Source organism: Arthrobacter sp. 01N442, assembly GCF_056399345.1.
Genome location: NZ_JBFTRD010000003.1, coordinates 1 through 111,729, shown reverse-complemented (window position 1 = coordinate 111,729; position 111,729 = coordinate 1). Strand labels below are relative to the sequence as shown.

At 67.7% G+C, this 111,729-nt stretch carries 107 protein-coding genes, 3 tRNA genes and 2 riboswitches (1 of these 112 only partly in view); of the genes, 79 read left to right on the top strand and 31 right to left on the bottom strand.

Translation table 11 applies throughout. From position 1 onward, the window contains the following. Window positions 1-752, top strand: the 3' portion of a protein-coding gene (locus AC1DNC_RS06260) for an isopenicillin N synthase family dioxygenase (protein WP_476861698.1). 262 nt of this gene lie to the left of the window's left edge; 752 of the gene's 1,014 nt are visible here — the last part of the coding sequence; its start codon lies off the left edge, out of view; its stop codon occupies window positions 750-752. 96 nt (window positions 753-848) lie between these two features. Here AC1DNC_RS06260 and AC1DNC_RS06255 read toward each other — a convergent pair whose 3' ends face one another. Further along, window positions 849-1,487 (bottom strand): VOC family protein, encoded by a 639-nt coding sequence (locus tag AC1DNC_RS06255; protein WP_476861697.1) that lies wholly within the window; start codon window positions 1,485-1,487, stop codon window positions 849-851. A 220-nt stretch (window positions 1,488-1,707) separates the two neighbouring features. Beyond that, window positions 1,708-1,823, top strand: a riboswitch (SAM riboswitch). Window positions 1,824-1,885: 62 nt separating this feature from the next. On the opposite strand from AC1DNC_RS06255, the gene AC1DNC_RS06250 reads away from it, so the two are divergent. The 6 genes from AC1DNC_RS06250 (at window position 1,886) to AC1DNC_RS06225 (ending at window position 8,956) form a co-directional block, all read left to right on the top strand. Continuing rightward, on the top strand, window positions 1,886-3,202 hold the full coding sequence (locus AC1DNC_RS06250) for a bifunctional o-acetylhomoserine/o-acetylserine sulfhydrylase (protein ID WP_476861696.1): 1,317 nt from the start codon (window positions 1,886-1,888) through the stop codon (window positions 3,200-3,202). Window positions 3,203-3,261: 59 nt separating this feature from the next. After that, window positions 3,262-3,377, top strand: a riboswitch (SAM riboswitch). Between the two features lie 11 nt (window positions 3,378-3,388). Next, window positions 3,389-4,546, top strand: coding sequence for a homoserine O-acetyltransferase MetX (gene metX, locus AC1DNC_RS06245; RefSeq protein WP_476861695.1), 1,158 nt, complete (start codon window positions 3,389-3,391; stop codon window positions 4,544-4,546). Window positions 4,547-4,717: 171 nt separating this feature from the next. Beyond that, a complete protein-coding gene (locus tag AC1DNC_RS06240) occupies window positions 4,718-6,100 on the top strand; it encodes an MFS transporter (RefSeq protein ID WP_476861694.1) in 1,383 nt (460 codons plus the stop codon). A gap of 236 nt (window positions 6,101-6,336) precedes the next feature. Continuing rightward, complete coding sequence (locus AC1DNC_RS06235) at window positions 6,337-7,332, top strand: NADP-dependent oxidoreductase (RefSeq protein ID WP_476861693.1); 996 nt, start codon at window positions 6,337-6,339, stop codon at window positions 7,330-7,332. 48 nt (window positions 7,333-7,380) lie between these two features. Beyond that, the gene (locus AC1DNC_RS06230) at window positions 7,381-8,241 is read left to right on the top strand and encodes an alpha/beta fold hydrolase (RefSeq protein ID WP_476861692.1); all 861 of its coding nucleotides are present in this window, start codon (window positions 7,381-7,383) and stop codon (window positions 8,239-8,241) included. A gap of 112 nt (window positions 8,242-8,353) precedes the next feature. Next, complete coding sequence (locus AC1DNC_RS06225) at window positions 8,354-8,956, top strand: TetR/AcrR family transcriptional regulator (RefSeq protein ID WP_476861691.1); 603 nt, start codon at window positions 8,354-8,356, stop codon at window positions 8,954-8,956. Between the two features lie 84 nt (window positions 8,957-9,040). Here AC1DNC_RS06225 and AC1DNC_RS06220 read toward each other — a convergent pair whose 3' ends face one another. Continuing rightward, entirely contained in the window at window positions 9,041-9,523 is a 483-nt protein-coding gene (locus AC1DNC_RS06220) for a DUF2306 domain-containing protein (protein ID WP_476861690.1), read from the bottom strand. Between the two features lie 83 nt (window positions 9,524-9,606). On the opposite strand from AC1DNC_RS06220, the gene AC1DNC_RS06215 reads away from it, so the two are divergent. Beyond that, window positions 9,607-10,131: an RNA polymerase sigma factor gene (locus AC1DNC_RS06215; RefSeq protein WP_476861689.1), complete on the top strand. Its 525-nt coding sequence runs from the start codon at window positions 9,607-9,609 to the stop codon at window positions 10,129-10,131. After that, on the top strand, window positions 10,128-11,345 hold the full coding sequence (locus AC1DNC_RS06210) for a LysM peptidoglycan-binding domain-containing protein (protein WP_476861688.1): 1,218 nt from the start codon (window positions 10,128-10,130) through the stop codon (window positions 11,343-11,345). The genes AC1DNC_RS06215 and AC1DNC_RS06210 overlap by 4 nt, the downstream gene beginning before the upstream one ends. 9 nt (window positions 11,346-11,354) lie before the next feature. On the opposite strand, the gene AC1DNC_RS06205 is transcribed toward AC1DNC_RS06210, so the two are convergent. Further along, window positions 11,355-12,260 carry a LysR family transcriptional regulator gene (locus AC1DNC_RS06205; RefSeq protein ID WP_476861687.1) on the bottom strand — a complete coding sequence of 302 codons (906 nt, stop codon included), beginning with the start codon at window positions 12,258-12,260 and terminating at the stop codon, window positions 11,355-11,357. A 161-nt stretch (window positions 12,261-12,421) separates the two neighbouring features. Here AC1DNC_RS06205 and mmsB point away from each other — a divergent pair, with 161 nt between their 5' ends. Further along, a complete protein-coding gene (gene mmsB, locus AC1DNC_RS06200) occupies window positions 12,422-13,324 on the top strand; it encodes a 3-hydroxyisobutyrate dehydrogenase (RefSeq protein WP_476861686.1) in 903 nt (300 codons plus the stop codon). Window positions 13,325-13,354: 30 nt separating this feature from the next. Next, on the top strand, window positions 13,355-14,839 hold the full coding sequence (locus AC1DNC_RS06195) for a CoA-acylating methylmalonate-semialdehyde dehydrogenase (protein ID WP_476861685.1): 1,485 nt from the start codon (window positions 13,355-13,357) through the stop codon (window positions 14,837-14,839). Between the two features lie 5 nt (window positions 14,840-14,844). On the opposite strand, the gene AC1DNC_RS06190 is transcribed toward AC1DNC_RS06195, so the two are convergent. Together AC1DNC_RS06190 and AC1DNC_RS06185 are read right to left on the bottom strand one after the other, a co-directional pair. Then, entirely contained in the window at window positions 14,845-15,396 is a 552-nt protein-coding gene (locus tag AC1DNC_RS06190) for a hypothetical protein (RefSeq protein WP_476861684.1), read from the bottom strand. Between the two features lie 96 nt (window positions 15,397-15,492). Beyond that, window positions 15,493-16,368 (bottom strand): SGNH/GDSL hydrolase family protein, encoded by an 876-nt coding sequence (locus AC1DNC_RS06185; protein ID WP_476861683.1) that lies wholly within the window; start codon window positions 16,366-16,368, stop codon window positions 15,493-15,495. 70 nt (window positions 16,369-16,438) lie between these two features. Here AC1DNC_RS06185 and AC1DNC_RS06180 point away from each other — a divergent pair, with 70 nt between their 5' ends. Then, complete coding sequence (locus AC1DNC_RS06180; RefSeq protein ID WP_476861682.1) at window positions 16,439-17,101, top strand: alpha/beta hydrolase; 663 nt, start codon at window positions 16,439-16,441, stop codon at window positions 17,099-17,101. Window positions 17,102-17,134: 33 nt separating this feature from the next. Here the strand turns inward: AC1DNC_RS06180 and AC1DNC_RS06175 are convergent, their stop codons facing one another. After that, the gene (locus tag AC1DNC_RS06175; protein WP_476861681.1) at window positions 17,135-17,371 is read right to left on the bottom strand and encodes an RNA-binding S4 domain-containing protein; all 237 of its coding nucleotides are present in this window, start codon (window positions 17,369-17,371) and stop codon (window positions 17,135-17,137) included. A gap of 33 nt (window positions 17,372-17,404) precedes the next feature. Between AC1DNC_RS06175 and AC1DNC_RS06170 the strand changes: the two genes are divergently transcribed. From AC1DNC_RS06170 to AC1DNC_RS06160, 3 genes are all read left to right on the top strand, one after another. Further along, entirely contained in the window at window positions 17,405-18,406 is a 1,002-nt protein-coding gene (locus tag AC1DNC_RS06170; protein WP_476861680.1) for a DMT family transporter, read from the top strand. 122 nt (window positions 18,407-18,528) lie between these two features. Then, the gene (locus AC1DNC_RS06165) at window positions 18,529-19,914 is read left to right on the top strand and encodes a glycine--tRNA ligase (RefSeq protein ID WP_476861679.1); all 1,386 of its coding nucleotides are present in this window, start codon (window positions 18,529-18,531) and stop codon (window positions 19,912-19,914) included. 2 nt (window positions 19,915-19,916) lie between these two features. Next, window positions 19,917-20,924: a GNAT family N-acetyltransferase gene (locus AC1DNC_RS06160; RefSeq protein WP_476861678.1), complete on the top strand. Its 1,008-nt coding sequence runs from the start codon at window positions 19,917-19,919 to the stop codon at window positions 20,922-20,924. A gap of 98 nt (window positions 20,925-21,022) precedes the next feature. Here AC1DNC_RS06160 and AC1DNC_RS06155 read toward each other — a convergent pair whose 3' ends face one another. Genes AC1DNC_RS06155 through AC1DNC_RS06145 form a run of 3 tightly spaced genes read right to left on the bottom strand, consistent with a single transcriptional unit; the run spans window position 21,023 to window position 23,491 of the window. Then, window positions 21,023-21,880, bottom strand: coding sequence for a lysophospholipid acyltransferase family protein (locus tag AC1DNC_RS06155; protein WP_476861677.1), 858 nt, complete (start codon window positions 21,878-21,880; stop codon window positions 21,023-21,025). 1 nt (window position 21,881) lies between these two features. Continuing rightward, entirely contained in the window at window positions 21,882-22,739 is an 858-nt protein-coding gene (locus tag AC1DNC_RS06150) for a DUF1295 domain-containing protein (RefSeq protein WP_476861676.1), read from the bottom strand. After that, on the bottom strand, window positions 22,739-23,491 hold the full coding sequence (locus AC1DNC_RS06145; protein ID WP_476861675.1) for an alpha/beta hydrolase: 753 nt from the start codon (window positions 23,489-23,491) through the stop codon (window positions 22,739-22,741). Before AC1DNC_RS06145 ends, AC1DNC_RS06150 begins: the two co-directional genes overlap by 1 nt. A gap of 251 nt (window positions 23,492-23,742) precedes the next feature. Here AC1DNC_RS06145 and AC1DNC_RS06140 point away from each other — a divergent pair, with 251 nt between their 5' ends. From AC1DNC_RS06140 to AC1DNC_RS06110, 7 genes are all read left to right on the top strand, one after another. Next, window positions 23,743-25,116 (top strand): FAD-binding oxidoreductase, encoded by a 1,374-nt coding sequence (locus tag AC1DNC_RS06140; RefSeq protein WP_476861674.1) that lies wholly within the window; start codon window positions 23,743-23,745, stop codon window positions 25,114-25,116. A 61-nt stretch (window positions 25,117-25,177) separates the two neighbouring features. Next, on the top strand, window positions 25,178-26,620 hold the full coding sequence (locus AC1DNC_RS06135) for a YibE/F family protein (protein WP_476861673.1): 1,443 nt from the start codon (window positions 25,178-25,180) through the stop codon (window positions 26,618-26,620). Between the two features lie 90 nt (window positions 26,621-26,710). Continuing rightward, on the top strand, window positions 26,711-27,889 hold the full coding sequence (dusB, locus tag AC1DNC_RS06130) for a tRNA dihydrouridine synthase DusB (RefSeq protein ID WP_476861672.1): 1,179 nt from the start codon (window positions 26,711-26,713) through the stop codon (window positions 27,887-27,889). Next, complete coding sequence (locus tag AC1DNC_RS06125) at window positions 27,882-29,171, top strand: deoxyguanosinetriphosphate triphosphohydrolase (RefSeq protein ID WP_476861671.1); 1,290 nt, start codon at window positions 27,882-27,884, stop codon at window positions 29,169-29,171. The genes dusB and AC1DNC_RS06125 overlap by 8 nt, the downstream gene beginning before the upstream one ends. Window positions 29,172-29,235: 64 nt before the next feature. Further along, on the top strand, window positions 29,236-31,167 hold the full coding sequence (gene dnaG, locus AC1DNC_RS06120) for a DNA primase (RefSeq protein WP_476861670.1): 1,932 nt from the start codon (window positions 29,236-29,238) through the stop codon (window positions 31,165-31,167). Window positions 31,168-31,267: 100 nt separating this feature from the next. After that, window positions 31,268-31,340, top strand: a tRNA-Asn gene (locus tag AC1DNC_RS06115). A gap of 148 nt (window positions 31,341-31,488) precedes the next feature. After that, a tRNA-Asn gene (locus AC1DNC_RS06110) sits at window positions 31,489-31,561 on the top strand. Window positions 31,562-31,645: 84 nt separating this feature from the next. Here the strand turns inward: AC1DNC_RS06110 and AC1DNC_RS06105 are convergent. Beyond that, window positions 31,646-32,053, bottom strand: coding sequence for a hypothetical protein (locus AC1DNC_RS06105; protein WP_476861669.1), 408 nt, complete (start codon window positions 32,051-32,053; stop codon window positions 31,646-31,648). A 134-nt stretch (window positions 32,054-32,187) separates the two neighbouring features. After that, window positions 32,188-33,411: a multidrug effflux MFS transporter gene (locus AC1DNC_RS06100; protein ID WP_476861668.1), complete on the bottom strand. Its 1,224-nt coding sequence runs from the start codon at window positions 33,409-33,411 to the stop codon at window positions 32,188-32,190. Window positions 33,412-33,607: 196 nt separating this feature from the next. Between AC1DNC_RS06100 and AC1DNC_RS06095 the strand changes: the two genes are divergently transcribed. From AC1DNC_RS06095 to AC1DNC_RS06070, 6 genes are all read left to right on the top strand, one after another. After that, window positions 33,608-34,507, top strand: coding sequence for a phage holin family protein (locus tag AC1DNC_RS06095; protein WP_476861667.1), 900 nt, complete (start codon window positions 33,608-33,610; stop codon window positions 34,505-34,507). 55 nt (window positions 34,508-34,562) lie between these two features. Then, entirely contained in the window at window positions 34,563-35,234 is a 672-nt protein-coding gene (locus AC1DNC_RS06090; protein WP_476861666.1) for a CDP-alcohol phosphatidyltransferase family protein, read from the top strand. Further along, on the top strand, window positions 35,234-36,139 hold the full coding sequence (locus AC1DNC_RS06085) for a DMT family transporter (protein WP_476861665.1): 906 nt from the start codon (window positions 35,234-35,236) through the stop codon (window positions 36,137-36,139). Before AC1DNC_RS06090 ends, AC1DNC_RS06085 begins: the two co-directional genes overlap by 1 nt. A gap of 108 nt (window positions 36,140-36,247) precedes the next feature. After that, on the top strand, window positions 36,248-37,447 hold the full coding sequence (locus AC1DNC_RS06080) for a glycosyltransferase (protein WP_476861896.1): 1,200 nt from the start codon (window positions 36,248-36,250) through the stop codon (window positions 37,445-37,447). A 111-nt stretch (window positions 37,448-37,558) separates the two neighbouring features. After that, a tRNA-Ile gene (locus tag AC1DNC_RS06075) sits at window positions 37,559-37,632 on the top strand. A 245-nt stretch (window positions 37,633-37,877) separates the two neighbouring features. Beyond that, window positions 37,878-39,068: an acyl-CoA dehydrogenase family protein gene (locus AC1DNC_RS06070; protein WP_476861664.1), complete on the top strand. Its 1,191-nt coding sequence runs from the start codon at window positions 37,878-37,880 to the stop codon at window positions 39,066-39,068. 57 nt (window positions 39,069-39,125) lie between these two features. On the opposite strand, the gene AC1DNC_RS06065 is transcribed toward AC1DNC_RS06070, so the two are convergent. After that, window positions 39,126-39,641, bottom strand: coding sequence for a M23 family metallopeptidase (locus tag AC1DNC_RS06065; RefSeq protein ID WP_476861663.1), 516 nt, complete (start codon window positions 39,639-39,641; stop codon window positions 39,126-39,128). Between the two features lie 521 nt (window positions 39,642-40,162). Here AC1DNC_RS06065 and rpsB point away from each other — a divergent pair. The 6 genes from rpsB (at window position 40,163) to AC1DNC_RS06035 (ending at window position 45,135) form a co-directional block, all read left to right on the top strand. Then, a complete protein-coding gene (gene rpsB, locus AC1DNC_RS06060) occupies window positions 40,163-41,056 on the top strand; it encodes a 30S ribosomal protein S2 (RefSeq protein ID WP_476861662.1) in 894 nt (297 codons plus the stop codon). Window positions 41,057-41,189: 133 nt separating this feature from the next. Next, window positions 41,190-42,026, top strand: coding sequence for a translation elongation factor Ts (tsf, locus tag AC1DNC_RS06055; RefSeq protein WP_476861661.1), 837 nt, complete (start codon window positions 41,190-41,192; stop codon window positions 42,024-42,026). Between the two features lie 136 nt (window positions 42,027-42,162). Further along, window positions 42,163-42,900, top strand: a complete 738-nt coding sequence (gene pyrH / locus AC1DNC_RS06050; RefSeq protein ID WP_476861660.1) for a UMP kinase — start codon at window positions 42,163-42,165, stop codon at window positions 42,898-42,900. A 76-nt stretch (window positions 42,901-42,976) separates the two neighbouring features. Next, the gene (frr, locus tag AC1DNC_RS06045) at window positions 42,977-43,534 is read left to right on the top strand and encodes a ribosome recycling factor (RefSeq protein WP_307037393.1); all 558 of its coding nucleotides are present in this window, start codon (window positions 42,977-42,979) and stop codon (window positions 43,532-43,534) included. Further along, entirely contained in the window at window positions 43,534-44,454 is a 921-nt protein-coding gene (locus AC1DNC_RS06040; RefSeq protein WP_476861659.1) for a phosphatidate cytidylyltransferase, read from the top strand. Before frr ends, AC1DNC_RS06040 begins: the two co-directional genes overlap by 1 nt. Window positions 44,455-44,556: 102 nt before the next feature. After that, window positions 44,557-45,135, top strand: a complete 579-nt coding sequence (locus tag AC1DNC_RS06035; protein WP_476861658.1) for a DivIVA domain-containing protein — start codon at window positions 44,557-44,559, stop codon at window positions 45,133-45,135. 26 nt (window positions 45,136-45,161) lie between these two features. Here the strand turns inward: AC1DNC_RS06035 and AC1DNC_RS06030 are convergent, their stop codons facing one another. The 4 genes from AC1DNC_RS06030 to AC1DNC_RS06015 form a co-directional block, all read right to left on the bottom strand. After that, complete coding sequence (locus AC1DNC_RS06030) at window positions 45,162-46,628, bottom strand: sodium/solute symporter (protein ID WP_476861657.1); 1,467 nt, start codon at window positions 46,626-46,628, stop codon at window positions 45,162-45,164. 7 nt (window positions 46,629-46,635) lie between these two features. Next, a complete protein-coding gene (locus AC1DNC_RS06025) occupies window positions 46,636-47,034 on the bottom strand; it encodes a hypothetical protein (protein WP_476861656.1) in 399 nt (132 codons plus the stop codon). Next, window positions 47,031-47,750, bottom strand: coding sequence for a LytR/AlgR family response regulator transcription factor (locus tag AC1DNC_RS06020; protein ID WP_476861655.1), 720 nt, complete (start codon window positions 47,748-47,750; stop codon window positions 47,031-47,033). Before AC1DNC_RS06020 ends, AC1DNC_RS06025 begins: the two co-directional genes overlap by 4 nt. A gap of 66 nt (window positions 47,751-47,816) precedes the next feature. Then, the gene (locus AC1DNC_RS06015) at window positions 47,817-49,034 is read right to left on the bottom strand and encodes a sensor histidine kinase (protein ID WP_476861654.1); all 1,218 of its coding nucleotides are present in this window, start codon (window positions 49,032-49,034) and stop codon (window positions 47,817-47,819) included. Between the two features lie 249 nt (window positions 49,035-49,283). Between AC1DNC_RS06015 and AC1DNC_RS06010 the strand changes: the two genes are divergently transcribed. Both AC1DNC_RS06010 and AC1DNC_RS06005 read left to right on the top strand, forming a co-directional pair. After that, complete coding sequence (locus AC1DNC_RS06010) at window positions 49,284-49,664, top strand: DUF485 domain-containing protein (protein WP_476861653.1); 381 nt, start codon at window positions 49,284-49,286, stop codon at window positions 49,662-49,664. Further along, the gene (locus AC1DNC_RS06005; protein WP_476861652.1) at window positions 49,661-51,277 is read left to right on the top strand and encodes a solute symporter family protein; all 1,617 of its coding nucleotides are present in this window, start codon (window positions 49,661-49,663) and stop codon (window positions 51,275-51,277) included. The genes AC1DNC_RS06010 and AC1DNC_RS06005 overlap by 4 nt, the downstream gene beginning before the upstream one ends. Window positions 51,278-51,411: 134 nt before the next feature. Here the strand turns inward: AC1DNC_RS06005 and AC1DNC_RS06000 are convergent, their stop codons facing one another. Beyond that, window positions 51,412-51,885, bottom strand: coding sequence for an Lrp/AsnC family transcriptional regulator (locus AC1DNC_RS06000; RefSeq protein ID WP_476861651.1), 474 nt, complete (start codon window positions 51,883-51,885; stop codon window positions 51,412-51,414). A 196-nt stretch (window positions 51,886-52,081) separates the two neighbouring features. On the opposite strand from AC1DNC_RS06000, the gene pdhA reads away from it, so the two are divergent. The 3 genes from pdhA to AC1DNC_RS05985 are packed head-to-tail and all read left to right on the top strand — an operon-like array spanning window position 52,082 to window position 55,685. Further along, entirely contained in the window at window positions 52,082-53,260 is a 1,179-nt protein-coding gene (gene pdhA, locus AC1DNC_RS05995) for a pyruvate dehydrogenase (acetyl-transferring) E1 component subunit alpha (protein WP_476861650.1), read from the top strand. Next, complete coding sequence (locus AC1DNC_RS05990; protein ID WP_476861649.1) at window positions 53,260-54,270, top strand: alpha-ketoacid dehydrogenase subunit beta; 1,011 nt, start codon at window positions 53,260-53,262, stop codon at window positions 54,268-54,270. The genes pdhA and AC1DNC_RS05990 overlap by 1 nt, the downstream gene beginning before the upstream one ends. Next, complete coding sequence (locus AC1DNC_RS05985; RefSeq protein WP_476861648.1) at window positions 54,267-55,685, top strand: dihydrolipoamide acetyltransferase family protein; 1,419 nt, start codon at window positions 54,267-54,269, stop codon at window positions 55,683-55,685. The genes AC1DNC_RS05990 and AC1DNC_RS05985 overlap by 4 nt, the downstream gene beginning before the upstream one ends. 137 nt (window positions 55,686-55,822) lie before the next feature. Here the strand turns inward: AC1DNC_RS05985 and AC1DNC_RS05980 are convergent, their stop codons facing one another. Then, window positions 55,823-56,500: an SACE_7040 family transcriptional regulator gene (locus AC1DNC_RS05980; protein WP_476861647.1), complete on the bottom strand. Its 678-nt coding sequence runs from the start codon at window positions 56,498-56,500 to the stop codon at window positions 55,823-55,825. Window positions 56,501-56,611: 111 nt separating this feature from the next. Between AC1DNC_RS05980 and AC1DNC_RS05975 the strand changes: the two genes are divergently transcribed. The 7 genes from AC1DNC_RS05975 to AC1DNC_RS05945 are packed head-to-tail and all read left to right on the top strand — an operon-like array spanning window position 56,612 to window position 64,657. Continuing rightward, window positions 56,612-58,219, top strand: a complete 1,608-nt coding sequence (locus AC1DNC_RS05975; RefSeq protein WP_476861646.1) for a carboxyl transferase domain-containing protein — start codon at window positions 56,612-56,614, stop codon at window positions 58,217-58,219. An 8-nt stretch (window positions 58,220-58,227) separates the two neighbouring features. Further along, entirely contained in the window at window positions 58,228-60,432 is a 2,205-nt protein-coding gene (locus AC1DNC_RS05970; RefSeq protein ID WP_476861645.1) for an acetyl/propionyl/methylcrotonyl-CoA carboxylase subunit alpha, read from the top strand. A 56-nt stretch (window positions 60,433-60,488) separates the two neighbouring features. Then, window positions 60,489-61,652 carry an acyl-CoA dehydrogenase family protein gene (locus AC1DNC_RS05965; protein WP_476861644.1) on the top strand — a complete coding sequence of 388 codons (1,164 nt, stop codon included), beginning with the start codon at window positions 60,489-60,491 and terminating at the stop codon, window positions 61,650-61,652. A 20-nt stretch (window positions 61,653-61,672) separates the two neighbouring features. Beyond that, window positions 61,673-62,452 carry a CoA transferase subunit A gene (locus tag AC1DNC_RS05960; RefSeq protein ID WP_476861643.1) on the top strand — a complete coding sequence of 260 codons (780 nt, stop codon included), beginning with the start codon at window positions 61,673-61,675 and terminating at the stop codon, window positions 62,450-62,452. 2 nt (window positions 62,453-62,454) lie between these two features. Further along, window positions 62,455-63,216: a CoA transferase subunit B gene (locus AC1DNC_RS05955; RefSeq protein WP_476861642.1), complete on the top strand. Its 762-nt coding sequence runs from the start codon at window positions 62,455-62,457 to the stop codon at window positions 63,214-63,216. Continuing rightward, window positions 63,213-63,827 (top strand): MaoC family dehydratase, encoded by a 615-nt coding sequence (locus AC1DNC_RS05950; protein WP_476861641.1) that lies wholly within the window; start codon window positions 63,213-63,215, stop codon window positions 63,825-63,827. The genes AC1DNC_RS05955 and AC1DNC_RS05950 overlap by 4 nt, the downstream gene beginning before the upstream one ends. Further along, window positions 63,824-64,657 (top strand): HpcH/HpaI aldolase/citrate lyase family protein, encoded by an 834-nt coding sequence (locus AC1DNC_RS05945; RefSeq protein WP_476861640.1) that lies wholly within the window; start codon window positions 63,824-63,826, stop codon window positions 64,655-64,657. Before AC1DNC_RS05950 ends, AC1DNC_RS05945 begins: the two co-directional genes overlap by 4 nt. A 429-nt stretch (window positions 64,658-65,086) precedes the next feature. On the opposite strand, the gene AC1DNC_RS05940 is transcribed toward AC1DNC_RS05945, so the two are convergent. After that, window positions 65,087-65,839: a response regulator transcription factor gene (locus tag AC1DNC_RS05940; RefSeq protein WP_476861639.1), complete on the bottom strand. Its 753-nt coding sequence runs from the start codon at window positions 65,837-65,839 to the stop codon at window positions 65,087-65,089. Next, the gene (locus AC1DNC_RS05935; protein WP_476861638.1) at window positions 65,836-67,494 is read right to left on the bottom strand and encodes an ATP-binding protein; all 1,659 of its coding nucleotides are present in this window, start codon (window positions 67,492-67,494) and stop codon (window positions 65,836-65,838) included. Before AC1DNC_RS05935 ends, AC1DNC_RS05940 begins: the two co-directional genes overlap by 4 nt. Window positions 67,495-67,666: 172 nt before the next feature. Here AC1DNC_RS05935 and AC1DNC_RS05930 point away from each other — a divergent pair, with 172 nt between their 5' ends. The 13 genes from AC1DNC_RS05930 (at window position 67,667) to AC1DNC_RS05870 (ending at window position 81,783) form a co-directional block, all read left to right on the top strand. Next, the gene (locus tag AC1DNC_RS05930; protein WP_476861637.1) at window positions 67,667-68,671 is read left to right on the top strand and encodes a Bug family tripartite tricarboxylate transporter substrate binding protein; all 1,005 of its coding nucleotides are present in this window, start codon (window positions 67,667-67,669) and stop codon (window positions 68,669-68,671) included. A 2-nt stretch (window positions 68,672-68,673) separates the two neighbouring features. Further along, window positions 68,674-69,195, top strand: a complete 522-nt coding sequence (locus AC1DNC_RS05925; RefSeq protein WP_476861636.1) for a tripartite tricarboxylate transporter TctB family protein — start codon at window positions 68,674-68,676, stop codon at window positions 69,193-69,195. Continuing rightward, entirely contained in the window at window positions 69,188-70,720 is a 1,533-nt protein-coding gene (locus AC1DNC_RS05920; RefSeq protein WP_476861635.1) for a tripartite tricarboxylate transporter permease, read from the top strand. The genes AC1DNC_RS05925 and AC1DNC_RS05920 overlap by 8 nt, the downstream gene beginning before the upstream one ends. A 117-nt stretch (window positions 70,721-70,837) precedes the next feature. Then, a complete protein-coding gene (dxr, locus tag AC1DNC_RS05915) occupies window positions 70,838-72,022 on the top strand; it encodes a 1-deoxy-D-xylulose-5-phosphate reductoisomerase (RefSeq protein WP_476861634.1) in 1,185 nt (394 codons plus the stop codon). Window positions 72,023-72,061: 39 nt separating this feature from the next. Beyond that, entirely contained in the window at window positions 72,062-73,393 is a 1,332-nt protein-coding gene (locus AC1DNC_RS05910; RefSeq protein ID WP_476861633.1) for a M50 family metallopeptidase, read from the top strand. Window positions 73,394-73,519: 126 nt separating this feature from the next. Continuing rightward, window positions 73,520-74,245, top strand: coding sequence for a MarR family transcriptional regulator (locus AC1DNC_RS05905; protein ID WP_476861632.1), 726 nt, complete (start codon window positions 73,520-73,522; stop codon window positions 74,243-74,245). Next, window positions 74,242-74,787 (top strand): hypothetical protein, encoded by a 546-nt coding sequence (locus tag AC1DNC_RS05900; RefSeq protein ID WP_476861631.1) that lies wholly within the window; start codon window positions 74,242-74,244, stop codon window positions 74,785-74,787. The genes AC1DNC_RS05905 and AC1DNC_RS05900 overlap by 4 nt, the downstream gene beginning before the upstream one ends. A 138-nt stretch (window positions 74,788-74,925) precedes the next feature. Next, the gene (locus tag AC1DNC_RS05895) at window positions 74,926-75,219 is read left to right on the top strand and encodes a YciI family protein (RefSeq protein ID WP_476861630.1); all 294 of its coding nucleotides are present in this window, start codon (window positions 74,926-74,928) and stop codon (window positions 75,217-75,219) included. A 62-nt stretch (window positions 75,220-75,281) separates the two neighbouring features. Further along, complete coding sequence (gene ispG, locus AC1DNC_RS05890; protein ID WP_476861629.1) at window positions 75,282-76,448, top strand: flavodoxin-dependent (E)-4-hydroxy-3-methylbut-2-enyl-diphosphate synthase; 1,167 nt, start codon at window positions 75,282-75,284, stop codon at window positions 76,446-76,448. Then, window positions 76,411-77,310, top strand: a complete 900-nt coding sequence (locus AC1DNC_RS05885) for a GNAT family N-acetyltransferase (protein WP_476861895.1) — start codon at window positions 76,411-76,413, stop codon at window positions 77,308-77,310. Before ispG ends, AC1DNC_RS05885 begins: the two co-directional genes overlap by 38 nt. Window positions 77,311-77,672: 362 nt before the next feature. After that, window positions 77,673-79,484 carry a proline--tRNA ligase gene (locus tag AC1DNC_RS05880; protein WP_476861628.1) on the top strand — a complete coding sequence of 604 codons (1,812 nt, stop codon included), beginning with the start codon at window positions 77,673-77,675 and terminating at the stop codon, window positions 79,482-79,484. A gap of 21 nt (window positions 79,485-79,505) precedes the next feature. After that, complete coding sequence (locus tag AC1DNC_RS05875; protein WP_476861627.1) at window positions 79,506-80,300, top strand: sulfite exporter TauE/SafE family protein; 795 nt, start codon at window positions 79,506-79,508, stop codon at window positions 80,298-80,300. A gap of 70 nt (window positions 80,301-80,370) precedes the next feature. Next, window positions 80,371-81,783, top strand: a complete 1,413-nt coding sequence (locus AC1DNC_RS05870; RefSeq protein ID WP_476861626.1) for a pyridoxal phosphate-dependent decarboxylase family protein — start codon at window positions 80,371-80,373, stop codon at window positions 81,781-81,783. Here the strand turns inward: AC1DNC_RS05870 and AC1DNC_RS05865 are convergent. The 3 genes from AC1DNC_RS05865 to AC1DNC_RS05855 form a co-directional block, all read right to left on the bottom strand. Continuing rightward, window positions 81,780-82,892, bottom strand: coding sequence for an aminoglycoside phosphotransferase family protein (locus AC1DNC_RS05865; RefSeq protein ID WP_476861625.1), 1,113 nt, complete (start codon window positions 82,890-82,892; stop codon window positions 81,780-81,782). The genes AC1DNC_RS05870 and AC1DNC_RS05865 overlap by 4 nt on opposite strands. 23 nt (window positions 82,893-82,915) lie before the next feature. Beyond that, window positions 82,916-83,647 (bottom strand): VIT1/CCC1 transporter family protein, encoded by a 732-nt coding sequence (locus AC1DNC_RS05860; protein ID WP_476861624.1) that lies wholly within the window; start codon window positions 83,645-83,647, stop codon window positions 82,916-82,918. Between the two features lie 84 nt (window positions 83,648-83,731). Further along, window positions 83,732-84,859, bottom strand: coding sequence for a DUF4439 domain-containing protein (locus AC1DNC_RS05855; RefSeq protein WP_476861623.1), 1,128 nt, complete (start codon window positions 84,857-84,859; stop codon window positions 83,732-83,734). Between the two features lie 115 nt (window positions 84,860-84,974). Between AC1DNC_RS05855 and AC1DNC_RS05850 the strand changes: the two genes are divergently transcribed. From AC1DNC_RS05850 to AC1DNC_RS05820, 7 genes are all read left to right on the top strand, one after another. After that, on the top strand, window positions 84,975-85,589 hold the full coding sequence (locus AC1DNC_RS05850) for a ribosome maturation factor RimP (protein ID WP_476861622.1): 615 nt from the start codon (window positions 84,975-84,977) through the stop codon (window positions 85,587-85,589). Continuing rightward, window positions 85,589-86,569 (top strand): transcription termination factor NusA, encoded by a 981-nt coding sequence (gene nusA / locus AC1DNC_RS05845; RefSeq protein WP_476861621.1) that lies wholly within the window; start codon window positions 85,589-85,591, stop codon window positions 86,567-86,569. Before AC1DNC_RS05850 ends, nusA begins: the two co-directional genes overlap by 1 nt. A 59-nt stretch (window positions 86,570-86,628) precedes the next feature. Beyond that, on the top strand, window positions 86,629-87,117 hold the full coding sequence (locus AC1DNC_RS05840) for a YlxR family protein (RefSeq protein ID WP_476861620.1): 489 nt from the start codon (window positions 86,629-86,631) through the stop codon (window positions 87,115-87,117). Window positions 87,118-87,269: 152 nt separating this feature from the next. Then, window positions 87,270-90,143: a translation initiation factor IF-2 gene (infB, locus tag AC1DNC_RS05835; protein WP_476861619.1), complete on the top strand. Its 2,874-nt coding sequence runs from the start codon at window positions 87,270-87,272 to the stop codon at window positions 90,141-90,143. Window positions 90,144-90,451: 308 nt separating this feature from the next. Beyond that, window positions 90,452-90,961 carry a 30S ribosome-binding factor RbfA gene (rbfA, locus tag AC1DNC_RS05830; protein ID WP_476861618.1) on the top strand — a complete coding sequence of 170 codons (510 nt, stop codon included), beginning with the start codon at window positions 90,452-90,454 and terminating at the stop codon, window positions 90,959-90,961. A gap of 165 nt (window positions 90,962-91,126) precedes the next feature. Continuing rightward, the gene (gene trxA, locus AC1DNC_RS05825) at window positions 91,127-91,576 is read left to right on the top strand and encodes a thioredoxin (protein WP_476861617.1); all 450 of its coding nucleotides are present in this window, start codon (window positions 91,127-91,129) and stop codon (window positions 91,574-91,576) included. Further along, window positions 91,573-91,917 carry a CU044_2847 family protein gene (locus AC1DNC_RS05820; protein ID WP_476861616.1) on the top strand — a complete coding sequence of 115 codons (345 nt, stop codon included), beginning with the start codon at window positions 91,573-91,575 and terminating at the stop codon, window positions 91,915-91,917. The genes trxA and AC1DNC_RS05820 overlap by 4 nt, the downstream gene beginning before the upstream one ends. 66 nt (window positions 91,918-91,983) lie before the next feature. Here AC1DNC_RS05820 and AC1DNC_RS05815 read toward each other — a convergent pair whose 3' ends face one another. Together AC1DNC_RS05815 and AC1DNC_RS05810 are read right to left on the bottom strand one after the other, a co-directional pair. Then, window positions 91,984-92,178, bottom strand: coding sequence for a hypothetical protein (locus AC1DNC_RS05815; protein WP_476861615.1), 195 nt, complete (start codon window positions 92,176-92,178; stop codon window positions 91,984-91,986). Window positions 92,179-92,273: 95 nt separating this feature from the next. Next, window positions 92,274-93,437 (bottom strand): pyridoxal phosphate-dependent aminotransferase, encoded by a 1,164-nt coding sequence (locus AC1DNC_RS05810; RefSeq protein ID WP_476861614.1) that lies wholly within the window; start codon window positions 93,435-93,437, stop codon window positions 92,274-92,276. Between the two features lie 81 nt (window positions 93,438-93,518). Between AC1DNC_RS05810 and truB the strand changes: the two genes are divergently transcribed. From truB to AC1DNC_RS05790, 4 genes are all read left to right on the top strand, one after another. Continuing rightward, window positions 93,519-94,484: a tRNA pseudouridine(55) synthase TruB gene (gene truB / locus AC1DNC_RS05805; RefSeq protein WP_476861613.1), complete on the top strand. Its 966-nt coding sequence runs from the start codon at window positions 93,519-93,521 to the stop codon at window positions 94,482-94,484. Between the two features lie 2 nt (window positions 94,485-94,486). Continuing rightward, the gene (locus AC1DNC_RS05800; RefSeq protein ID WP_476861612.1) at window positions 94,487-94,840 is read left to right on the top strand and encodes a hypothetical protein; all 354 of its coding nucleotides are present in this window, start codon (window positions 94,487-94,489) and stop codon (window positions 94,838-94,840) included. 22 nt (window positions 94,841-94,862) lie between these two features. Next, window positions 94,863-95,393, top strand: a complete 531-nt coding sequence (locus tag AC1DNC_RS05795) for a hypothetical protein (protein ID WP_476861611.1) — start codon at window positions 94,863-94,865, stop codon at window positions 95,391-95,393. A gap of 255 nt (window positions 95,394-95,648) precedes the next feature. After that, the gene (locus tag AC1DNC_RS05790) at window positions 95,649-96,101 is read left to right on the top strand and encodes a MarR family winged helix-turn-helix transcriptional regulator (protein ID WP_476861610.1); all 453 of its coding nucleotides are present in this window, start codon (window positions 95,649-95,651) and stop codon (window positions 96,099-96,101) included. Window positions 96,102-96,192: 91 nt separating this feature from the next. On the opposite strand, the gene AC1DNC_RS05785 is transcribed toward AC1DNC_RS05790, so the two are convergent. After that, entirely contained in the window at window positions 96,193-96,801 is a 609-nt protein-coding gene (locus tag AC1DNC_RS05785; RefSeq protein ID WP_476861609.1) for an NUDIX domain-containing protein, read from the bottom strand. Window positions 96,802-97,162: 361 nt separating this feature from the next. Here AC1DNC_RS05785 and AC1DNC_RS05780 point away from each other — a divergent pair, with 361 nt between their 5' ends. Together AC1DNC_RS05780 and AC1DNC_RS05775 are read left to right on the top strand one after the other, a co-directional pair. Then, window positions 97,163-98,665, top strand: coding sequence for an HNH endonuclease signature motif containing protein (locus tag AC1DNC_RS05780; protein ID WP_476861608.1), 1,503 nt, complete (start codon window positions 97,163-97,165; stop codon window positions 98,663-98,665). 303 nt (window positions 98,666-98,968) lie between these two features. Beyond that, a complete protein-coding gene (locus AC1DNC_RS05775; protein WP_476861607.1) occupies window positions 98,969-99,724 on the top strand; it encodes a class I SAM-dependent DNA methyltransferase in 756 nt (251 codons plus the stop codon). Here AC1DNC_RS05775 and AC1DNC_RS05770 read toward each other — a convergent pair. Next, a complete protein-coding gene (locus AC1DNC_RS05770; protein ID WP_476861606.1) occupies window positions 99,703-100,077 on the bottom strand; it encodes a hypothetical protein in 375 nt (124 codons plus the stop codon). The two genes, AC1DNC_RS05775 and AC1DNC_RS05770, sit on opposite strands and share 22 nt — an antisense overlap. A 162-nt stretch (window positions 100,078-100,239) precedes the next feature. Then, on the bottom strand, window positions 100,240-100,665 hold the full coding sequence (locus AC1DNC_RS05765) for a GNAT family N-acetyltransferase (protein WP_476861605.1): 426 nt from the start codon (window positions 100,663-100,665) through the stop codon (window positions 100,240-100,242). A 14-nt stretch (window positions 100,666-100,679) separates the two neighbouring features. Between AC1DNC_RS05765 and AC1DNC_RS05760 the strand changes: the two genes are divergently transcribed. Continuing rightward, window positions 100,680-101,261: a P-loop NTPase family protein gene (locus AC1DNC_RS05760; protein ID WP_476861604.1), complete on the top strand. Its 582-nt coding sequence runs from the start codon at window positions 100,680-100,682 to the stop codon at window positions 101,259-101,261. A gap of 136 nt (window positions 101,262-101,397) precedes the next feature. Here AC1DNC_RS05760 and AC1DNC_RS05755 read toward each other — a convergent pair whose 3' ends face one another. Together AC1DNC_RS05755 and AC1DNC_RS05750 are read right to left on the bottom strand one after the other, a co-directional pair. Continuing rightward, window positions 101,398-101,823 (bottom strand): hypothetical protein, encoded by a 426-nt coding sequence (locus tag AC1DNC_RS05755; protein ID WP_476861603.1) that lies wholly within the window; start codon window positions 101,821-101,823, stop codon window positions 101,398-101,400. Between the two features lie 153 nt (window positions 101,824-101,976). After that, window positions 101,977-102,789, bottom strand: a complete 813-nt coding sequence (locus AC1DNC_RS05750; protein WP_476861602.1) for a DUF937 domain-containing protein — start codon at window positions 102,787-102,789, stop codon at window positions 101,977-101,979. A 235-nt stretch (window positions 102,790-103,024) separates the two neighbouring features. On the opposite strand from AC1DNC_RS05750, the gene AC1DNC_RS05745 reads away from it, so the two are divergent. From AC1DNC_RS05745 to AC1DNC_RS05720, 6 genes are all read left to right on the top strand, one after another. After that, window positions 103,025-104,041, top strand: coding sequence for a bifunctional riboflavin kinase/FAD synthetase (locus AC1DNC_RS05745; protein WP_476861601.1), 1,017 nt, complete (start codon window positions 103,025-103,027; stop codon window positions 104,039-104,041). Window positions 104,042-104,070: 29 nt separating this feature from the next. Beyond that, the gene (gene kynA / locus AC1DNC_RS05740; protein WP_476861600.1) at window positions 104,071-104,925 is read left to right on the top strand and encodes a tryptophan 2,3-dioxygenase; all 855 of its coding nucleotides are present in this window, start codon (window positions 104,071-104,073) and stop codon (window positions 104,923-104,925) included. Between the two features lie 92 nt (window positions 104,926-105,017). Further along, the gene (gene kynU / locus AC1DNC_RS05735; protein WP_476861894.1) at window positions 105,018-106,220 is read left to right on the top strand and encodes a kynureninase; all 1,203 of its coding nucleotides are present in this window, start codon (window positions 105,018-105,020) and stop codon (window positions 106,218-106,220) included. A 196-nt stretch (window positions 106,221-106,416) separates the two neighbouring features. Beyond that, window positions 106,417-106,686 (top strand): 30S ribosomal protein S15, encoded by a 270-nt coding sequence (gene rpsO / locus AC1DNC_RS05730; protein WP_138769772.1) that lies wholly within the window; start codon window positions 106,417-106,419, stop codon window positions 106,684-106,686. Between the two features lie 243 nt (window positions 106,687-106,929). Then, complete coding sequence (locus AC1DNC_RS05725; protein ID WP_476861893.1) at window positions 106,930-109,170, top strand: polyribonucleotide nucleotidyltransferase; 2,241 nt, start codon at window positions 106,930-106,932, stop codon at window positions 109,168-109,170. Between the two features lie 121 nt (window positions 109,171-109,291). Further along, a complete protein-coding gene (locus tag AC1DNC_RS05720; protein ID WP_476861599.1) occupies window positions 109,292-110,635 on the top strand; it encodes a M16 family metallopeptidase in 1,344 nt (447 codons plus the stop codon). 438 nt (window positions 110,636-111,073) lie between these two features. Here AC1DNC_RS05720 and AC1DNC_RS05715 read toward each other — a convergent pair whose 3' ends face one another. Beyond that, window positions 111,074-111,559 (bottom strand): DUF1579 domain-containing protein, encoded by a 486-nt coding sequence (locus AC1DNC_RS05715; RefSeq protein WP_476861598.1) that lies wholly within the window; start codon window positions 111,557-111,559, stop codon window positions 111,074-111,076. Window positions 111,560-111,729 lie beyond the last annotated feature (170 nt).

The following is a 111,729-nucleotide window of genomic DNA, read 5'->3' as shown; positions in this document are numbered from 1 at the left end:
AAATAACGGACGGCGGCGTCGACTGGCGCGAACAGATCGACATCGGCGTCGAGCGCAACACCGTGGATCAAGCCCCCGGCGTCGCCGATTACTGGCGGCTGGAGGGTCCCAACCTGTGGCCGGAAGACCTGCCCGAAATGCGGGAGATCGTCACCGAATGGACCGAGCGCCTCAGCGCCATCTCCTTGGAGCTCCTAAGGGCGTTGGCCCTGTCCCTCGGTGCCCCTGAAGATACCTTCGACGCGGCGTTTGCCGCCCGGGCCTTCCCGCTGCTGAAGATCGTGCGGTACCCGGGGGAGTCCGATCCGGAACCCAAGCAGGGCGTGGGGTCCCACCGCGACGGCGGGGTGCTGACGCTCCTCCTCGTGGAACCCGGCAAGGGCGGCCTCCAGGTCGAGTACCAGGGCCAGTGGATCGACGCGCCCCAGGTGCCCGGAACGTTCGTCGTCAACATCGGCGAGATGCTCGAACTGGCGACCAACGGATACCTCAAGGCCACCCTGCACCGGGTGATCTCGCCCCTCCGCGGCACCGACAGGATCTCGCTGCCGTTCTTCTACAACCCGGCGCTGGATGCCACCATGCCGCGCCTCGCGGTCAGCCCGGAGTTCCAGGCCAAGGCCCGCGGCCTTTCGGTGGACCCCACGAACAGCCCGATCCTGGAGACCTACGGCGACAACGCCCTGCGCTACCGGCTCCGGGCGCACCCCAACGTCGTCGAGGTCCACCACCCGGACCTGCTCAAGCACTGACCGGCCTGGCCGGCCCAGAAACGAATTCGGCCGCCAGCGGTGGGTGGCATCATTGGCACCCGCTGCTGGCGGCCGAAGTTTTTCGGGGAAGACGCGTCAGATGGTGACGGCTCCGGAATCGGTTTCGAAGGTGACGGACATGATTCCCGGCGTCCCGTGCGGGGCCAGCCAGTGCACGTCCACATCCTCGAGCGGCTTCTCGACGGGTTCGCCCAGCCACTCGGTCACACGCTCGGCCGAGCCCGCGATCGTGAGGGCAGACATCTTCACGCTGCTCGCGTAGGCGTTGGACGGGTGCAGCTCGGGGTCGCCTTCCCACTTCAGCATGTAGGGGACCTGCGGATCCGCGATCAGGCCCAGGATGCCGATCTGCTTCCAGACCAGTTCGCGGCCGTCCGGGAACTTGCGGTTGCCGTTCACGGCCGAGCGGCCCAGCCGCTCCTCGAAGGGTGCCAGGTCGTCAACCTCGACGCACCAGCCCATCCAGCCGCCGCCGGCTGCCGAACGGGCGCGGACTGCCTGCCCGAACGGTGCCTTGTCCGAGGCGGGGTGGTCCAGGACCTCCACGACCTCGAGGTATTTGTGCCCGGCGAGCGGGATAATCATGTTGCGGGTCCCGAACCGGGGGTGTACTCCGCCCTTGACGGCTTCGACTCCGAGGGCGGTCGCAATACGTTCGGTGGTGGCAGCCAAGCCATCCTGTTCACAGGCGTAAGAGACGTGATCCATGCGCATGCCATCATCTTGGCACTTTGTGATGGAGCTCTCAGCTTAGGGTGCCCTAACCGTGGTGGGATGTCATTGTCCGCGGCGATCGGGCGGATCAGCCGGCCGCGCGGGCGCGCTTTCCGGCGGGCTCTCCTTCAGGGGTGGCGTCCGGGGTGCCGGTGCAACGGTCCTTCATTTTTGTCACAAAGCTATCCGGGCGCCGGGGCTGCTTCCTAGACTGAAGCCAGGTCATGAGTGCCAGCACCAAGCCCCGGCTTGCTGGCCGGCAACCCTCCTTGCGCGGTGGGGTGCCCCGGGTGAAGACCTGGCCCTCCGGCGTCCGCCGGGCGGCAAGCGCGGCGCCTGAGCCGTTCCGGTCCCACGGGGCCCGGTGCGGCCTGTGCCCAGTCCTAGGAGCACACCAAATGTCTAACGCCTGGTCCTTTGAAACCCGCCAGATCCACGCCGGCCAGGAGCCGGACTCCGCCACCGGCGCGAGGTCGCTGCCGATCTACCAGACGACGTCGTTCGTCTTTCCCAGCGCCGAAAGCGCCGCCAACCGCTTCGCGCTCGCCGAACTGGCCCCCATCTACACGCGGATCGGCAATCCCACCCAGGATGCGGTGGAACAGCGGATCGCGAGCCTCGAAGGCGGCCTCGGGGCCCTCCTGCTAAGTTCCGGCCAGGCCGCGGAAACCTTCGCGATCCTCAACATCGCCGAAGCCGGGGACCACGTCGTGGCCAGCCCCAGCCTCTACGGCGGGACCTACAACCTGCTGGCCCACACCTTGAAGAAGTTCGGCATCTCCGTGACGTTCGTGGAAGACCCGGACAACCTGAAACAGTGGCGTGAGGCCGTTCAGCCGAACACCAAGCTGTTCTTTGGCGAGGTGGTATCCAACCCCCGCCAGGACGTGCTGGACATCGAAGGCGTCGCGGACGTGGCCCACCGGGCCGGGGTGCCGCTGATCGTGGACAATACCCTCTCCACCCCCTACCTGATCCGGCCGCTCGAGTGGGGCGCTGACATCGTGGTCCACTCGGCCACCAAGTACCTCGGCGGCCACGGTGCCGCGATCGCCGGCGTGATCGTCGACTCCGGGAACTTCGACTTCGGCAAGGACCCGGAGCGCTTCCCCGGCTTCAATACCCCGGATCCCAGCTACAACGGACTGGTCTACGCCCGGGACCTGGGGTCGGACGGGGCGCTGGGCGCGAACCTGTCCTTTATCCTCAAGGCACGGGTCCAGCTGCTGCGCGACCTCGGCTCGGCCGTCTCCCCGTTCAACGCCTTCCTCATCGCCCAGGGCATCGAGACGCTGAGCCTGCGGGTGGAGCGGCATGTCGCCAATGCCCAGCGCGTGGCCGAATGGCTCGAGGCCAGGGACGACGTCGAGTCCGTCGCCTACGCCGGGTTGCCGTCCAGCCCCTGGTACGAGCGCGGCCGCAAGTACGGCCCGAAAGGCACCGGCGCCGTCGTCTCCTTCAACCTGGCCGGGGGAGCGGAAGCCGGCAAGCGTTTCGTTGACGCCCTTGAGCTGCACTCCCATGTGGCGAACATCGGTGACGTGCGCTCGCTGGTGATCCACCCGGCGTCGACTACCCACAGCCAGCTTTCGCCGGAACAGCAGGCGGTAGCCGGCGTACACCCCGGCCTGGTCCGGCTGTCGGTGGGGCTCGAGCACATCGACGACATCATCGCGGACCTCGACGCAGGCTTCCGGGCGGCCAAGAACGGCTGAGGTCACACAGCCGTCACAATCTTCGCGCTTGCGCCGCCGTGTTTCGTAGAATCGAGCCAGGTCATGAGTGCCAGTGACAGCCCCGGCTTGCTGGCCGGCAACCCTCCTTTTGCGGCGGGGTGCCCCGGGTGAAGACCTGGCCTGCCGGTCAGCTGACGGCGGGCAAGCGCGAAGTTAGGTCCTCACATGACGATTGCTGTCACCCGCATGGGTGTACCCGAAAACAAAACCTCCGGCGCCGAACGCACGACGGCGGCCGTTCCCGACGGGACGCTGCAGTGCCTCCCGGTCGGCTCCCTGTCCCTTGAGTCCGGCGCCGTCCTGCCGGAGGTCACCCTCGCCTACGAGACCTGGGGGACCCTCAACGCCGATGCCTCCAACGCGGTGCTGATCGAGCACGCCCTGACCGGTGACACCCACGTCACCCGCGGTGCCGGCGAGGAGCCGGGCTGGTGGGAACAGCTCGCCGGTCCAGGCGCCCCGGTGGACACCGAGAAGTACTTTGTGGTGTCCATCAACATCCTCGGCGGCTGCTACGGGTCCACCGGGCCTTCGACCCCGGCCCCGGACGGCCGGCCCTGGGGCTCACGCTTCCCGCTGGTCACGCTCCGGGACAGCACCGCGGCCGAAGCCAGGCTTGCCGACGCCTTGGGAATCAGCAGCTGGTATGCCGTGCTGGGCGGCTCGCTCGGGGGAGCCCGAGCGCTGGAGTGGGCAGTCAGCTACCCGGAGCGGGTCCGTCGCTGTGCCGTGATTTCCGTCGGCGCGCGCAGCACCGCCGAGCAGATCGCGTTCGCCCAGGCCCAGACACTGGCGATCCGCCAGGACCCGAACTTCAAGGGCGGCGACTACTACGGCGGCCCGGAGCCGGACGCCGGCCTCGCCCTGGCGCGCCGGATCGCCCACATCACCTACCGCTCCGCCGCGGAACTGGACGGCCGCTTTGGACGGAACGCCCAGGCGGCCGAGGCGCCGCTGGAAGCCGGGTCGCTGGCCGGCCGGGGCCGCTACCAGGTCGAGAGCTATCTGGACCACCAGGGCAACAAGCTGGTGCGACGCTTTGACGCCAACAGCTACATCGCCATCACCGAGGCGCTGATGAGCCACGACGTCAGCCGCGGCCGGGGGAGCCTGGAGCAAGCCGTTTCCCTTGCGACCGCGGAGTTCTTCGTGGCGGCCGTCGATTCGGACCGTTTGTATTTTCCGGCCCAGTCCCATGAACTTGCCCGGGCCCTGCCGGGGGAGGTCCCGGTGCACGTGATCGAGGCGCCGATCGGCCACGACGGCTTCCTGACCGAAATCGGCCAGCTCAGTGATCAGCTCCGGGGTGACTTCTTCGCCTAGCAGCGGCCGCCGGGTGTGCATTTTTGCAGACACCCTCTGCGCTATTAGTCGTTGAGCCTGCCGTGAACGACGTCCATACTCGTGGAGAATGACGCCGTGTGTTCCAACTCACACACGCACAGTCAGCCTAATAATCCACGGGGTGTCGAAGGGGACACCGAAGGAGTTCGCATGAGCACGGAAAACGCCGCCGTAAGGCGCGCAGAGGAGCCGGACGTCAAGACGTCCGGGCTGAAGAAGGTAGTAACGGCCTCCATGGCCGGCACGGTGGTGGAGTGGTACGAGTTCTTCCTCTACGCCTCCGCCGCCACCCTGGTCTTTGGCAAGATGTTCTTCCCCAACTCGGGCACGGAGCTGGACGGCATTCTTGCTGCGTTCCTGACCTACGCAGTGGGCTTCGTGGCCCGCCCCATCGGTGGCATCGTCTTCGGCCACTTCGGTGACAAATTCGGCCGCAAGCAGCTGCTGCAGCTGAGCATCATCCTGGTCGGCGTCTCGACCTTCCTGATGGGCTGCCTCCCGAGCTTCCAGCAGATCGGCTACTGGGCGCCGGCCCTGCTGGTCTTCCTGCGCTTCGCCCAGGGCTTCGCCGTCGGCGGCGAATGGGGCGGCGCCGTGCTCCTCGTTGCCGAGCACAGCCCCAGCAAGTCCCGCGGCTTCTGGGCCAGCTGGCCGCAGTCGGCGGTTCCGCTGGGCAACCTCCTCGCCACTGCCGTGCTGTTCGTCCTTTCCTCCACGCTGTCCTCCGCGGACTTCCTCGGCTGGGGCTGGCGCGTCGCCTTCTGGCTCTCCGCCGTGATCGTCGTCGTCGGCTACTACATCCGCACCAAGGTCCAGGACGCCCCGATCTTCCTGGAGGCACAAAAAGAAGTCGTCACGGAAAACAAGAGCTACGGCGTCGCCGAGGTCTTTCGCCGCTACCCCCGCGGCGTCTTCACCGCCATGGGCCTGCGCTTCGCGGAGAACATCCTCTACTACCTCGTGGTCACCTTCTCCATCACCTACCTCAAGACGGTTGTTCACGCCGACACCGCCAAGATCCTGCTCCTGCTGCTCGTGGCGCACGCCATCCACTTCTCCGTGGTTCCGATGGTGGGCCGGCTCTCCGACCGTCTCGGCCGCCGGCCGGTCTACATGGCCGGCGCCGTCCTGGGTGCGACCTGGGGCTTCTTCGCCTTCCCGATGATGGACACCGGCAACGATTTTGTCATCCTCGCCGCGGTCATCATCGGCCTGCTCTTCCATGCACTGATGTACGCCGGGCAGCCCGCCATCATGGCCGAGATGTTCCCGACCCGGATGCGCTACTCCGGTGTCTCGCTCGGCTACCAGGTGACCTCGATCGTGGCCGGTTCGCTCGCCCCGATCATCGCTGTCGCGCTACTGAGCCAGTACAAGTCCTCCGTCCCGGTGGCCATCTACCTGCTCATCGCCTGCGTTGTCACGATGGTGGCGGTGTACTTCCTGAAGGAAACCCGCGGCATCTCCCTGCACGACGTCGACGCCGCCGACGCCCAGGGCACGGCCGACCTCCTTGCCGCAGGCAAGCGGTAACAGCCAAGCGGTAACCAGCACCGTTAGCTAGCAGGCAACTGCACGCGTCACTAACAACAGCAGCCCCCGTCCCCGCACTGCGGAGACGGGGGCTGCTGCCGTTGGGGTCCGGTGCGTCGCGGGAGGGGCCCCGTGAGCCTCAACGGGCAGCCTTGACAAGATAACTGAGTGCACTCATTATTGAGAGTGCTCGGTAAATAGCTCTGCCGGGCTTCGCGGAAAGCAAGGGATCAGACATGAAAGCGTTCGCCGTCAGCAACTACAGGGGCCCGGTGCAGGAAATCGAGGCACCCGAGCCCGCCGTTGGCTCCCGGGACGTCCTCATCCGGATGCAGGCGGCCGGCGTCAACATGCTGGACGAGAAGATCCGTGCCGGAGAGTTCAAGCAGATCCTGCCGTACACGTTGCCTCTGATCCTCGGCAACGACGTCGCGGGAACGGTGGTCCGGGTCGGTTCGGACGTGCGCCGGTTCGCGCCGGGCGACGTCGTCTACGGGCGGCCGCACACGGACCGCATCGGCACCTTCGCAGAACTCGTCGCCGTGGCCGACGCGGACCTGTCCCTGGCTCCCTCTACGGTCAGCATTGAGGAGGCCGGATCGCTGCCGCTCGTGGCCCTCACCGCCTGGCAGGCGTTAGTCGAGAGGGGCCGCGTCCAGCCGGGCCAGAAGGTCCTCATCCATGCCGGCGCCGGCGGTGTCGGATCCATCGCGATCCAACTCGCCAAACACCTGGGAGCGACCGTGGCGACCACTGCTAGCCGGGGGAACGCCGACTTCGTGCGCGCGCTGGGAGCGGACATCGTCATCGATTACCGGGCGGAGGACTTCGAGGAGCGGCTCAGCGGCTTCGACCTGGTGCTGGATAGCCTGGGTGGGGAGAACCTGGAGAAGTCGCTGAGGGTCCTCACGCCGGGCGGCAAGGCCATCGGCATCTCCGGCCCGCCGGACCCCCGGTTCGCCCGCGACGCCGGGCTGAACCCGGTGCTGCGCCTCGCCGTCGCCGTGCTGAGCCGCAAGGTCCGCGCACAGGCGAAGAGGCTCGGCGTCAGCTACGAATTCCTCTTCATGCGCGCCGACGGCGAACAGCTCGGCCGGATTACCGAGCTGGTGGAGCGCGGCGTGCTCAGCCCAGTCGTGGGGCGCGTCTTCCCCTTCGACCAGACCGTCGAGGCGCTCCGCAGTATGGATCAGGGCGGCATCCGCGGCAAGACCGTCATCGGCAACCCCTGATCCCGGGCTTCGTCCCTGGCAGCGTACCCCAACCATTGGAGAAACATCATGACTATCCCGGAAAACGAACCCGTCGTCACCTCGTACGCCAAGGCGCCCACAAAGACCATCACCGCCGCGGGCACCACCTTCGCCTACCGGGAACTGGGGCCCAAGGGAGGCGTCCCCGTCGTGTTCTTCGTGCACCTCGCAGCCACCCTGGACAACTGGGACCCAGCCATCATCGAGCCGGTCGCGACGAACCGCCACGTCATCGCGTTCGACCAGGCCGGAGTTGGCGCCTCCTCTGGCAAGGTGCCGGGCACCATCGAGGAAGCCGCCGACGACGCGTTCACGTTCATCACTGCCCTCGGATACGAGAAGATCGATATCTTCTCCTTCTCCATGGGCGGCATGATCGCCCAGGATCTTGTGGTCAAACACCCTCAACTTGTCCGCAAGCTCGTTCTGACCGGAACGGGTCCCCGCGGTGGGAAGGATATGGACAAGGTCGTGGGCACCACCTACTACGACATTCTGCGGGCAGCCCTTACCCGGTCGGACCCGAAGGAATTCCTTTTCTTCAACCGCAACACCACCGGCAAGCGCGCCGCAAAAGCGTTCATCGCGCGTCTCCAAGAGCGGACAATCGACCGTGACAAAGCGATCAGCACCCGAGCGTTCGGTGCCCAGCTCAAAGCCATCCAGAAATACGGCCGCTCACGGCCCTCGGATCTGTCGGTCATCACACAGCCGACGCTCATCGCCAACGGCGATAACGACCGTATGGTCCCCTCGGTTCTCTCCGTTGACCTGCACGAGCGGATCGCCGGTTCACAGCTGGTCATCTACCCGGACTCCGGCCATGGGGGGATCTTCCAGTTCCACTCGACGTTCGCACCCACCGTGGTCGAGTTCCTGGGCCGATGACATTTTGCCGGCCGCCGGCCGCTGCCGGGCCGGTCACCGAAGGTCCCGTGCAACCGGCAGTGAATATACTCAGAGCTGAGCGCAGTCAGACTATATTCCCGAAGGACGCATCATGCCCACTGCTTCCCCGCGGCCCGGACGGCGCGAGCGCAACAAGAAGGACAAGCTCGAACGCATCACCGTCGCCGCCCGTGAACTCTTCACCGAGTTCGGCGTCGACGACGTTACAACCCAGCAGATTGCCGACAAAGCGGATATCGGGACCGGAACCCTTTTCCTTTACGCCAAAACCAAAAGCGAGCTGCTCCTGCTCGTGCAGAACTCGGCATACGCCGACGCGCTCGTCCGCGGAACCGCCGCCGCCGATCAGGCCACCGACACGCTCGAGGCTGTGATGGCGATCCTGCGTCCGGTGGTGGAGTGCAACCGAGCCCAGGTCGACAACGGTCGAACGTACCTCCGTGAAATTGTCTTTGGCGACCCCGAAGAACCACACCACCGCGACGCCCTCGGCTACACGATCGAAACCGAGAAGGCGATCGCCGGGGTCCTCCAGCGACGCAACGGACTCGCGCCGGACGCGGCGGCGACCCTGGCCCACGTTGTTTCCGCGATCATGTTCATCGCCCTGGCAATTACTGGCAACGTTGCCAAGAGCATTGAGGATCTCCTCACGGAGATCCGAGCCCAGCTTCGTGTCATTCTTCCTGCCTGACTGAAGGCCTCCCGCCAACGGGCCGTCGCCTCACCACCCAGCGTGCCGGCGCCAGCCGGTGAGCACCTCCTGGCGTTCGGCGTTCTAGCTAATGGGTATCTTCGTCTTGCGGAGTTGTGCGGCCCCAATGACAGTGAGTGCAGCCGTGCCCAGCAGGACCAGGACTAACAACCCCAGAAGCGGGAGCTCATGGATAGCGAGCTGGGGAATGCGGCGCGAGGGCACTGCCAGAACCCCTACAAAGGCCCCGATCAGGCCGAAGTAGCTGCCGGTCATAAAACTGCGGTGGGCCCGGACATTTCTCTTCCAGATTGCCCACAGTCCAGCTGTCAGCGTGCAAAACGTCAGCACCGAGAGTGCGTGGAGCCAATTGAACCCTCCGTCGATAGTTCTGATTCCGAACGAGGTCAGCACCACGACATACATGGCAACAGCCCAGATCCGGCCCACGGCCCGGTGAACGCTGCCGCCTTTGGTCCGGCGAATCAGGTTGACGGCTCCGAAAACCAAGGAGTAGCTGGCGGCGATTGCGTGAATTGAGATCAGAACGGTCCAGGAGGAAGGCATAGCCCGGAGCCTAGCGGACCATGCCTCACAAAGTTTTTCGAAATTCCCGTTACAGTTTGGAGGCTGCCGGACATTAACAGGGCATGAGCTTGCAAACAATGGGGGAACGCGTGGATCTGGAGAGGGAAAGTCGGTTCCTGGCAGCTCACGAATCGACCCACGACCGCATCTACCGCTATTTCCGGCGCAGGACGGACGGCGCCGCCACCGCGGAGGACCTGTCCGCTGAGGTTTTCCGGATCGTGTGGGAGAAGTCTGGTCACGGCGACGACCTCTCGACAGTCGTCCTTTTCGGCGTGGCGAAGAACGTGCTCCGAAACCATGACAGGTCCGTCTCCCGGTCTGCCGGGCTCATCGGCGCTTTGCGGTTGGAACGCCTCCATGAAACCCCCGCGGAGGGATCCGATGTCCGGGATGGCATCGACTCCTTGGCCCCGAAAGAGCGGGAAGTGTTACTGCTGACGTACTGGGACGGACTGACCGCCGTCGAAGTCTCCCAGCTCCTCAACACCTCGGCGACTGCCGTGCGCATGCGACTGCACAGGGCCCGCAAGGAACTAGGGCGGATACTCCAGAAACAGGCAGTGCCGGAAGGAGTAACAGAATGAGACAGGACCAAGCTGCCGCCGAGCTGCTATCAGCCGCCGATCCCGCACTCACGATCACCGAGGACGAGCTGATCCGCAGCCGCCAGCGTTCGCTGTCATTTGTGAACTCCGAGGTCACTCACATCGCCGTGGGCGGATCTGTCGAAGACTTCCACCACGATTTCCGCCGCGCGCCGGCACAACGTCACTGGGGCCGCATCGCCGCCGCCGGACTTGCGGCCGCGGCGGTCGCCGCCTGCGTAATCGTTGCCGCAGGTATCTCGCCGGCGCCGGACAACACGGCGGCGGCTCCGACTATCGCAGGGGCCAGCACGACGGCGTCACCGGCCGGCTCCGGGAAGTCTTCCCTTGCGGGGCCTATTGTGACGGATTCGTTTGGGAACGTGGATTACTACACCACCGTCTCCGGTGAAACGTCTGCAGCAGTGGCTGAAGCCTTCGGCATCCCCGAGGCGAAACTCGCCGAATTCAATGGCCTCGAGCCCGGGGCGCCGCTGGCAGCAGGGACGAAGCTTCGCCTGATCCCGGCTCCGGGTCCGATCATGGGCGCGAAGGGGACAGCCACCGTCGACGGAAACGGCATACCCACGAGCTACACCATCGAACCCGACGACACCTTGGACGGCATCGCCTACCGGTTCGGCATCACGGGGGAGCAACTGGCCGAAGCGAACAAGGTCCCGTACGTGTACGAGAAGGGCAACGTCTACTTTGTCCGTGCCGGGAGGCATATCCAGCTGCAGAAGAATCCCGTCGACAGCCGATCCGGTGGGGGAACCAGCGTCACCAACTCATTCGGGCAGGCCATCTTCTACACCACCGTCGATGGCGATTCCTTCGACAGCCTCGGCTACAAATTCCGCTGCACCACCAACCAGTTGCTGCAGTACAACCGGTCCCTGGCCGCGGACCAGGCCATCCCCGCGGGGACCAGAGTGAGACTCATCCCCGGCGAACTCAAGATCGACGGCGCCCAGGGCACCTTTACCGCCGACGCCGACGGCGTCCCCCAGACCTACACCACCGCGGCCGGGGACACCGAACGCCAGATCTCCTTCCGGTTCGGACTGTCGGAGCAGGCGAATCTGGAGTGGGCGAACCGGCCGCTCACCGGCACCGACCGCGTCTGGTACACCTTCACCGACTTGCCCTCGGGGGAGCTGGCCCCGGGCCAGACGATCAGCCTCAACCTGACCAAGCCCCTCCACAAATGACCGCACCGCTTACCCGCTGAGCACGTCCTGGCGTTCGGCGATCTCGGCCCTGACCGCGGCCAGCACGGCCTGTACCGGCGCCGAGCGCAGCGATTCCGCCCTGGCCACAGCCCAGATCGGCAGCTGCCGCTGGAAGTCGTCCGGCAGCACCGGCACGAATCCTGGTTTGCCGACGACTAGGAAGTTCGGCAGCAGCCCGATCCCGGCAGCGCGGCGGACCGCCTCCAGCTGGGCGAAGATGCTGGTGGCCTGGAAGCTTGAGCGCGGCATTGGCAGCTGGGTGGAGCGGTGACCGAGCTCAGCCACCTGAAGCGCCGACTCGACGTAGGAGACGAAGCCGTGCTGCCGGACGTCGTCGAGCGTCACCGGCAGCCCGTGCTCAAGCTCGTACTGCGGGCTGGCGTAGAGTCGCAGGAAGTAGTTGGACAGGAAAATGGTCTGCGCGTTGCTGACGTCCAGGTTCCCCACTACCACCTCCAGGTCCACTCCGGAACGGTTCTGGCTGACCTTCCGGGTGGCGCTGAGCATTTCCACGTTCAGCAGGTGGTGCTCGCGCTGCAGCCGGACCAGGGCCGGCGCGACGAATTCCGCGCCGAAGCCATCCGGGGTGCTGATCCGGACCATGCCGGAGAGCACGTCCTCGGTCCGGGCAATCCGGCCCGACAGAGCGGCCAACGTGCCCTCGATGGTTTCCGCCGCCGCCACCGCCTGGGAGCCCAGCTCGGTAAGTTCCCAGCCATGCGGGCTGCGCTCGAGCGTCCGGCCTCCCAGTTGCTTGTCCAGGGCGAGGATCCGGCGCGAGATGGTGGTGTGCGTGGTGCCGAGGGTCTCGGCGACGGCGTTGAACCGGCCCAGCCGGGCCACCGTCAGCAGGATCAGCAGATCGTCAGGACTGGGGAGCCGCTTCAGGTCCATCCTTGGTCTTACCCTTCCGAACAAATCTGGCCATCAATGTGCATCGTTGCACATGGCATCTTCACTTTTTCCCCTTGATTGCACTGTAACAGGGTGTGATGGTGGACACGGAACAACCGGCCATCGGGCCGGACACAATGCAAAGCAAAGGAGCTTATGCCATGGCAGTTGTCGCCTGGATCGGACTGGGAAACATGGGCGGGTTCATGTCGGTGAACCTGGCCAAGGCCGGAAACGAGGTCCACGGATTCGACCTCAACCCCGAGGCCGTCGCCGCCGCGGAAGCCGGGGGAGTCAAGCCTGCCGGCAGCATCGCCGAGGCCGTGGAGGGCGCCGACGTCGTCTTCACAATGCTCCCCAAGGGCGAGCACGCCCGCGCCGTCTACCTTGGCGAGGACGGCGTCCTGGCCCACGCCGACACCAGGACCCTGCTGGTGGACTCGTCCACCATCGACATCGCCTCGGCCCAGGCCCTGCACGACGCCGCCGCGGAAGCGGGATTCCGCTTCGTTGACGCCCCGGTCTCCGGCGGCATGAGCGGCGCGAAGGCCGCCACGCTGACGTTCATGATTGGCGGTGAGGCCGACGCCGTCGCAGACGCCACCGAATACATCCGTCCGATGGCCGGAAACATCATCCCCACCGGCGGCGCCACCACCGGGCAGGCCGCCAAGATCTGCAACAACCTGATGCTCTTCATCAACCTCGCCTCCACGGCCGAGGGCGCCGTCCTCGCCGACCGCCTGGGCCTGGACAAGCAGGTCTTCTGGGACATCGCCTCCGTCTCCTCCGGTGACAGCTGGGCGCTGCGCACCTGGTACCCGGTGGCCGGCGTCGTGCCCACCGCGGCCTCAAACAACGACTTCGCGCCGACGTTCACCGCCGAGCTCGCCAACAAGGACATCGGACTGGCCATCAGCGCCGCCAAGGACACCGGCACGCCGCTGGAGATCGGCGAGCACGTCCAGACGCTTTTCCAGCGGCTCATCGACGGCGGCCAGTCCGGCACCGACTGCTCCGCGATCGTCAAGCTGGTCGACGGCTCCTTCGAGTCTGCCAAGTAGCCTCCACACCTTGTAGAAAGAGACCCACCCATGGAACGCATTCCGCACTTCATCAACGGCGCCCTCGTCTCCGACGCCGAGCGCTACGGCCCCGTCTTCAACCCCGCCACCGGTGAGCAGGAGAAGGAGGTGGCCCTCGCCTCCGCCGCCCGCGTCGAGGAAGCCATCGCCGCCGCGCGCGCCGCACTGCCGGGCTGGCGGGCCACCAGCCTGGCCAAGCGCACCAGCATCTTCTTCAAGGTCCGCGAACTGCTCATGCAGCGCCGGCCCGAACTGGCGGCCCTGCTGACCAGCGAACACGGCAAGGTCCTCTCCGACGCCGAGGGCGAAATCACCCGCGGCCTGGAGAACATCGAGTTCGCCACCGGGCTGTCCCACGCGCTCAAGGGCGAACGCTCCGAGCAGGTCTCCGGCGGCGTCGACGTGCACTCCGTCCGCCAGCCGGTGGGCGTCGTCGCCTGCATCACGCCGTTCAACTTCCCGGCCATGGTGCCGCTCTGGATGATCGGCAGCGCCCTGGCCTGCGGCAACACCGTGCTGCTCAAGCCGAGCGAGAAGGACCCGTCCTCGGCCATCTTCATCGCCCAGGTCTTCGCCGAGGCAGGCCTGCCCGCCGGCGTGCTCAACGTGGTACACGGGGACAAGGAAGCCGTCGACGTGCTGCTCGAGCACCCGGACGTGAAGGCCGTCAGCTTCGTGGGCTCGACCCCGATCGCCCAGTCGATCTACAAGCGCGCCGCCGATCACGGCAAGCGCGTCCAGGCCCTGGGCGGGGCCAAGAACCACATGGTGGTGCTGCCGGATGCTGACCTGGACATGGCTGCCGACGCCGCCGTCTCCGCCGCTTACGGCTCCGCAGGGGAGCGCTGCATGGCGGTGAGCGTGCTCGTCGCCGTCGGAAACATCGCGGATGATCTTGTGGACGCCATCAAGACCCGGATGGCCACGCTGAAGATCGGCCCCGGCACGGATCCGGCCTCCCAGATGGGTCCGCTGATCACGGCCGAGCACCGTGACAAGGTGGCTTCTTACGTGGCCGGCGCGGCGGACGAGGGCGCCTCCGTGGTGGTGGACGGCCGGGAGCAGGAGTTCGACTCCAACGGCTTCTTCATCGGCGTCAGCCTGATCGACCACGTCAAGCCGGGCATGAAGGTCTACGACGACGAGATTTTCGGCCCTGTGCTCTCGGTGGTCCGCGTCGAGACGTACGCCGACGCCGTGAAGCTCGTCAACGACAACGAGTTCGGCAACGGCGTGGCCATCTTCACCCGCGACGGCGGCGCCGCCCGGCAGTTCGAGTTCGACGTCGAGGCCGGCATGGTGGGCGTCAACGTCCCGATCCCGGTACCGGTAGGGACGTTCTCCTTCGGCGGCTGGAAGAACTCGCTCTTCGGCGACACCCACATGTACGGCCCGGAGAGCATCCGCTTCTACACCCGCGGCAAGGTGGTCACCACTCGCTGGCCGGATCCGTCCACCTCGGTGATCGACCTCGGTTTCCCGCAGGTCGACTAGCCTGGCTAGCCGTTCATGATCTCCGCGCGCTGGGCCATGTAGTCCTCCATCGCGAGCTCGCCGTTGCTGTACCTCTGGTCCAGCTCGGCGAGCTTGCGGGCGCGGTAGCCCTGCGGGCCAGACGGCGCCGGCGGAACGCCCGGGGAGAACGGCTCTGGGGAGGGTGCCGGAACAGGTGCAGGTGCCGGCGGCTGCCATTGTTGCTGCCATTGTTGCGGCGGCGCAGCCTGCGGCGGGTTGTGCAGGTACTCGGGGCTGTCCTCGTACGGGACGGGGTACTGCTGGTTCATCGGCGGCTGGTTGGCCGGGGGCTGCGGGGCGCCCAGCTGGCCGAACCCGCCGAAGTAGTCCCGCTGGGTGAACCCGTCCCGCGGCTGGTTGCTCTGCTGCCCTGGAAATTGGCCGGGAAATTGGCCGGGAAATTGGCCCGGGTACTGACCGGGGAATCCGCCGGTCATGCCCGGATCCTGGTTCCGTCCGCGGACGGACTTGCGGTACAGGCGCAGTGCCGCCGGAACCACGAAGGACAGAAGGATGATCCAAAAGAAAATGCTCACGGTACCGGGCCTCTCAAAGGGTGTCGTTCCAGCTTAACGCGCAGGGCCCGTCCCGGGTGCCGGGCGGTGCGCCGCTGCCGGGCCGCCCGGTTCCGCTTAGGACCTCAACGCGTCCTCGGATCCGGGCGGTCCCTCGCCCGAGCCGAGAGGGACCCCGGGGCCGAACACCGGCCCGGCCAGCGGCCGCTTAGCCGTAATGCCATCGCCGGAGGAACGGTGCCGGAGCCGGCGTACCACCCACGGAACGAAGTGCTCGCGGGCCCAGATGAGGTCCCCGGTGCGTGCCTCGCGCCAGCTGCGCGGCGGCAGCGGCTTGGGGGAGAGCGGTTCCAGGGTGTGCTGGACGTTGAGCGAGTCCAGCACCATGGCCGCGATGGTGTGGTGGCCCAGCGGGGAGAAGTGCAGCCGGTCCGCGTCCCACATCTGGGGGTCGTTGAGCTGCCGCAACGACCACATGTCAGCGATGACGGCATCGTGCCGGGCTGCCACGGTGCGCAGGTTCTCGTTATAGATCGCCACCTTGCTGCGGATCCGGCCCAGCACCGACGAGCCGGTGTCCGGGCCGTTGAACAGGACCACCGTTGCCCCGCCCAGGCTTAGGATCTGGACCACGGAGTCGAGCCGTTCGGCCAGGGCATCCGGGTCCCCGCCGGGCCGGATCAGGTCGTTGCCGCCTGCGGACAGGGTCACCAGGTCCGGCTTGAGCGACAGGCAATGGGCGAGCTGCTGGTCCACGATCTGCTGCAGCAGCCGGCCCCGCACGGCGAGGTTGGCATAGGCAAAATCCTCGTGGCCGCGGCTCAATTCCTCGGCCACCCGGTCCGCCCAGCCGCGGTGCCCGCCCGGACTCGCCTGCTCCGGATCGCCGATGCCTTCGGTGAAAGAGTCGCCCATGGCCACATAGCGGGTCCACGGGTGGTTGACGGTCCGGTCCGGGAAATTGTCCAGCGATTCAGTTTCGGTCACCTTCATATCCTGCACTCTTTTCCCAAAGCGGCGCCACCGTATCTGGTGACCCTCAGCTAACTGTAAGAATGGAGCCATGACTGAAGCCGCCCGTTTCCCCGCTGCCTTCCCCGCTCCCGTCGTCCTCTGGTCCCGGCCAGAAGAGGACCGTGCCGGCAGGCCCCTGCTGGTGCTGCTGCACGGCTACGGCGCCAACGAGCAGGATCTGTTCAGCCTGGCGGAGATGTTGCCGGCGGAGTTTGTGGTGGCCTCGCTGCGGGCCCCGCTCGTCTCCGGCCCCGGCTTCACCTGGTTCCCGCTTACGGCGTCGATCGAGTATTCGCTCGACGCCGTAAAGCACGCCGCTGCCTACGTAGAGGACTGGATCGACTCGGTCAGGGCGGACCACCCCTCGGTGACCCTGCTCGGCTTCTCGATGGGCATGGCCATGGCCACGACCCTGCTGCGGCAGCGCCCGGACGGCTATGCCGCCGTCGTCGGACTCTCCGGCTTTGCCGTCGACGCCGGCGCGGATCCCAGCTTCCACGACGGCGAACTGGACGGAACCGTGCCGATGTTCTGGGGACGCGACCAGCAGGACCCCGTGATCACGCCGGACAAGATCGAGTTCACCATGGGCTGGGTACGCAAGCACGTGAAGCTCACCAAGGTCCTGTACACCGGCATGTGGCACGGCATCAACCAGCAGGAGATCGGCCACGTCGGCGAGTTCCTCACCCACGAGGTGCTCAACAAGTAACCCCGGCGGGGGGTCGGGCGCAGCTAGGCGCTGCTAGGCTCCACTGAGCGTGGCGATCCGCACCGTCTGGCCGTTCACGGTGACCGTGTCGCCGTGGTGCAGCTGGCGTCCGCGGCGGTCATCGATCTCGCCGTTGACTTTCACCAGACCGTTCTTGATCAGCTCGGCAGCCTCCACCCCGTCCTCGACCAGGTTGGCCAGCTTCAGCAGCTGGCCCAGCCGGATCATCTCGTCGCGGATGGGAATGTCTTCAATCTCCGGGTTGCTCATACAAGCAATAATGCCTGACCAAAGGTGGCACCAATGACCCACGCTCCGCGGCTTCCCCTGCCTGTCGGACTTCTCCTTGCCGTTTTGGCCGGACTTTTCGTCCCCGTCCAGGGCCGGATCAACGGCGCCCTGGGATCCGTCCTGGCTGACGGCCTCGCCGCCGCGGTGGTCAGCTTCAGCGTCGGCCTGGCGCTGATGATCGTCGTCTCCCTCGTCCTTCCGAAAGGGCGCGCCGGGCTGGCTCAAGTCCTGCCAGCGCTGCGTGAACGCCGGTTCCCGCGCTATTACGTGCTCGCCGGGGGCATCGGCGCATTCTTCGTCTTCGCCCAGTCCTTCACGGTCGGGCTGCTCGGCGTCGCCCTGTTCACCGTCGCCGCCGTCACCGGCCAGACCCTCAGCGGATTGCTGGTGGACCGGATGGGGATCGGACCGGCGGGGAAGAAATCCATCACCGGCATCCGGGTGCTCGGCAGCGTGCTGACCGTCGCCGCGGTGGCCTGGGCCGTCTCGCCGCGCTTCGACGGCAGTGCGGCGGCCGGCCCGTCCGGGGCCACTGGGGCCGAGTCCAGCCCGCTGCAGCTGCTGGTTCCAGTGATGCTGCCGGTGCTCGCCGGTTTCCTGATGAGTTTTCAGCAGGCGATGAACGGCACCGCCACCGTGCACTACCGCACGCCCATCACCGCCACCCTGGTGAACTTCATCGCCGGCAGCGTGGTTCTCTGGGCCGCCTGGCTGATCAAACTCGCCGTCGCCGGCCCGGGCCACGCCCTCCCCGCCGAGTGGTGGTACTACCTCGGCGGCCCGATGGGCTGCATCTTCATCGGCGTCGCCGCCTTCCTGGTCCGCGGCCTGGGCGTGCTGGTCACCGGGCTCGGCATGATCGCCGGGCAGCTGCTCGGTTCGCTCGGCCTGGACCTGGCCCTGCCGGTGCCCGGCACCGTCGTCGCGCTGCCCACCGTGCTCGGCACCCTGTTGACGCTGGCCGCCATCGTCCTGGCCAGCCTGCCCTGGTCCCGTGGAGCCCTCAAGAGGTAGCAGCGCGGGTAGGCTAGGAGTTTGCATCACACCGTTCGCAAGACCCCGCCCGGCAACCAGCCGGTGACCCGGGGCTGACAGCACGGACCGCACCCAGCGGCCCTGTAGAAATTGGAGTTCCCATGGCAGCAAAATCCGTACTCGACCAGATCATTTCCCTCGCCAAGCGACGGGGTTTCGTCTTCCAGGCCGGTGAAATCTACGGTGGCTCCCGTTCTGCCTGGGACTACGGTCCCCTCGGTGCCGAGCTGAAGGAAAACATCAAGCGCCAGTGGTGGCAGTCCGTGGTCCGCGGCCGCGAGGACGTCGTCGGCCTGGACTCCTCGGTGATCCTGCCCCGCCAGGTCTGGGAAGCGTCCGGCCACGTCGCGGTCTTCTCCGATCCGCTGGTGGAGTGCCTCTCCTGCCACAAGCGCTACCGCGCCGACCACCTCGAGGAAGAGTACGAGGAGAAGAAGGGCCGTCCCGCCGAGAACGGCCTCAAGGACATCGCCTGCGCCAACTGCGGCACCCGCGGCGAATGGACCGAGCCCCAGGAATTCTCCGGCCTGCTCAAGACCTACCTGGGCCCGGTGGCCAGCGAAGAGGGCCTTCACTACCTTCGTCCCGAAACCGCCCAGGGCATCTTCGTGAACTTCAACAACGTGCTCACCACCTCGCGGAGGAAGCCGCCGTTCGGCATCGGCCAGATCGGCAAGTCCTTCCGCAACGAGATCACGCCGGGCAACTTCATCTTCCGCACCCGTGAGTTCGAGCAGATGGAAATGGAATTCTTCGTCGAACCGGGCACCGACGAGCAGTGGCACCAGTACTGGATGAAGGAACGCATGGCCTGGTACACCGGCCTGGGCATCCGCGAGGAGAACCTCCGCTTCTTCGAGCACCCGCTGGAGAAGCTCAGCCACTACTCCAAGGGCACCACGGACATCGAATACCGCTTCGGTTTCCACGGTTCCGAATGGGGCGAGCTCGAGGGCATCGCCAACCGCACCGACTTCGACCTCTCCACGCACTCGAAGGCTTCCGGCCAGGACCTGAGCTACTTCAACCAGGCCACGAACGAGCGCTACACCCCGTACGTGATCGAGCCCGCGGCCGGCCTCACCCGTTCCTTCATGGCCTTCATGATCGACGCCTACACCGAGGACGAGGCACCGAACGCCAAGGGCGGCGTCGACGTCCGCACCGTGCTCAAGCTCGATCCGCGCCTGGCTCCGGTCAAGGCGGCGGTTCTCCCGCTGAGCCGCAACGAGGACCTGTCCCCGAAGGCCAAGGACCTCGCCGCGCAGTTGCGTAAGAACTGGAACATCGAGTTCGACGACGCCGGCGCGATCGGCCGCCGCTACCGCCGGCAGGACGAGATCGGCACCCCGTTCTGCATCACGGTGGACTTCGACACGCTCGAGGACCAGGCCGTCACCATCCGCGAACGCGACACCATGAGCCAGGAGCGCGTCTCCTTGGACAAGGTGGAGGGCTACCTGGCCGCACGGCTGATCGGCGCCTGAGCATGGCGATTGAATACCGTGAATGGCGCGAGGGCGATGACCTCGCGCTGCTGGAAATGTGGGGCGGTCCGGAGACGGACCAGGCCCGGCAGTTCCGCGGCGCCCTGGCGCCCTCGGGCAACAGCCCGTGGCGCCGCTGCATCGTGGCCGAGGACGTCGTCGACGGTGTCGCCATCCCCGTTGCGGCCGGCGTGGTCCATGAGGCCTCGCTGCACCCGGAACGCCTCTGGGTGTATATCGAGGTAGCCCGCGACCACCGCCGGACCGGCGTCGGCTCGACGCTGCTGGCCATGCTCCGGCACGAGGCCGAGCATTCGCCGTCGGGCGTCTCCCGGCTCCGGACCAAGGTGGAGCCGGGCACGCCCGGCGCGGCCTTCGCCGAGGCGGCCGGCCTGGCCCCGATCCAGCGGTCCCGCCTGGTGGTCGTGGAGCCCGGCTCCCTGAAGCTGCCGGTGTTCGGCGACGGCTCGGAGTCTGCAGCCTCGGAGCAGGTGGAGGACCTGGCCACCGGATCGGTGGAGCTCAGCGACGTTGTTGGCCGTTATTACACGGCCGTGCACCACTGGGACAGCCCCGGCGAACTCGGCATCGCCACCGTGCAGCGGCTTTTCCTGGACGATCTCAGCGGTGCCCACGGCGCGATCGTGCTGCGCGCACCCAAGGCCAGTGCCTTCGGCGCGGGCGTGCCGGCCAGCAGGAAGGGCCGGATCCAGGCGTTCGCGGTCAGTTACGCGCAGGGCGGCCCGGACCTGGGCGGCCCTGAGGAGGGCCACGCCGCGAAGTCCGGCGAACCGTCCGACGTGTTCCTGGGCCATGACCCGGAGCTGTCCGACGACGACGCCCGTGCAGCGGTCCGCGACCTGCTGGCGCTGATCGCGTACCAGTACCCGGTGCTGCTGGAACTGGACGACGCGATGACGGCGCTGCGCGCCGTCGTCGAGCCGCTGCTGGAGAACGGCAAGGCCCGCCAGACCGGCGCCGAGACGCTGATTGTCTCCGACCCCGCCTAGCGTCACAACGCAAAAAACTGACCCGCAGCGGTTGTCGCCTCAAACGACAACTACTGCGGGTCAGTTCGGTTAACGCTGTGGACAGGGGAGCGTTCGGCCTAGCGGCGCCGGCTGCGCGCGCGCCGCGGTCCTTCCGCCTCCTCCAGCCGCTGCCGCTCCGCCTCGGTGGGGGCCCCGCCGCCGAGCGCGGCCGGCATCCACCAGGCCCCTGGCTCGGGCCTGAGCGGGAAGTCGGCGATGCCGGCGTCGATTCCGCGCTGCAGGGCCTGGCGCAGCGCCTCGGTTGCCGCCGGGACGTCCAGGCCCGGTGCCGGGGTGATGGGCTCGCCGACGTGGACGCGCACGGGGGCCCGCCAGGCGCGGAGCGGGGAGAAGCCATGGTGCCGGGTCATGATCCGGTGCGCGCCCCAGACCGAGACGGGGATGATGGGTACGCCGGCCTCGGCGGCCATCCGCACGGCGCCGGTCTTGCACTCACGCACCTCGAAGCTGCGGCTTACCCCGGCCTCGGGCAGGATCGCGATGTATTCGCCCTCGCGGAGCTTCTGCACGGCGGCGTCGTAGGCGTGCGCCCCGGTGTCGTAGCCGACGACGACGTGCCCGGCGGCGCTGACGGCCGGTCCGGCGAACCAGTGGTCCGCCGCGCCCTGGGTGATCAGGAATCGCATCTGGGCTTTGTTGTGCCGCCACAGCAACAACTCGGCGAAGGCGAAATCCAGGTAGCCGAAGTGGGTAATCGCGACGACGGCGCCGGTCCCCGGGACGGCGCGGCGTGAGGAGCCAAGCTGCTGGTTCTCCGGCTGCTGGTTCTCCGGCTGCGCCGGGGGGAGGTTTTCCCGGCCCGTGACGACGACCCGGATCTGGAACAGCCACCGAAGTACCTGCCCGGTCCGGACAATCACCCGGTAGAAGCGGTCGTTGGGCTGGGGTCGCCAGACCCGGCCGCCTGCCGCCATGTCAGCGGCCGCCGGTGTTCTGCGGACGCGGGCCCGACTGCGCGTCCAAGCCCTGCGGGTCCTGGCGCCGCGGCGGCCAAGGCAGGAAGCCGGAGGTCGATTCGACGTATTCCTTGTAGCCGGGCCGGTCGGACATGGCCTTCTCCGTCAGCGGCTTCCCGGTCTTGCCGGCCAGTGTCCAGATCATCAGGGCGGGGGAGAGGATGGTCAACACGCCGGGCCAGGAGTCCGCGGCGACCAGGAACAGACCGGCCCAGACGGCGGCGTCGCCGAAGTAGTTCGGATGCCGGGTGTACCGCCAGAGGCCGGTGTCCAGTACGGTGCCGCGCTTGGCCGGATCGGCTTTGAACCGCGCCAACTGCCAGTCGCCGACCGTCTCGAAGACGAAGCCGACAATCCACACGAGGACGCCCAGCCACGCCAGCCAGCCCAGGGAGCCGGTGCCGAACATGCCGACCTGGATGGTGAGTGAGACAAAGAACATCACCAGGCCCTGCGGCAGGTACACGCGGCGCAGGGCGTAGGTGTTGCGGGAACCCGGGGCGGAAGAGAGCATGTCCACGTAGCGTGGATCTTCATGGCCGCCACGGGCCCGGTGCCCGATGTGGACGGCCAGCCGGATGCCCCAGATGGCAACGAGGGCCAGCAGCAACAGGCGGCGGCCGCCGTAGCCGTGGCCCGCGGACAGGGTCCAGGAGACCGCGGCCGCCACCACGAAGCCCAGGCCCCAGACGGTGTCGATCACCGAGTGGCGGTTCTGGCGCACGGCCACGGCGAACGTCACGGCCAGCAAAGCCACCAGGGCCAGCGCCACCCACGGCAGGCTGGCCAGGAAGTCACCGAACGGGAAGGCCGGCATCAAAGCACCACCGGAAGGCTGGCGGCGGCGGGGAGAACCTGGCGCAGCGCGTCCGTGCCGCGGAGTTCGGCGCCGGCGCTGCTGCCGAAGGCCTCAAGAACGAAGCCGTTGGCGAGCGAGTTCCAGAGCCGGACCCGGCGGAACATGAAGTGGCCGGCGCCCTTGAGCGATACGTAGTCGATCGACTCCGCCACACCCTCGGCGCGCCGGGCGTAGGCCAGCGAATTCTTGGGACTCGTCCAGCGGTCCTCGTTTCCGTGCACAATCAGGACCCGGCGTCCGGCGACTGGTTCCACCGGGGTGGATGCATCAAGCCACGGGGCCAGCGCGACGACCGCTTGCACCTGGGGGTCGTCCGCAACACAGAGCGCGGTGAGGCCGCCCATCGAGTGGCCCAGCAGGTAGACCGGCACGCCGGGATGTTCCAGACTGATCTGGGCGAGGGCCCAGCGGGCGTCCTGCACCGGGGACATGTTGGGCCCGTTCCAACCCCGGTACCGGTTCCGGAGCGTCCAGACGGCCAGCCCGTGCGGGCCGCCCTCGTTTCGGAGCGCCTGGGCGAAGGGCAGCATCCTGGCCGGGCTGAGGTGCCGGGCCCGGACGGCCTCGAAGCTGTCCGCGCGGCCGCCGTGCAGCACCAGGGCGACGCCGCTGGTCTCACCGGCGGCGTCCGCGATGCTCAGTTCGGCCCGGGCCGCCGGGCCCGCTCCGGCCCTCTGGTGCTCCCGGTCGTCTGTCTTGCGTCTGGCCACGTCTGTGTCCTCCACCTCGATTAGCTACCTGCAATTACCAACAATAAGTTGCGCTGCGGCGTTCCCGACCGCGATTCCACCGGCTGGTTGCCCGTGGGAAATTCGGAGCGGTGGCCGGGAAGGATGGGAGCCCTTGACTACCCCCGGGCCAAGGAGTAGGCCTGTGCTCGTAAACCTCCGGACGCCACGCCGGCTGGGAGCACAGATCACCGTCCGGGTCGGAAATCACGACGAAATCGACGGTACAGAAAATGAACGAAACCGACTTCGAAGGCCTGCGCGGCCAGGTCCGCGGGCAAGTCATCACGCCCGGCGACGCGGACTATGACGAGGCGCGGACTGTGCAGAACGGCATGATAGACAAGCGCCCCGCTGCGGTGCTCCGGGTGTCCCAGGTGGCAGACGTGATTGCGGGCGTCAACTTCGCCCGGGACAACGGCCTCGCCGTGGCCGTCCGCGGCGGTGGCCACAGCGGCCCGGGATTCGGCACGGCGGACGACGCGCTGGTGATCGACTTCGCCCGCACCCGCGGTGTCCGGGTCGATCCGGCCGGCAAGACGGCCAGGACGGAGGCGGGCGCCACGTGGGCCGACTTCAACCACGCCACCCATGCCTTCGGACTGGCGACCACCGGCGGCGTCGTCGGATCCACCGGGGTGTCCGGGCTGACCCTCGGCGGGGGCATCGGCTATCTTGACCGCAAATACGGGCTGAGCTGCGACAACCTCCTCTCCGCCGACGTCGTCACCGCGGAAGGCAAGTTCCTGACGGCCAGTGACAGCGAGAATGAGGACCTCTTCTGGGCGCTGCGCGGCGGCGGCGGGAACTTCGGCGTCGTCACCTCGCTGGAGTTCCGCCTGCATCCCGTGGACATGGTCCACGCGGGCATCATCATCTACCCCGCGGAGCACGCCGAAACGGTGGCGAAGTTCTACCGCGAGCACATGGCGTCCGCGCCGGAAGAGTTCGGCGCCTTCCTCGCCTTCCACCAGGGCCCGCCCGTCCCGTTCCTTCCGGAAGAATGGCACGGGAAGCCGGTCTGCATCGTCGTCGGCATGTGGACCGGGGACCCGGCCGAAGGGGCCGCCCGCTGGCAGCCCTTCCTCGGCGCCGCGCCGGTGGCAGGATCCATGGTGGGCCCCATGCCATACCCGGCGTTGAACTCGGCCTTCGACGGGATGTATCCCAAGGGCCTCCTGGCGTACTGGAAAGCGGCCTTCCTGACCGAACTCAACGACGGCGCCATCGACGCCCACCTTGACTACGGCCGCCGGGTTCCCAGCGTGCAGACAGCCGTGCACATCTACCCGATCGACGGCGCCGTGCACCGGGTGGGGGTCACGGACACGGCATTTCCCAACCGCAACGCCAAGTTCTCCCCGGTCATAGCGTGCCACTGGGAGGATCCGGCGGACAGCGAGGCGAACATCGCCTGGGTGCGGGACTACGCGGCGGCGCTGCAGCCCTTCTCCGAGACCGCCGGCTACATCAATTTCATGGACGGCGACGACATGAACCGCGTCGCGGACAACTACGGACCCAACTACGCCCGGCTGAAGGAAGTCAAGGCCAAGTACGATCCGCAGAACCTGTTCCATGTAAACCAGAACATCGTGCCGGCCTAGCTGTATACCTAGCCGGGCGGTGCCGACGCCGTAGAGTTTTCGGCCTGAGGTTGAACTGCTAGTGGGCGCCGGACATTCACACACCCGAGGGCATTTCGACCCGACACCCCGCGCGCTCGCCGCACGGAAGAAGGCCAACTGGATCCTGGCCGCCGTCCTGGTGCCGCTGACGCTGCTGACCATCGTTGCGATGGTGCTGCTGTGGCCCTCGGGCAGCAAGGAGGGACTCAAGCTGTCCAGCCCCTACGCGGCCGCGCCCGGTGTCAGCTTCGACACCGGAAAGATCCAGCGCGTCGTCGTCGCCGGCTGCATGGATGCCGCCGCCCAGCCGGGGGCCCCGGCCGCAGCCGGGCCCGGCGAAGGCTCGCAGTGCACCTTCGCCTACACGGAACCGGACAAGGGCGGCAACCCGGTCAAAGTGGTGATCAACCCCGACGTCGCCAAGTCGCACGGCGTCAAGGCCGGCGACGACATCCGCTACCTGAACCTCTCGAAAGCCCAGGGCGCCGGCGCCCAGGGCACGCCCGCGTACGTGTTCGTCGACTTCGTCCGGACCCTTCCCATCATCCTGCTCGCCGTCCTCTACGCCGTCGTCGTGATCGCGGTGGCGCGCTGGCGCGGCCTGCGTGCCCTCATCGGCCTGGTCGGGGCCTACGCCGTGCTCGTCACCTTCATGCTGCCCGGCCTGGTCGAAGGCAAGCCGCCGCTGTTGCTGGCGCTGGTCGGATCCACGGTGATCATGATCGGCGTGCTGTACTTTGCCCACGGCTTCACCGCCCGGACCTCGACGGCGTTGCTGGGCACGATGTTCGGCCTCGGCATCACGGCAGCCCTCGCGGCTTGGGCCACGGACGCGGCGAACCTGGCCGGCGTTGGCAACCACGACGCCGCCACGCTGGCCAACGTCTCGGACCACATCTCGATCTCGGGGATCATCCTCTGCGGGCTCATCATTTCCGGGCTAGGCGTGCTCAACGATGTCACGATCACCCAGTCCTCCGCGGTGTGGGAACTGTGGGAGCTCGCGCCCGGGACATCGGCGCGGAAACTGTTCGCCTCGGCCATGCGGATCGGCCGGGACCACATCGCCTCCACGGTGTACACCATCGCCTTCGCCTACGCCGGCGCGGCCCTGCCGATCCTGATCATCGTGATGCTCTATGAGCGGCCGCTGGGCGACGCCCTGACCAGCGCCGAACTCTCCGAGGAGGTCATTCGCACCCTCGTCGGTTCCATCGGACTGGTCCTGGCCATCCCGGTGACCACGCTGATCGCGGTGCTCGTCGTCAAAGCCACCGGGCTCAAGGGCGGCAACGCGGTGGAGGGCGGCACCGGCGGCAGGCCCGCCGGTGCCGGCGCTGCTGGCACCCCGTCCCGGCGTGCTTTCGACGGCGGTTCCGAAGGCGGTCCCGACGGCGGTTCCGACGATGGAAAATCGGATGCCGGCGCCGCCGGGTCGGCACTGCCGAGCCGCCGCGGCCGGCGGGCCGCCGTGCGCGGCTGACAACGGCGGAGACCGGCGTCGGGCTGACCGCGATATCCACATAGCCGTGCCGGATCCTGCCGATTTGCCCGGCTTTGAGACAATGGACGGGTGACTGTTGTAGCAACCCCTCCCGCCCCCAAGCTGGAACTGCCGCCCCTGAAGCTGGGCCCCCTCACGGTGGACACCCCCGTGATCCTGGCCCCGATGGCCGGCATCACCAACTCCGCCTTCCGCAGGCTCTGCCGTGAATACGGCGGCGGCCTGTACGTGGCGGAGATGGTCACCTCCCGCGCCCTCGTGGAGCGCACGCCCGAATCCCTGCGCATCATTTCGCACGACGAAGACGAGAAAGTCCGCTCCGTCCAGCTCTACGGCGTGGACCCGGTGACCGTGGGCCAAGCTGTGCGGATGCTGGTCGAGGAGGACCGTGCGGACCACATCGACCTCAACTTCGGCTGCCCCGTGCCCAAAGTAACCCGGCGCGGCGGCGGCTCGGCGCTGCCCTGGAAAACGGACCTCTTCACCTCGATCGTCCAGACCGCGGTCAAGGAAGCGTCCAAAGGCAACATCCCGCTGACCATCAAGATGCGCAAAGGCATCGACGAGGACCACCTCACCTACCTCGACGCCGGCCGCATTGCCCGCGACTCGGGCGTCGCCGCCGTCGCCCTGCACGGGCGCACCGCCGCGCAGTTCTACTCCGGCAAGGCCGACTGGTCCGCCATCGCCCGGCTCCGCGAAGCGCTCCCGGACATCCCCGTCCTCGGCAACGGCGACATCTGGTCCGCCGAAGACGCCGTACGGATGGTCCGCGAAACCGGCGTGGACGGGGTCGTGGTGGGACGCGGCTGCCAGGGCCGGCCGTGGCTGTTCGGCGACCTCATGGCTGCCTTCGAGGGCAGCGACCTTCGGCACACCCCGGCACTGCGCCAGGTGGCCGAAAGCATCTACCGCCACGCCGAACTGATGGTCGAGACGTTCGGGGACGAGGGCAAGGCCCTGCGCGAGATCCGCAAGCACATGGCCTGGTATCTCAAGGGCTACGTGGTGGGCAGCGACCTGCGGCACCGGCTGGCGCTCGTGACCAGCCTGGAAGTGCTCCGCGACACGCTCGATGAGCTGGACCTCGATTCGCCCTATCCGGGGGCCGACGCCGAAGGCCCGCGTGGCCGCGCCGGATCACCCAAGAAGCCTGCCCTGCCCAAGGACTGGCTGCTCAACCGCAGCCTCGATGCCGAGCAGTCCCAGGACATCTCCTTCGCCGAGCTGGACGTATCCGGTGGCTGAAACCAGGACAACGGCGCCGGTCCTCGACGGCTACGTGGACCGGGACTGCGCCCGCTGGGTCGAGGAGCCGCCCAAGAGCACCTACCGGTCCGACTTTGAACGCGACCGCGCCCGTGTGCTGCACTCCTCGGCGCTGCGCCGGCTCGGGGCCAAAACCCAGGTGGTCGCCCCGGACACGGACGACTTTGTCCGCACCCGGCTGACCCACAGCCTCGAGGTGGCACAGGTTGGCCGTGAACTCGGCCGCGCCCTGGGCTGTGACCCCGACGTCGTGGACACCGCCTGCCTCAGCCACGACCTCGGCCACCCGCCGTTCGGCCACAACGGTGAATCGGCGCTCAACGAGGTGGCACACGCGATCGGCGGCTTCGAAGGCAACGCCCAGACCCTGCGCCTGCTGACCCGGCTGGAACCCAAGGTGCTGGCACCGGACGGCCGCCCCGCCGGGCTTAACCTGACCCGCGCCAGCCTCGACGCCGCCGCGAAATACCCGTGGTCGGCAGAGAACGCCCCCGTCATCCACGGCCAGCGGACCAGCAAATTCGGCGCCTACGAGGACGACCTGCCGATCTTCGACTGGATCCGCGAGGGCGCGCCCGAGCGCCGCTCCTGCCTCGAGGCCCAGGTCATGGACCTCGCGGACGACATCTCCTACTCGGTGCACGACGTCGAGGACGCGATCGTTGCCGGGCACTTCCAGCTGCGCTGGATGGACAACCCTGACCACCGTGCCAGGGTGGTGGGGTATGCCAAGCAGTGGTACCTGCCGCACAACGATCCATCCGCCATCGACGCGGCCCTCGCCCGGCTGGAGGCCACCAGTGTCTGGGTCCGCGAGGCCGACGGCAGCCGGAAATCGATGGCGGCCCTCAAAGACATGACCAGCCAGCTGATCGGCCGGTTCTGCCAGAGCGCGCTCGAGACCACCCGCGCCGTCTACGGTCCGGAGAACCTCACCCGCTACAACGCCGAGCTCATCGTCCCGGACGAAACCGTGATGGAGATCGCCGTGATGAAGGGCCTGGCCACCACCTTCGTGATGACCACCGAACACCGCCAGCCCATCTACGAGCGCCAGCGCGAGGTCCTGCACGCGCTCGTGACCGCGCTCAGCGCCAGCGGCGACCGCCACTTGGAGCCGATGTTCGCCGCCGACTGGCGCGCCGCGGAGGACGACGGCGCCCGGCTGCGCGTAGTCATCGACCAGGTGGCGTCGCTGACCGACGGCTCGGCGCTGGCAATGTACGAACGACTCGTCGGAAGCCTGCCGTCGCTGTGGTGACGGTGCGGGTGGCGGGCGCCATAGGCAGCCGTCCGGCGTCGCACCCTGGGACTAGGATGGCATCGTGGCCGGCCTGATCAAACGTGAAGATATCGACGAGGTGCGCCAGCGCACCGACATCAAGGAAGTCGTCGACGGCTATGTGACCCTCAAGGGCGCCGGCCTGGGGTCCTACAAGGGCCTGTGTCCCTTCCATGATGAGCGCTCGCCCTCGTTCACCGTGCGCCCCCAGGTGGGCCGCTACCACTGCTTCGGCTGCGGCGAAGACGGCGACGTCATTTCGTTCGTGCAGAAACTGGACCACACCACCTTCCACGAAGCAGTGGAGAAGCTCGCAGCCCGGATCGGTTACGAACTGCGCTACGAGGACGGCGGTTCGGGCCCGAACCGGGAGGAAATCGGCCGCCGCCAGCGGCTGCTCGACGCGCACAAGATCGCCGACGAATTCTTCCGCGCCCAGCTGCTGACTCCCGGGGCCACCGAAGGCCGGAACTTCCTCTACGGCCGCGGCTTTGACCGTGCCGCCTCGGAACAGTTCGGCGTCGGCTACGCGCCGCAGGGCTGGGACTCGCTGCTCAAACACCTCCGCGGCCGCGGCTACACCGACGCGGAACTCAAACTGACCGGCATGTTTTCGGAAGGTGGCCGGGGGATCTACGACCGTTTCCGCGGCCGGCTGATCTGGCCCATCCGCGACATTGCCGGCGACACCATCGGCTTCGGCGCACGCAAGCTCTACGAGGACGACCAGGGTCCCAAGTACCTCAACACCCCCGAGACCGCGCTCTACAAGAAGTCGCAGGTCCTGTATGGGATCGACCTCGCCAAGCGGAACATCGCCAAGGACCGCCAACTGGTGGTGGTGGAGGGCTACACCGACGTGATGGCCTGCCACCTCGCCGGGATCACGACGGCGGTGGCCACCTGCGGCACCGCGTTCGGCACCGAGCACATCAAGATCGCCCGCCGGCTGCTCTCCGACGACGGCAGCGGGGGAGAGGTCATCTTCACCTTCGACGGCGACGCCGCGGGCCAGAAGGCGGCGTTGCGCGCCTTCGAGGAGGACCAGCGCTTCGTGGCACAGACCTACGTGGCCGTGGAACCCGGCGGATCCGACCCCTGTGAGCTGCGCCAGGCCAAGGGCGACTCGGCCGTCCGGGACCTGATTGGCACCCGCCGGCCGCTGTTCGAATTCGCGATCCGTGCCACCCTGCGGCGGCACAACCTGGACACGGTCGAGGGGCGGATCGCGGCACTGCGCGAATCGGCTCCCGTCGTCGCCCAGATCCGGGATGCCGGCATCCGGCCCGCCTACGCCCGCGAACTCGCCGGCTGGCTGGGAATGCCGGTCGAAGAAGTCAGCCGGGCCGTTGGTGCCGCGGCCAAACGCAACGCCCAGGGGACGTCCGGCGGAGCCGGGCAGGGATACGGGCAAAACCAGGCGCGCCCGGCCGGAACGGCCCCCGGCGCCGCCCCCGGAGTGGCGCCGCTGCCGCCGTCGGCCACGCTGCCGGCCTTCAACCGGCCGGACCCGCGCGATCCCGTGGCCGCAATGGAACGCCAGGCGCTCGAGGTGGTGCTCCAGCATCCTTCGACCCTCGAGGGGGCGACGTGGCAGCGTTTCTCCGAGGCGCGGTTCTCCACGCCTGCCTACCTGGCGATCCACGAAGCGATCCGTGCCTCCGGTCCGGGTTCCATCGGGGACCCTGCGCGGTGGGTCGAGCAGCTGCTGCAGGAGGTCCCGGAGCCGCTCCGGCCGCTCGTGTCCGAGCTCGCCGTCGTGCCGCTGCCCGCAAGCACCGCCGAGGCTGTCCAGCGCTACTGCCGGGACATCCTGGCGCGGCTGTTCGAGCTGCAGATCACCCGGGTCAAAGCCGACAAGATGGGGCAGTTGCAGCGCCTCGACGCCGCGGCGGACCCGGAAGCATTCCAGCGGCTGAACCGGGAACTCATGGAACTGGAGATGCAGCGGCGCTCGCTCCGCGCGGATTCCTGATCCTCCGCGGGTGATTGGGCCGGCGGCTGGCCCTGCTGTGCACTACGGGGCCCAATTTCGCTTCCCGGCACGGTGTTTGCTAGGCTTATATCCGCTTCATTCCTCCTTAGCTCAATTGGCAGAGCATTCGACTGTTAATCGAAGGGTTGCTGGTTCAAGTCCAGCAGGAGGAGCGCACAGTCCCCGTTCCGGGTCACCGGAACGGGGACTTTTTGTATACCCTGATGGGGTATGTGACTGGGACGGAGCGGGCGCCCGCCGCGTCCGCCGCCGTCGATTTCCCTAGCGGTAAAACCTTTGCTAATGTCATACCTGCTTCATTCCTCCTTAGCTCAATTGGCAGAGCATTCGACTGTTAATCGAAGGGTTGCTGGTTCAAGTCCAGCAGGAGGAGCGGACAGGTCCCGCGGCCGGTGAATAATCGGCCGCGGGACCTTTTTTCTTGCCCCGGTAACGCATCCCGGTGACGCGGGAGACTTCAGACGAAGAACATTTCGACCTGCAGGAAGCGCTCCGCCTCGGCCACGGCGGCCTGGAAGGCTTCCTCTGCGGTGGGGGACTGCCGCGGCTCCCGCGGATGCCACTCGTGCGCGGAGGAATGTACCCGGGTGAAGCCTCCGCGCGGCGGCGCGTAGAAGATGCCAAAGCGCTGCACCGGCCATTCCGGCGATGTCTCGAGGGCTACCAGCAGGGCTGAGTCGTAAGCGGGGTTGTACCATTGCGCGATCGGCCGTCGCCGGTCCTCGGTGAACAGCCCGGCCGCGTAAAGGGCAGCGGACTGGGGGCTCGTTTGCGAGCACAGCCGCTCCCACCACAGAGGCAGAATACCGTCGTCGCAGCGCTGCCACGTGGCCGGTAGGGGAGGAGGATCCTGCCAGTCAGGCACACCACAACTTTATCGCCAGCTGCAGGCCGCGAACAGGGCAGCATGGCACCCCCGCACCCTCTGTCGTGCCCCGGCCGCCGGACATGCTCACAGCTGCCACGCAGCACCGGACATGCCCGTCGTGTACGCCCGGGCTAGTGGATCGAGGGCACGGTCCGCGGCCGGACTACGAGCCACAGGGACGCAGCCGCCAGCAGGATGCAGCCAGCCTGGACCGCTCCCATTGGCGTCGCCGAGCCGAGGCCCAGCCAGCCGACCACGGGGGAAATGATGCCGGCCATCAGGAAGGTCGCTGCACCAAGCAGGGAGGCCGCAGTCCCGGCCTGTGCACCGTGCTTGGCCAGGGCCAGCACCTGGACACAGGGGAAGGTGAAGCCCGCGCCCAGGATGTAGAGCCAGAGCGGCACCATCACACCCCACAGGCCGAAGCCCAGCTGATCGAAGAGCACAATCAGCAGGGCCATCAGGAACATCCACGCCGTCGAGCAGGCCAGGATCCACTGCGGCGGGACGCGCTTGATGAGCCGGGAGCTGGTCTGGACCCCGGCGACGATCCCCAGCGAGTTGATGCCGAACAACAGGCCGTACTGCTGCGGTGAGAACCCGTACACACCTTGGAACAGGAACGGGGAGGCCGACAGGTACGTGAACAGGCCGCCGAAGTTCATGCCGCCCAGCATCAGCATGCCGACGAAGATGCGGTCGGCGAAGAGGACCCGGTAGCGCTGGCGCATGGTCAGGCCGCTCGTCCCGCGCAGCTCCTTGGGCAACGTCTCGCGCACCACAAAGAGGGCCGCGATGATCACGCAACTGCCGTAGCTGGCGAGGAAGAAAAAGATGCCGGGCCACGGCATGAGCAGCAGCAGCTGGGATCCGATGACGGGTGCCAGGATGGGGGCCAGGCCGTTGACGAGTGCCATCCTGGAGAACATCCGGACCATCGCGTAGCCGCTGAAAAGGTCCCGCACCATTGCCATCGCCACCACGCCGCCGCCGGCAGCGCCGATCCCCATGAGCACCCGGAACAGGCCCAGCGTGCCGATGTCGGTAGACAGGGCGGCCCCGAGCGAGGCTCCGATGTGAACCCCGGTGGCCAGGATCAGCGGAAGCCGCCGGCCGAACTTGTCGCTCAGCGGCCCCACTACAAGCTGGCCCAGGGCAAAGCCGACGGTCGTGCCGGTCAGGGTCAGCTGCACAGCCGCCTCGGTGACACCAAAACTCGCCTCCAGAGCCGGGAACGCCGGAAGGTAGAGGTCCACCGTGAACGGCCCAAGGGCCGTCAAAGCGCCGAGCATCAGGATGTAGAGGAGCTTGCGACGGCGGCTCAGGGAATCCCCGGGATTGCTGGGTGTATGCACAGAGGACAATCCTAGGGCCAGCACGGGACAGCCCGCCGCACGCCGGCGCCGCCCGCCACGCCCGTCCCCACGAGCGCAGGCGGGACGCCGCCGGGACCCTGAATGGTAGTTTTGACACCTGGGAGTGCGTGAAGCCGCGCAGACCCGGCAATCCAGCGGAAGCGGAATCACAGATGGCACCAGTTAGGCGGAACCGATGAGCGGACGGCACACCGGCAGGACAAACGGGGGGCTGCGCCTTTCGGCGCTGCCCAAAACCCTGAAACTGATCTTCAAGCTGGCACCCCGGCAGCTCAACGACGAAATCGCCTTCGCCAAGGCCGAACTCAAGCGCAAGGGCATCCAGCTCGGCGTCGCGGCCGCCTTCTTCGGCGTCGCCCTCGTCTTTGTCGCCTTCCTCGTGATCGGGCTCATCGTGGCGGCCATTATGGGCCTCGCCACCATCATGCCGGCGTGGCTCGCCGCCCTGTTGGTCTGCGCCGCCTTCCTGGTGATTGCCCTGATCGTTGGCCTGATCGGCTACGGCCGGTTCAAGAAGGCCATGCCGCTGCTCCCCGAGGAGACCATCCGCGGCCTGAAGTACGACCTTGGCATCGCGAAGGAAGGCTCAGCGTTCGACGCCGCCGTCCTGGACCCCAACTCCCCGCAGGCCAAGGCAGCGAAAGCAGCCAAGGAAGAAGCCGCCGCGAAGGCCAAAGCTGAGAAGGAAGCCAAGAAGGCAGCCGAACAGCCCGATCTGGGTCCTGCCCCGACCGAGGGTGAGCTTCGGCGCCGCCTGGACCAGCGCCGGCAGCACCTCACCGGTGTACGCGACGAGCTCGGGCAGGAACTCGACTTCAAGACCCAGGCCCAGGCCCTCCTCGCCGCCACCCAGAACAAGCTGGAAGAAGGCAAGGAACTCGTGGATGACAAGATCGCCGGGTTCCGCAGCCAGGCCAAGGCTTCCAGCGAAAGGGCAGCCGGGTCCGCCGGCGCCAACGAGTCCGGCATGTCCGGAGCCGCCGCCGAGCTCGGCAAACGCTGGAAGCCGCTGGCAGCCCTCGCCGCCTCGACGACGGCCCTCGTGATCCTGCTGCGCCGACTGCTCAAAGGCTAGGCTCCACCCTGGACTCCGACACTAACTCGTTGCCGGCTGTGGAAAGGGGGAACGGATGAAGTTCATCGGCGCTGGCGCACGCGCCGGGCAGCCCCAGATCCATCACGACCTGGTCTTCACCGTTCCCAACCTGCTGACCGTCGTCCGGTTCCTCGGCGTGCCGCTCTTCATCTGGCTGGTCCTGGCCGAGCAGGAGTACGGCACCGCCGCGCTCGTGCTGGCAGTGATGGCCAGCACGGACTGGGTGGACGGCTACATCGCCCGCCGCTTCAACCAGATGTCCAAGCTGGGCCGCGTCATGGATCCCATCGCGGACCGCCTCTCCCTCATTGCCGTGGCCGTCACCCTCGTGATCGCCGGCGTCGTGCAGTGGTGGTACCTGGCCGCGCTGCTGGTGCCGGACCTGGTGTTGCTCGTCCTCTCGCTGTCCTACTTCCACAGCCATCCCGACCTGCCCGTCAGCCGGATCGGCAAGATCCGTACCGGGCTGTTGCTGGTCGGCACGCCGCTGCTGGTGCTCTCCAAGCTGCCCGTCCCCGGCACCGGCGCTTACTTTGTGGCTGCCTGGATCTTCCTGGGGCTGGGCCTCGTGGGGCACTGGATCGCGGCCTACAACTACTTCTGGGCCATCATCCGCAAGGGCCGGGACCTCACACAGGGCAATGCGGCCGGGAACCTCCCCGGACAGCGCAGCGGAAACGACATCGACGACGGCGGCCTCCGCTGATGGTCTGGTTCGCAGTTGTGCTGGCGGTACTTGGCGCCTTCTTCCTTGCCTTCGGCGCCCAACGGCAGGGGAGCGCGGTCAAAGCGGACACCGGAGGGCTGGCGCTCAGCTCCCACGGGTTGCTTCGCCTGATCCGCAACCCGCGCTGGGTCCTGGGGCTGCTGCTGCTCTGCGTAGGGACGGCGATGAATGCCGTCGCCCTGGTCTCGGCGCCGCTGACCGTGGTCCAGCCGATCGGGGCGATCGCGCTGGTCATCACCACCGTCATCAATGCCAAGGACCAGGGGCTCAGCATGAACCGGGCCACCGTCGTGGCCATCAGCTCCTGTGTCACCGGCTCGGCCCTGTTCGTGGTGCTGGCGGTCAATGTCACGCAGGAAAACCACCACGTGAGCGGTTCGGACGAGCTCACCATCGTGCTGCTGCTGGCTCTGGCCGTGAGCCTCTTCGGAACACTCGCGCTGCTGTTCAAGCACCGGATGAGCGCCTTCGTCTATATCCTCGGCGCGGGCGTGCTGTTCGGCTTCGTGGCGGTCCTGACGCGCATCATCGGCAAGCACCTCGTCGATCCGAACGGGATGTTCCTGCTCAACGTCCAGTGGTACACCCTGGTCGCGATCCTCGCCGCCGGCGGCCTGGGCTCCTGGTTTGTGCAGAGCGCCTACTCCGGCGGTCCGCCCGACCTGGTGATCGCGGGGCTGACGGTCATCGACCCGATTATCGGCATCGCGATCGGCATTGTGATCCTGGGGGAGCTGCGTCCCGACGTCCACGCCGTGACGGCGATTGCCATGGGCGCGGCCGCACTACTTGCTATCGTGGGAGTGATCGCCCTTTCCAGGCACCACCCCGAGGTCACCAAGCGCAAGAAAGACGCGCGGAAGGCCGCGGGCAGGCCGTCCTAGGGCGGCGCCACAGACTTCCGGCGCAGGCCCGCCGCCTGCGTCGACGGCCAGCCGGCCACCACAGCCCAGCTGACCGCACCGTGACCACCAGGAGCTATCCCCGTGACCATGCCCGAGAATGACCAAGCCGACAAAAAGCTGACCATCCTGATTGCGGCGGATACCTATCCGCCGGATGTCAACGGTGCTGCGCAGTTCGGCTACCGCCTGGCCAAGGGCATGACCGGCCGCGGTCATGACGTCCATGTCCTGGCCTGCCGGCCCAGCAAGGGCAAGAGCTACAGCGAGTTCCGCGACGAGGCCACCGTGCACCGGCTCCGCTCGCACTCGGTGCCGACCCACGAGTACTTCCGAATCACCTTCCCGTGGGAGACCAAGAAGGAAATCGGCCTGCTGTTCGACCGGATCCAGCCCGACGTGGTGCACATCCAAAGCCACTACATGATCGGCGAACACGTCCTCTACGAGGCGGTGAAGCGCGGCATCAGGATCGTCGCGACCAACCACTTCATGCCCGAAAACCTCAACCCGTTCCTGCCCTTCCCGCAGTGGTTCAAGAACATCGTCGGCCGCGTGTCCTGGCGCGACATGGGCAAGGTCATGGGCCAGGCCGACGTCGTAACCACGCCGACGCCGCTCGCCGCCAAGGCCATGCACCAGCACGCATTCCTGCGCAAAGTACTGCCGCTGTCCAACGGCATCGATGCGGCAGCCTATGAACTGAAGCCGGGCGAGGAGGCAGTGCAGCACTCCAGCCCCACCGTGCTGTTTGTCGGCCGCCTTGCGGAGGAAAAGCACATCGACGTGCTGATCGACGCCGTCGCCCAGACGCCCCCTGCACTCGACGTCCACCTGGAGATCGTCGGCGGCGGCGAGGTCCGGCCAGCGCTTGAGGCGCAGGTCGAACGGCTGGGCCTGCAGGACCGGGTCAAATTCCTGGGCCTGGCCAGCGACGAGGAACTGCGCCGTGCCTACCTGAGCGCGGACCTGTTCTGCATGCCCGGCACCGCCGAGCTGCAGTCCCTCGTCACGCTGGAGGCGATGTCCGCATCCACCCCGGTGGTGCTGGCCGACGCCATGGCCCTGCCCCACCTGGTGCACGACGGCGAGAACGGCTTCTTGTTCACCCCGAACGACAGCGACGACCTGGCATCTAAGATCGAACGGGTTCTGTCATTGCCGGCGGACGAGCGGGCGGCCATGGGCAAAGCGAGCCGAAGCATGGTGGAAAGCCACAGCATCGAACGTACGCTGCAGACCTTTGAGGACATCTACCGCGGCGCCAGCTACGACGACCTGGTGGTCTAGGCGGGCCGCAGCCCCGGCGGAGGCCGTTGGCCCTGCCGGGGCGACTACTATTGCTAGAGTGTTTTTGCCCGGAACGGTCCGGCCCTTCGGGGCATGGCCGTTCGGGCCCACGGGGCTATAGCTCAGCTGGTTAGAGCGCGGGACTCATAATCCTAAGGTCCTCGGTTCAAGTCCGAGTAGCCCTACATCATCACCAAAGTTCCCTGGACACACCGTGTCCCCGGGGCCGCAGCAGGCGTCCTTCGCCAGTAGCGGCCCCTTTTTCGTACGACGCCGGCCATCCCGCCAGCCGGGCAGGATACGGCGCCCGGAGTCTGCCCGGTCACTTGCCACCCGGTCGAAAACTGAGATATGTTACTCACGAGTAACATATCCGCGGCGCGGTGCCCGTGCCCTTTTGATCGCTGCTGATCACAAGTGAAGGAACAACATGTCCAAAGCTGCAATCGACATCAACAACCTCCCCTACGCCGACGGCGACTTTTTCGCTTTCGAGCAGCTGCTCAGCGGCAAGGAGAAGGACCGGCTGGCGGAGGTCCGCGAGTTCCTGGCCCGCGAGGTGAAGCCGATCGCCGTGGACTGCTGGAACCGCGGCGAGTTCCCGATGGACCTGATCCCGAAGCTGGCTGAGATCGACCTGGTCAGCCCGGTCAAGCGCCAGGGCTACTCGAACCTCTTCGCCGGGATCCTGCACGCCGAGGCAACCCGGGCGGACACCTCGATCGCGACCTTCATGGGCGTGCACGACGGGCTGTTTACCGGCTCCATCGAGGCGCTCGCCTCCCAGGAGCAGCAGGAGGCCTGGCTGCCGGACATCTACTCCTTGAAGAAGATCGGCGCCTTCGGCCTGACCGAGCCGCTGGGCGGCTCCGACGTCGCCGGCGGCACCCGCACCACCGCCCGGCGCGAGGGCGACAGCTGGATCCTCAACGGCGCCAAGCGCTGGATCGGCAACGCCACCTTCTCCGACTGGGTGGTCATCTACGCCCGCGACCTCGCCGACAACCAGGTCAAGGGCTTCCTCGTGGACACCACGACCGAGGGATACAGCGCCACCAAGATCGAGAACAAGATTTCGCTGCGCACTGTCCAGAACGCCGACATCACCCTCGACAACGTTGTGGTGCCGGACTTCTTCAAGCTCGCCAATGCCAACAGCTTCCGGGACACCAACAAGGTCCTGAAGGTCACGCGCCTGTCGGTGGCCTGGCAGGCCGTTGGCCAGCAGCTCGCCGCCTTTGACGTCGCACGCCGCTACGCCGTCGAGCGCAGCCAGTTCGGCCGCCCGATCGCCTCCTTCCAGCTTGTCCAAAACCAGCTCGTGCAGATCCTCGGCAACGTCGTCAGCTCGATGGGCATGATGGTCCGGCTGTCCCAACTCGAGGATGCCGGCGAAGCGAAGGACGAGCAGTCGGCCCTGGCCAAGGCGTTCACCACGGCGCGGATGCGCGAAAGCGTCGCCATCGGCCGCAGCCTCCTGGGCGGCAACGGCATCGTCACGGACTACGAGATGGCCAAGGTTTTCTCTGACGCCGAAGCAATCTACTCCTACGAGGGCACCCACGAGATCAACACCCTGGTCACCGGCCGGGCGATCACGGGGATCTCGGCCATCGTCTAAGCGCTCGACTGACGCCACCGAATGACGGTGCGTCCCGCGCAGCACCCTTGCGGCCCTTCATCCGGAACCGCCCTGTCCCGAGCCGGGACTCACGGGCGGAAGCAGGATGGAGGGCCGCAGGTCCATCACAAACGCCAGCGGATTGAGGTACTCGTCGCCGCGCCGCACGCCCCAGTGGATGCACGGCGTTGCGCCGCAGTGGCCGGGCAGCTCCCGTCCCAGCGCCGACCCCCGGCCCACGGCGTCGCCGGGCCGCAGCGTGCTGTCGACGGGTTCGAAACTGCTCCGCAGGCCGTTGCCGTGGTCGATGACGACCACAGGCCGGTCCACCACCATGCCCACGAAGCTGACCGTGCCCGAAGCCGGCGAGGTGACTGGAGCGCCGTCGAACGCAGCCTGGAGATCCACCCCGCGGTGACCGCTGAGCCACGGCCGGGCCGGCGGGTCGAAGGCGCGCAGCACGGCAGGCCTGGGGGAGAGCGGCCAGCTCCAGTCCCCGGCCGGGGAAGCCGGCTGCGCAACCGTGGGCTGCGGGACGAGCAGCAACGTTGCGAGCACAATGGAAACCTTCATGCCGCCAGCCTGCAGCGGGCGTCCCCGGCCGGGAAGAGCCCCGGCCGGCTATGTGGATTTCCAGCCAGAACCAGTCCTGATGCGCCGCGCGCAACACCGCCCGCAACCCCGCCCTCAGCCGGGCGGGCCGCCACCCAAAAACCGGGCCCAAAACCGGGCCCGAAAGCCGTCCTTCCCGACGCACGAAACCGTCCAATCGGGCAGGTCCGCTGTAGTACACTAGGTGGAGCAGTTTGCTGTGCCCTCATGCCTACATCCAGTTATCTGGACCGGCAGCACGTCTCATTCAGGAGTGCGGGAGCAGCGGCTGACTACGCGTATCCAGCCCTCCCTGTCCGAAGCCCGGCTTCCGGGTGCGGAGGACTGCGCCTCTTACGGTCCGGCCCCAGGGTCCGGATGAGGGGTGCGGTGGATGCCAGGAGGAACACCCGTCTTGGGTGTTGCTAAACAACCGTCAACTATTGGCAGGGTAAGAGAGCCCAGGGCTTTCTCATGAATGACCTGCCGGAAGGAGCGTCGGCATGCCCGTCGTAACTATGCGCCAGCTGCTTGACAGCGGCGTCCACTTTGGACACCAGACCCGTCGTTGGAACCCGAAGATGAAGCGTTTCATCTTCACGGAGCGCAACGGCATCTACATCATTGACCTGCAGCAGTCGCTGTCCTACATCGACCGTGCCTACGAGTTCGTGAAGGCCACCGTTGCACACGGCGGCACCGTCCTCTTCGTCGGCACCAAGAAGCAGGCGCAGGAAGCCATCGCCGAGCAGGCCACCCGCGTCGGCCAGCCGTACGTGAACCAGCGTTGGCTCGGCGGCATGCTGACCAACTTCCAGACGGTTTCCAAGCGCATCCAGCGCATGAAGGAACTCGAAGAGATCGACTTCGACGACGTCGCCGGTTCCGCTTACACCAAGAAGGAACTGCTGCTCCTTCGCCGCGAGCTGACCAAGCTGGAGACCAACCTCGGTGGTATCCGCAACCTGACCAAAGCGCCTTCGCTCCTCTGGGTTGTCGACACCAAGAAGGAACACCTCGCCGTTGACGAGGCCAAGAAGCTGAACATCCCGGTTGTGGCCATCCTGGACACCAACTGCGATCCGGACGAAGTCGACTTCCCGATCCCGGGCAACGACGACGCCATCCGCTCCGTCAACCTGCTGACCCGCGTTGTTGCCGACGCCGTTGCTGAGGGCCTGATCGCCCGCAACCAGCGCGCCACCGGCACCACGGAAGCTCCGGAAGAGCCGCTGGCCGAGTGGGAGCGCGAGCTCCTCGAGGGCAGCAAGGCCGAAGCAGCTGCCGCTCCGGCCGCCGCCGAAGCTGCTCCGGAGGCCGCTGAGGCTCCCGCCGCTGACGCCGCTCCGGCCGCTGACGCCGCCGACGCCGCTCCGGCCGCCGACGAAGCCAAGTAGTCAGACAAGTAAATCTGGATCTCCCCGCACGCTCTTAGCAGCGTAAGGGGTACTGACAGGATGGCCGCTCACTGGGTGAGCAGCCGTCCTGTCAGTCCGTACACCACACAAATTTCTAGACAGAGGGGTTCACATGGCGAACTACACTGCCGCTGATATCAAGGCTCTGCGCGAGCGCACCGGCGCCGGCATGATGGATGTCAAGAAGGCTCTTGACGAAGCCAACGGTGACGCCGACAAGGCCATCGAGATCATCCGCATCAAGGGCCTCAAGGGCGCTACCAAGCGCGAAGGCCGCTCCACCGCCGAGGGCCTGGTTGCTGCCAAGGTCGCCAACGGCGTCGGCGTGATGATCGAAGTCAACTGCGAGACCGACTTCGTCGCCAAGGCTGACAAGTTCATCCAGCTCGCCGACAAGGTTTTGGCCGTGGCCGTCGAGTCCGGCGCTGCCGACCTCGAGACCCTGCTGGCAACCGACGTTGACGGCAAGCCGCTCTCCGAGGTTGTCGTCGAAGAGGGCGCCATCCTGGGCGAGAAGGTCGTCGTCCGACGCATCTCCCGCATCGAGGCCCCGACCGTCGACGCGTACCTGCACAAGACCTCCAAGGACCTCCCGGCCCAGGTCGGCGTGCTGTTCGCCGTTGATGGTGAAGGCGAAGCAGCTGCCACCGCAGCCCACGACGTCGCCGTGCACGTCGCCGCTATGGCCCCGAACTACCTGACCCGCGAGGACGTTCCGTCCGAGCTGGTCGAGTCCGAGCGCCGCATCGCCGAGGAAACCGCCAAGGCCGAGGGCAAGCCCGAGGCAGCGATGACCAAGATTGTGGAAGGCCGCGTTACCGGTTTCTACAAGGGCGAGGTCCTCGTTGACCAGGCATTCGCCAAGGATGCCAAGAAGTCCGTCGCCCAGGTCCTCGAAGAGGCCGGCGTCAAGGCAACCGCATTCACGCGTTTCCGCGTCGGTTCCTAAGTAAGTCACGCTGAGGGGGTGGTCACTGCGGTGGCCACCCCTTTTGCATGCACCCGGGAACGCTGCCCGGAGGGGAATGCAGCCTTTGGTCCCCGGCACGATACCCTTTTTCAGAGCTCACCAACGGGAAGGCACCATGGATACCGTCAACAATTCAGCCCAGCCAAAGAAGACCAGGCGCCGCGTGCTCCTGAAGCTGTCCGGCGAAGTTTTCGGCGGCGGCAAACTGGGCGTTGACCCGGACACTGTCCGCGGTGTCGCCAAGCAGATCGCGGCAGCCGTTCCCGACGTCGAGGTCGCAATCGTCGTCGGCGGCGGAAACTTCTTCCGCGGCGCCGAACTCTCGCAGAGCGGCATGGACCGCTCCCGCGCGGACTACATGGGCATGCTCGGCACCGTGATGAACTGCCTCGCCCTCCAGGACTTCCTGGAGCAGGCCGGTGTGGAGACCCGCGTGCAGAGCGCCATCACCATGGGCCAGGTCGCCGAGGCCTATATCCCGCGCCGCGCCATCCGCCACATGGAGAAGGGCCGCGTCGTGATCTTCGGCGCCGGCGCCGGACTCCCGTACTTCTCCACCGACACCGTCGCCGCGCAGCGCGCCATGGAGGTGCACGCCGACGTCGTCCTGATGGCCAAGAGCGGCGTCGACGGCGTCTACACCGCCGACCCGAAGAAGGACCCCACCGCGGAGAAGCTGCACAAGCTCAGCTACGACGAGGCCCTGCGCCGCGATATCCGCGTCATGGACCAGACCGCGATGACCATGTGCAAGGACAACAACCTCACCATGGTGGTGTTCGGCATGGAGGGCGAAGGCAATGTCACCCGGGCCATCCGCGGCGAGGACCTGGGCACCGTAGTCACCCCCTAGCTGCGGCTAGGATGTTTTTTAGGACAGTTCCGCTCCCCGCGCTCTTGGGGGACGCACCAATTTCTTAGGAGAGAACGTGATCGAAGAAACCTTGCTCGAAGCCGGGGACAAGATGGACAAGGCGGTTGAGGTAGCCAAGGAAGACTTCGCCTCGATCCGCACCGGACGTGCCACCCCGGGCCTGTACAACAAGGTCCTGGTGGACTACTACGGTTCGCCGACGCCGCTGCAGCAGCTGGCCTCCTTCGCTGTCCCTGACGCCCGCACGATCCTCATCACCCCGTTCGACAAGACCGCCCTGCGGGACATCGAGCGGGCCCTGAGCGACTCCGAGGTGGGCGCCAACCCGTCCAACGACGGCAACGTCATCCGGATCACCATCCCGGAGCTGACCAAGGAACGCCGCAAGGAATACGTCAAGATCGTCAAGTCCAAGGGCGAGGACGCCAAGGTGTCCATCCGCAACATCCGCCGCAAGGCCAAGGAAACCCTGGACAAGCTGGTCAAGGACGGCGAAGCCGGCGAGGACGAGGGCACCCGCGGCGAGAAGGAACTCGACGCCCTGACCAAGGCCCACGTCGAAGGCATCGACGAGCTGCTCAAGCGCAAGGAAGCCGAGCTGCTCGAGGTCTGATGGGGGACGAACAGCAGGCAGCCGGACCGCGCGTCCGGGTGCGGGGGAAAGAGCGGAAGAACCCGACGCCCAAAGCCGGCAGGAACCTTCCGGCTGCCACGGCGGTCGGCCTTGCCATGCTCTTCGCCGTACTGGGCGGCCTGCTGTTCCTGCCACTGGCCTTCGTGCTGATCGTGACCGCCTTCGCCGTGTTCGGCGTCTGGGAAGTGTTCCGCGCGCTGGAAGCTTCCGGCACCCGGCTGCCGATCATTCCCGCCATGACGGGAACCGTGGCGATGCCGCTTGCCGCCTACTTCGGCGGCCCGGAAAGCCTGCTGTTCACGCTGCTGCTCAGCAGTGTGGCGGTCCTGCTGTGGCGCTCCCTGGAGGGAGCGGCAGGATCCGCGCGCAGCATCTTTGCCGGCGTCTTCACGATGGCCTGGGTGCCGTTCCTGATCAGCTTCGCCGTGCTGCCGCTACACGCTTCCGGCGGTATCACCCCGATCGGGCCCTGGCCCGGGGGTGTGGTGCCGATCGGGGCCTGGCAGATCGGCACGCTGCTGCTGCTGGTGGTCTCCAATGACACCTTCGGCTACCTCGTGGGAGCCTCGCTGGGCAAGCACCCGATGGCGCCGAAGATCAGCCCGAAAAAGTCCTGGGAGGGCTTCGGCGGCTCGATCGCCGGCGCGGCCCTGGTGGGCATCCTCGCAAGCATCTACGTGCTGGGGGAGCCCTGGTGGTTCGGTGCCGCGCTGGCCGTGGGCATGGTCGCGGCGGCAACTGCAGGCGACCTGGCCGAATCCATGGTCAAACGTGAGCTCGGCATCAAAGATATGAGCAGCATCCTGCCCGGCCACGGGGGAGTCATGGACCGACTCGACTCCATCGTTTTCGCCTCCCCGGTGGCATTCATGATCTTCTCCGCCGGCGCCGGCGGCTAAGGGAGCGCACCGCCTCCTCCCGGTGCCTAGAATGGTGCCGGGCAAACACGCCTGAACTTGGCGCAACAAGAGCCGAACGGCATCGAAGGAAACATAGTTACAGTGGACATTCAACGGCAGATTCCGGCCTCCTTTGACCGCGTGCAGCGGAACCAGTACGGCTACAACGCCAAGCAGGTGGACCAGTTCCTGCAGCGCGCGCGGGTCTCGTTTGAAACGCCCCATGCCGCCGGGCGCGCGGTCAAGAGCGCCGATGTCCGGGCCGTCTCCTTCGACCCGGTCAAGGGCGGCTACTCCGCCGCCGGGGTGGACGCGGCCCTGGACCGCCTCGAGGACGCCCTCGCCCGGCGGGAACGTGACGAACTGATCGGGGAGCGCGGCGAGGAGGCCTGGCTGCGTGAAATCGGCCGGCTCGCAGGGCTGTTGCGCGGCCGCCTGCACCGCCCCGACGGCCAGCGTTTCCGCCGTCCCACCAAGGCCAAGGTGCGCAGCTACAACACCACCGACGTCGACGACCTGTGCCACGAACTGATCGGCTACCTCGAGGAGGATCAGCCGCTCAGCGTGGACAACATCCGCCGCGCCGTCTTCCGCCCCGCCGTCGGACGCGAAGGCTACGAGGAAAGCCAGGTCGACGCGTTCCTGGACCGCGTCGTCGAACTCATGGCCGCGATCGACTGACGAAGCACCGCTTCATTGGCGGCGCGTCACCGTTCGGTGGCGAGCGGCCGTTCCGGGGTGTGCAGCCGGGTCATCAGCCGGGTGATAGTCCGCGGAACGCGGCCCTGTGTGGCGCGCGAGACGAGGACCATGACGGCGAAGGCTGCCGGCACCGTCCAGGCGGCCGGCTGCGCGAGCCACGGTGGCGTCGCGGCCGAACCCAGCACGGTGCCTGCCAGCATGGAGCCGCCGCAGAGCAGGGCTCCGGTCAGCATCCCGGCGATCGCGCCGGCGTCCGTCAGCCCGCGCCACCAGATGCCCAGCAGCAGCACGGGGCAGATGGTCGAGGCCGTGAAGGCAAAGACGAGTCCCACACTCCCGGCCAGCGCGGTGGAGTCCGTCATGGTCGCGATCCCCAGCGGAACCACGGCCGAGATCAAGGCGGCGAGCCGGAAGCCGCGCACGCTGCCGCCCAGGATGTCCTGGCTGATGACACCCGCGAGCGACACCACCAGGCCCGAGGTGGTGGACAGGAAGGCGGCGAAGGCGCCCGCCACCACGAGGGCGGACAGCAGGTCCCCGGCCGTTCCGCCGATCAGCCGGCCCGGAAGCAGGAGCACCAGGGCATCGGTCTGGCCGCTCTTGGCCAGCTCCGGTGCGAACACCCTCCCGATCAGGCCGTAGGCGGTCGGGAACAGGTAGAAGACGGAAAGCAGGCCCAGCACGATGAGCGTGGTCCGGCGCGCGGAGTGGCCGTCCGGGTTGGTGTAGAAGCGCACCAGCACGTGCGGCAGTCCCAGGGTTCCGAAGAGCAGGGCGACCAGCAGCGAGATGTTCTGGTACGGCCCTGCCGGTGCCATCGCCGTGGGATTCACCGACGCCTCGGCGACCGCGCTGGAGCCGCTGCCGGCCAGGACAAACAGGATGAACAGCGCCGGGACGGCCAGCGCCGTCAGCTTCAGCCAGTACTGGAACGCCTGCACGAAGGTGATGGACCGCATCCCGCCGGCCACCACCGTCACGCAGACGACGGCGACCACGGCCGCCTGTCCCACCCAGGCCGGCAGGCCGGTGGTGATCCGGATGGCCAGCGCGGCGCCGTGGAGCTGCGGGACGATATAGAGCCAGCCGACCACCACCACCACGAAGCTCGTCACCCGGCGGACCGCACGGGAATCGAGCCGGGCCTCGGTGAAATCGGGAATCGTGTACGCGCCGGACCGGCGAAGCGGGGCGGCCACGAACAAGAGCAGCATCAGGTAGCCGGCGGTGTAGCCGATCGGGAACCACAGGGCGTCGGTGCCGGAGAGCAGGATGAGTCCGGCGACGCCGAGGAAACTCGCGGCGGACAAGTACTCGCCGCCGATCGCCGAGGCGTTCCACCAGGGCCGCACCGTGCGGGAGGCGACGTAGAAATCCCCGGTGGTGCGCGAGACCCGGAGGCCGTAGAAGCCGATGACGGCGGTGGCCAGCGAGACGGCCGCGAAGGCCGCGATCCCGACGACCGGGTTCACCGGCGCCTCACTTGTCCCCGGCCAGGTCGCGGTAGCGGGATTCGTTCCGCGCGGCCGTCCGGACATACAGCCAGGCGCTGAGCCCGATCACCGGATAGATTCCTGCGCCCAGCAGGACCCAGTCGAAGGGCAGCCCGGCGATCCTCAGCTCGGCCAGGCCGGGCAGCAGCCCCAGCATCAGCGCGAAGGCGAGCAGGATCAGCAGGAACCCGGCTGCCACCACCACGCCGAGCCGGAGCTGGGAACGGATCAGCGAGCGGACGAACACCTGCCCGGCGTCGGACTCCTCGGCAGCCTCGCGCGTGTCGGCGGCCGAGCGCCCTGCGGCGCCGCCCGCCTTGGTGCTGCCTGCAGGGAGGCTGCCTGCCCGGAGCGCGCGGGGGGCGGTAACGCGGACCCGGGTCATGCCTGCGGCCGGATCCGGGTCGCCTCGAGCTTCTCCCGGACCGGCGGCAGGTGCCGGCGGCTGATCGGCAGTTCGGCCCCGGCCACGGTCACGCTGGGACGGGCCGCGGCCAGCTTCATGTGGCCGACGTGGTTCAGGGCGATCAGGTAGGAGCGGTGGATGCGCAGGAATCCGGCGTCGGCCCACTGCTGCTCCAGGTCCGCCAGCGGCACCCGGATGAGATAGCTCGCGTCCGCGGTGTGCAGCCGCGCGTAGTCGCCCTGCGCCTGGACGTAGGTGACGTCTTCCCGGCGGATCATCTTGGTGTTCCCGCCCAGGTCCACCGTGATCATCTCCGGCGCCGGCGCGCCCTCCCGGAGGAGCTCGCTGATCCGGCCGACCGACTTGGCCAACCGCTCGGCGCGGACCGGCTTGAGCAGGTAGTCCACGGCGGCGAGCTCAAACGCCTCGAGCGCGCAGTCCTCGTCGGCGGTGACGAAGACGACGGCGGGCGGCTTGGCGCTGCGCGAGATGACCCGGGCGATGTCCAGTCCGGAGAGGGCGGGCATGTGGATGTCCAGGAACACGGCGTCGACCTCGTGGGACTCCAGCGCGCGCAGCGCTTCGGCGCCGGAGGAAGCGCGGTGGATGGCGCCGATCCGCTCGTCCCGGCCCAGCAGGAAGGCCAGCTCCTCGACAGCGGGCAGCTCGTCATCGGCGACGAGGACGTTAATCATGGTTCTAGGGTACTGCCGTGGCCGGACTCCTCGGCGACGGGCACGTCGACGGGTCTGCGCAGGGTCTCAGGCGTCGTGCCGGGGCTGTGATTTTGGCACCCGCATCGTGATCAGGGTGCCCTCGCCGGGGGCCGTCTCTATCACCAGGCCGTTGTCCTCGCCGTAGACCTGCCGCAGCCGGGCGTCGACGTTATGCAGGCCCACGTGTTCGCCATCGCTGTGCCCGGCCAGGACGGCCCGCAGCTTCTCCGGATCCATGCCGACGCCGTCGTCCTCGATGGTCACCTCGGCGAAGGCGCCGGAATCGTTGGCCGTGATGGAGATATGGCCGGGGCCCTCCTTGGCTTCCAGGCCGTGCCGCACCGCGTTCTCCACCAGCGGCTGCAGGCTCAGGAACGGAATCACCGTGCTGAGCACCTCCGGCGCGATCCGCAGGCTCACCTGCACCCGGTCGCCGAAGCGTGCCCGCTCCAGGAGCAGGTACCGGTCGATGCAGCGCAGTTCCTCGGCCAGCGTGGTGAAGTCCCCGTGCCGGCGGAAGGAATAGCGGGTGAAATCGGCGAACTCCACCACCAGCTCCCGGGCCCGGACCGGGTCCGTGTTGATGAAGGACGCGATCGCGTTCAGCGAGTTGTAGATGAAATGCGGGCTGATCTGGGCCCGAAGCGCGCGGACTTCGGCCTCCATCAGCAGCGTCCGGGACGCGTCCAGCTCGGCCAGCTCCACCTGCGTCGCCACCCAGTCGGCCACCTCACTGGTGGCCCGGACCAGCCCGGACCCGGCTGCCGGGGCGAAGGCCGCCACCACGCCCACCACCCGGCTGCCGGCCTTGACGGGGGCGATCACGACGGCGCGCTCCACCCCGGGGGCGAGCGTCGCCCCGGTCTTGCCGTTGGCCAGCAGCGACAGCTCGCCCGCCGGGATCACAGCGGTGTGGCCCCCTTCCAATACCTTGGCAGCGAGCCCCATCAGCGCGGGCTTGAGCTCCTCGGCGGCGCCGTCCCAGGCCAGTACGCCCGCCGTGTCGGTGATCGCCAGGGCATCGCAACCCAGCAGGCTCCGCAGCTGCCGGCTCGCCTTGGCCGCGCCGGCCGGGTTCAGCCCGGTGCGCAGATACTGGCCGGCGCGCGAGGCGGCGTGCAGGGTCTTGTACGTGGCGCGTTCCGCGTCGGTGCCCAGCTCGCGGAAGGAGCGCAGGACCTTGAGTCCAACGGCCACGACGACGGCGATCGCCAGGGCAATCACGGCGATCGCCGCGGCGGTGAAGAGGGGAGAGTCCGGCATGCTGCCAGCGTAGCGCGGCGGGCCACACGGGTGCCCGGAAGCGGTCTGGAACGGCCACAGAGTGCCGCCGGGGGCGTGCAGGCGCCGTTGGGCGCAGCATCGCGACCGTTGAGCGACAGGAAACACGGCGGTGCTGGAATGTAACACGCGTCACGATGCACAGTGATTGCAGTCACACAAGGCCGGAAGTCTGTTTCCCGGAGCCCGGGATACCCGGGGGTGGCTCGCCAGTCTCAATGAGGAGGAACGATGGGTCACGAAGCCCAAGAAACGGACGCACCGGCGTTCGTGGACTTCAAGGAAGTCCAATCGACTGAGCAGTTCCAGGAACTGCGCAAACGGCACCGCAGCTTTGTCTTTCCGATGGCCATCGCATTCCTGCTGTGGTACTTCGCCTATGTCCTGCTGGCCGACTACGCGGTGGGCTTCATGTCCACCAAGGTCTGGGGCAACATCAACATCGGCCTGATCCTGGGCTTGCTGCAGTTCGTCTCCACGTTCGCCATCACCGGCTGGTACGTCAGCTACTCGAACCGGAAGCTGGACCCGATCGCCTCCGAGATCCGGCACGAAATCGAGGGCCACGAGTTCGACAAGCACGGTAACCGAGTGAGCGGAGAAGCGAAATGACCCTTATGGTTCCCGCGGTCAACGTCGCCGCCCTCAAGGACACCACCCTGCTGAACATGGGCATCTTCGCCCTGTTCGTCGCGGTCACCATGGTGATCGTGTTCCGCGCCAGCCGCAACAACAAGACGGCCGCCGACTACTACGCCGCCGGCCGTTCGTTCACCGGCTCGCAAAACGGCACCGCCATCGCCGGCGACTACCTCTCCGCGGCTTCCTTCCTCGGCATCACCGGCGCCATCGCGATCAACGGCTACGACGGCTTCATGTACTCCATCGGCTTCCTCGTGGCGTGGCTCGTGGCGCTGCTGCTGGTGGCCGAACTGCTCCGCAACACCGGCAAGTTCACCATGGCCGACGTGCTGTCCTTCCGGCTCAAGCAGCGCCCCGTGCGCATCGCCGCGGCCATCTCCACCCTGGCGGTCTGCTTCTTCTACCTGCTGGCGCAGATGGCCGGTGCCGGCAGCCTGATCTCGCTGCTGCTGGGCATCAGCGACTGGGGCGGCCAGGCGCTGGTGATCATCGTCGTCGGCGCGCTGATGATCATGTACGTCCTGATCGGCGGCATGAAGGGCACCACCTGGGTCCAGATCATCAAGGCCATGCTGCTGATCGCAGGCGCCGCCGTGATGACCTTCTGGGTCCTGGCGATCTACGGCTTCAACCTCTCGGACCTGCTCGGCGGCGCGGCGGAAACCGCCAAGAACCCGGCCGTCCTCAACCCGGGCCTGCAGTACGGCAAGTCCGACACATCCAAACTGGACTTCATGTCCCTGGGCCTGGCCCTGGTGCTCGGCACCGCCGCACTGCCGCACGTGCTGATGCGTTTCTACACGGTCCCGACCGCCAAGGAAGCCCGCAAGTCGGTGGTCTGGTCCATCTGGCTGATCGGCATCTTCTACCTGTTCACCCTGGTGCTGGGCTACGGCGCCGCGGCCCTGGTGGGTGCGGACACGATCAAGAGCGCTCCGGGCGGAGTGAACTCGGCGGCTCCGCTGCTGGCCTTCCACCTGGGCGGCCCGCTGTTGCTGGGCTTCATCTCGGCGGTGGCCTTCGCGACCATCCTCGCCGTGGTCGCCGGCCTCACCATCACGGCGGCAGCGTCCTTCGCCCATGACATCTACGCCAACGTCCTGGCCAAGGGCAAGGCGGACGCGGACACGGAGGTCAAGGTTGCACGCCGCACGGTCGTCGTGATCGGCCTGCTCGCCATCGTCGGCGGGATTTTCGCCAACGGCCAGAACGTCGCGTTCCTCGTGGCTCTCGCCTTCGCGGTGGCGGCCTCGGCCAACCTGCCGACGATCGTGTACTCGCTGTTCTGGCGGAAGTTCACCACCCAGGGCGCCATCTGGAGCATGTACGGCGGCCTCGGCTCGGCCATCATCCTGATCGCACTTTCCCCGGTGGTCTCCGGCGCCAAGACGTCGATGATCCCGGGGGCCAACTTCGCGGTCTTCCCGTTGAGCAACCCCGGCATCGTCTCCATCCCGCTCGCGTTCTTCCTGGGCTGGCTGGGCACTGTCCTGGACAAGAAGCTCGAGGACACCACCAAGCAGGCCGAAATGGAGGTCCGCTCCCTGACCGGGGTGGGCGCCGAAAAGGCCACCAACCACTAACCGCACTGCCGGGCCGCAGCGACAGCGGGCCGGCCCGGCAGGCTAGGCCAGAGAGGCGGAGCCCCCGTGCAACAGCACGGGGGCTCCGCCTCTTCTTCGTTGGCTGGCAACACGGCGCGGCCGGCCCCGGCGGCTCAGGTATCCGCGGAGCCGCGTTCCAGCAGCGGCTGGATCCGGAAGGGGATCAGTTCGCCCATGGCCAGGGCGGTGTCGGTGCGGTCCACGCCGTCGCAGGCGAGGATCTTGCCGTTGATCCGGAACAAATCCTCGGCGTCGAGCGCGACCACCCGGAGCAACAGGTCCGCCGAGCCGGTGAGTCCGTAACCCTCCAGGATCTCCGGGATGCCTGCCAGTTCCACGGCCAGCTGGCCGAGTTTCTGCTGCTGCACGTGCACCGAGATGAACGCCATCAGGGGGTAGCCCAGCGCCGCCGGGTTGATCCGCCGCTCGAAGGACAGGAAGACGTGCTTTTTCTCCAGCTGCGACATGCGGGCCTGCACCGTATTGCGGGACAAGCCCAGCTTTTGCGCCAGGGCCACCACGGTGCGGCGGGGATCCCGTGCCATGGCCGAAAGTAGGCGGGTGTCTGTGCCATCCAAGGGTTGCATAATGCGCAAGGTTAGCACGGTCACGAACGCCCAAGCTGTGCATAATGCTCAATTTTTTTGAGGGTGGTTGTACCCAATGGCACTTGTGAGTAGGGTCACAATTATCCGGGGCAACGGCGCCCGGGTGGCCGTCGCGCGCAGGGATCACGAGTCCCGCGGGCAGGGTCAGACGACGTCAGAAGGTTGCGGACAAACTGTGTTTACCGACGACGCGGGCAAGGGCGGCATTGCCGCTGGCGGCCCCGGGAACAGTGCAGAATCAAACAGGCGCTCGGGCGGGGATCTCGTCCAGCTCATCACCCCGGGGGGTGAACGTGTAAGCCATCCGGAGTTCGACTCCTGGGTCCAGGACGTCAGCGACGAACAGCTCGCCTCGCTCTATCAGGACATGGTCGCCATCCGCCGGATTGACGCCGAAGCCACCGCCCTGCAGCGCCAGGGCGAGCTCGCGCTGTGGCCGCCGCTGCTGGGCCAGGAAGCGTCCCAGATCGGCTCAGCCCGTGCGCTCCGCGACGACGACTTCGTCTTCCCCAGCTACCGGGACAACGGCGTCGCCTACGTCCGGGGTGTGCAGCCGGCGGACATCGTCAAGGCCTGGCGCGGCAACGCCCTTGCCGGCTGGGATCCCTACACCGTGAACGTGGCGACGCAGCAGATCATCATTGGCGCCCAGTCGCTGCACGCCACCGGCTACGCGATGGGCATCCAGTACGACGGCGCCGATTCGGTGGCCGTGGCCTACTTCGGCGACGGTGCCACCAGCGAGGGTGACGTTAACGAGGCCATGGTCTTCGCGGCGAGCTTCCAGGCCCCGGTGGTGTTCTTCTGCCAGAACAACCACTGGGCCATCTCCGAACCCGTCATGCTGCAGTCCCACATCCAGATCGCGGACCGTGCCTCCGGTTTCGGCATTCCCAGCATGCGCGTGGACGGCAATGACGTGCTGGCCGTCATGGCCGCCACCCGGATCGCCATCGACCGCGCCCGCCACGGCGGCGGACCCACCTTCATCGAGGCCGTCACCTACCGGATGGGCCCGCACACGACGGCGGATGACCCCACCCGCTACCGCGACGCCAACGAGCTTGAGGACTGGGCCGCAAAGGACCCGATCGCGAGGCTCAAGACCCTGCTCGAGCGCAAGGGCCTGCTCACCGCCGAACTCGAAGCCGCCGTCGCCGCCAACGCCGACGCCGTGGCCAAGGAACTGCGTTCCGGCACCATCAACATGCCCGAACCGCAGCCGCTGGACATCTTCAAGCACGTGTACAGCACGCCGAACTCCTGGCTGGAACGCCAGCAGGACCACTACACCCGTTACCTGGCTTCCTTCGGCGATCCCGCAGAGGCCGCTTCCGAAGAAGGTGCACGCTGATGACACAGATGACCTTTGCCCGAGCCATTAATTCGGGCCTGCGCAAGTCCCTCGAAAACGATCCCAAGGTGATCCTCATGGGAGAGGACATCGGCACCCTCGGCGGCGTCTTCCGCGTCACCGACGGCCTGCAAAAAGATTTTGGAAAGCACCGCGTGGTGGACACGCCGCTGGCCGAATCCGGAATCCTCGGCACCGCCGTCGGCCTCGCCTACCGCGGCTACCGGCCCGTGGTGGAGATCCAGTTCGACGGCTTCATCTACCCGGCATTCGACCAGATCGTCAGCCAGGTCGCCAAGATGCACTACCGCACCCAGGGTGCGGTCAAGATGCCCATCACCATCCGCGTGCCCTTCGGCGGCGGCATCGGCTCGCCCGAACACCACTCCGAGTCGCCCGAGGCCTACTTCACCCACACCTCGGGCCTGCGCGTAGTCAGTGTCTCGAACCCGCAGGACGCCCACACCGTGATCCAGCAGGCCATCGCCTCGGACGACCCGGTGCTCTACTTCGAACCCAAGCGCCGCTACCACGACAAGGGGGAAGTGGATGAGTCGCTCGACCTCGCCGCCGCCCTGTCGATGGAGAAGGCACGCGTGGTCACCGAGGGTACCGACGTGACCCTGGTGGCCTACGGACCGCTCGTGAAGACCGCCCGCGACGCCGCCCTCGCCGCCGCCGACGAAGGCGTCTCCATCGAGGTCATCGACCTGCGCTCGCTGGCCCCGCTGGACTTCGCCACCCTGGAAGCCTCGGTACGGAAGACCGGACGGCTCGTCATCACGCACGAGGCCAGCCAGTCCGGCGGCCTCGGCGCGGAAGTCGCGGCCAGCATCACCGAACGCTGCTTCTACCACCTCGAAGCCGCGCCCGTCCGGGTGACCGGCTTCGACGTCCCGTACCCGTACTCAAAGCTTGAAATGCACCACCTGCCGGGCCTGGACAGGATCCTCGACGGCGTCGACCGGGCCCTGGGCCGCCCCAACTCCCTTAGCGGGCTGGAAGGATGACCGCCACCATGATCAAGGAATTCCGGCTCCCGGACCTCGGCGAAGGCCTGACGGAATCAGAAATCGTCGCGTGGAAAGTCGGCGTCGGGGACACCGTCACGCTCAACCAGATCATCGCCGAGGTGGAAACCGCCAAGGCTGTCGTCGAACTGCCCTCGCCGTTCGCCGGCGTCGTCACCGCCCTGCATGAGCAGCCGGGCACGGTCGTTGAGGTCGGCAAGCCGATCGTGTCCTTCGAGATCGAGGGCGACGACGGCGGGGAGGCCGGGGAAGCTCCCGCCAAGCGCGAGCCGAACCTGGTTGGCTACGGCGCCGTGCTGGAAGGCTCTGGCCGTCCGGCCCGCCGCGCCCGCAGCTTTGCCGCAGCGCCGGCGCCAGCTGCGCAGGCGCCCGCCGTCGCCCCGGCCGAGGCGCCCGTGTCGGCGCAGGTCACGGCGCAGGTCACGGCGCCCGTCCCGGCGGCCGTGCCCCAGGCCCCGGCGCCCGCCGCTGCCGGCAGCGCCGAACGGCCGCGCTCCACGCCGCCGGTGCGCAAGCTGGCCAAGGACCTCGGCGTCGACCTCACAGCGATCACTGGCACGGGGGAGCGGGGCCTCATCACCCGCGACGACGTGCGGAACTTCGTTGGCGGCGGCGACCTTCCGGTGGCGCCGCAGGAACTGGCCGGCGGCCAAGCCGCTGCCCCCGGAGTTGCCCCGTCGGCGGTTCCGGGCGAGCGGGAAACCCGCACCCCGATCAAGGGCGTGCGGAAGTTCACCGCCGCGGCCATGGTCTCCAGCGCCTTCACCGCTCCGCACGTCACCGAATTCCTGACCCTCGACGTCACGCCCACCATGGAACTGCTGGGCCGGCTCAAGGCCAGCCGGACGTTCGCGGGCTACAAGCTGACGCCGCTGACCCTGGTGTCCAAGGCCGTGCTGATCGCGCTGCGCAACCACCCGACGCTCAACGCCCGGTGGGACGAAGCCAACCAGGAGATCGTCCAGTTCAACTACGTCAACCTTGGCATCGCGGCCGCAACGCCGCGCGGGCTGACCGTCCCGAATATCAAGGACGCGGACCGGATGTCCCTGCTGGAGCTGTCCACCGCGCTGACCGAGCTGACCGACACCGCACGGGCGGGCAAAACCGCTCCGGCTGACCTATCCGGCGGGACCATCTCCATCACGAACATCGGCGTCTTCGGCATTGACGCCGGCACGCCCATCCTCAACCCCGGCGAGGCCGCTATCCTGGCGCTCGGCGCGGTGCGGAAGATGCCGTGGGAGTACCAGGACGAGGTGGCGCTGCGCCAGGTCATGACGCTGAGCCTGTCCTTCGACCACCGGCTGGTCGACGGCGAACAGGGCTCCCGCTTCCTCCAGGACCTCGGTGCCATCCTGGCCGATCCCGGCATGGCACTGGCCATGGTCTAGACGCAGCAATGTCAGAGGCCGGGTATCTATCCGCATGATGGGTGCCCGGCCTTTGCCGTGCGGGGGCACTTTGATGGCGGGGCTCGTCGTCGGACTCGCAGCTGACGGCGGGTGCCGCGTTATGGGAGTGGCGTCGGTCAGCCGAGCGGGCGGGGAGCCGCCGGTGCCGTCAGGGCAGCCAGCGCCATGCTCTCCAGCAGCGGCCGGGCCCGCTTCAGCGCCATCCGGCGGCCGTGGTTCCGGACCGAGTGCGGGGTGGAGTTGATCAGGCCGAAGGTGGCATGTGCCCGCATCCGGAGCTCGGCCGGATCGGTGTCCGGATGCACGCCGGCCAGCACGTCCACCCAGAGCTCAACGTAGCTGCGCTGCAGGGCGCGGACCTCTGCCTCGTCGTCGTCGTCGAGGTTGCTGAAGTCCTGGTCCTGGACCCGGATGACGTCGGCGTTGCTGAGGGCGAAGTCGACGTGGAACTCGACCAGCCCGGCCAGGGCCGCGGCGGCGCCGTCGGAGCCTGCCACCACGCTGCGGCCGCCCTCCAGGAGGTCCTGGCTGACGCTGAGCAGCAGGGCGCCCAGGACCGCCTGCTTGCCGGCGAAGTGGCGGTAGACGGCGGGACCGCTGACCCCCGCCGCGGCGCCCAGGTCCTCAAGCGAAACGCGGTGGAAGCCGTCGGCGGCGAAGAGGGCGGCGGCCGCGGTGAGCAGCGCCTTCCGGCGGTTCTCCTTGGCCTGGCTTCGCTGGGTTGTCTGGCTGGACTCGGTCACCGGCGCGTCCCTCTCGACTGTTCTGTGTTGAAGCTGCCCTGTGTTGGACATCACAGTTAATAGAGACTAACCTAAATCTCAGTTATGCGGCACTAACCGAAATGCCCGAATGGAAATGTCCAGGACAAGCGCCGGCACCACGGCCGAGGATGGAAGCAGTCAATGGAGACAATCGCCAGCCAGCTGGACGTTGCCAGCGCCGGCTACGCCGCGAACCGCGAAGCGCAGCTCGGCCTGGCCCGGGAGCTGAAGGACCGACTCGCCGTCGCGGCGCTGGGCGGGCCGGAGAAGTCCCGGGAACGGCACGTAGCACGCGGCAAGCTCCTGCCGCGGGAACGGATCGACCGGCTGCTCGACGACGGCAGCCCCTTCCTCGAGATTGCCCCGCTCGCAGCCAACGGCATGTACAACGACGAATCGCCCGGCGCCGGTGTGATTGCCGGGATCGGCCTGGTCCACGGCCGCCAGGTCCTGGTCATTTCCAACGACGCCACGGTCAAGGGCGGCACCTATTACCCGATGACCGTCAAGAAGCACCTCCGGGCGCAGGAAATCGCTCTGGAAAACCGGCTGCCCTGCATCTACCTCGTGGACTCGGGCGGAGCCTTCCTGCCCAAGCAGGACGAGGTCTTCCCGGACAAGGAGCACTTCGGCCGGATCTTCTTCAACCAGGCGAAGATGTCCGCGGCTAGGATCCCGCAGATCGCCTCCGTGATGGGCTCCTGCACCGCCGGCGGCGCCTATGTGCCGGCGATGAGCGACGAGACCGTAATCGTCCGCAACCAGGGCACGATCTTCCTCGGCGGCCCGCCGCTGGTGAAGGCGGCGATCGGCGAGATCGTCACGGCCGAGGAGCTCGGCGGCGGCGAGGTGCACTCGAAGATCTCCGGTGTCACCGACCATCTGGCCGAGAACGACGAGCACGCCCTGCAGATCGTCCGCGACATCGTCTCCACCCTGCAGAAGCCGGCAGCCCCGGCCTGGGACGTGGACACCGTCGTCGAGCCGCTGGCTGACGAAGGCGAGCTGTACGGTGCCGTCCCCACAGACGTGAACGCCCAATACGACGTCCGCGAGGTCATCGCCCGGCTGGTCGACGGCAGCCGCTTCCACGAGTTCAAGAAGAACTACGGCACCACCCTGGTCACCGGCTTCGCGAAACTGCACGGCCACCCGGTGGGCATCGTGGCCAACAACGGCGTGCTGTTCAGCGAATCCTCGCTCAAGGGCGCGCACTTCATCGAACTCTGCGACCAGCGCGGCATCCCGCTGATCTTCCTGCAGAACCTCTCCGGCTTCATGGTCGGCAAGGACTACGAGCAGGGCGGCATCGCCAAGAACGGCGCCAAGATGGTCACCGCCGTCGCCACGGCCCGCGTGCCCAAGCTGACCGTCGTGATCGGCGGCTCCTTCGGCGCCGGCAACTATTCCATGTGTGGCCGGGCCTACTCGCCGCGCTTCCTCTGGATGTGGCCGGCCTCCCGGATCTCGGTGATGGGCGGGAACCAGGCCTCCAGCGTGCTCGCCACCGTCAAGCGGGACCAGTACGAGGCCCGCGGCGAGGAATGGTCCGCCGCGGACGAGGAAGCCTTCAAGGCCCCGATCAAGCAGCAGTACGAGGACCAGGGCAGCCCCTACTATTCCACCGCCCGCCTCTGGGACGACGGCGTGATCGACCCCGCGGACACCCGCACCGTCCTGGGACTGGCGCTCGACGTCGTCTCCCGCACCCCGCTGCCGGAGACCTCCTTCGGCCTCTTCCGGATGTGAGCCCCGCTGTGACTGTTACTTCCACACCCACCGTTTCGACCCCCGCGCCGCTCTTCGGCACCGTCCTGGTCGCCAACCGCGGCGAGATCGCCTGCCGCGTGATCCGCACCCTGCGTGCCTTGGGCATCCGTTCGGTCGCCGTTTACTCCGACGCCGACGACGACGCCCGCCACGTGCGGGAGGCCGACTTCGCCGTCCGGATCGGTCCCGCGGCCGCCACCGAGAGCTACCTCAAGATCGAGGCCATCATCCAGGCCTGCCGCGACACCGGCGCCGAAGCCGTGCACCCGGGCTACGGCTTCTTGAGCGAAAACGTTGAGTTCGCCCGCGCCCTGGAGCAAGCCGGCATCACGTTCATCGGCCCCGGCGTCGAATCGCTGAACGTGATGGGCGACAAGATCCGCTCCAAGAACCATGTCACCGGCTACGGCGTGCCGGTGGTCCCGGGCATCGCCGAACCTGGCATGAGCGATGCGCAGCTGATCGAGGCGGCGGCCGGCGTCGGCTATCCGCTGCTGATCAAGCCCTCCGCCGGCGGCGGCGGTAAGGGCATGCACGTTGTCGAACGGCCCGAGGACCTGGCGGACGCCCTCGTTACCGCCCGCCGGGTCGCGGCCAGCGCCTTCGGTGACGACACGCTGTTCCTGGAACGGCTCGTCACCACCCCGCGGCACATCGAGGTTCAGGTGCTGGCGGACAACCACGGCAACGTCATCCACCTGGGCGAGCGCGAGTGCTCGCTGCAGCGCCGCCACCAGAAGGTCATCGAGGAAGCGCCGTCGCCGCTGCTGGAGTCCCTCCCCGACGGGGCGGACATCCGTGCCCGGATCGGCGAGGCCGCTTGCAACGCCGCACGCAGCGTCAACTACAGCGGCGCCGGCACCGTGGAGTTCCTGGTCTCCGACAACGCCCCGGACGAGTTCTTCTTCATGGAGATGAACACCCGCCTGCAGGTCGAGCACCCGGTTACCGAGATGGTCACCGGCATCGACCTGGTCGAATGGCAGGTCCGCATCGCGGCCGGTGAAGAACTCACCGTGACGCAGGACGACGTCGTGCTCACCGGGCACTCGGTGGAAGCCCGCGTCTATGCGGAGGTGCCGGAGAAGAACTTCCTGCCGTCCGGGGGAGAGGTCCTGCTGCTCGACGAGCGCGGCACGATCTTCACGGCGCTGGATGACCTGGATTCCTTCACCCCGGCCGCCGCGGACCCGGACATCCGGATCGATTCCTCGTTGATCACGGGTCTCGAGATCTCCAGCGACTACGACCCCATGCTGGCCAAGGTGATCGCCCGCGGCAAGGACCGCGCGGCCGCGCTGGACCGGCTCGACACGGCCCTCACCCGGTACACCGTTCTGGGGGTGGACACCAACGTCGAATACCTGCGGATGCTGATTAACGACGCCGACGTCCGCGCCGGCCGGCTCGACACCGGCCTGATCGAACGCAAGATGCCGGGCTTCTCGTTCCGCCGCATCGGCGACAACGAACTCATCGCCGCGGCCATGCCCTTCTGGGTCCTCGCCGAGGGCCCGGAAACGGTGGGGTCACCTTGGGACACCGCCCGGGGCTGGCGCCTGGGCGCGCCCGCAGCGTGGACCATGAGCTTCGGCACACCGGGCGGCGGGGTCTGCGAGGTGGCCGTGACCTGGCTCGAGAATATCGACCTTGGCCGTGCCCGGGTGCGGGTCGACGGCGGGCCCGAGCATGACGTGACGGTCATTGGGATGGCCAGCGACAACATTTTCCTGGAGATCGACGGTGGGGAATTCCGCTTCGCGCACACGCTGTCCGGGCAGGATTATCCGCGGGAGGACCTGCCGGAGTTTGTCTATCTCGGCAACGAGGGCTGGTCCTGCCGGCTCGAGCCGCTCACCCGCGAGGCGCGCCTCGCCCGGGTACTGGCCGCAGTCGAACGCGAGGAAGGCGCCGCCGACCCCGCGGTGCGCTCGCCGATGCCCGGCACCGTGGTGTCGGTCTCGGTAGGTAACGGCGACGCCGTGACCGCCGGCCAGGTCCTGCTTGCGGTCGAGGCGATGAAGATGGAACACCAGCTCGTCGCGCCCCTGGATGGCACCGTCCACATCAGCGCAGGCACCGGAGACCTCGTCAAGGCCGACCAGGTCCTCGCCACCATTCACCCCGCCGAACCCTCAAAAGCCGAGGACACCGTCGAGGAATCCGTCATCGCCATGGGCGCGGCGGAGTAGCAAGCCACAACGTCAGCACCACACCAGAACAGCCACCAGACACAGGAGTCACCCCCATGCCGGATTTTGAACTCAGCGAGGACTACCAGGACCTCAGCGACACCGTCCGCGAATTCGCCGACCAGGTGGTGGCCCCGGTCTCCGCCAAGCACGACGAAGAACACAGCTTCCCCTACGAGGTCGTCTCCCAGATGGCGGACATGGGCCTCTTTGGCCTGCCCTTCCCGGAAGAGGCCGGCGGCATGGGCGGGGACTACTTCGCCCTGGCCCTGGCGCTCGAGCAGCTCGGCCGGGTGGACCAGTCGGTCGCGATCACCCTCGAAGCCGGCGTCTCGCTCGGCGCCATGCCGATCCACCGCTTCGGGAACGATGCGCAGAAGGAGGAATGGCTGCCGTTGCTGGCCTCCGGAAAGGCGCTCGCCGGCTTCGGCCTGACTGAGCCCGAGGCTGGCTCCGACGCCGGCGGAACCAAGACCACCGCCCGGCTCGAGGGCGGTGAATGGGTGATCAACGGCAACAAGGCGTTCATCACCAACTCCGGCACCGACATCACCAAGCTCGTCACCGTCACTGCGGTGACCGGTCAGGAGGAACGCCCGGACGGCAGCATCAAGAAGGAAATCTCCACCATCCTGGTGCCCACCAACACGCCCGGCTTCACGGCCGAAAAGGCCTACAACAAGGTCGGCTGGAACGCCTCGGACACCCACCCGCTGACGCTGGACAACGTCCGGGTACCGGAGGCCAACCTGCTCGGCACCCGCGGCCGCGGCTACGCCAACTTCCTGTCCATCCTCGACGAGGGCCGGATCGCCATCGCCGCGCTCGCCGTCGGCGCCGCACAGGGCTGCGTGGACCAGTCGGTCAAATACGCCAAGGAGCGCAGCGCGTTCGGCCAGAACATCGGCAAGTACCAGGCCATCGCGTTCAAGATCGCCCGGATGGAGGCGCGCGCCCACACCGCCCGCCTGGCCTACTACGACGCGGCTGCCCGGATGCTCGCCGGCAAGCCGTTCAAGACCCAGGCCGCCATCGCTAAGATGATCGCAGGCGAGGCAGCCATGGACAACGCGCGGGACGCCACCCAGGTGTTCGGCGGCTATGGCTTCATCAACGAGTTCACCGTGGCGCGCCACTACCGCGACTCCAAGATCCTTGAAGTCGGCGAGGGCACCACGGAGGTCCAGCTGATGCTGATCGCCCGCGAACTGGGACTGTAGCCGGCCGGAAGGATCCCCAGATGATCAACAAAGTTGTTGCCAGCGCCGCCGAGGCCGTCGCGGACATCCACGACGGCGCCTCCCTCGCCGTCGGCGGGTTCGGGCTGTGCGGCATACCGGTGGCCCTGATCGACGCCCTGCACGCGGGCGGCGCAACCCAGCTGGAAACCGTGAGCAACAACTGCGGCGTGGACGACTGGGGGCTCGGCATCCTGCTCAAGGACGGCCGGATCCGCCGCACCATCAGCTCCTACGTGGGGGAGAACAAGGAATTCGCCCGCCAATACCTTGCCGGCGAGCTCGAGGTGGTCCTCACCCCGCAGGGCACGCTGGCCGAGAAGCTGCGTGCCGGCGGGGCCGGCATCCCCGCCTTCTACACGCCCGCCGGCGTCGGGACCCAGGTCTCCGACGGCGGGCTGCCGCAGAAGTACGACGCCGACGGGAACGTCGCGATCGCCTCGGCGGCCAAGGAAGTCCGCAGCTTCCACGGCGCCGACTATGTGCTGGAGGAGGCCCTGACCCCGGACTTCGGCCTGGTGCACGCGTGGAAGGGCGACCGGCACGGCAACCTGGTCTTCCACGCCACGGCGATGAACTTCAACCCGCTCTGCGCCATGGCCGGACGGATCACCATCGCCGAAGTCGAGGAGCTCGTGGAGCCGGGGGAGCTGGACCCGGAGCACGTCCACGTCCCGGGGATCTTCGTCCAGCGGGTGGTCCTCGCGCCGCAGGCGGAAAAACGGATTGAAAAGCGCACGGTCGCGGTCACCGCGGCCCCCACCGAGCAGGCAGGAGCGTAGCCGTGGAGACGAACAACGCGCAGGGCGCGCCGCCCCGGCCCGAGGCGGTCCGGCACGAATACCGGCGTTCCGCCGTCGAGCACGTCGGCGGCGCCCACGGTAAAGGCTGGACGCGCAACGAACTGGCCGCCAGGGTGGCGCAGGAACTGCATAACGGCCAGTACGTGAACCTCGGCATCGGCATGCCCACCCTGATCCCGAATTACATTCCGGCCGGCGTCGAGGTGGTGCTGCACTCGGAGAACGGCATCCTCGGGGTCGGGCCTTACCCGGCGGAGGACCAGGTGGACCCTGACCTGATCAACGCGGGCAAGGAAACCGTCACCGTCAACAAGGGGGCCGCCTTCTTCGACTCCGCCGCCTCCTTCGGCATGATCCGCGGCGGCCACGTCGACGTGGCGGTGCTGGGGGCCATGGAAGTCGCCCAAAACGGCGACCTCGCCAACTGGATGATCCCCGGCAAGATGGTGAAGGGCATGGGCGGGGCGATGGACCTTGTCTTTGGCGCCAAGAAGGTCATCGTGATGATGGATCACGTGGACCGCAACGGCAACCCCAAGATCGTGGAAAAGTGCACGCTGCCGCTTACCGGCAAAGGCTGCGTCGACCGGATCATCACCGACCTTGCCGTGATCGACGTTGTGACCGAAGGTGGCAAATCCCGGCTCGTGCTGCGGGAGCTCGCCCCCGATGTCACCGCGGAGGACGTGGCAGCGGCCACCGGTGCCGAACTTTTCGAGGAAGACCAGGAACTGACCGTATGACAAGGAATGCAGTGCCCGGGTCCGGAACCGGCCGCCGGGTGATCGAACAGCGCGGCCTCTACTTCGACGAACTCGAAGAAGGCGTGCTCTACGCGCACCGCCCAGGCCGGACCGTGACCGAGACGGACAACGTCCTGTTCACCACCATGACCATGAACACCCAGGCGCTGCACCTCGACGCTGCGTGGAGCGCCGGGCAGCCGTTCGGGCAGCGGCTGATGAACTCCATGTTCACGCTCGCCACCCTGGTGGGCCAGTCCGTCCCGCAGCTGACCCAGGGCACCATCATTGCCCAGCTGGGACTGACGGATGTGTCCTTCCCGCACCCGCTTTACCACGGGGACACGCTGTATACGGAGACCGAGGTGACCGGCAAACGGCTGTCCTCCTCCCGGCCCGGCCAGGGAATCGTGACCATGCAGCACACCGGCCGGAACCAGGACGGTGTGGTGGTGGCGCTGGCCACGCGCAGCTGCCTGATGTGGACCCGCGAGGCGCATGCCGCGCAGGAGCCGGGGCGGCAGGCGGGCTCGCCGCAGGCGGGGCGGCAGGCGGGCTCGCCGCAGGCGGGGCGGCAGGAACCGGCCGAAAAGGGGACAATCGAAGCATGAGTTTCCTGATGGGCCCTGCCCTGCTGTTTTGCCCTGCCGACCGGCCCGAGCGGTACCAGAAGGCGGCCGAGCGCTCCGACGCCGTGATCGTGGATCTTGAGGACGCCGTCGCGCCCGCGGACAAGCAGCGCGCCCGCGGCGCCATCCTCGCCCAGCTGGGGTCCGCCGGCGACGTTCCGGAGCTGGACCCGAGCCGCACGATTGTCCGGATCAACCCCGCCGGCACGGAAGAATTCGAAAAGGACCTGCACTGCCTCAAGCACACCCCGTACCGGCACGTGATGTTGGCGAAGGCCGAGAGCGCCGCCCAGCTCAAGGAGCTTGAGGGCTACAGCGTGATCGCCCTGTGCGAGACGGCCGCTGGCATTGTCAACGCCGCCGAGATCGCCGCGGAACCCAACGTCGTCGGCCTGATGTGGGGCGCCGAGGACCTGCTCGCCTCGCTTGGCGGCACCTCCAGCCGCAACGACGACGGCGGCTACCGCGCCGTGGCACTGCACGCCCGCTCCACTGTTCTGCTAGCGGCCCGCGCCTTCGGCAAGGACGCGATCGATTCCGTTTACGTCAACATTCCCGACCTGGACGGCCTAGCCGCTGAGTCCCGGGACGCCGTGGCCTCCGGCTTCGGTTCCAAGGCCTGCATTCACCCAAACCAGGTGGCAGTCGTCCGGGAAGCCTACGCCCCGTCAGAGTCCGACGTCGCCGCGGCCACCGAACTGCTGGCCGCGGCTGCCTCCGCCGGCACGGGCGTGTTCCAGTACCAGGGCAAGATGATTGACGGTCCGATCCTCAAGCACGCCGAGGCCACCCTCCGCCGCGCGGGCCGCTAGGGCTCAGAGGGATTCGTTGCCCGGGCACCGTGGTGGGTGCGCGGGCCCGGGCGTCTTTGGCGGCGCCGCGGTTGTCGTGTGCCCGGGCCTCGTCGATTAGCCAAAAATGGCCGCTATGCCAGGTCCTATTGCGGCCATCTGTGGCGAATGGGGAATCGTCGGAGCACATCTTGGTGCCAGGACCGAGCCGCGGGGTGTCCCGGCGGCCACGGGGTGTAACAACGACCGCCGTGGGTCCAAGGCCGGCCCGGGGTGTGCGTGGACCGCGCTGCCCCCGGCCCAGACCTCCTCGATTAGCCAACGACGGTCGTTATGACACGTCCCATAGCGGCCATCTGTGGCAAATGGCCCTCGGCGGCAGCGCGGATCCCCGAGCCTGAACTCCGAAGGATGGGCATGTCCACCCGGACCAGTCGAGGCGGAGCATGCTCAGCGCTTCCACTGGTACCTGTTCTCCGGCCGGCCCGCGGCTCCGTACCTTGGGGTGAGCCGGGCATAGCCGTTGACCACCAGGTACTCGAGGTAGCGGCGGGCACTGACCCTGGAGAGCCCCATCCGCAGCGCCAGACCCGCCGCGGAAACATCCTCCGGGCTGGCCTGCAGCGCCTCAATGACCGCGTCGAGGGTAGGCCGGGACAACCCCTTGGGCAGCCGCGGCGCCGGGCTTCCCGCAGGACCAGCGGACTGTGGCGCCGACTCGGAAGCGTCCACACCTTCAGCCGCCGCGACGCGGGGTGCCGGTGCCACCAACCGGTCGATGCGTGCCTGGTCCAGTGGGCCCGCGGCCGCCCCGGCGACCAGTTCGTCGCGCAGCAGGACGTAATCGTCCAGCCGCTCGTTCAGGGCCTGCGAGGTGAAGGGCTTGACCAGGTAATGCAGCACGCCGCCGGCCATCGCCGAGCGCACCGTCTCCAGCTCGCGCGACGCCGTGATGACCAGGACGTCGACAGCCTGGCTTGGTCGGTTTCGGAGCCCCTGCAGCACGTCCAGTCCGGACATGTCGGGCAGATGGATATCGAGCAGGACAAGCTCGGGCAGCAGCTCCGCCGCAAGGTCCAGTCCCTGCTGCCCGGTGTGCGCCGTGCCGACGACGTCGAAGCCACCGCGCGCCAGCAGGAAGCCGTGGTGGATCCCCGCCACTGCCACGTCATCGTCAATGATGAGGGTGCGTATGCCGCTCATGGTCGTTCCAGTACCTCCTCTTGTGTCTTGGCCCCGCCGGTCGGCAGCCCCGCCGTCGCAAGCCCGCCCGCCGGAACCCCGTCTGCCGTCGCAACCCCCGCCGTCTTGAAAACTACGGTAAAGCAGGCACCGCCCAGTTCTGAACGCGTTACCGCGGCGCTGCCGCCCCGTCGGCGGGCCACGCGCTGCACCAGCGCCAGGCCCAGGCCGCGGGTGTTGATGCCGTCCGGCTTCTTACTGGTTACCCCGGCCTCGAACACCGCTTCCCGCTCGGCCTCCGCTACGCCCGGACCCTCGTCCTCTACGGTGAGAGTCCGCCGGCCTCCTGGTGCCTCAGCCAGGGCGACGGCGATCGTGCTGTCGTAGCCAGCGGCGTCCACGGCGTTATCGAGCAGGTTGCCCAGCACGGTGATGACGTCGTCGGTGCCGTCGGGGGAGCACACGGAATCCGGCGCCACGACAATGTCGATGCCGCGCTCCGCGCAGACCGTGGACTTGGCGATCAACAGGGCCCGGACGCCGTCGTCGGTGATCCCCGGAGCGAGCGGCCGGTTCACGAACGCGGCATCGTCATGGCTGCGGCCCAGGTACTCCACCGCCTTGGACTGCTCGCCGAGTTCCAGCAGCCCGGAGATTACGTGCAGCTTGTTGGCGAACTCGTGCGCCTGGGCCCGGAGCGCCTGCGTCACGTCCAGGGCGCCGTCGCGGTCGCGCAGCATGGTGTGCAGCTCGGTCCGGTCGCGCAGGATCAGGACCTTGCCCACCTCGCGGCCGTCCACGGTGGCCGAGTTGACCTTGCCCAGCAGGATCCGTTCCCCGGAGAGCACCAGTTCCTCGGTGCTGGACCCGGCCGAGAGGAGGCGGTGGATGCCGGGCTCCAGCGAGGCGGTGGCGGCGGTGCCAAGGATCTCCTCGCCGACGCCGAGAAGCCGGCGGGCTTCGTCGTTCACCAGCGCCACCCTGCCCTCGGCGTCGACCGCCACCAGGCCCTCGCCGAGGCCGTGCAGCATGGCATCGCGGGTTTCCAGCAGGGCGGCGATGTCCTCGGGCTCGAGCTTGTAGATGCGCCGCCAGACCAGCTTCGAAACATACATGGCGCCCAGCGAACTGAGCAGTGCGGCCCCGAGCAGCCAGCCGAAAAGCAGCGGGAGGTCCTCGTTCAGGTCCGCCGCCAGGGTGCTTTCCAGCACACCCACCGACGCGGAACCGATCACCGTACCGGCGCGGTCAAAGATGGGAACTTTCACCCGCCAGGACTCGCCCAGGGTCCCCGTCTGGGTGCCCACGTAGATGTCACCGGACAGCGGCACCGAGGGATCGGTGGAGACGTGCTTGCCGATCTCCTCCGGGTTCGGGTGTGACTGCCGCACGCCGTTGCGGTCCGTCACCACCACGTAGGTGACGTTGGAGGCCTGGCGGATGACCTCGGCGATCGGCTGGATGGTCTGGGCCGGGGACTCGGTGCGGAAGGCGGAGATAACGGAGGGCAGCCGGGCCACGCTTTCGGCCACGCCGATCAGGCGGCCCTTGTACGCGTCGCGGAGCTGTTGTTCCTGCATCCGGATCGTCACGGCGCCCACCACGGTGAGGACGGCCAGGACGATCCCAAGCTGGAGGGCAACCAGCTGGAAGCGCAGCGGAATCCTGTGAAACATGTCACAAGTCTCCCATTCGGCGGCGCTGCGGCCCGCCGGATGACGCCTTCCCGCCGTGACCAATATGACCACTACTACCTCTACGTCCGAATACTGTTCCCGGCCCCGCGCCGCCCCTACGGTCGCAGAAGTGATTCCAATGATGTGCATCACATTCGTACAAGGAGAGATAATGACGTCCCACCTCAACTTCACCCGCAGGGCAGCCCTCACCGCAGGCGCAGCCGGCCTCGCGCTCGCCATGTCTGCCTGCGCCGGCGGCGGGGCCGCCACCGGTTCCAGCGGGGACTCGGTCAAGAAGCTCAGCATCATCGTTCCCGCCAACCCGGGCGGCGGCTGGGACCAGACCGGCCGCGCCATCCAGGCCGACCTGCAGTCCAACAAGCTCGTCTCCTCGGCCCAGGTGACCAACATCGGTGGCGGCGGCGGAACCAACGGCCTGGCCAAACTCGCCACCGAAAAGGACGCCAACACCCTCATGGTGATGGGCTACGTCATGGTCGGCGCGGTGGAGACCAACGGTGCGAAGACCCGCCTCGAGGACACCACCCCGATCGCCCGCCTGACCGAGGAGCCCCTCGTACTCGTGGTGCCGGCGTCCTCGAAGTACCAGACCGTGCAGGACCTCGTCGCAGACATCAAGGCCAACGGCAAGGGCGTCGCCATCACGGGCGGCTCCGCTGGCGGCGCCGACCACATCCTGGCCGGCCAGATCCTGAAGTCCCAGGGCGTCGAGCCGGAGAAGCTGAACTACATCGGCTACTCGGGCGGCGGCGAATCCATCGCGGCGCTGCTCGGCAACAAGGTCCAGGCCGGCATCTCCGGCATCGGCGAATACGCGGAGCAGGTCAAGGCCGGCAAGGTCCGCGCGCTCGCCGTCTCCGGCAAGGCCGAAGTTCCCGCGCTGCCGGGCATCAAGCCGCTCAAGGACCAGGGCATCGACGTCGTGCTGACCAACTGGCGCGGAGTCGTGGCACCCGGCTCCATCGACGATGCCCAGCGAACCAAGCTGACCGAACTCGTCACCAAGCTGCACGATTCCGAAGCCTGGAAGTCCACCCTGAAGAAGAACAACTGGGATGACGCCTTCCTCGCCGGCGACGGTTTCAAGACCTTCCTCACCGAGGACATCACCAAGGTCAAGACCACCCTGACGCAGATCGGCCTGGTCAAGTAACAATGTCTTCGCAAGCTCTTACGCCCACCAGGCGGCCGACAGGGGAGATTCTTTTCGCCCTGTTGTTCGTGAGCGTGGGCGCGGCAGGGCTCCTGGCGGCGGGATCCATTCCGGTCCCGCCGTCGGAGACCGGCATCGGCCCCCGGGCTTTCCCCTACATCGTGTGCAGCATGCTGGTGCTGGTCGGCGCTGGAATTGTCGTCCAGGTCCTGCGCGGCAAGGTCGGCCAGGCCGAGGAAGGCGAGGACCTCGATGTCACAGCCAAGACGGACTGGATTGCCCTGGCCAAGCTCGTCGGCTTCGTGGTGCTCCACATCTTCCTGATCGAACCGGCGGGCTGGCCCGTGGCTGCGGCCGTGCTGTTCAGCGGATCCGCGTGGACCCTGGAGGCCAAGCCGCTCTGGAAGGCCATCCTGGTCTCGGTGATCATGGCCCTCGTGCTGCAGTACGTCTTCGGCGGCCTGCTGGGCGTCTCACTCCCGCCGGGCCCGCTGCTTGAGGGGGTGCCGTTCTTCCATGGATAGCTTCATGCTCCTGCTCGAGGGGTTCACGACGGCGCTCCAACCGGTCTACCTGCTCTACGCCCTGGGCGGCGTGTTCGTCGGCACCGCCGTCGGCGTGCTGCCCGGCATCGGCCCCGCCATGACGGTGGCCCTGCTGATGCCGATCACCTACGCGCTGGACCCGGCGGCGGCCTTGATCGTCTTCGCCGGGATCTACTACGGCGGCATGTACGGCGGCTCCACCACGTCCATCCTGCTCAACACCCCTGGCGAATCCTCCTCGATCGTCACGGCGCTGGAGGGCAACAAGATGGCGAAGGCCGGCAGGGGAGCGGCGGCGCTGGCGACGGCGGCGATCGGCTCGTTCATCGCCGGCACCATCGCCACCGTGCTGCTGTCCTTCCTCGCCCCGGTGGTGGCCGAACTCGCCGTCGGCCTCGGCCCGGTGGACTACGTGGCGCTGATGGTGGTGGCCTTCCTGACCGTGGGTGCACTGCTTGGGGCCTCGGTGCTGCGCGGGCTGGCCTCACTGGCCCTGGGGCTGTTCATCGGCCTGATCGGCATTGACGACAGCACCGCCCAGCAGCGATTCACCTTCGACAACCCCAACCTGGTGGACGGCATCGACATGGTGCTGGTGGCGGTGGGACTCTTCGCCCTCGGCGAGGCGCTGTACGTGGCGTCCAAGCTGCGGCACGGGCCGGTCGAGGTGATCCCGGTCAGCAAAGGCAAGAACGCCTGGCTGTCCAAGGAGGACTGGAAGCGTTCCTGGAAGCCGTGGCTGCGCGGAACCTTCATCGGCTTCCCGATCGGCACCGTACCGGCCGGCGGCGCGGATGTGTCCACCTTCCTGTCCTACGCGGCCGAGCGGAGGCTCGCGAAGGGCGCCCACAAGTCGCAGTTCGGCAAGGGCGCGATCGAGGGCGTCGCCGGACCGGAGGCGGCCAACAACGCCGCCGCCGCCGGTGTCCTGGTGCCGCTGTTGACCCTCGGCATCCCGACGACGGCCACCGCCGCCATGATGCTGACGGCATTCCAGCGCTACCAGATCCAGCCCGGACCGCTCCTGTTCGAAAACCAGGGCGCCCTGGTCTGGACCCTGATCGCCTCGCTGTACGTGGGCAACTTGATGCTGCTGGTGCTCAACCTGCCACTCGTGGGCCTCTGGGTGAAGATCCTGCAGATTCCGCGGCCCTTCCTGTACGCCGGCATCCTGGTCTTCGCCGCGCTCGGCGCGTTCTCGGTGAACTTCTCGCCGAGTGACGTCGGCGTCCTGCTAGTGGTGGGCATCCTCGGCTACTTCATGCGCCGCTACGGCTACCCCGTGGCGCCCATGGTGGTGGCGATGATCCTGGGCCCGATGTTCGAGGTGCAACTGCGGCGCTCGCTGCAACTCTCCCAGAACGACCCCTCGGCCCTGTTCTCCACCCCGTTCGCCGTTGTGGTCTACGCGACCATGGCGCTGATCTTCCTGGGTTCCTGGTGGCTGCGCCGCCGGCAGGCCGCCCTGGAAGCGGTGGCGGAGAAGGAGTCCGTGTCCGTCTGAGCGATCGAAATGACAGATCACGGCAGTGTTTCCAGCAAACACTGCCGTGATCTGTCGCTTGGCGCGGAAGGACAGGAGGAAGGACCGGGCACGGGCCGGGTGCGGGATACTGGAACCATGCAGCCGCGCAGAATCGTCCTCCTCGGATCCACCGGGTCCATTGGTACCCAGGCCATCGACGTCGTCGACGGCGCCCCGCACCGCTTCGAGATCGTGGCCCTCAGCGCCGGCGGAGGCAACCTGGAACTCCTCGCCCGGCAGGCCGTGCACACCCGGGCCCGGGCGATCGGCATCGCCGGCGGGGACGCCGCGGCCCTGCAACAGTTGATCGACGACGCCGCCCGCGCGGCCGGCGTCAGCGGCTACCGTCCGGAGATCATCACCGGACCCGACGCCTCCACCCGGATCGCGGAAATCCCGGCCGACGTCGTGCTCAACGGCATCACCGGTTCGATCGGGCTTGCCCCCACCCTGGCCGCGCTCAAGTCCGGCGCGACGCTGGCGCTGGCGAACAAGGAATCCTTGATCGTGGGCGGCGCGCTGGTCAAGGCGGCCGCGCGCGAAGGGCAGATTGTCCCGGTCGACTCCGAACACTCCGCCATCGCCCAGTGCCTGCGCTCCGGCACCGCGGCCGAGGTGGACCGGCTGGTGCTGACCGCTTCCGGTGGCCCGTTCCGAGGCATGACCCGGGATCAGCTCCACGACGTCACGCCGCAGGATGCCCTGGCCCACCCCACCTGGGACATGGGACTGATGGTCACCACCAATTCCGCGAGCCTGGTCAATAAGGGCCTGGAGGTCATCGAGGCCCACCTGCTCTTCGACATCCCCTTGGACAGGATCGACGTCGTGGTCCACCCGCAGTCGGTGGTCCACTCCATGGTCCAGTTCGTGGACGGGTCCACCATCGCGCAGGCCTCGCCGCCGGACATGCGCCTGCCCATCGCCCTGGGCCTGGGCTGGCCGGACCGGGTGGCCGGCGCCGCGCGGCCCTGCGACTGGAGCAAGGCCACCAGCTGGACCTTCGAGCCGCTGGACACCCTGGCCTTCCCCGCCGTCGGACTGGCCAAAGACGCGGCCGGGCGGGGGAGCACCTTCCCGGCCGTCTTCAATGCGGCCAACGAGGAAGCCGTGACGGCCTTCCACGCCGGCCGGATCCGCTTCACCGATATTGTCGATACCATCGAAGCCGTCCTCAGTGAGCATTCAGGATCCTCCGGGCTGACGGTCGAATCCGTGCTGGATGCTGAACAGTGGGCACGTGCGCGGACGCTTGAGCGTTTGTCCGTGGGAAGTGCCTAAGAAGCAGCCGACCAATGGCCAGGAAGTAGCAAGCCCAGCATGAGCCCCGTAGTCCTCTTTATCCTCGGCGTCGTCTTCGTCGTGATCGGCATAGCCGTGTCCATCGCCCTGCACGAGGTGGGGCACCTGGTCCCGGCCAAGCTCTTCAAAGTGCGCGTCACGAAGTACATGATCGGATTCGGACCCACCCTCTGGTCCAAGCGCCGGGGCGAAACCGAGTACGGCTTCAAGGCGATCCCGCTGGGCGGCTTTGTCTCCATGATCGGCATGTATCCGCCGAACAAGACCGACGGCAGCGTCCGGCCCTCCAGTACCGGCATGTTCCAGTCCCTCGCCTCCGACGCCCGGTCCCTGGCGCATGAAGAAATCGGTCCCGAGGACGGGAACCGGGTCTTCTACCGGCTGCCGGTCTGGAAGAAAATCATCATCATGCTCGGCGGTCCCGCGATGAACCTGCTGATCGGCCTGGCGCTGACCGCCGTGCTGCTGATGGGCTTCGGGGTTTCCGAGTCCACCACCACCATCGCCGACGTCTCCAAATGCCAGGTCAAGGCAGGCGAGACCGTGGATCCCAATTCCGCCGACTGCAAGCCCACCCCCGCCGCCGCAGCCGGCCTCAAACCGGGCGACCGCATCACTTCCTTCGACGGCAAGGCTGTCACCAACTGGGAGGAGCTCACCGGCTGGATCCGCGCCTCGGCCGGCAAACAGGTCAGCGTCACCGTGGAGCGCGACGGCGCCCCCGTCGCCACCACGGTCACCCCGGTGCTGTCCTCGCGCCCGGTCGTCGGCTCGGACGGACGCCAGGCCAAGGACGCCGACGGCAAGCTCCAGTACCAGGACGTCGGTTTCCTCGGCATCGGCGCCCAGACCGCGCTCGTGCAGCAGCCGGCCTCGTCCGTGCTGCCGATGGCCGGCGAGAACATCAAGCAGATCGCCGGCGTCGTCGTGAACCTCCCGGCCCGCGTGGCCGGCGTGGCGCAGGCCGCCTTCAGCGAGGAGCCCCGCGACCCCAACGGCCCCATCAGCGTCGTCGGGGTGGGCCGGGTGGCCGGCGAGGTCGCCGCCATGGAGCAGGTTCCGTTGCAGAGCCGGGTGGCGGCCCTGGTGGGCTTGCTGGCCGGACTCAACTTCGCGCTGGCTGTGTTCAACCTCGTCCCGCTGCTGCCGCTCGACGGCGGCCACGTGGCCGGGGCGCTGTACGAGGGGGCCCGCCGGCAGATCGCCAGGCTGCTCGGGCGGCCGGATCCCGGCGCGTTCGACATCGCTAAGCTGCTGCCGGTGACCTACGTGGTGGCTGTGCTGCTGATGGGCATGGGCGCGCTGCTGATCTACGCGGATATCGTCAAGCCGGTCAACCTCTTCGGCTAGCCACACCGCCCGGCCCCGGGTCAACCGAAGACGGCAGTTTCTTCACAGTTAGCTTATTTCGGCTGATTATAGATAATCAGTTGTAAATGGTTGATTCATCGGAATCAGCCGCCTAGGGTTGGGGCTATGTACGTGATGACCATCGATCAGCGCGGCAGCAGCAACGACGTGGACCGTGTCCCCGGGCTGCTGGCGGAAGTGGCGAAGCTTTGCCCCGACGCACGCTTCGAGCGCTCCGTCGGAGACGAGATCCAGGGGGTGCTGGAGCATCCCGGCCCGGTGGTGGAGCTCGCCCTGCACGCGCTCCGCAGCGGGCACTGGTACGTGGGCATCGGCGTCGGACCCGTGGAGCTCCCGCTGCCTGCGAGCCCGCGGGAAGGGGCGGGTCCGGCCTTCGTGGCGGCCCGCGCCGCCGTGGAGCGGGCCAAGGCGGCGTCCTCCCACGTCCCGCTCGCCGTCGTTTCCGGCGGCCGCCCGCGGGGGAGCGCCGCCGGCTCGGCGGAAGAGCCGCCGGGCGCCACGGAGTGCGCCAATGCGGAGGCGGTGCTGCGGCTGATCGGACGCGTTGTTCAGGACCGCACCGCTGCGCAGTGGAAAGTGGTCGACGCGCTGCGGGGCCTCAGGCAGGGACAAGCCGAAGCGCACGGGACGCAGAAGATCGCCGCATGGCAACTCGGAATCACCGAACAATCGGTGAGTCGCGCCCTGCTCCGCTCCGGCTGGCAGGAAGAATGGGCGGCGAGGCCCGCGGCGGAAATGCTGCTGGCCCTGGCCCACGGCCTGACCACCGGGACGGAGACCGCCGCCAGGCAGAACCCAGCCCGGCAAGACCATAGCGAAGGAGCCCGGTGAACGCCCTCTGGATCACGCTGGCCCTGCTGATTTCCGGGTTCGGCGGCTGGCCGGTCACCGCCCTCGTCTTCCGGCTCGCCCGGACCATCGATGACCGCTCGGACAGCCGCGCCGACGCTGCCGCCGGCTCCCTGCACACCGCGGATGACCCGGCCGGGGCGGTCGACGGCGACATCACCCTGCCTGCGGAGGAGCCTGCGGGGGTGGGCGCGGCTGCGGTCGCCCTGCCCGCGGAGCACGGCGCCGTCACCCCGGCCCCAACCGACGGCGCCGGGCCGGCTCCCGCGGTTCCCGGAGCCGGCACGCGGATCCTGCGCGGCGGCGCGATCATCGGCGTGCTCGAGCGCCTGGCAGTTTGCCTGGCCATCCTGACCGGCCAGCCCGTCGCGATCGCCTATGTTGTCGCGATCAAGGGGCTCGGACGCTTCGCCGAACTGAAGGAAACGCCGGTGGCCGCGGAGCGGTTCATCATCGGCACCCTCACCTCGCTGCTGTGGGCGGCGGGGGTCGCGGCCCTGGTCAAGGTCCTCTTCCTCGGCTGAAAGTAATGGTCCCCACGGACGCCGGGACCGAACACGCTCGCCCTGCGGGCCGGAGGCCTGCTGTAGCCGGGCATCTTCGCCGACGGGAACGGACCTGGGCGGATGGGAACCCGGCGGGCAGGGCGATAGGGTATCTCTATGACTGTTTTTGCTGTTGAGTACGTTTTCGATGCCGAATCCGCCGAAATCCGCGACGCCACCCGGCCCGCGCACCGCGAATGGACCGCAGCACTCGCGCAGGAGGGGACCCTCCTCGCCAGCGGCCCTTACACGGATGGCGCCGGCGCCCTGCTGCTCTTCAAGGCTGCCGACGAGCAGGCCCTCAACGAACTCCTCAAGCAGGATCCCTACGCCGGTACCGGTGCCGTCTCCGGCACCCGCACGATGGCCTGGGCGCCGGTGACCGGCCTCCTGGCCGGCCACGCAGCCTAGCCTCTTACCGCCCACCCGCCATCGATTTTTCGACCTAGAATTCGATTCACAGAGGAGTCCATGTGACCTCGGTCAGCCTGGGAATGCCGTCGGCACCGCCCCCCGTTCTTGCCCCGCGCCGGAAGACCCGCCAGATCAAGGTGGGCTCGGTCGGCGTCGGCTCCGACTCGCCGATCAGCGTGCAATCGATGACGACGACGCCCACCACGGACATCAACGCCACCCTGCAGCAGATCGCCGAACTGACGGCCTCCGGCTGTGACATTGTCCGTGTTGCCTGCCCGTCCGCGGACGACGCCGAGGCCCTGCCGATCATTGCCAAGAAGTCGCAGATCCCGGTGATCGCGGACATTCATTTCCAGCCGAAGTACGTGTTCGCCGCGATCGAGGCGGGCTGCGCGGCAGTCCGCGTGAACCCGGGCAACATCCGTAAGTTCGACGACCAGGTCAAGGAAATTGCCCGCGCGGCCAAGGACCACGGCACCTCCATCCGAATCGGCGTCAACGCCGGCTCGCTGGAGCCGGGCATCCTGAAGAAGTACGGCAAGGCCACGCCGGAAGCCCTGGTGGAATCCGCCGTCTGGGAGGCCTCGCTGTTCGAAGAGCACGGCTTCCACGACTTCAAGATCTCGGTCAAGCACAACGACCCCGTCATCATGGTGGCCGCCTACGAAATGCTGGCGGAAAAGGGCGACTGGCCGCTGCACCTCGGCGTCACCGAGGCGGGCCCGGCGTTCCAGGGCACCATCAAGTCCGCCACGGCCTTCGGCGCGCTGCTCTCCCGCGGCATCGGCGACACCATCCGGGTTTCCCTCTCCGCACCCCCGGTCGAGGAAATCAAGGTGGGCAACCAGATCCTGCAGTCCCTGAACCTGCGCCCGCGCAAGCTCGAGATTGTCTCCTGCCCGTCCTGCGGCCGTGCCCAGGTGGACGTCTACACGCTGGCCGAGCAGGTCACGGCCGGACTGGAAGGCATGGAAGTTCCGCTGCGCGTCGCCGTCATGGGCTGCGTCGTAAACGGACCCGGCGAGGCCCGGGAAGCGGACCTCGGCGTGGCGTCCGGCAACGGCAAGGGCCAGATCTTCGTAAAGGGCGAGGTCATCAAGACTGTCCCCGAAGACCAGATTGTTGAGACACTGATCGAAGAGGCCATGCGTCTCGCTGAAGAGATGGGGGAGTCCGATGGCGAAGATGCTGTCCCGGGTAGCCCCGTGGTTAGCGTCTCGTAGGGACGGCGCCGCAGCCGGCGCTCCTGCGGGTGTGACTGTCAGGGTGCTGGCGGGCGCGGATACCCGTGCCCTGCTGGACCTAGCCCGGCAGGACGCCGTCGCCAACGTCTTTATCCTTTCCCACCTCGAGACCGCGGGGACGGCGTCGCCCACCGCCGGGGGTGCCAGCATCTTCGGCGTGTTCGACGGCGACGTACTGATCGGCGCCTGCTGGGCCGGTGCCAACCTGGTCCCGGTGCAGCTGGATGCGGAACTGGCGCCCGCGGTGGCGGCGGTTGCGCACCGGACAGGCCGCCGCTACGCCTCCATCTTCGGCCCGGCCGAGGCGGTCATGGCGCTCTTCGCCGCGCTGGACGAGCTGGGCCACTCCGCCCAGGAAATCCGCAGCGAGCAGCCCCTCCTGACCATCAGCGGGACGCCTGCCATCGAGCCCAACCCCGCACTTGGTTTTGGCCGTCTCGCCGACTTTGACCGGATCCTGCCCGCCTGCGCGGCCATGTTCGAGGAAGAAGTCGGCTATTCGCCCTACCTGGGCGGCCGCGAATACTACAGCCGGCGGGTCAAGGGCCTGATCCGGGCCGGCCATTCCCTGGTCCACCTGGGGCCGGACGGCGAGGTGGTGTTCAAGGCCGAGCTCGGCGCGGTGACTCCCGAGGTCACACAGGTACAGGGCGTCTGGATGAATCCGGCGTTCCGCGGACGCGGCCTGAGTGCCGGCTACATGGCCGCCGTCGTGATCCTCGCCCAGACCCTGGCGCCCGTCACAAGCCTGTACGTCAATGACTTCAACACCCGCGCCCGCGCCAGCTACGAGCGCGTCGGTTTCCGCCAGGTGGGTACTTTTGCCACCGTTCTCTTCTAGACATATTTGTGACAGTCACTTGTGACAGAAATGTGGTTGGGGACTCTTGTTTTTGCGACGGGGATCACATACGTTTTAGCTAGCCGCGCCAAGCAGGCGCGTGCGGTCTCAGGGGGAAACCGCGGGCTGCGGGGGCAGGGCGATTAGCCAACCCGCCAGCCTTGGACTTAGCGGCACTGGGGTCGCAGGGGCCACGCCATCACTGGATGACCAGCCGGAAACGGCCAGGGGCTTCCGTGCCATGGCGTGGCTCTTCCATTTCCGGAAGCAAACCCGGTGGGCGGCTTGGCGGTAGATTAGTCTCTGGACAATTTCGTACCTACCCAGTCCGCCCGCACTTCCTCAGAAACGGATACCTCCCAGTGGTCCTTCGACTCTCAAAGCTGTTCCTGCGCACCCTGCGTGAAGACCCCGCCGACGCCGAAGTGGCCAGCCACCGGCTTTTGGTCCGAGCCGGCTACATCCGCCGCGCTGCCCCGGGCATCTACACGTGGCTCCCGCTGGGGTTGAGCGTGCTGCGCCGGGTGGAGCAGATCATCCGTGAAGAAATGACCGCGATCGGCGCGCAGGAAGTCCACTTCCCGGCGCTGCTGCCGAAGGAGCCCTACGAGGCGACCAACCGCTGGACCGAGTACGGCGAGGGCATTTTCCGGCTCAAGGACCGCAAGGGCAACGACTACCTGCTCGCGCCCACGCATGAGGAAATGTTCACCCTGCTGGTCAAGGACCTGTACTCCTCGTACAAGGACCTGCCGCTGAGCATCTACCAGATCCAGAACAAGTACCGCGACGAGGCGCGCCCCCGGGCAGGTCTGCTGCGCGGCCGCGAGTTCATCATGAAGGACTCCTACTCCTTCGACGTGGACGACGCCGGCCTGGACGCGAGCTATGCCGCACACCGCGCCGCCTACCTGAAGATCTTCGAGCGCCTCGGCCTCGAGGTCGTCCCGGTCACCGCGACGGCCGGCGCCATGGGCGGGTCCAAGAGCGAGGAATTCCTGCACCCGACCGAGATCGGCGAGGACACCTTCGTGCGCTCGGCCGGCGGCTACGCGGCCAACGTCGAAGCCGTCACCACCGTGGTGCCGGAGGAGATCGACTTCTCCAACGCCCCGGCCGCGGAGGTCCGCGACACCCCGGACACCCCGACGATCGAAACGCTCGTTGACGCCGCCAACGCCCTGGCACCCCGCAGCGACGCCGACGGCGGCGCCTGGACCGCGGCCGACACGCTCAAGAACGTGGTCCTCGCCGTCACGCTGCCCACCGGCGAACGCCAGCTCGTCGTCATCGGCGTCCCCGGCGACCGCGGCGTCGACCTCAAGCGCGTCGAAGCGAACATTGGCGCCTTCCTGCCTATCGGCGGCGAAATCACGCTCGAGGCAGCCAACGAGGAAGACCTCAAAAAGCAGTCCCTCCTGGTCAAGGGCTACATCGGCCCCGGGCTCTCCCTGGACGCGCCGCTGCTCGGCGCCGAAGCCGCCTCGAAGCTCCTCTACCTCGTCGACCCCCGCGTCGTCCGCGGCACCGCCTGGATCACCGGCGCCAACGAGGCCGGCAAGCACGTCTTCGGCCTGGTCGCCAGCCGTGACTTTGGCTGGGACGGCGTGATCGAAGCCACCGAGGTGCGCGCCGGCGACGAGGCCCCGGACGGTTCCGGCCCGCTGGAGACCGCCCGCGGCATCGAAATGGGCCACATCTTCCAACTCGGACGCAAGTACGCCGAGGCCCTGGACTTGAAGGTCCTGGACCAGAACGGCAAGCAGGTCGTCGTGACCATGGGTTCCTACGGCGTGGGCGTCACCCGTGCCGTGGCCGCACTGGCCGAATCCAACCACGATGACAAGGGCCTCGTCTGGCCCCGCGCCGTCGCCCCGGCCGACGTCCACGTCGTCGCTGTCGGCCGCGGCGAGGAAATCTTCGCCGCCGCCGAGCAGCTGGCCCTTGAGCTGGAGGCCGCCGGCCTTGAGGTCATCTACGATGACCGGCCCAAGGTATCCCCGGGCGTCAAGTTCGGCGACGCCGAGCTGGTGGGCGTCCCGACCATCCTCGCCGTCGGGCGCGGGCTGGTGGACGGCGTCGTGGAGATCAAGGACCGCCGCAGCGGCAGCGCCGAGAACGTGGCCGTGGACAAGGCCGTTGATTACGTGGTCAACGCCGTCCGCAACAACTGACCCGCCCCGGCGTTGCAGGGTATGGTCTCCGGCCTTGAGTCAATCCAGCTCGCCACGCTCATCCTCGTGGTGGTGGCCGGGTTCGCCGCCGGCTGGGTGGATGCCGTGGTGGGCGGCGGCGGGCTGATCCAGTTGCCGGTCATGCTGCTGGTCCCCGGGATCAGCCCAGTGCAGGCACTGGCGACCAACAAGATGGGCTCCATCTTCGGCACCACCACCAGCGCGGTCACGTTCTACCGCCGCGTCGGCCCGGACCTGCGCACAGCGGTGCCGATGGCCGTGATCGCGCTGGCCGGCAGCTTCGGCGGGGCGGTGCTGGCGGCGACCCTGCCGGCGAGCGTGTTCAAGCCCATCATCGTGGCGGCGCTGGTGGCCGTCGCGCTGTTCACTGCCTTCCGGCCCAACGTGGGGGAGCTGACCCAGCTTCGTCACGACGGCCACCGGCACTATGTCGTGGCCTGCCTGATCGGCGGCGTGATCGGCTTCTACGACGGCATGATCGGCCCCGGCACAGGATCCTTCCTGATCATCGCGCTGGTCTCCGCGATGGGCTACGCCTTCCTCGAGGCAAGCGCCAAGGCCAAGATCGTCAACATGGCCACCAACGCCGGCGCCCTGATGTTCTTCCTGCCGCACGGTTCGCTGCTGTGGGGCCTCGGCCTTGTCCTGGGCGCCGCGAACATGGCCGGCGGCTACCTCGGCGCCCGGACCGCCGTCAGCCGCGGCAGCAAATTCATCCGGATCGTCTTCCTGGTGGTGGTCGCCGCGCTGATCATCAAACTCGGCTCCGACGTCTGGCACGACACCTTCGGGTAGTGCCGGGCGGACCGGGCCCGGATGGCGCGCAGGACTGCCGCGGGCCCGGGCGCGGGCGTAGCATGCAGCTATGTCAGCACCCGAAGAGCGTTATCGCGACGCCCTGGCGGCCGCCGCCCGGCATGCCCGCGCGTGGCTGGAGAGCCAGGACACCCGGCCCGTCGGCCCTAGGACGACGGCGGCCGGACTCGCCGCCGACTTCGGCGGACGGCTGCCCCGGGTCGGCATGCCGGCCACGGAGGTGGTGGACTACCTAGCGACGAAAGCCGAACCCGGGCTGATGGCCATGCCCTCCGGGCGGTTCTTCGGCTGGGTGATCGGCGGCACCCTGCCGGCCGCGCTGGCGGCGGACTGGCTGGTCAGCGCCTGGGACCAAAACGCCGTCCTGCGTTTCGCCACCCCTGCCACGGCGGCCATCGAGGAGGCCGCCGGTGCCTGGCTGCTCGAACTGCTGGGGCTTCCCGAAGAATCCGACGTCGGCTTCGCCACCGGCGCCACGATGGCCAACTTCACCGGCCTGGCTGCGGCGCGGTGGCGCCTGATGGCCGACGCCGGCTGGGACCTCGACGCCGACGGCCTCGCCGGCGGACCCAAGATCCACTGCTTTGTGGGCCAGGAACGGCACGACACGATCGACCTGGGCCTGCGGTACCTGGGCCTGGGCCGGCCCACGGTGGTCCCGGCCGACCGGCAGGGCCGCATCGACCCGGCGGCACTCGGCGCCGCCCTGGACCGCGCCGCAGCAGAGGCGGCGGGACGGGTTCCGCTGCTGGTCTGCCTACAGGCCGGCAACCTGCATTCGGGCGCCTTCGACCCGTTCCGTGAGGCCATTGCCGTTGCCAAGGAGCACGGCGCCTGGGTGCACGTGGACGGAGCCTTCGGACTGTGGGCCGCCGCCGTCCCCGAACTCGCCGCCCTCACCGATGGGCTGCAGGACGCCGATTCCTGGGGCACCGACGCGCATAAGACCCTCAATGTGCCCTACGACTGCGGCATCGCGGTGGTCCGGGATGCGCAGGCGTTGCGCTCGGCCATGGGCGCGCACACCAGCTACCTGATCCAGGCTGCGGACGGCGCGCCGGACCCCTTCGAGACAGTTCCCGAGCTGTCCCGCCGGGCCCGCGGGGTGCCGGTCTGGGCGGCGCTCAAATCGCTCGGCCGGGACGGCGTCGCCGCGCAGGTGCGGGGCCTGGTGGGCCGTGCCCGCGAACTGGCGGAGCGGCTCGCCGCACTCGACGGCGTCGAGGTGCTGAATGACGTCAAGTACACCCAGGTCTCGCTGGCCTTTGGCGACGACGCCACCACGCGCGCCGTGACGGCCCGGATCATCGAGGAAGGACGCGTCTGGATGTCCGGCTCACGCTGGCAGGACCGGGACATCCTGCGGATCTCAGTGAGCAACTGGAGCACGGACGACGCCGATGTGGCAGCCGCCGTCGACGCCGTGCGCGCTGCCATGGCAGCGGTTCGGGGACAGCGCTAGGACTGGACCGGCCGGTGCATGGACTCGCCCGGCGCGGGCAGCTCCTGCGGGCCGGGCAGGTTCTCCAGGGTGTTCCCGGCGAGGCTGCTGGCCACCCAGAGCGAGCGGGCCAGGTCGCCGTCGTGGTTGGGTTTGGTCGCGTACCACAGGGCGTTGTCTACTTCACGGGCGAGCGCCCACTGGCGCGCGGTCTCGCCGTCGAGTCCCGCGGCCGAGCTGAAATCCAGGCAGCGCTGCAGCAGGGCCCCGCCGGCGCCGGCCCGGGGGAGTTCGGCCAAGCGGTTCCAAAGCAGCGGGGCCACGGCGAACTCCGCCTCGCCGATCATCGGTTGCGGATCGATCGCCTTGAAGTCGCCTGGTTTGAACTCCCCAGGCTTGGAGTCCCCGGGCGCCAGGGTTCCGGGCCAGGCCGGGGCGTCCGGCCGGGCGAGGATGTTCAGGAAGTGCAGGTCGGTGTGCACCAGTACGTCCGTCCCCGATCGCCGGCCGACGGCGCCTCGGGTCTGGCAGACTTCCAGGGCAGCTTCCAGCAGCCAGCGTGGGAAGGGCCGGCCCAGCCGTTCCCAGCTTTCCGGGAGTTCGTCGCTCCACTGCTCGGCACGGGCGGCCACATGGTCGAACTCGCGCCACTGCGGCCGATCGTCCGGCAGCAGGCTCAGCTGGCGTACCAGGCCGCCCCAGACGCCGGTGGCGAGCTCCAACGGAACGTCCTGCAGCGAGCGTTCGGCGTCGAGCCGCTCCAGCAACAGCGCCCCGGCGTCGGGATCGGATGCAAGGGCCAGTACGGCGCCCCGGCCGTCCCACAACGCCAGCGCATGTGGTTCGGCCAGGGCTTCCTCGTGCGGATAGGCAAGCTTCAGGACCGCCCCTGGGCCGGGCAGTTCGAGTCCGGTCCCGCCGTCGCCAGCGCGGCGCCGGACCGGGACCACGACGGCGCCATGGCCATGCCAGGGCAGGCTCCCCGGCGCGAGGTCCGGTTCGAGCTGCCATTGTTCCAGGCACCGCCCGATCAACCGGGGGAGGGACGCCAGCCACTCCCGGCCCTCCGCGCTGCCGCTGTAGCGCCGGGCGAGTGCGGGCGGGATCGGGACGGCTGGTGTCGTACTCATCGCCTCCAGCGTAGTGCGGGCGATCAGGCGGCGATGCCGCTGGCGCCCAGCCAGCTGCCGATCAGGAAGGTTGCCACGAGTGCCGCGGCGCCACCAATCACCACCCGGACGGCCGCCTTCAGCTTCGAGCCTCCGCCGATCCAGGCGCCGATGGCTCCGGTCGCCGCGAGTGCCACGAGCACGGCGGCGAAGGTCAGCGGAACACGGATATTCTCCGGCGGCAGCAGGATGGCCAGCATCGGCAGGATGGCACCGATCAGGAAGGCCATGGCGGACGCGAAGGCCGCGTGCCAAGGGCTGACGATGTCCGTCTCGTCGATGTGCAGTTCGGCGGACAGGTGCGCGGCGAGGGCATCGTGCGCGGTCAGCTCGGTGGCGACCTGGTGGGCCGTTTCCGGGCTCAGTCCCTTGCCCTGGTAGATCGCGGCCAGTTCGGCCAGTTCCTCTTCGGGCTGTTCCGCCAGTTCACGGCGCTCCTTCTCGACCAGCGCCTGCTGGCTGTCCTTCTGGCTGCTGACCGAGACGTACTCGCCGAGGGCCATCGAGATAGCGCCACCCACGACGCCCGCGGCGCCGGCAATGAGGATCGGCCCCGAATCCGTGGTCACACCGGCGACGCCGACCACGATCGCGGCGACCGAAACGATGCCGTCATTGGCGCCCAGGACGCCGGCGCGGAGCCAGTTGAGGCGATGCGCGATGTCGTTGTGGTGGGGCTCGTTGTCATGAAGGGCTGCTGTGCCGCTGGTTTCCATGCCTACAGCAAATCACCGGCGGGCACGGCTGACCAGTATTGGAAGGCTAAGCAAGGTAAGTCGCACCTTGCCTGTCGGCCGGCGTCAGCCCGCGGGCAGGGTGGGGAACGACGCCGGATCCACGGCCAGCCCAGGCGTCGGCCCCGGGTTGGCGCCCCAGGCTGCGGCTCGGCGCGCGGCGCCCAGTAGCCCGGAGACTGCCCACTTGCGGGTCTCGCCGTCGCTAAGGGCGACGAGATCCCCGTAGGCGGGCAGCGCGGCATTCTCGAGCGCGCCGAGGCCGGAAGCCGGGGACGCCAGGAAGCTTGGGTCCAGGGCATAGCCGGGTTCCCGCGGCGGGATCGGCGCGCAGTGCGACCGGCTCAGGGATTCCGCTCCGGAGAGCAGCGTCTCGTGCAGCGCGAGCTGCCCGGCGGCCGACTTGGCGGCAGCCCCGTCCAGTCGCGTCAGGGCCACCTGGTAGCCGTATACCGTCTCCAACTCAGCCCTGATAAGCGCCGCCAGGGCACCTGGCAGGCCCGCGCTACCGGAGGCGGCTTCAGTGTCGCCGCCAGCGGGCGCCGACGGCGGCGCGGTCGTTTCGGGGCAGGCCCCGGCGGAGGCGGCGTCCGGGGCAGGCTGCCCGGCGCCCGCCGCGGGGCTGGACACCGAACCCGCAGGGTCGGGGGCGCCGGCCGCGGCAGCGAGGGCGGACGACTGGAGCAGCTGCGCGGTTCCGACGGCGGCCAGCAGCCTGGCCGTCCCGCCGTCGGCCGTGGCGGCATCGGCGAGCCGTTGCCGGCCGCTCTTGGCGAGGTCCGCGGCGAGGGCGGCGGCGTCCGGCGCGACTGCAGAAGCCGACGCCGACGGCGTGGGTTCCGGCGCAGCCGACGGCGTGTGGGCGGGGCGCAGCAGGGCGCGGGCCTGGGTTGTCAGCAAACTCACAGTCCGAGTGACGGCCGTTCCCGCGCCGGCCGTGGCCGCCGGACGGCCGGCGCCGGCAGGGGCAGCACCCAGCTGCTCGCCGGCGGTCCGCAGGTGCAGGGCATCGGCCAGGGCGGCGGCGCGGGCCTGCTCCGAACGGGACGGTTCCGGTGGTTTCGGCGCGTTTCCGGGCCTAAACGCGATGCCCAGGCTCACCACCACGAGGGCAAGGCAGAGCAGTAGGGCGAGCCGGGGAAGGTGCCGGGAAACCCGGATCCGCGCCCGTTCTTCCCCGCTGTCGTCTTTCACAACAGACCATGTTGTCATGGTTGGGATACCAGCCGGGAACTCGAGTGCACCACGTTGCCGGGAATATCGCTACGCTAGTAGACACAACATCATCTAGCGGGAGGCGGGCGGCATCATGACCAACGCAGAAGCCACGACTTCGACAGACCGGACCGGGACGGGGAAGGCTGAAGCCGCACCCGCTCACAATCTGGAGGCCGAGCGCCTGTACGCGCTCCTTGAGCCTGCAGTCCTGGCGAACCGGCTGTACCTGGAGGACGTTTCCATCCACATTGCCGGCGCCAACCGGGTAGTCCACGTGGTGGTGGACCTGCCGCAGGAGGAGACCGGCGGCGTCAGCCTTGACGTCATCGCCGAGATTTCGAAGACCCTCTCGGACATCCTGGACAACGATCCGAGCACCGACTCGCGCCCCTACGACCTCGAGGTGTCCTCGCCCGGCGTTGGGCGGCCGCTTACCGAGGAACGGCACTGGCACCGCGCCCGCGGCCGGCTCGTCACGGTCAACGTGATCCAGGGCGACAATGTCACCGGCCGGATCCAGTCCGTAGACGACGGCGGCGTGACCCTGGTCCCGGAACTGGCCGTCAAAAAGGGGATGAAGCCCAAGCAGGGCGACCCCATCAAGCTTCCTTTCGACAGGATCCGTAGCGGAAAAGTCGAGATAGAGTTCAGCCACCTCGAAGAGGCCGGTCTGGAGAACGACAATGGACCTTCCGAGGAGGCCTAATGGATATTGACATGAGCGCACTGAGACTCCTGGAGCGTGAGCGCGAAATCCCCCTGGATCTCCTGATTCCGACCATCGAGCAGGCCCTGCTGGTGGCCTACCACAAGACGCCCGGCGCCTTCGAGAAGGCCCGTGCCGAACTGGACCGCAAGAGCGGCCACGTGACCATCTGGGCCACCGAAATCGACGACGACGGCGCGCCGATCGGCGAGTTCGAGGACACCCCGGCCGGCTTCGGCCGTATCGCGGCGAGCACCGCGCGGCAGATCATCCTGCAGCGCCTTCGCGACGCCGAGGACGACAACGTGCTGGGCCAGTTCAAGGGCCGCGAAGGCGAACTCGTCGCGGGCACCATCCAGCAGGGCAACAACCCGCACATGATCCAGGTCAACCTCGGAACGGTGGAGGCGCTGCTGCCGCCGCCCGAGCAGGTTCCCGGCGAGAAGTACACCCACGGCAACCGTTTGCGCGCGTTCGTGATCGACGTGCACCGCGGCACCAAGGGCCCGTCCATCACGCTGTCCCGGTCCCACCCCGGTCTGGTCCGGAAGTTGTTCGAACTGGAGGTCCCGGAAATCGCGGACCGCTCGGTCGAGATCGTGGCGCTGGCCCGTGAGGCCGGCCACCGGACCAAGATCGCGGTCAAGGCGAACACCCCCGGCATCAACGCCAAGGGTGCCTGCATCGGTGAAATGGGTTCGCGTGTCCGGGCCGTGATGACCGAGCTGAACCACGAAAAGATCGACATCGTCGACTACAGCGACGATCCAGCCGCGTTCATTGCCAGCGCACTGTCGCCGTCGCGGGTGAATTCCGTCACCATCACGGACGAGGCCACCCGGTCCGCCCGAGTGGTTGTCCCGGACTACCAGCTCTCGCTCGCCATCGGCAAGGAAGGCCAGAACGCACGCCTGGCCGCCAAGCTCACCGGTTGGCGTATCGATATCGTCTCTGACGCCGCGGAAAACCGCGACAAGTAACGCTGGTCCGGGACCGCTCCGCGGCGCCCGGACCAGCGACCCCTCCAGGGTTCCCCGCTATGCCCCCATTTCGGGGGATAGGGGCCGGAGGGGCTAGAATAGACATGACCGCGCCTAACGGCCGGTGTCCGCGTGCCTCGCTCGCAACCGGTTTTTTGACCGGAAGCCGGGGCCGGCAGATGCGTACTGGCAGGAAGATACTCGTAGTGGCAGAAGTGCAGCACCTCGGGAATCAGCCGCAGCGCACCTGCATCGGATGCCGAAAGAAGGGTCTGCGGTCGGAGTTAATCCGGCTCGTCGCCGACGCCGGCGGTTCATCCGCTGTCGTAGTGGATGAACGACGCCGGATGGCTGGCAGGGGAGCATGGTTGCACCACAGCGAAAAGTGCCTGGCACTGGCGGTCAAACGTCGAGCGTTCGGACGTGCCCTCAACGGGGCAACCGGAACAGCCGACGTCGAACGCCGGATTATGGCAGGAACGCAAGCAGTGGACACCCCGGTGGCCGCAGCAAAAACCGTCCAACCTGAAAGCGGGTCAGAAAACTGATGGAAACCCGATGAGTTCCCAGCGATGAGTGCGCAACGATGACAACTTTGTTGCGCTCTGCAATGGGCCTTTCAGCTGCAACAGCGGCGGAGGCCCGCAGTAAGAAGTAGACGGTTCGTGCCTGGCTCGGTGCGGACCGAGACAGGAGAAATGTGGCCAAGGTCCGCGTACATGAGCTTGCAAAAGAGCTCGGTATTACTTCCAAAGATGCAGTAACCAAACTGCAGGAACTGGGCGAATTCGTTCGCTCCGCCTCTTCCACCATTGAGGCCCCCGTTGTGCGGAAACTCCGCAACGCCTACCCCGACGCACCTGCCGCTTCGAAGACCGAAGCGCCCGCGTCCGCCCCCAAGGCCAGCCCGGCAGCGACACGACCGGCGCCCGCGCCGGCTCCCGCCGCGCCGAAGGCAGCCGAAACCAAGACTGAAGCCCCGGCTCCGGCGGCTCCTTCCGCCCCGGCTGAGGCACCCGCAGCAGCGGCCCCCGCCGCCGCACCGGCTGCCGAAGCTCCGGCGGCTCCGTCCACCGGCGCCAAGCCCGGCGCACGTCCGGCACCCAAGGCTGAGGCCCCCGCTGCTCCGGCACGCCAGGGCGGCTCGGCACCGCGTCCGGGCGGCCCCCGTCCCGGCAACAATCCGTTCGCCACGTCCCAGGGCATGCCCCGCGGCCGCGGCGGCGACAACGAACGCACGGCGCGTCCGGGCAACAACCCGTTCGCTCCCTCGCAGGGCATGCCGCGTCCGGGCGGAAGCCGCACCGAGGGCGAACGCCCCGGCGGTCCCCGTCCCGCAGCAGGCGCAGGCGGCCCCCGTCCGGGCGCTCCGCGTCCGGCCGGCGCTGCCGGTGCACGTCCGGGCGCTCCGCGTCCGGCCGGCGCTCCCGGCGCCCGTCCCGGAGCCGGCGGAAACCGCCCGACTCCCGGCATGATGCCCAACCGCACCGAACGTCCCGCGCCCACCGGCGCCGGCCGTCCCGGTGGCGGCCGTGGCCCGGGCCGCCCGGGTGGCGCTCCTGGCACCGGTGGTCCCGGCGCCGGCGGCGGCGCTCCGGCCGGCGGTGGCTTCGGCAAGGGTGGCCGCGGTCGCGGTGGCACCCAGGGTGCATTCGGCAAGGGCGGCGCAGGCCGCGGCAAGCAGCGCAAGTCGAAGCGTGCCAAGCGCCAGGAACTCGAGCAGATGAGTGCCCCGTCGCTGGGTGGCGTGAGCGTACCCCGCGGCGACGGCAACACCGTAGTCCGGCTCCGCCGCGGCTCGTCCATCACGGACTTCGCCGACAAGATCGAGGCAAACCCCGCCGCACTGGTGACGGTCCTCTTCCACCTCGGCGAAATGGCCACGGCCACGCAGTCGCTGGACGAGGAAACCTTTGCCCTGCTCGGCGAGGAGCTTGGCTACAAGCTCCAGGTCGTGTCGCCGGAGGACGAGGAGCGCGAGCTGCTCTCCGGCTTCGACATTGACTTCGAAGCTGAGCTGGAAGCCGAAGGCGACGAGGAGCTTGAGGCTCGTCCGCCGGTAGTCACCGTCATGGGTCACGTTGACCACGGTAAGACCCGCCTGCTCGATGCCATCCGCAAGTCCGACGTCATGGCGGGCGAACACGGCGGCATCACCCAGCATATCGGTGCGTACCAGGTCACCCACAACCACGAGGGCACCGATCGCAAGATCACCTTCATCGATACTCCGGGCCACGAGGCGTTCACCGCCATGCGTGCCCGTGGTGCCAAGGTCACCGATATTGCCATCCTCGTGGTGGCAGCGGACGACGGCGTTATGCCGCAGACCATCGAGGCGCTCAACCACGCCCAGGCGGCCAACGTGCCGATCGTCGTGGCCGTGAACAAGATCGACAAGGAAGGCGCCAACCCGGACAAGGTCCGCGGCCAGCTGACCGAGTACGGCCTGGTTCCGGAAGAGTACGGTGGCGACACCATGTTCGTTGAGGTCTCTGCCCGCCAGAACCTCAACATCGACGAGCTGCTCGAGGCAGTCCTGCTCACCGCAGACGCCGCCTTGGACATGCGCGCCAACCCGAACAAGGACGCCCGCGGTATCGCGATCGAAGCCAACCTGGACAAGGGCCGCGGTGCTGTCGCAACCGTCCTGGTCCAGTCCGGTACGCTCCACGTCGGCGACACGATCGTGGCAGGCACGGCCCACGGCCGCGTCCGCGCCATGTTCGACGACGACGGCAGCGCCCTGACCGAGGCCGGCCCGTCCCGCCCCGTGCAGGTGCTGGGTCTGTCCAACGTCCCGCGCGCCGGTGACACCTTCTTCGTGACCGCTGACGAGCGCACCGCCCGCCAGATCGCCGAGAAGCGTGAAGCCGCCGACCGCAACGCCGCCCTGGCCAAGCGCCGCAAGCGCATCAGCCTGGAAGACTTCGACCAGGCCGTCGCCGAAGGCAAGATCGACACCCTCAACCTCATCCTCAAGGGTGACGTGTCCGGTGCGGTCGAAGCCCTCGAAGACGCGCTGCTCAAGATCGACGTCGGCGAGGGTGTCCAGCTCCGCGTTATCCACCGCGGTGTCGGTGCGATCACGCAGAACGACGTCAACCTGGCAACGGTCGACTCCGCCGTCATCATCGGCTTCAACGTCAAGCCCGCCGAGCGTGTTGCCGAACTGGCAGACCGCGAAGGCGTGGACATGCGCTTCTACTCCGTCATCTACGCAGCAATCGATGACATCGAAGCAGCCCTCAAGGGCATGCTCAAGCCGGAGTACGAAGAAGTCCAGCTTGGTACCGCCGAGGTCCGCGAAGTGTTCCGTTCTTCCAAGTTCGGCAACATTGCAGGCTCGATCGTCCGCTCCGGTGTTATCCGGCGCAACGCCAAGGCCCGCATCAGCCGCGACGGCAAGGTCATCGGGGACAACCTCACCGTTGAGACGCTCAAGCGCTTCAAGGACGACGCCACCGAGGTCCGCACGGACTTCGAGTGTGGTATCGGTCTTGGCTCGTACAACGACATCAACGAGGGTGACATCATCGAGACCTTCGAGATGCGCGAAAAGCCGCGCGTCTAAGTCGGTCCGCCTGATGGCGAGTCAGCAGTAACAGGTGCGGGGCCGTTGGATTTTTTCCGGCGGCCCCGCCCTTTCCGCCGTTGTGGGGGCCCCGCCCCTGCGCTGGGCGGCCAACGTCTGACGACGTCGGCCGCCCAGCTCCGGCAGGCCCGATGCCACTCCCGGGCCCCCACAACGGCTCCAAGGATCCGCGGGAGAATCCCGTGCGCGTCCGTCGTAGACTCGCTTTAGGGCGTGGCATCAAATCCCAACAGTTGTATGGCGACCGTTTCGGCGCCGTCGTACATCCAAATTTTTTAGGAGTGGAAATGGCTGATCCCGCACGGGCTGCCAAGTTGGCGCAGCGGATTAAGGTTGTTGTGGCTGAGGCTTTGGGCCGGAGGGTGAAGGATCCCCGGCTTGAGGGCGTGACGGTGACTGACGCGCGTGTGACCAATGATCTGCAGCACGCCACGGTCTACTACACCGTCTTCGGTGACGAAGTGGCCCAGGCCGATGCGGCCAAGGGCCTGGAGAAGGCCAAGGGTGTGCTGCGCCAGGAAGTTGGCCGCAACATCACCGTCCGGCTGACGCCGACGCTGGAATTCGTCGCCGACCAGATCCCCGTCGTCGCCTCCAACCTTGAAGAGCTCCTGCGGGCGGCGAAGAAGCGCGACGCGGAGGTGGCGGCCCTCGCGGCCAGCGCAAAGCACGCCGGCGACGCCGATCCGTACAAGAGCGACATCCCCGAGGACGTAGAGCTCGACGAGGACGACTTCGACGAAGAGGACACTGACCTCAGTGGCGACAGCGACGTCGACGAAGACAGCAACAAGTAGCTGCAGCAGGCAATAGACGCAGCGCTGCCACGACTGGCCGGACCCCTAAGGGTCCGGCCAGTTTCGTGTCTGGCTAGCCGGGGGACTTTGGACTCTAGGCCCGGTCCGGGCGGGAGCGTCCCATGGAGTCATGACTGCGGGCGAGCGGAACGACGGCGACCGGCCGTGACTAGCGCGCTGCTCAAGTGCCCCCATTGCGGCACGACCAACCGCATCCCGGTCGTGGCGTCAGGGCACCCGCGGTGCGGCAAATGCCGCCGCGACCTGCCCTGGGTTGTCGAGGCCGGCGACGCAGACTTCGCCGCCGTCGCAGAACAATCCCCGGTGCCTGCCCTCGTCGACTTTTGGGCGGCCTGGTGCGGCCCGTGTCGAATGGTCAGCCCGGTGCTGGACAAACTCGCGCAGGAACGGGCCGGCCGGGTCAAGCTCGTCAAGGTCGACGTCGACCGGTCACCACAGCTGGCCCGGCGCTTCGATGTGCAGGCGATCCCCACCATGCTGGTGATCATCGACGGCAAGGTCGTGGCCCGGCAGGCCGGAGCCCCGCCGGCCGCGGCACTGCGCAACTGGCTGGACGGTGCGCTGGCAGCCCGCCACGAAGGGAGCACGCCATGACCGAAATCTTGCGCTACGAAGTTGGGTCCGGAACAGTGCTGGTGGAGGTCGAGGAAGGCAGCTTCGGCGTCGAACGGCCCGCCCGCAATGAACTGGGCATCCTCGACGCCGGCCGGCGGCTCGAGGACGCCCTTGCGGCGGTGCGGCCGGCCGCCAGGGCCGCCGCCGACGTAATGCGGGAGCTCGCCCCCGAGCACCTGGAGCTCCAGTTCGGGGTAAAACTGGCCGGCGAAGCCGGGGCCATCATTGCGAGGAACTGTTCCGAGGGGCACTTCATCGTCAAGATGTCGTTCACCGCGCCGCCGTCGTCCTTGCTGCCGGAGGACGAAATCAGGCTCTGACGCCGACCGCCCGGGCAGCGTCACTGAGGCACCCGCGCCGCAGCGCCGCCTTCTAGCGTGGGCGCCTCAGCGCCGCCGCCGGCCCAGGGTTCCGAGCAGCGGGGAACCCATGCCCAGCAGGAAGCCGAAATCGTACCAGTTGCCGGCCCGCCCCGTGTTGTAGAAGGGGAACTCTTTCCATGCGCCGAACACATGCGCAATCAGCACAATCCAGGCCGTGATGCCGTTCCAGACGCCCCACAGCAAATCCTGCCACCACATGAGGTCCTCCTCCCGGGCCGGCCGCGTACCCGCCGTGGATCCGCCCGCACCCGCGTTGTGGTCAGGCTACTGCCTGGTCCCTCCGGGCGGTAGGACTAGAAAGCCCCGTCGCGCGCCGGAAGCCGGCCCAGGCCTTCGACGAGCTCGGCCTGGCCGCCGCACAGGGCAATCCGGATCCACCCCTCACCGATGGAGCCGAACGCGGTACCCGGCGCGAATGACACCCCGGAGTCAGCGAGGAAGCGTCGCACCCAGGCACGAACGTCACCGCCGCTGGCGTGCGAGACATCGGCCCAGAGGTAGAAGGCGCCCTGCGCGCTAAGGAACGGGATGCCCTTGGACTCGAGTACGGCGGAGGCGGCGTCCCGGTTGGCACGGTAATGCGCGCGGGCATGGCTGACGTAGTCCTGCGGGCCGGTCAGGGCCGCGAGGGCGGCGTACTGGGAGGGCGACGCGACGCAGGAAACGATCGCCTCCATCACGTTGTTCATCTGCTGCTCGAGCCCGGGCGGGCAAATCAGCGCACCGATCCGCAGCCCGGTGAGGCCATAGGTCTTGGACAGGGTCAGCGAGGTGAAGACCCGGGCCTTGCCCGGGACGTCGCTGTCGAAGCGGGCCGGGCTGACGTGCGGGACGTCGTAGGTGAACGCCTCGTAGCATTCGTCGGAAATGATCCACAGATCGTGCCGGACGGCCAGTTCCACGAGGCTGCGGGTGAGATCCTCGCCCAGCACGGCGCCGAGCGGGTTTGACGGGGAATTGAGGATCAGGGCCTTGGTCCGCGGGGTGATCAGGGCTTCGATGTCCTCGATCCTCGGCTGGAAGTCGTGGTCCGGGTAGAGCGGGTACTCGACCGGGACGGCGTGCAGCAGCCGGGACGTCATCGCGAACGTCGGGTAGCCCGGGTTCGGGATCAGGATCTCGTCGCCGGGGGAGAGCAGCAAGGTCATGGCGAAGTGCAGGCCCTGCTGCGCCCCGTCGACGACGTACACCCGGTCCGCGCCGACCGGCGTCGCATTGTGCTCCCGGAACCGCGCCGCAAAGGCCTCGCGCAGCGCAGGAATGCCGGCGTTGGGCGTGTAGTTGGTCTCGTCCCGGTCCAGGCACGCCATGCCGGCTTCGAGGATGTGCCGGGGGAGGGCGAAGCCTGGTTCGCCGATACTCAGCACGATCGCGCCCGGGGTGTGCCAGGCGGCCTCGGTGATCTCGCGGATCTGGTTGACGGGAACGTCGCGGACATGGGCTGCAAGCTCGGGCATGTGTGCCATCCTAGCCGCGGCCGGCAGCCTGGCGCCGCCGTCCGCGCCGGGGGCCGTCCCGGCGCGGATATACTGGGAGGCGTGCTTTCTGGACTGGTGATAGTGGACAAGCCGCAAGGCTGGACCAGCCACGATGTGGTTGGACGGATGCGGCGGATCGCCGGTACCCGAAAGGTGGGCCATGCCGGAACCCTGGACCCCATGGCGACCGGGGTGCTGGTGCTTGGCATCAACAAGGCGACACGCCTGCTGACCTACATCGTGGGAACCTCCAAGACTTACACCGCCACCATCCGCCTCGGCGAGTCGACCGTCACGGACGACGCCGAAGGTGAGGTCACCGCTACCCGCAGCGCCGCTGCGGTCACCGAGGACGCCGTCCGGGCCGGCGTCGCCGCCCTGACGGGCGAAATCCAGCAGGTTCCGAGCAGCGTCAGCGCCATCAAGGTCAACGGCGAGCGTGCCTACGCCCGCGTCCGCTCCGGCGAAGACGTCAAGCTCGCGGCCCGGCCCGTCACGATCCACCGCTTCGAGATCCACGAACTCCGCCGCACGCAGGACGGCGAAGCCCTCGACCTGGACGTCACCGTTGAGTGCTCCTCCGGAACGTACATTCGGGCCCTTGCCCGGGATCTTGGCGAGGCCCTCGGCGTCGGCGGCCACCTGACGGCCCTGCGCCGGACCCAGGTGGGCCCCTACACCCTGGACCAGGCCCGGACCCTGGAGCAGCTTGCCGAGGAGTTGGACGTCCTGGAGATGTCGCAGGCCGCCCGGGCGCTGATGCCCAACCGGGAGCTGACCGCCGACGAAACAACGGAGCTGTCCTTCGGGCGTAGGATCACGGCAGGTCCTGCTGTCGGCACGCCGGACGCCGCAACGCCGGAGAAGCCCGCGGCGGCCTTCGCCCCCGACGGCTCCCTCGTGGCCTTGCTGGCCGACGCTGGGAGTTATGCCAAGCCCGTGCTGGTCTTCGCGCCGGACAATGAGAAACCGGCTGCCGGGAAAACTGCCGCCACGCAGGCTTCCTCCGCAGAGCCGGCGGGTTAGCCGTGGACGCATACTTCTACATCATCCTGGCGGTGGGGCTGCTCTCCAGCCTGCTTTGCATCGGCGCCGGCGTCCTGAAGAAGGCTCCGAACGACGCGACGATCCTCTCGGTAGCCGCCGTCGAGCTGTCCCTGCTGGTGTACCTGGTGGGTTCGATCATCCGGGTCGCGTCCGGGGAGCACATCGCGGGCGAGCCCTGGGAATTCTGGGGATACCTCGTCACCGCGCTGATGCTGCCGGTCGGGGCCGTGTACTGGGCCATCCTGGAACGCACCCGGTGGAGCAACTTCGTGCTGGCGGCTGTCGGCGTCACCGCTCTGGTGATGGCGGCCCGAATGAACCAGATCTGGTACTGACGTGGAAGAGGCAAAGAAGAACATGACGGCTTCACAGCAGGACGCCAGCGGCGACGCGGGAACCGCAGCCGGAGCTGCCGGGACCGGGGGCGCCGGGACTGGAGCCGAGACTGGAGCCGGAGCCGCCGGCCAGGCGGCTGCCGCCCCGGCGAAGGACACCCGCAACACCGGTCCAGGCCGGCTGCTGATCGCCGTCTATGCGGTGTTCGCGCTATCGGCAACCGCCCGCGCCGGGTACCAGATCCTCACCAAGTTTTCCGAGGCGCCGCTCGCGTACCTGCTGTCCGCCTTCGCCGCCGTCGTCTACATCGTGGCGACGGTCTCACTCGCAAAGGCCGGCAGGACCTGGTTCAAGGTGTCCGTAACCGCCGTGCTGGTCGAGCTGATCGGGGTCCTGGTGGTTGGCGCGCTCAGCCTGTTCGACGCCGTCAACTTCCCGCATGAGACGGTTTGGTCCTTGTTCGGACGCGGTTACGGCTTCATCCCCTTGTTGCTGCCCATCCTTGGCCTCATCTGGCTCTACCGCCGCCGCCCCGCACCCAAACAGGCCTGACAAGACCTCCCGCACAAGCTAAGCAGCCCCGAGGAGGGGTTCTTTGGAGTGCCCGGGTGATCCGGAATACTAAGCAAACTTGCCAAATGCATAGTAAGCATGCTTATTGTAGTACCGGAGCGCGGGTAGTGATAGCCGCTATCCCACGTTTGTCCACCGGAGCGAGGGAGGCATCATGAGCATTGTGAACGCCGTTCCCCGAGCAACATGGGAACCGAGAAGACCAGGCATGGGGCTCCAGCCCGGGTGGCGCGCATGAGCCAGAGTCACGATACGAACCCCGATACTAAGCCGGACAAGAAGTGGCGGACAGACCAACTCCTGTCGATGGCCGCGCGAGTGGTAGAGCGGCGCAAGGATCAGGCCTTGGCCGCCCTGGGTCTGACGCATGCCGCCGTGATCGCCCTTCAAGGCCTCGCCGCAGGGCCGCTAAACCAAGAGCAGTTGGCGCGACGGATCGCGGTCCAAAGCCAGTCGCTGGGCAAGGTCCTCGGCCGGCTCGAAGAGTCCGGACTGGTCACTCGAACCCGGGACCAGCGCGACCGTCGGCAGTTCTCTGTCGCCCTGACGCCGTCGGGCCAGGCCGCGTTGGCGACGGCCCATCAGATCGAGCGCAACGCACTTCCCGAGGACTTGGAGGGCTGGACCACCCTGCAGAAGGATCTGGCCAGGATTCTGGCCGCGTTTGAGGTCCCGGGGCGCTACTGAGCGCTTTCCTTCGCGCTAGCAAGGTGTTTGTTCGACGGCGGAGCCGCTGACGTTCGCGTTGGCAGCTCCGCCGTCGTGGTCGTTTAAGGCGTTAGTTGGGGCGCCCGGCACCTCCGTGGCGCGACTGGAGCCTGCTGCGCAGCGCGGGCCAGGCAGCTGCGAACCCCGGATGAAGCTCCTTCTCGCTGACACCGTCGAGGCTGACCCATTCCAATTCGAGGCTCTCCGGATCGCTAATGACCGGCTCGAACGGCTCCACCACCTGGGCGGCAACCGTCGTGTACGACCAGTAGCCCACGTCGAACACCGAGGTGAACAGCACACGGACGGATTCAGGCGGGACGGCGGCCTCTTCTTTCGCCTCCCGCAGCGCGCCGTCGACGGCGTCCTCACCCTGGTGCAACGCGCCGCCAGGAAGACCCCAGGTGCCACCCTGATCGCTCCACGTCGCGCGGTGCTGCAGCAGGACGCCCTTCGCCGCATCGTGTACTAGCAGGCCCGCGGAGCCGAAGCGGCCCCAGAAGCGCCCTTGTTCGCCTTCCACCCAGGCATCGCCGGGGTCCCGCGGTCCGCGCGGCCGGCGGGGCTCGGGATACGTGTCGCGCGGCCGCAGGTCCTGCTCTTCCGGCTCTCCGCGCGTTGCCGACGGGCCGTCATGGGGGTTCTTCTGGGCTGGCTGCGGTGAACCTGAGCTGTCCATCTGGATAGTCTGTCATGCCACGGCTGGGGGATTGGGGTTGACCTTCGGAACCAACGCAGCGGTCACTTTCTTGCCAGTCAATCGGTCGGGCGATGATGTTTGGCGGTTGCACTCGGTCGGGCCCGTGCCGCCCGGGCCCGACGAGAGCGCGGGTTGTTTCTGGGTGGGCCATAGTGTCGTAGGTCCACGGCAGGATTGACTCATGGGAACCAGCGCAGCGGTCACCTTCTTGCCAGCCAACCGGCCGGGCGATGATGTTTGGCGGTTGCCCGTTGCCCGGCCCGTGACGCCCGTGCCCGACGAGGGCTCAAGTGGTAGCGGTGGGGGCAATAATGTCGTAGGTCCGCGGCAGGATTAGTCCATGGGAACCAGCGCAGCGGTCACCTTCTTGCCAGCCGATCGGTCGGCTGATGGCGTTCGACGCTTTCTGTCGCTGGGCAGCGTTCTGGGGCAGTTGCGGGAGCTGTGCGCGACGGCGGTCGGGGACGCGGCGCGGCTGGGGTTCGGTGAAGCGGCGGAGTTCGCCGGCCGGGTTGAGGAGATCTCCCGGGCGGTGGAGTACCTGCAGGTGGTTGCCGCGGAGGCCGTGGACCGGACCCGCAAGGAAGGCGCCGCCGATGCTCTCCCGGCCGCCGGCGACGGCTACCGCAAGACCGGGGACTTCCTGCGCGACCGGCTCCAGATCAGTGCCGCCGAGGCCCACCGCCGGCTCTGCCTCGCCGGGACCGTGCTGCCGCGCACCGGGATCACCGGGCAGGTCCTTCCGCCCTTGCGCGAGGAACTCGCCGCGGCCGTGGCCGCCGGCGCGGTGCCCTCCCGGTCTGCGACCATCGTCAGTCAGGCACTGGACCGGGTCCGGCCGGTGTGCGACCCGGACACGGCCGCCCGGATGGAACACGCCCTGACCGCCACCGCGGCGGAGCACGACCCGGATTTCCTGGCCCGGATCGCCCGCCGCTGGATGGACGCGATCGACCAGGACGGCGCCGAACCCTCCGAGGAGCTCCTGCGCCAGCTCCAGGGCGCGTTCGTCCGCAGGCCCCGCCACGGCCTGCAGCATCTGGAAATCTTCGCCACCACCGAACAGTTCGAACACCTGCTGACCGTGATGAACACCGCCACCAACCCCCGCACCGGTGCGGGTGCAGAGGCAGGCGCGGACCAAGCTGAGGCGGGCGCCGACGGCGGCGGCCTGGCCAGAGACGGCGACGGCGGAGCGGCGGACCTGGACCGGCGGTCGAGGCCTCAGAAACTTCTGGACGGCCTCGTCGGCGCCTGCAAAGTCGCCCTCGCCTCCGGCGGGTGGCCCGCCGCGGGTGGCCTACGCCCTCAGGTCATGGTCACCATCGACTACCGCGATCTCCTCGAACGCCTCCAACGCACCACCCGCACTGGGGAAACCTTCGGAAACGGCCACACCGGCACCGACCGGCTCGGCTTCACCGGCACCGGCACGATGGCATTCACCGGACCCGTCACCGCCGCGACCATCCGCAAAATCGCCTGCGATGCCGACATCATCCCCGTCCTCCTCGGCACCCAACGCAGGATCCTCGACATCGGCCGCACCACCCGGCTCTTCCCGCCCCACCTCCGCAAAGCCATCACCGCCCGCGACCAAGGCTGCACCTTCCCCGGCTGCACCATCCCCGCCCCCTGGTGCGAAGCCCACCACATCACCTACTGGTCCAAAGGCGGCACCACATCCGCAGACAATGGAACACTCCTGTGCTCCCACCATCACCACCTGACCCACAGAGAACAATGGACCATCCAACCCCGCAACGGCGTCCCCTGGTTCATCCCGCCACCCCACCTCGACCCCACCCAAACACCACGAAGAAACCACTACTTCAGATCGTGAACCACCCGTGCCGTGCTGGCCCTCGCCGAACGGGCGACCGAGGCAGCCGTGTTGAGTCGTCCCGCTGGGTCAGGAGCTGCGGGGTCATGGTCTGGGCGGAGTTCAGGATTCCATGGAGGGGGAGGGGTGTACTGGCGTCGTGGGGCCAGCGTCCGAACCGGGGTCCGGACGACGCCGAGCGAAGAGCTGCGAGCGCCGAGCGGTCAGCAAAAACTTTCGCCATTCGCCTGGCCACGCGAGTTCGTACCGAGCGGACCGCATCGACCGCTAGTGGAACTGCACAGTGGATGCAATAGTGGCGGGATGATCAACCAGCAACAGCTCTGGGACAACGAGGCCGCAAGGAAGTACGACACACCTGGAGAGGGCATGTTCGCGCCCGAGGTACTTGGCCCCACGGTCGAGGTCCTGTCGAAGCTCGCGGGTAACGGACCGGCGGTCGAATTTGCCATTGGCACGGGACGGGTCGCGATTCCCCTCTCCGAAGCCGGGGTCCGTGTCGCCGGCATCGAACTGTCGCATGCGATGATCTCCCGATTGCGCGAGAAGGACGGTGCGGAGGCGATTCCTGTCGTTCAAGGCGACATGACCGAGACAGTCGCAGGCGACAACTTCTCCCTCGCATTTCTAGTGTTCAACACCATCGCCAACCTCCTAACTCAGGAGGAGCAGGTGCGCTGCTTCCAGAACGCTGCCCGGCATCTGGCCCCCGGCGGGCGCTTCGTCGTCGAGCTCTGGGTGCCACAGCTTCGTTCGCTCGCACCCGGACATAGCGGAACGGTCGAGGTGAGTCAGCCGGGGTACCTGCTGGTCGACACTTACGACGTGGTGCAACAGCACGTCGTCTCGCACCACGTGGGGTTCGGTCCGGAACTCTCGGACGGCAGGGAAGCACGCATTGTACGGACACCACACCGCTTCATTTGGCCCAGTGAGCTCGACCTCATGGCCCGGCTGGCCGGCTTCGAGCTGGAATCCAGATGGGCAGACTGGGACGGCAGCGAATTCACCGGAGAATCCCGCAGCCACGTGTCGGTTTACCGCTTGACGGCAGACTGAAGCACATCTCCACGCATCTTGAAGGGGAGGGGAGTACCCGGCGGGAACGGTGCCGCGCCTTGGTCCGGCGTCATCGTGAACCATTCGTCGTTCTGCGCAGTCAGGAAAAATAGTTGCCGGGCACCTGTGTCGAGCGGGTCACCGTCCGGATAGGACTTTCCGCAAGTCACCGGCATGGACGCAACACGTACCGGGCCCGCCCCGATGCCGCCCTTGAGTACCCGCTCCACTTCCACCGCGTGCACGTTCGCCTGGTATCCGTAGATCCGGGCCTCACCGTCCCGCTTCAGCGGCTTGCCAATCAACACCGCGCCGGCGTGATCAAAGCGCTGCTGCATGGTCTCGAATTGCACCCAGTCGACGCAAACGTCTGTGTGGGTGACCGGCACAATCCAGCAACCGCAAAGCAGCACAAGCGACAGCGCTCCGCTTACCGCTGCCCCCGCCACCCTCCGCATGCTCAGACCATAGCTGACAATGTGAACTAGGTCCACGGAGAACAGCCAACCAGCGCCTCAGCGAAACAGGGCGAAAACGCGGATCGGCTCCGGACTGAAATCGGCTCCCTCGGGGAAACCCAGAGTTTCGTAAAAGGCACGCTGGCCGGGCTCGTTGTCGGTAATGAGAACGGTCTGGCGGACATGCCCGTACCGCCGCTGGACTGCTTCCAGCAACGCACGCCCCACGCCGGCGCCCTGGAACGCCGGATCCACAAGGATGTCCTGCAGGTAGCAGATGGTCGCGTCATCAGAGACGGAACGGGCCAAGCCCACAAGGCCACCGGTCGCACTTCGCGCGGCGACCACGAACGAGGAGTTCTGGATAGCCCGCACCAGCAGATCCGGGTCCCGGGTGTAGGCGGTCCACCCCACCGATTCGTAGAGCGCCAACGCCTCGGCGGCGGACACGTCAGGGCTTGCAGAGATGGAAAACTCAGGCATCGGACCAGTGTGGCATGCTGAACGTCGTGCAGACCCCGAATCCCACCGCTGCTCCATCCCGCGTCCTCTTCTACGGTGTCACCGGAAGCGGCAAGTCCTCCGCGGCCCGCGCGTACGCGGCTCGAACGGGGCTCCCGGAGTTCTCGGCCGACGACGATATCGGCTGGCTTCCGGGGTGGCGGCAGCCCGACACCGCCATACAGCGCGAACTTGCAGCGCGCATCGCCGGACAGGACCAGTGGGTGCTCGACAGTGCCTATGGGGTGTGGCGTGACCTCGTTGTGCCGCGCGCGGAGTTGATCGTGGGCCTCGACTATCCCCGCTGGCTTTCACTGCTCCGATTGATCCGGCGCTCACTTCGCCGCGTCATCGCCCGGGAAGAGGTCTGCAACGGCAACAAGGAAACGTTGGGCCGCCTCTTCGCAGCCGACTCGATCATCGGATGGCATTTCCGCTCTTTTAGCCGCAAGCGACGAGTGATGCGAGAGCTGCAAAACGCACCGGGCGCGTCGAAGGTCCTCATCTTCCGTCACCCCCGCGAACTCGAGGCATGGCTTCGGCAACTCCCCGAAGCAGATCCGCGACCCGCCGGGTAGCGCGGCGCCCGGCTCCCCGAAACAGACCCGCGACCCGCCGGGTAATCTGCCGGTCAGCTCCCTAGGTTCAGACCCGCGACCCGCCCCGTAGTGCGGCGGTCGGCGCCCAAGGTCCAGCATGGCGTCCTGACCAGCGTCAGCGGATCGGTTCGCCCCGGGCGTCGACCCGGAAGTCCGCAATCACGCGATTCGTCGACGTATCAATAATGACCACCGAGTGGGCCGGCCAGGCCGGGTCCGGCACGACCGTGTAGTGCACGTCCGTGAGCTTGGTGGCCCGTCCGGCGTCGTTGATCTCGCGGTTGAAGGCGTCCACCACTTTGTAAGTTTCCGTGTTGACGGCGACTGTCTCCCGCGGCAGCGCCGCGGCGTCACCTGATGCCGGCGTCGCGTTCCACCAGCCCTCGTAGCCGCCGACCGGACCGTTGGCCCTCGACTCCGTGGATTGGCCGGCATGCTTCACTGCGGCGGCCTGCGCTGCACCGACGCCCAGCGGCACAGCAACCAGAGTGGCGAGGGCGGCGGCGGTGAGAAGTTTGTTCTTGATAATGTCCCCCAACATCGATCCGGAATTTAGCCTGACTGTAGCAGGCCGCCACGGGGCCGGGCTGGCGGCTGCTGCCAGACCGGTTACCAGGCCGGTTACACGGCCGGTAAAAAGTGGAAGGCCCCCGGCGCCACCAATAGGCCGCCGGAGGCCGTTGCCAATCGGACGCTATTTTTTCCCGAACAGGCCGCCCAGCAGGCCGCCTAAGCCGCCGTCGTTCTTCTGTGCCTCGGGCTGCGCGTCCTGGGGAACGTCCCCTTGCTGGCCCGGGAGGTCAATGTCGATCAGCTCACCGGGCTGCGGCTCACTATTGGACGGCTGGCCCTGCGGGACACCCTGCGGCACAGCCTGGGGCTGAAGCTCCGGCTCGACGGCGTTGCCGCCCTCCGGTGCGACAGCCTCGTTTGCCGTCCGCTGCTGCCCGCCGCCAAGGATGCCGCCGAGGATGTCGCCCAGACCGCCGCCGGCAGCCCCTCCGCCGAGGATTCCACCAAGGATGCCGCCCAGGTCGATGCCCCCGGCACCGGCACCAGTGCCCGCGCCAGCCCCGGTTCCGCTCCCCGCCTGCCCCCGGCCGCCGAGGACCTTGTTGGCGAGATAGGACATGACGATCGGCGCGAGCAGGGGGAGGAGCTTGCGGACCAGGTCCCCGCCCACACCGCCAAGCTGCGCGGTTCCGGCAAGCTGGTTGGCGACCTGGTCCTGCTGGCCGCCGAAGACATGGTTCACGATCTTCTCGCCGTCGGCGGTATCCACCTGGGCCGCGTCGACGCCGCCGTCGACCAGTCCGTCCCGGTGCTGGCCCAGCGCGGACTCCAGCGAGGCCGCACCATCCGGGGCCTGCGCATTGTTGTGCATGCCGGCGAGGAGGGTGGGAACGGCCGCTTCTACCGCGGCTTGGGCCGTTTGCCGGTCGGTGCCAAGCATGTCGGCAATCTGGTCTACCGGGATCTGCCCGAGAATGTCCTGAAGCTCAGTCATGGCGTTCTCCTTCAGCCGCGGGCCGGGCCGCGCGCATTGATGGCGGCGCCGGCAGCATTGCCGTCGCCGAACTGGTGCCCTTGCATCGTAGCCCGGGCCGGAGGAGGCCGAAAGGCATCGCGCGGGAGTCCCGGCTTCGTGCAGGAGCTGCGACGATAGCGGGTAATCTTAGAGAGTTCCGGAGCCGGCCCACCCCTCCGGAGGAGTTCATGGCAGGCAGCAAAAGGCGAGGTAGATGGTCCACATCTGGAACGATCCGTCCGAAGTCCCGGCGGACTTCGGCCCGTCCGTGGTCACTTTCGGCAACTTCGACGGCGTGCACCGTGGCCACCAGCAGGTGCTCTCGCAGCTCATCCGCACGGCCCGCCTGAACCATGCCCGCGCCGTCGCCATCACCTTCGATCCGCACCCGGCGCAGGTGCACCGCCCGGAATCCGCCCCGGAACTGATCATGGGGCTGGAAGACAAACTCGTCGCCCTGGGCGAGGTGGGCCTGGACGCTGTCCTGGTGATGAAGTATTCGCTGGAACTGGCCAGCCTTACGCCGGAGGAATTCGTATCCACGGTGCTGGTCGATGCGCTCAAGGCCAGCCATGTGGTGATCGGCCACGACGCCCGCTTCGGCCGGGGAAACTCAGGCGACCTGGACACCATGAAGGAGCTGGGGGAAAAGCTCGGCTTCGAGGTGCAGGTCATCAGTGAATTCGGTTCAGAGGGCTATCCGCTGCACGGACACCAAAGCGGCGAGCACGGCAGCACCATCGACGACGGCGCGAGCGACCGCCGCTGCTCTTCGACCTGGGTCCGGGAAGCGCTGCGCGAGGGCGACGTCGCCACCGCCGCCGCGGTTTTGGGCCGACCGCACCGGATGCGGGGCGAAGTGGTTCACGGTGCCGCCCGCGGGCGCGACCTCGGTTTCCCCACCGCCAACCTCGCCTCGAACGCCAGCGGTTACATCCCCGCCGACGGCATCTATGCCGGCTGGCTCGTGGACCAGGCCGGCACTCGCTGGCCCGCCGCCATTTCCGTGGGCTCCAACCCGACCTTCGACGGCGTCAGCCGGCAGGTCGAGGCACACGTGATTGACCGCCCGGAGGAGGCCGTCGAAGACTTCGATCTGTACGGCCAGACAGTGGTGGTCGAGTTTGTGGCCCGGTTGCGCGGCATGGTCGCGTACCGTGGCCCTGAGGCTCTGGTTGAGCAGATGCGGCTGGACGTCGTGCAGGCTCACGACATCCTGTTCGCCAGCTAGCGCGCCCCGTTTGGCAAGGAAGGCAAAACGTGACGATTGAGAAAAACACGCGGGAGTTGGACAAGGACATTGTCCGCGATTTCAGCGCCCGGATGAGCTACGCCTCGTACCTGCAATTGCCGACGCTGCTCAGCGCCCAACAGCCGGTCAGCGCGCCCGAGCACCACGACGAGATGCTGTTCATCATCCAGCACCAGACCACGGAACTGTGGCTCAAGCTCGTGCTGCATGAACTCCGCAGCGCTGCCGCCTGGCTGCGCGCCGACGACCTTGGTTCCGCGCTTAAGGCGATCGCCCGGGTCAAGCACATCCAGAAGACCCTGACCGAGCAGTGGTCCGTGCTGGCCACGCTTACACCCACCGAGTACTCCCAGTTCCGTCGCTTCCTCGGCAACTCCTCCGGGTTCCAGTCCAGCCAGTACCGGGCGGTGGAATTCCTGCTCGGCAACAAGAACCGCAAAATGCTGCCGGTGTTCGAATCCGACCCCGAAGCCCACGGCATGCTGCTTGAACTCCTCGAGTCGCCCAGTATTTACGACGACTTCCTCGCTTACCTTAAGCGCCAGGGCTTCGACGTGCCGGAATCGGTGCTGAACCGTGACGTGAGCCGGGCCCACGAGTTCTGCCCCGAGCTGGTCCCGGTGTTCAAGTACATCTATGAAAATGCGGCCAGCAACTGGGGTGCCTACGAAGCCTGCGAGGAACTCGTGGACCTGGAGGACAACTTCCAGCTCTGGCGCTTCCGCCATCTGAGGACGGTGCAGCGCACGATCGGCATGAAGGCCGGCACCGGCGGATCCAGCGGCGCCGCCTTCCTGCAGAAGGCCCTCGAATTGACCTTCTTCCCCGAGCTTTTCGCGGTCCGCACGGAGATCGGCCAGTGAGCGCCGACGCCGCCGCCCAGGACGCCGACGCCGCCGCCACAAGCGCCTCCGACGCCGCCGCCCAGGGCACCGACGGCCTCTGGCAGCGCGCACTGGAGCTCGACGCGGCTGATCCTCTCGCCTCCTACCGCGAGCACTTCGTCGGTACGGACACGGACCTGTCCTACCTCGACGGCAACTCGCTCGGCCGCCCGCTCAAGCGGACCGTCACGGACATCAGCAGCTTCATCCAAGACAGCTGGGGCGGCCGCCTGATCCGGGGCTGGGACGAGGAATGGCTTCGGCTGCCGCAGGCCATCGGTGACCAGCTTGGCCGCGCCGTACTCGGCGCCGGCCCGGGGCAGACCATCATCGCCGATTCCACCACCGTGGTGCTCTACAAGCTGATCCGCGCCGCGCTGGCCGCCGTCACCGATCCGGCCCGCACCGAGATCGTGCTGGACACGGACAACTTCCCGACTGACCGTTACCTCGTCGAAGGCATCGCCCGCGAAGAGGGACTCACCATGCGCTGGATCGAGGCGGACCCGGCCTCCGGGGTCACCGTTGAACAGGTGCGCGCCGCCACCGGCCCAGCCACCGCCGTCGTCGTCCTGAGCCAGATCGCCTACCGCTCCGGCTTCCTCGCGGACCTGCCGGGTATTACCGCCGCCGTCCACGACGCCGGCGCCCTGGTGGTGTGGGACCTGTGCCATTCCGCCGGTTCGGTGGAGATCGGCCTGGACGCCGCGGACGTGGACTTCGCGGCCGGCTGCACGTACAAGTACCTAAACGGCGGACCCGGCTCGCCCGCCTTCGCCTATGTCAACGCCCGCCACCTGCCCGGCCTGCAGCAGCCGATCTGGGGCTGGATGGGACGCAAAGACGCCTTCGAAATGGGGCCCGGCTACGAGGCCGCTCCTGGCATCCGGGGGTTCCTCAGCGGCACCCCGGCCGTCTTCGGCATGCTCGCCATGCGCGGCACGCTGGACCTGCTGGAGGAAGTGGGCATGGCCGCCGTTCGGGAGAAGTCCCGCCTGCTGACCGCGTTCGCCGTCGAACTCCATGACGCTTGGCTGAAGCCTGCCGGTGTGCGGCTGTCCACCCCGCGCGACCCGGAGCTGCGCGGCAGCCACATCACGGTCGACCACCCGGCCTTCCGCGAGATGACGGCCGCGCTGTGGGAGCAGGACGTCATCCCGGACTTCCGTGCGCCGCAGGGCATCCGGATCGGGCTGTCGCCGCTCAGCACCTCGTTCGCCGAGCTGTACCGCGGCGTCGCGGCGATCCGCGGGCTGCTGGCCGGCTCGGAGTAGCAGCGGCCGCCGCGCGGACTGTTTAGACAACTCCGGCGGCGTGCCAGTAAACTAAACGTTGGATCCGGCTGCAGTCCGTGGCGGCTGGCTCTTGTTGTGTAGGGAAGACCTTCCCCTTGGGTGAGGGATTTCCGGCGCGGCACCCCCGGCAGTGAATTACTGACTCGGGCCTCACGGCACATCTCTAGGAGTTAACGTGGCACTTGAAGCCGCTGTAAAGCAGTCCATCATGAAGGATTTCGCAACGTCCGAGGGCGACACCGGTTCGCCGGAGGTCCAGGTTGCAGTCCTGACCCAGCGGATCAAGGATCTGACGGAGCACATGAAGGAGCACAAGCACGATTACCACACCCAGCGCGGTCTGCTGGCCATGGTTGGTCGTCGCAAGCGCATGCTCACCTACCTCAAGAACACTGACATCAACCGCTACCGTGCGCTCATCGAGCGCCTCGGCCTGCGCCGCTAGTCAGCTCTAAGGGGCGGCCCTTTCCATCGGAAGGGGCCGCCTTCTTCAAAAAACTCAACAGGAGGATCAACCGCATCACGCATTCGCGGTCCTCGGTAGTGATCTCCGGGAACGGCTTCAATGAACTGAAGCCCTAGCCCGTGGGTCTCGATCGATGACCGGGTGCAGTGCAGTCCAGTAGACAGATGCTGGATTGGGTTGATGCGGCTGGACTCCGTAAATCAAGAAACGGAGGTGACTCTCTTGGAGGGTCCCGAAATCCAGTTCTCAGAAGCCGTCATTGACAATGGCCGCTTCGGCAAGCGGGTTATCCGCTTTGAAACCGGCCGTCTTGCCAAGCAGGCAGCCGGCGCAGCCATGGTCTACATCGATGAAGAGACCGCGCTGCTGTCCGCAACCACCGCCGGCAAGCACCCGCGTGAAGGTTTTGACTTCTTCCCGCTGACCGTCGACGTCGAAGAGCGCATGTACGCCGCGGGCCGCATCCCGGGCTCGTTCTTCCGCCGCGAAGGCCGTCCCTCGACGGAAGCCATCCTGGCCTGCCGCCTGATGGACCGCCCGCTGCGCCCCGCGTTCGTGAAGGGCCTCCGCAACGAGGTCCAGATCGTCGTCACCGTGCTCTCCATTAACCCGGACGAGCTGTACGACGTCGTCGCGATCAACGCGTCCTCGATGTCCACCCAGCTTTCCGGCCTGCCCTTCTCCGGCCCGATCGGCGGCGTCCGCGTTGCCCTCGTCGCCGACGAGAACGGCTCGCAGTGGGTCGCGTTCCCGAAGCACTCCCAGCTGGAGAACGCCGTCTTCAACATGGTCGTAGCCGGCCGCATCGCGGGCGACGACGTCGCCATCATGATGGTTGAAGCCGAAGCCACGGACAACTCCTGGAACCTCATCAAGGAACAGGGCGCCACCGCCCCGACCGAAGAGGTCGTCTCCGAGGGCCTCGAGGCCGTCAAGCCGTTCATCAAGGCCCTTTGCGAAGCGCAGTCGGACCTGGCTGCACGCGCCGCCAAGCCGACCGTCGAGTTCCCGGTCTTCCTGGACTACCAGGACGACGTCTACGCCGCCGTCGAGTCCGCTGCCGCCGAGAAGCTGGCCGCTGTCTTCCAGATCGCCGACAAGCAGGAACGCGACACCGCTTCCGACGAGCTCAAGGACGAGGTTGTCTCCTCCCTGGCCGGCCAGTTCGAAGGCCGCGAAAAGGAACTGTCCGCAGCCTTCCGCTCCGTCACCAAGCAGGTTGTGCGCCAGCGCATCCTCAAGGACCAGATCCGTATCGACGGCCGAGGCCTGACGGACATCCGCCAGCTCACCGCCGAGGTCGAGGTTCTGCCCCGCGTCCACGGATCGGCCATCTTCGAACGCGGCGAGACCCAGATCATGGGTGTCACCACGCTGAACATGCTCAAGATGGAACAGCAGATCGACTCGCTGTCGCCGGTAACGCGCAAGCGCTACATGCACAACTACAACTTCCCGCCGTACTCCACCGGCGAGACCGGCCGCGTCGGTTCGCCAAAGCGCCGCGAAATCGGCCACGGTGCCCTCGCCGAGCGCGCCATCATGCCGGTGCTGCCGTCCCGCGAGGAATTCCCCTACGCCATCCGCCAGGTGTCTGAAGCCCTCAGCTCCAACGGTTCGACGTCGATGGGTTCCGTCTGCGCCTCCACGCTGTCCCTGTTCAACGCAGGTGTGCCGCTGAAGGCCGCCGTCGCCGGTATCGCCATGGGCCTGGTTTCCGACCAGGTTGACGGCCAGACCCGCTACGCCGCGCTGACCGACATCCTCGGCGCCGAAGATGCCTTCGGCGACATGGACTTCAAGGTTGCCGGTACCTCCGAGTTCGTCACGGCCATCCAGCTGGACACCAAGCTCGACGGCATCCCGGCGTCGGTCCTGGCCGCCGCCCTGAAGCAGGCCCGCGAAGCCCGCCTGCACATCCTGGACGTGCTGAACTCCGCGATCGACACCCCGGACGAGCTCTCCGAGTTCGCACCGCGCGTCATCGCGGTCAAGATCCCGGTAGACAAGATCGGCGAGGTCATCGGCCCGAAGGGCAAGATGATCAACCAGATCCAGGAAGACACCGGAGCCGACATCTCGATCGAGGATGACGGAACTGTCTACATTGGCGCCACCAACGGCCCGTCTGCCGACGCAGCACGGTCCGCGATCAACGCCATCGCCAACCCGCAGGTCCCGGAAATCGGCGAGCGTTACCTGGGTACGGTCGTCAAGACCACCACCTTCGGCGCCTTCGTTTCCCTGACCCCGGGCAAGGATGGTCTGCTGCACATCTCCGAGCTGCGCAAGATCGCCGGCGGCAAGCGCGTGGACAACGTCGAGGACGTCGTCTCCGTGGGCCAGAAGATCCAGGTGGAAATCACCAAGATCGATGACCGCGGCAAGCTCTCCCTCTCGCCCGTTGTGGCCGACGAGGCAGGGGCTGGCGACGCTGAGGTCTCCGAGGAGTCCGCAGAGTAGTCTTTCCTGACCCAAGCAGCGGGGCCGGTGGATTCGTCCACCGGCCCCGCTGCCGTTAAAGGCAGGTAGGATTGCAGGCAGATTTGGCGCGTTTTCCGTGACGGTTTCTTGAAAGGCCTTAATGACTGTCGTCCCCCTGCCGCTTGAGCAGAACCAGCACGCTGACACCCTCGTTCACGGAGCCGAAGGCGGCTCGGAGGTGCGGCGCTCGGTGCTGCCCGGCGGTGTCCGGGTGCTGACCGAAGCGATGCCGGGCCAGCGCTCAGCAACCATCGGCTTCTGGGTCGGGGTCGGCTCGCGGGACGAGGCCCCCGGGCAGCACGGCTCCACCCACTTCCTGGAGCACCTGCTCTTCAAGGGCACCAAGCGTCGCACCGCGCTGGAAATCGCCTCAGCATTCGACGAGGTGGGCGGGGAATCGAACGCCGCCACCGCAAAGGAAAGCACCTGCTACTTTGCCCGGGTGCTGGACACGGACCTGCCGATGGCCATCGACGTCATCGCCGACATGATCACCGGCGCCGTGCTGGACCCGCAGGAGATGGAGCAGGAACGCGACGTCATCCTCGAGGAAATCGCCATGGACAGCGACGACCCCACCGACGTCGCGCACGAACACTTCGTGGCCGCCGTCCTCGGCACACATCCGCTGGGCCGTCCGATCGGTGGCACGCCGGATGCCATCCGCGCCGTCGCCCGCGATTCGGTCTGGGACCACTACCGCCGCTACTACCGCCCCGACGAGCTTGTGATCACCGCCGCCGGGGGACTGGACCACGACGTCGTCTGCGGGCTCGTGGTGGACGCCCTGCACTCCGCCGGCTGGGCACTCGAGCACGACGCCGCGCCGGTGCAGCGCCGCTCCACCGAGCGCGCCTCGATCACCGGAACTGCGGGCCTCCACGTGGTCAAGCGTCCGGTGGAACAGGCCAACATCATCATGGGCTGCCCCTCCCTTGTTGCCACGGACGACCGCCGCTTCGTGATGAGCGTGCTGAACGCAGTCCTGGGCGGCGGCATGTCCTCCCGCTTGTTCCAGGAAGTCCGCGAGAAGCGCGGCCTGGTCTACTCGACCTACTCCTTCGCCTCCTCCTACGCCGATGCCGGCTACTTCGGCATGTACGCCGGCTGCACGCCGTCCAAGGTCCGCCAGGTCCTGGACCTGCTCGGCGCCGAGTTGGACAAGCTGGCCGAGGGCGGCATCACCGAAGAGGAACTGCGCAAGGCCGTCGGCCAGCTCAGCGGCGGGATCGTCCTGGCCCTCGAAGACACCGGCTCGCGGATGTCCCGGCTGGGCCGCGCGGAACTGGTCTCCGGCGAATACCAGGACATCGACGAGACCCTCCGGCAGATCAAGGCCGTCACCGTGGCCGAGGTCCAGGAGCTGGCGCGCGAACTCGCGGCCGCCCCGCGGACCGTGACCGTCGTTGGCCCCTTCGAGGAAACCGAAACCTTCGGCCTCTAACCCGGCCGCTCCCTCCCTCAGATCCGGCGCGGAAACTGCGGACCCTCCCTCAGATCCGGCGGGGAAACGGCTGATGCTCCCTCAGATCCGGTGTGGGTGCTGCGGATCCTCCCTCAGCTTCGGTGGTGGTGCTGCTGATCCTCCCTCAGCTTCGGTGGTGGTGCTGCTGATCCTCCCTCAGATCTGGTGTGGGTGCCGCTGATCCTCCCTCAGATCTGGTGTGGGTGCCGCTGATCCTCCCTCAGATCTGGTGTGGGTGCCGCTGATCCTCCCTCAGATCAGGCGCGGGAACTTCGGATGCTCCCTCAGATCCGGTGCGGAAACTGCGGACCCTCCCTCAGCTCCGGCGCCGGAACCTCTGATGCTCCCTCAGCTCAGGCGCGGAGACCGCGGATCCTCCCTCAGATCCGGCGCGGGAACTTCGGATGCTCCCTCAGCTCAGGCGGCAACCGGCGCCGGCTCGGGGACGCGGCGGCAGACCGTGGTCATGAAAGGGCTGAACTCGCTCGCGCTGCCCAGCCGCAGCCCGGCGGCATGCGTTAGCTCGCCATCCTCGACCCGCAAGGTGTGGCGGGCAGTGCCGCGGTCGCTGCGCCGTTCAATTGTCAGGGTGCCGTCGTTCCAGCTGGCACGGGCGGGCGCCTCCGGAGGCAGGCCCATGCTGTTGACGTGGTACCAGAGCATGTCGGGATGATCCGGATCCATGGTGAAAACGCCGACCCCCTCGGTCTTTACGCCGTCGGCATCTGTGTGGCGGTAGCTCATGGTCACAGCCAAGCCAGCCGCTGCGCGGGCGAACACGACCTCGGCCGCAGCGGTGCGGGCCGGACCCCACGCGGTAGCTTCCCACCGGGTGGTGCCGCTCCATTGCCCCAGAAATGACTCAAGGGCCTCGTGCGCGCTGCCTGGCAGCGGTCGATCCATGCTTCCTCCGAGTGCAAACCCTCCGTCTGGCCTCGCCACCATCATCACGCCGTGTCCCGCGGCTGTAAAGGATGGGATCCCTTCCGGATGTGAGGGAGGGTCGGTGGGTGGGGCTCCGGATGTGAGGGAGGGTCGGTGGGTGGGGCTCCGGATGTGAGGGAGGGTCGGTG

Excerpts from the sequence above, each read along its gene's own strand:
- AC1DNC_RS06000 (WP_476861651.1), bottom strand. The coding sequence starts at position 51,885 with ATGCAACCCTTGGATGGCACAGACACCCGCCTACTTTCGGCCATGGCA.
- AC1DNC_RS06225 (WP_476861691.1), top strand. The coding sequence starts at position 8,354 with ATGCCCACTGCTTCCCCGCGGCCCGGACGGCGCGAGCGCAACAAGAAG.
- AC1DNC_RS05935 (WP_476861638.1), bottom strand. The coding sequence starts at position 67,494 with ATGTTTCACAGGATTCCGCTGCGCTTCCAGCTGGTTGCCCTCCAGCTT.
- AC1DNC_RS05990 (WP_476861649.1), top strand. The coding sequence starts at position 53,260 with ATGACACAGATGACCTTTGCCCGAGCCATTAATTCGGGCCTGCGCAAG.
- AC1DNC_RS05790 (WP_476861610.1), top strand. The coding sequence starts at position 95,649 with ATGAGCCAGAGTCACGATACGAACCCCGATACTAAGCCGGACAAGAAG.
- AC1DNC_RS06010 (WP_476861653.1), top strand. The coding sequence starts at position 49,284 with ATGGGTCACGAAGCCCAAGAAACGGACGCACCGGCGTTCGTGGACTTC.
- AC1DNC_RS06185 (WP_476861683.1), bottom strand. The coding sequence starts at position 16,368 with ATGAAGGTGACCGAAACTGAATCGCTGGACAATTTCCCGGACCGGACC.
- AC1DNC_RS06230 (WP_476861692.1), top strand. The coding sequence starts at position 7,381 with ATGACTATCCCGGAAAACGAACCCGTCGTCACCTCGTACGCCAAGGCG.
- AC1DNC_RS05720 (WP_476861599.1), top strand. The coding sequence starts at position 109,292 with ATGACTGTCGTCCCCCTGCCGCTTGAGCAGAACCAGCACGCTGACACC.
- AC1DNC_RS05850 (WP_476861622.1), top strand. The coding sequence starts at position 84,975 with ATGACCAACGCAGAAGCCACGACTTCGACAGACCGGACCGGGACGGGG.
- AC1DNC_RS06040 (WP_476861659.1), top strand. The coding sequence starts at position 43,534 with ATGGGGGACGAACAGCAGGCAGCCGGACCGCGCGTCCGGGTGCGGGGG.
- AC1DNC_RS05860 (WP_476861624.1), bottom strand. The coding sequence starts at position 83,647 with ATGGAAACCAGCGGCACAGCAGCCCTTCATGACAACGAGCCCCACCAC.
- AC1DNC_RS06165 (WP_476861679.1), top strand. The coding sequence starts at position 18,529 with ATGGCAGCAAAATCCGTACTCGACCAGATCATTTCCCTCGCCAAGCGA.
- AC1DNC_RS06240 (WP_476861694.1), top strand. The coding sequence starts at position 4,718 with ATGAGCACGGAAAACGCCGCCGTAAGGCGCGCAGAGGAGCCGGACGTC.
- AC1DNC_RS06195 (WP_476861685.1), top strand. The coding sequence starts at position 13,355 with ATGGAACGCATTCCGCACTTCATCAACGGCGCCCTCGTCTCCGACGCC.
- rbfA (WP_476861618.1), top strand. The coding sequence starts at position 90,452 with ATGGCTGATCCCGCACGGGCTGCCAAGTTGGCGCAGCGGATTAAGGTT.
- AC1DNC_RS06015 (WP_476861654.1), bottom strand. The coding sequence starts at position 49,034 with ATGCCGGACTCTCCCCTCTTCACCGCCGCGGCGATCGCCGTGATTGCC.
- AC1DNC_RS05820 (WP_476861616.1), top strand. The coding sequence starts at position 91,573 with ATGACCGAAATCTTGCGCTACGAAGTTGGGTCCGGAACAGTGCTGGTG.
- AC1DNC_RS06155 (WP_476861677.1), bottom strand. The coding sequence starts at position 21,880 with ATGGCGGCAGGCGGCCGGGTCTGGCGACCCCAGCCCAACGACCGCTTC.
- nusA (WP_476861621.1), top strand. The coding sequence starts at position 85,589 with ATGGATATTGACATGAGCGCACTGAGACTCCTGGAGCGTGAGCGCGAA.
- AC1DNC_RS06150 (WP_476861676.1), bottom strand. The coding sequence starts at position 22,739 with ATGCCGGCCTTCCCGTTCGGTGACTTCCTGGCCAGCCTGCCGTGGGTG.
- AC1DNC_RS05795 (WP_476861611.1), top strand. The coding sequence starts at position 94,863 with ATGACGGCTTCACAGCAGGACGCCAGCGGCGACGCGGGAACCGCAGCC.
- AC1DNC_RS05815 (WP_476861615.1), bottom strand. The coding sequence starts at position 92,178 with ATGTGGTGGCAGGATTTGCTGTGGGGCGTCTGGAACGGCATCACGGCC.
- dxr (WP_476861634.1), top strand. The coding sequence starts at position 70,838 with ATGCAGCCGCGCAGAATCGTCCTCCTCGGATCCACCGGGTCCATTGGT.
- mmsB (WP_476861686.1), top strand. The coding sequence starts at position 12,422 with ATGGCAGTTGTCGCCTGGATCGGACTGGGAAACATGGGCGGGTTCATG.
- AC1DNC_RS06175 (WP_476861681.1), bottom strand. The coding sequence starts at position 17,371 with ATGAGCAACCCGGAGATTGAAGACATTCCCATCCGCGACGAGATGATC.
- rpsB (WP_476861662.1), top strand. The coding sequence starts at position 40,163 with ATGCCCGTCGTAACTATGCGCCAGCTGCTTGACAGCGGCGTCCACTTT.
- AC1DNC_RS06220 (WP_476861690.1), bottom strand. The coding sequence starts at position 9,523 with ATGCCTTCCTCCTGGACCGTTCTGATCTCAATTCACGCAATCGCCGCC.
- AC1DNC_RS06215 (WP_476861689.1), top strand. The coding sequence starts at position 9,607 with ATGAGCTTGCAAACAATGGGGGAACGCGTGGATCTGGAGAGGGAAAGT.
- AC1DNC_RS06020 (WP_476861655.1), bottom strand. The coding sequence starts at position 47,750 with ATGATTAACGTCCTCGTCGCCGATGACGAGCTGCCCGCTGTCGAGGAG.
- AC1DNC_RS06085 (WP_476861665.1), top strand. The coding sequence starts at position 35,234 with ATGGTCTGGTTCGCAGTTGTGCTGGCGGTACTTGGCGCCTTCTTCCTT.
- AC1DNC_RS05745 (WP_476861601.1), top strand. The coding sequence starts at position 103,025 with ATGGTCCACATCTGGAACGATCCGTCCGAAGTCCCGGCGGACTTCGGC.
- metX (WP_476861695.1), top strand. The coding sequence starts at position 3,389 with ATGACGATTGCTGTCACCCGCATGGGTGTACCCGAAAACAAAACCTCC.
- AC1DNC_RS06070 (WP_476861664.1), top strand. The coding sequence starts at position 37,878 with ATGTCCAAAGCTGCAATCGACATCAACAACCTCCCCTACGCCGACGGC.
- AC1DNC_RS05780 (WP_476861608.1), top strand. The coding sequence starts at position 97,163 with ATGGGAACCAGCGCAGCGGTCACCTTCTTGCCAGCCGATCGGTCGGCT.
- AC1DNC_RS05925 (WP_476861636.1), top strand. The coding sequence starts at position 68,674 with ATGTCTTCGCAAGCTCTTACGCCCACCAGGCGGCCGACAGGGGAGATT.
- AC1DNC_RS05885 (WP_476861895.1), top strand. The coding sequence starts at position 76,411 with ATGCTGTCCCGGGTAGCCCCGTGGTTAGCGTCTCGTAGGGACGGCGCC.
- AC1DNC_RS05715 (WP_476861598.1), bottom strand. The coding sequence starts at position 111,559 with ATGGATCGACCGCTGCCAGGCAGCGCGCACGAGGCCCTTGAGTCATTT.
- AC1DNC_RS05945 (WP_476861640.1), top strand. The coding sequence starts at position 63,824 with ATGAGTTTCCTGATGGGCCCTGCCCTGCTGTTTTGCCCTGCCGACCGG.
- AC1DNC_RS05940 (WP_476861639.1), bottom strand. The coding sequence starts at position 65,839 with ATGAGCGGCATACGCACCCTCATCATTGACGATGACGTGGCAGTGGCG.
- AC1DNC_RS06025 (WP_476861656.1), bottom strand. The coding sequence starts at position 47,034 with ATGACCCGGGTCCGCGTTACCGCCCCCCGCGCGCTCCGGGCAGGCAGC.
- AC1DNC_RS05865 (WP_476861625.1), bottom strand. The coding sequence starts at position 82,892 with ATGAGTACGACACCAGCCGTCCCGATCCCGCCCGCACTCGCCCGGCGC.
- AC1DNC_RS06205 (WP_476861687.1), bottom strand. The coding sequence starts at position 12,260 with ATGGACCTGAAGCGGCTCCCCAGTCCTGACGATCTGCTGATCCTGCTG.
- AC1DNC_RS05875 (WP_476861627.1), top strand. The coding sequence starts at position 79,506 with ATGGTCTCCGGCCTTGAGTCAATCCAGCTCGCCACGCTCATCCTCGTG.
- AC1DNC_RS05775 (WP_476861607.1), top strand. The coding sequence starts at position 98,969 with ATGATCAACCAGCAACAGCTCTGGGACAACGAGGCCGCAAGGAAGTAC.
- AC1DNC_RS05980 (WP_476861647.1), bottom strand. The coding sequence starts at position 56,500 with ATGTCCAACACAGGGCAGCTTCAACACAGAACAGTCGAGAGGGACGCG.
- AC1DNC_RS06180 (WP_476861682.1), top strand. The coding sequence starts at position 16,439 with ATGACTGAAGCCGCCCGTTTCCCCGCTGCCTTCCCCGCTCCCGTCGTC.
- AC1DNC_RS05840 (WP_476861620.1), top strand. The coding sequence starts at position 86,629 with ATGCCCCCATTTCGGGGGATAGGGGCCGGAGGGGCTAGAATAGACATG.
- AC1DNC_RS06160 (WP_476861678.1), top strand. The coding sequence starts at position 19,917 with ATGGCGATTGAATACCGTGAATGGCGCGAGGGCGATGACCTCGCGCTG.
- AC1DNC_RS05965 (WP_476861644.1), top strand. The coding sequence starts at position 60,489 with ATGCCGGATTTTGAACTCAGCGAGGACTACCAGGACCTCAGCGACACC.
- AC1DNC_RS05950 (WP_476861641.1), top strand. The coding sequence starts at position 63,213 with ATGACAAGGAATGCAGTGCCCGGGTCCGGAACCGGCCGCCGGGTGATC.
- AC1DNC_RS06235 (WP_476861693.1), top strand. The coding sequence starts at position 6,337 with ATGAAAGCGTTCGCCGTCAGCAACTACAGGGGCCCGGTGCAGGAAATC.
- AC1DNC_RS06170 (WP_476861680.1), top strand. The coding sequence starts at position 17,405 with ATGACCCACGCTCCGCGGCTTCCCCTGCCTGTCGGACTTCTCCTTGCC.
- AC1DNC_RS05765 (WP_476861605.1), bottom strand. The coding sequence starts at position 100,665 with ATGCCTGAGTTTTCCATCTCTGCAAGCCCTGACGTGTCCGCCGCCGAG.
- AC1DNC_RS06255 (WP_476861697.1), bottom strand. The coding sequence starts at position 1,487 with ATGCGCATGGATCACGTCTCTTACGCCTGTGAACAGGATGGCTTGGCT.
- AC1DNC_RS05810 (WP_476861614.1), bottom strand. The coding sequence starts at position 93,437 with ATGCCCGAGCTTGCAGCCCATGTCCGCGACGTTCCCGTCAACCAGATC.
- AC1DNC_RS06080 (WP_476861896.1), top strand. The coding sequence starts at position 36,248 with ATGCCCGAGAATGACCAAGCCGACAAAAAGCTGACCATCCTGATTGCG.
- AC1DNC_RS05960 (WP_476861643.1), top strand. The coding sequence starts at position 61,673 with ATGATCAACAAAGTTGTTGCCAGCGCCGCCGAGGCCGTCGCGGACATC.
- AC1DNC_RS06095 (WP_476861667.1), top strand. The coding sequence starts at position 33,608 with ATGAGCGGACGGCACACCGGCAGGACAAACGGGGGGCTGCGCCTTTCG.
- AC1DNC_RS05985 (WP_476861648.1), top strand. The coding sequence starts at position 54,267 with ATGACCGCCACCATGATCAAGGAATTCCGGCTCCCGGACCTCGGCGAA.
- tsf (WP_476861661.1), top strand. The coding sequence starts at position 41,190 with ATGGCGAACTACACTGCCGCTGATATCAAGGCTCTGCGCGAGCGCACC.
- AC1DNC_RS05760 (WP_476861604.1), top strand. The coding sequence starts at position 100,680 with ATGCTGAACGTCGTGCAGACCCCGAATCCCACCGCTGCTCCATCCCGC.
- AC1DNC_RS05895 (WP_476861630.1), top strand. The coding sequence starts at position 74,926 with ATGACTGTTTTTGCTGTTGAGTACGTTTTCGATGCCGAATCCGCCGAA.
- AC1DNC_RS05930 (WP_476861637.1), top strand. The coding sequence starts at position 67,667 with ATGACGTCCCACCTCAACTTCACCCGCAGGGCAGCCCTCACCGCAGGC.
- pyrH (WP_476861660.1), top strand. The coding sequence starts at position 42,163 with ATGGATACCGTCAACAATTCAGCCCAGCCAAAGAAGACCAGGCGCCGC.
- AC1DNC_RS06210 (WP_476861688.1), top strand. The coding sequence starts at position 10,128 with ATGAGACAGGACCAAGCTGCCGCCGAGCTGCTATCAGCCGCCGATCCC.
- AC1DNC_RS06090 (WP_476861666.1), top strand. The coding sequence starts at position 34,563 with ATGAAGTTCATCGGCGCTGGCGCACGCGCCGGGCAGCCCCAGATCCAT.
- AC1DNC_RS06140 (WP_476861674.1), top strand. The coding sequence starts at position 23,743 with ATGAACGAAACCGACTTCGAAGGCCTGCGCGGCCAGGTCCGCGGGCAA.
- AC1DNC_RS06250 (WP_476861696.1), top strand. The coding sequence starts at position 1,886 with ATGTCTAACGCCTGGTCCTTTGAAACCCGCCAGATCCACGCCGGCCAG.
- AC1DNC_RS05920 (WP_476861635.1), top strand. The coding sequence starts at position 69,188 with ATGGATAGCTTCATGCTCCTGCTCGAGGGGTTCACGACGGCGCTCCAA.
- AC1DNC_RS05870 (WP_476861626.1), top strand. The coding sequence starts at position 80,371 with ATGTCAGCACCCGAAGAGCGTTATCGCGACGCCCTGGCGGCCGCCGCC.
- AC1DNC_RS05905 (WP_476861632.1), top strand. The coding sequence starts at position 73,520 with ATGTACGTGATGACCATCGATCAGCGCGGCAGCAGCAACGACGTGGAC.
- AC1DNC_RS05910 (WP_476861633.1), top strand. The coding sequence starts at position 72,062 with ATGAGCCCCGTAGTCCTCTTTATCCTCGGCGTCGTCTTCGTCGTGATC.
- AC1DNC_RS05755 (WP_476861603.1), bottom strand. The coding sequence starts at position 101,823 with ATGTTGGGGGACATTATCAAGAACAAACTTCTCACCGCCGCCGCCCTC.
- AC1DNC_RS06065 (WP_476861663.1), bottom strand. The coding sequence starts at position 39,641 with ATGAAGGTTTCCATTGTGCTCGCAACGTTGCTGCTCGTCCCGCAGCCC.
- AC1DNC_RS05975 (WP_476861646.1), top strand. The coding sequence starts at position 56,612 with ATGGAGACAATCGCCAGCCAGCTGGACGTTGCCAGCGCCGGCTACGCC.
- AC1DNC_RS05750 (WP_476861602.1), bottom strand. The coding sequence starts at position 102,789 with ATGACTGAGCTTCAGGACATTCTCGGGCAGATCCCGGTAGACCAGATT.
- AC1DNC_RS05785 (WP_476861609.1), bottom strand. The coding sequence starts at position 96,801 with ATGGACAGCTCAGGTTCACCGCAGCCAGCCCAGAAGAACCCCCATGAC.
- AC1DNC_RS06005 (WP_476861652.1), top strand. The coding sequence starts at position 49,661 with ATGACCCTTATGGTTCCCGCGGTCAACGTCGCCGCCCTCAAGGACACC.